Here is a 115,343-nt window from a genome sequence, read left to right as displayed (position 1 = left end):
TCGCGGTGCCGCTGGCCGAGGCGCACGGGTGGCGCATCTCGATGGGCGTGTGGGCGCTCGTCGGTTTCGCCGCGGCGGTGCCGTGGCTGGTCGTCCTGCGTGACCGCCGCGGCCGCGACAAGGCCGACACCACCGCGCTGCCGTCCGAAACACCGACGGCCACAGGCAAAGTGTGGCGTTCCCCGGTGGCCTGGGGCATGGCGGGCATGTTCGGCATGACCTCGCTCACCACCTACGCCATGTTCACCTGGCTGCCGACCATCCTGGCCGACGCGGGCGCGAGCGCCGCCTTCGGCGGCAACATGGTCGCGCTGTTCGCGCTGATCGGCCTGATCCCCGCGCTCGGTGCGCCGACCGTCGTCTCGCGCATGCGCAACCCGTTCCCTGTCGTCGTCGCGTGCATGGTGCTGTTCGTCATCGCTTTCGCGGGTCTGCTGATCGCGCCGATGAGCGCGCCGCTGCTGTGGGTGGTGCTGCTCGGCCTCGGCCCGAGCACCTTCCCGATGGCGCTGACTTTGATCAACCTGCGTACCCGCACACCGCAGGGTTCGGCGGCGCTGTCCGGATTCACCCAGGGTGTCGGTTACGTCGTCGCCTGTGTGGGTCCGCTGCTGTTCGGCATCCTGCACACCGCCACCGGTGGCTGGCTCGCCCCGTTCGGTCTGCTGCTCGTCGCGCTCGGTGTGTTGCTCACCGGCGCCTGGCAGGCCTGCAAACCGCGCATGCTCGAAGACACCTGGAATTGAGCGGAAGAAAACTCACCGTTCGAGTTGCGTAATGGTGCGTTCGGGTCGATGCTACCTACATCACACCCTCACGGGCGTTTCGAATGATTTCCGGCCGCCTTCTTACGTGCGGAAACCGTTGTGTCACATGCCCGAAACAAAAGGGCTGATCTCACCCCTGTGACCGGGGCGGCGTGAGAAACCGTTGATTCAAGCGCAATTTCCCGCAGCATTTCGGCAATACCCATTTCCTACCGTTGGGCCATCGCACTTTTGGGAGGCCCAACTTGAGCACGCTGAAGCGTAACCACGACATCGAGCACTGGGATGCCGAAGATGTCGCGGCCTGGGAGGCCGGCGGCAAGGACGTTGCCAAGCGCAACCTGATCTGGTCGGTCATCGCCGAGCACGTCGGGTTCTCGGTGTGGTCGATCTGGTCGGTGATGGTGCTGTTCATGCCGACCGACAAGTTCGGCATCGATGCGGCGGGCAAGTTCTTCCTCGTCGCCATGCCGACGCTGGTCGGCGGATTCCTGCGGATCCCCTACACCGTGGCCACCGCCCGCTTCGGCGGCCGCAACTGGACGATCTTCAGCGCGCTGCTGCTGCTGGTGCCGCTGGTGCTGACCCTGTACTTCGTCACCCAGCCGGACACCTCGTACACGACCTTTTTGATCGTGGCCGCGTTCGCCGGTGTCGGTGGTGGCAACTTCGCCTCGTCGATGACCAATATCAACGCCTTCTACCCGCAGCGACTCAAGGGCTGGGCGCTCGGCATGAACGCCGGTGGCGGCAATATCGGCGTCCCGGTGATCCAGCTGCTCGGTCTGCTGGTGCTGGTCATCCTCGGCGGCGACTACGCCTACCTCGTCTGCGCGATCTACCTGGTCCTCGTCGGTCTGACCGCGGTCGGCGCCGCCCTGTACATGGACAACCTGCGCAACCAGAAGGCCGACCTGTCCTACATGGTCAAGGCGCTGCGGGTGCCGCAGTCCTACGCCATCGCCTTCCTCTACATCGGCACGTTCGGTTCGTTCATCGGCTACAGCTTCGCCTTCGGCCAGATCCTGCAGATCAGCTTCAAGGCAGGTGGCGACACCGCCACCCAGGCCGCGATCCACGCCGCCTCGATCGCGTTCATCGGCCCGTTGCTCGGTTCGCTGTCGCGCCCCTACGGCGGCAAGCTGGCCGACCGCATCGGCGGCAGCAGGGTTGCGCTCGGCACGTTCGGCGCCATGATGGCCGCCGCGCTGATCGTGATCGCCGCCTCGACGATGGCCGACCGCAACAACGGGGTCGCCTCCGGCGCCACCATGACCTTCCTGGTCATCGGCTTCATCGCCTTGTTCGTCCTGTCCGGTTTCGGCAACGGTGCCGTCACCAAGATCATCCCGTCGGTGTTCGAGGCCAAGTCCAAGAGCCTGCCGGGCTCGCGGGCCGAGCAGGCCGCCTGGTCGCAGAACGCCGGCGGCGCCCTGATCGGCTTCGTCGGCGCGATCGGCACCCTGGGTGGTGTCGGCATCAACATGGTGCTGCGCAGCTCCTATGCCAGCACCGCCTCGGCCACCACCGCGTTCTGGGTGTTCCTCGCCTTCTACGTGGTCTGCGCGGTCGTCACCTGGGCCGTGTTCCTGCGCCGTCCCCGCTCCACGTCCCTGGTCTCCGGCTCCGACGTCGTGGTCGAGGCCGAAAACCTGGTCCTCGAGGCCGAATCCACCGCTTCGTCGGCCAAGTCGTCGGCTCGCTGACAACCGACCACAATCCAGGAGGTCACTCTCATGAACAGCACTCGCAAGACAGTGGTCGTGGTCGGCCACGGCATGGTCGGACACCGCTTCGTCGAGGCCCTTCGCTCGCGCGACGACGCCGGACAGTGGCGCGTGGTCGTGCTCTCCGAGGAGAAGCTGCCCGCCTACGACCGCGTCGGCCTGTCCTACTACGTCGGCAACTGGAACCCCGACGACCTGGCGCTGCCGGGCAACATGTACGAGGGCGACGAGCTGGTGGAGCTGCGGCTCGGCCAGCGCGGCGAGTCCATCGACCGCGCGGCCAAAACCGTCACCACCTCCACCGGTGACGTCATCGCCTACGACGCGCTGGTGATGGCCACCGGTTCCTACGCCTTCGTGCCGCCGGTGCCCGGCCACGACCTGCCCGAGTGCTTCGTCTACCGCACCATCGAAGACCTGGACGGCATCCGCGCCGCGGCCGAGAAGGCCGGACCCGGCGCGCACGGTGTGGTGATCGGCGGTGGCCTGCTCGGCCTGGAGGCGGCCAACGCGCTGCGCCTGATGGGCATGACCCCGCACGTCATCGAGTACAACGACCGCCTGATGCCCGCCCAGGTCGACGCCGGTGGTGGCGCGATCCTGGAGAAGCTGGTCTCCGACATCGGCCTGAACGTGCACACCGGGGTCGGCACCGCCAAGATCGAGTCGATCGAGGAGGAGACCGGCGGGGTCAAGCTGCACCTGTCCGACGAGTCCGAGATCCACGCCTCGCTGGTGGTGTTCTCCGCCGGTATCCGCCCGCACGACTCCGTCGCCAAGGAGGCCGGGCTCGAAATCGGCCCGCGCGGAGGCATTCTCACCGATCTCGGCCTGCGGTCCTCGGACCCCGACATCTACGCGATCGGTGAATGCGCCGCCGTCGAGGGCGTCTGCTACGGCCTGGTCGCGCCCGGTTACACCACCGCCGAGATCGTCGCCGACCGCCTGCTGGGCGGTGCGGGCGAGTTCCCCGGTGCCGACATGTCGACCAAGCTGAAGCTGATGGGCGTGGACGTGGCCTCCTTCGGTGACGCGCACGCCACCACCGAGGGCGCGCTGTCGGTGGTGCTGCACGACGCCGCCAAGGGCACCTACGCCAAGCTCGTCGTCTCCGACAACGCCGAGATCCTGCTCGGCGGCATCCTGGTCGGCGACGCGTCGGCCTACGCCGCGCTGCGTCCGCTGGTCGGGCGTCCGCTGCCCGCCGACCCGGCCTCGCTGATCTCCCCGGCCGGCGCCGAACTGGGCGCCGACGCGCTGCCCGACGACGCGCAGATCTGCTCCTGCAACAACGTGAGCAAGGGCGCCATCTGCGGCGCCATCGCCGAGGGCGCCTGCGATATCCCGGCCGTGAAGGGCTGCACCAACGCGGGTACCTCCTGCGGTGGCTGTGTGCCGATGATCAAGAAGCTGCTGGAGCAGTCCGGTGTGGCGCTGTCCAAGGCGCTGTGTGAGCACTTCGAGCAGTCGCGTGCCGAACTGTTCGACATCGTGAATGTCACTGGCATTCGGACGTTTTCGGAGCTCATCGCCAAGCACGGCAAGGGCTCGGGCTGCGATATCTGCAAGCCGACCGTCGCCTCGATCCTCGCCTCCACCTCGAGCGACCACATCCTCGAAGGCGAGCAGGCCGCGCTGCAGGACACCAACGACCACTTCCTGGCGAACCTGCAGAAGAACGGCACCTACTCGGTGGTGCCGCGCATGCCCGGTGGTGAGGTGACCGCCGAACAGCTGATCGTGATCGGCGAGGTCGCCAAGGAATTCGACCTGTACGTGAAGGTCACCGGCGGTCAGCGCATCGACCTGTTCGGCGCCCGCGTCGAGCAGCTGCCGCTGATCTGGAAGCGCCTGGTCGACGCGGGCATGGAATCCGGGCACGCCTACGGCAAGTCGCTGCGCACCGTGAAGAGCTGCGTCGGTTCCACCTGGTGCCGCTACGGCCAGCAGGACTCGGTCGGCATGGCCGTGCTGCTCGAGAAGCGCTACCGGGGTCTGCGTTCGCCGCACAAGCTGAAGCTGGCGGTGTCGGGCTGCGCGCGTGAATGCGCCGAAGCCCGTGGCAAGGACGTCGGCGTGATCGCCACCGAGAACGGCTGGAACCTCTATGTCGGCGGCAACGGTGGTCTCACCCCCAAGCACGCCGTGCTGCTGGCAGGCGACCTCGACGACGAGACGCTGATCCGCTACATCGACCGCTACCTGATGTTCTACATCCGCACCGCCGACCGCCTGCAGCGCACCGCGCCCTGGCAGGAGGCCCTCGAAGGCGGCATGGACTACCTCAAGGCCGTCGTGTGCGACGACAGCCTCGGCATCGCCGCCGACCTCGAGGCCGCCATGGCCAAGCACGTCGACGGATACAAGGACGAGTGGGCCGCGGTGCTCGAGGACGAGAACAAGCTGTCGCGCTTCGTCTCCTTCGTCAATGCCCCTGACGAGGCCGACCCGACGATCGCCTTCGACGAGAGCGGCGAACGCAAGGTGCCAGTGCTTCTGGGCTTGCCGGGGATGCCCGCCGGTGTTGGCTCGGACACAGCAGCAGCCGGGAAATAAGCGCTTAACCCTGTGGAAACAGGGCGCCTGTACCAATAGGTAAGGCGTTCGGAGGAGGAACCGATGACCGTTATCGACACACCCACCATCACCACCGAGACCACGACCTGGACCCAGGCGTGCCGACTCGATTTCCTTATTCCGGGACGCGGCGTTGCGGTCCTGCTCGACGGCGGCAAGCAGGCCGCCCTGTTCCTGCTACCCGACGGCACGCTGACCGCCGTGGGCAATGTCGATCCGTTCGGCCGGGCCGCGGTCATGTCGCGCGGCATCGTCGGCGACCGGGGCGGGGTCCCGGTGGTGGCCTCGCCGCTGCTCAAGCAGGCTTTCTCCCTCATCGACGGCCGCTGCCTCGACGATGAGACCCAGTCGCTGCCGGTGTATGCCGTGCGACTCGACGCAGGCATCGTCTCGGTGTCGAACGAACCGGTGACTTCATGAATTCTGTGCCCGAAGCGGGACCCTGTCTCGCCGGTTTCACCATCGGTATCACCGCTGCTCGTCGCGCCGAGGAATTCGGCACCCTGCTCACCCGTCGTGGCGCCACCGTGGTGAGCGCCCCGGCCATCCGCATCATCCCGCTCGCCGACGACACCGAACTCGAGCGGGTCACCGAACAGCTCATCGCCGACCCGCCCGCCATCACGGTGGCCACCACCGGCATCGGTTTCCGCGGCTGGATGGAAGCCGCCGAGGGGTGGGGGCTGGCCGAATCGCTGCGTGACACCCTTGCCGCCACCCGCATGCTCGCCCGTGGGCCCAAGGCCAAGGGCGCCATCCGGGCCGCTGAGCTGCGCGAAGAGTGGTCGCCCGCGTCCGAGTCGTCGGCCGAGGTGCTCGACCACCTGCTCGCCGAGGGTGTCGAGGGCGTGCGCATCGCTGTGCAGTTGCACGGTGCGACCACCGAGTGGGAACCGGTGCCCGACTTCTGCGAGGTGCTGCGCTGTGCGGGCGCCGACGTGGTTCCGGTGCCCGTGTACCGGTGGGAGCCGCCGGCCGATCGTGGGCCGATGGACTCGATGATCGACGCGATCATCTCCGGCAGCCTCGACTGCGTCACCTTCACCAGTGCACCCGCCGTGGCCTCACTTCTCATGCGCGCCAAGGAAACCGGGCTGCTCGAGTCGGTGCTGCACGCCCTGCGCGGACGAGTGCTCGCCGCCTGTGTCGGTCCGATCACCGCCGCACCGCTGGAAGAACTCGGCGTGCCGACGACCATGCCCGGCCGGGCACGGCTCGGTGCGCTCGCCCGCCACGTGGCCGAGGAACTGCCGCGCCGGGCCAACCGGATCTACGCGGCCGGGCACCACATCAGCGTGCGCGGTGGCTGCGTTGTCGTCGACGGTGAGGTTCGTCAGCTCGCACCCGCGCCGATGGCGTTGATGCGGTCGCTGGCCCGTCAGCCCGGGCGAGTGGTGTCGCGCGAGGACCTGCTGTCGGCGCTGCCCGGCGGTGGCGACGACACCCATGCGGTGGAAACCGCGATCGCCCGCCTGCGCGCGGGACTCGGCACACCGAAAGCCATTCAGACCGTGGTGAAGCGCGGTTACCGCCTCGCTCTCGACGCGGCCGACTGCTCCGACGCGCCGTCGCGTCCGCCGGTGCAGCCGCCGCACGCCGCCGGCATCGGCACTCCCGCGCGGTCGGCGCGGAGCCAGACGATCGGGGTGTGGTGAGCGCGGCGCGGCCGGGTGAGCCGGCCCTCGTGCTCGTCGCGCACGGCACCCGCAGCGCGCGCGGGGTGGAGATGATCGCCGCCCTCGCCGACGCGGTCGGCGCCGAACTGGGTTGCGGCATGGACACCACCGGCCCGAACCCGTTGCTGCGCACCGCTTTCGTCGATGTGCTCGGCCCGTCGCCGTCGGAGGTGCTGCGTGACCTCGACGGCCCGGCCGTGGTGGTCCCGGCGTTCCTGGCCTCGGGTTACCACGTGTATCAGGACGTTCCGCGTGAGGTGGCCGAGAGCGGACACACCGCCGTCGCGGTGACCCCCGCCATGGGTCCTGACCCCGCACTGACCAGGATCATGGCGATGCGCCTGCGCGCCGCCGGCTGGCAGCCCGGAGACGCGGTGGTCTTCGCGGCCGCCGGTTCGTCGGATTCCCGTGCACGCCAAGATGTTCGGCGCGCGGCCGGGATGCTCGCCGAGCAGCTCGCCACCCCGGTCCGGATCGCCTACGTGGCCACCGGCGCCCCGCGCGTCCCGGAAGTTGTTGCCGCCCTGCGTGAATCGGGCTCGCAGCGGGTGTTCATCGCGTCGTACCTGCTGGCCCACGGCCTGTTCCATCAGCGCCTGCACGACGCGGGTGCCGACGGCGTCGCCGAACCGATCGGCGTCCACCCCGCGGTAGTCCGTCTCATCGCCGACCGCTACCGCACCGCCGCTCACGAACTCGCCCGCGCGAACGTCCACTAGGACTTGCGCTTTCGGGCACGCCGCGAACACGCGCGCGATTACTGTGCCGTGCCCGCCGTCGTCTGCCGGCAGTTCCGTACCCGCAGTCGTCCGCTAGGCGTGTCGCACCTGCAGTAGTCCGCTAGGCGTTCCGTACCGGCGGTCGTCCGCTTGGGGTTCCGTACCGGCGGTCGTCCGTTACCGTGCCGCTGTCCGGGCCGCAGCTGGTGGCATGGTGCGAAGCTCGGCCGCGGCTCGGGCCAGTGCGGCGAGGGCCGGTGCACGGTTGTCGGCAGGCCAGGCGAGGACGGTGGTGATCTCCGGGGCGTCGACGACGGGTACCGCGACATGGTCGGGCCACTGCCAGGCGCGGCTCGAGGCCGGGATGACGAGCAGGGTCTTGCCGAGCGCCACGAGCTGCGCGAGTTGTGACTGGGTGCGCACTTCGGGCCCGGGACCGTCGGGGTAGGAGCCGTCGAGCCGGGGCCATCGCGCGATGGGGAGGCCGGGCACGTCGGTCACGTCCGCGAGGGTGAGCTGTGGACGTGCGGCGAGTGGATGTCCCGCCGGGAGGAGGGCGACCTGGCCCTCGGTGCAGATGTCTTCGGTGTCGAACCCGGCGAGGTCATCGACCGGCCGGTGCATCAGGGCCACGTCCGCGCGCCCGTTGCGCAGGAATCGTGCCTGCTCACCGACCTCGCACAGGAGAACTTCCACCGGTGCCGTATCGGAGCGGGCTGCCGACGCGGCGAGAAGCCGTTGCAGCAGCTCGTGCGACGCACCGGCTTTCGTCACCAGCACAAGGGGTCGTTGTCGATCCGCCGCCCGCCGGGTCCGTCGAGCAGCGGATGCGACCGCGTCGAGGGCGAGGCGGGCTTCGTGCAGCAGCACATCGCCCGCGCCGGTCAACGCCACGCCCCGCCGGTCCCGGTCGAGAAGCTGAACGCCGAGCCGACGTTCCAGCTGCCGGATCGCCCGCGAGAGCGGCGGCTGCGCGATCCCGAGTCGCTGGGCAGCACGCCCGAAGTGCAGTTCCTCGGCCACCGCCACGAAGTACCGCAGCTCACGGGTCTCCAGGTCGTCCACGCGCCCACTGTATCCACCCGGTGATACCCGCCGGGTATCTCTAGGTACCCGATCAATATTGGACGCAACGGATATCGCGCGCCGAGCATGGAGTGCGTGAACAACACCAAGACAGCGCTGGTCACCGGCGCGAACAAGGGCATCGGCTTCGCCATCGCCGAAGGTCTCGGATCCCTCGGCTTCGCGGTCGCGGTGGGAGCGCGCGACGAGACCCGACGTGGGGAGGCCGTGGCGCGGTTGCGTGCGGGCGGCACAAACGCATTCGGCGTCGCCCTCGATGTCACCTCCGACGAGAGTGTCACCGCCGCGGCCGCGAGCATCGAGGAACAAGCCGGGCGACTCGACGTGCTCGTCAACAACGCCGGCATCGCAGGCCGGTTCGAGGACGGCGCGCAGGACCCCACAACCCTCGACCTCGATGTCGCGCGCACGGTCCTGGAAACGAACGTGCTCGGGGTGATCCGGGTGACGAACGCGATGCTCCCGCTGCTCCGTCGTGCCACCGCGCCCCGGATCGTCAACATGTCGAGCAATATGGGTTCGCTGACCCTGCAGACCGGGCCGGTCATGGCCGCCTACGCACCTTCCAAGTCGATGCTCAACAGCGTCACGGCCCAGTACGCTCGCCGATTCGCCGACACGAACATCATCGTGAACCTGGCCTGCCCCGGCTACGTCGCCACCGACTTCACCGGATTCGCCGGAGAACGCACGCCCCAGCAGGGCGCCGCGATCGCCCTGCGCCTGGCCACCCTCCCCGACGACGGTCCCCGAGGCGGCTTCTTCGACGACCAGGGAACCGTCGCCTGGTAGCTGTGCGCAGGTGCGACGGGGCACCGCTTCGTAGGCGGCAGTGGGGTGCCGGTCGCGATAGGGTGGTGTGATTTCCATCGAAGGGGGTACCCGTCCATGTCCGGTTCGGACGACAAGCAGTACGCGCAGGAGCCGAACGAACTGACGTCGTACCCCGCCGACGAAGTGGCCGTCCCGCAGCCGCCTGCCGCTCCCTTCGCGCCGGGCCAGCAGCCGTATGTGCCGGGTCAGCCGCCCGCTGTAGGTCAGCCTGTGCCCGGGCAGCCGATCGGCGGGCAGTTCGCGCCTGGCACTGCTCCGGGGCAGCCCTATGTACCCGGGCAGCAGCCGGGCGGCCAGACCTATCCGTCCGGGCCGGCGATCGGTGCGCAGTTCCCGCCCGGCGCTTCTCCAGGACAGCCTTATGTCGGTGGGCAGCCGGGTGGGCCGGTGTTTCCCACTGCGTCGTATCCCGCGTATGTGCCCGAGTCGGCGGAGACCGAGCCGCGGGTGGTCCCGGAGAACATCCGGATGGCGTTCATCGTGATGCTGGTCGGGGCGGCGGTGGCGTTTCTCGGCGGGGCGTATTCGCTCACCGACATCGACACCGTTCGCACCACCCTTCTCGACTCCTCCGATGGGATGTTCCGCGGCTCGAGCCTCGATGTCCTCGTGTACGCGACGGTCGGTGCGACCGTGGTCGGGGCGCTGATCACGGTGGGGCTGTGGATCTGGATGGCGTTCGCGTGCCGGGCCGGGAAGAACTGGGCGCGGATCACCTCGACCATATTCTTCGGCTTCAACGTCCTCTCGACGCTCTACGCGGTACTCGGGATGGTGGCGGACCTGGGCGTCACCCCGGGAGCGCTGGCGTTCACCCTCGCCGGTTTCGCCATCGGGCTCGGAGCCGTGGTGCTGCTCTGGAACCCGAAGTCGGCGCCCTTCTTCGCGCCCGCCCGCCCGGCCTACCCGCAGTACCCACTCGCGGGACCCCGCTGACCAGCGGCGCTGTTAGGCTCGAACAGTGGCGCGCACCAAGGAATTCGACCCCGATGTGGTACTGGGCCGCGCACTGGATCTGTTCTGGGAGCGCGGGTACGAGGCGACCTCGATGGCCGATCTCACCGAGCATCTCGGCATCGCCAGGGGTTCCATCTACGCCACCTTCGGCAACAAGCACGACCTGTTCATGCGGGCACTGCAGCGGCACCTGGAGGTCGTCGACGAACGGGTCACCACGCAGCTGTCCGTGCCCGGCCCGGCGCTGCCCGCCGTGCGCGCGCTGATCGACCAGTTCGTGCGCGAGTCGTGCAGTGAGGACCGCTTCCTCGGCTGTCTGGTCACCACGTCGGCGGTGGAATTGGCCGCCCGCGACCAGGAGGTCGCCCGGGCGGTCGAATCCAGTTGGGCCCGTACCGAAACCGCGCTGACCGGCGCCCTCACCCGAGCCCGCGCCCAGGCCGAACTCGCTCCTGGCAGCGACCCGCGCGCCTTGGCCCGCTTCCTGCTCGTCTTCCTCCAGGGCGTCTGGGTCCTCGAACGCACCCCGAACGCCGCTTCCCGCCTGCGCGACGCGAACCGGATCGTCACCGCGCTCCTCAGCTGACGCACCGCTTCGACCCGGCGCATCGGTTCGCGGTCGGCCTCGCCGGGAGTCCGGATGCCTTCAGCGAGCCGTGGCGAAATTGGCGCGGTAGGTGCTCGGCGGCACACCGAGCTGGCGAATCATGTGCTGGCGCAACGACTCCGCCGTCCCCATTCCGCTGTGCCGGGCGACCGACTCGACCGACAGCGTCGTCGATTCGAGCAGTTCGCGCGCACGATGAATGCGCTGATGCAGCAACCACTTCTGTGGGCTGAGTCCGGTTTCCTCGTGGAACCGCCTGGTCAGCGTGCGCACACTGGTCCGCGCGTGGGCGGCGAGATCGCGCAGCGACAGGGGAGTGTCGAGCCGTTGCATGGCCCAGGCACGAGTAGCCGACAGGGAGAGGTCCTCGTCGGGAGGCAGTGCGGTGTCGACGAATTGGGCTTGACCGCCGGGGCGCACCGGCGTCACCACGGCGGCGCGCGCGGCCGCGTTGGCGACGGTGGCGCCGTAGTCGGTGCGGATCAGGTGCAGGCACAGGTCGATTCCGGCCGCCGCTCCCGCCGCCGTGGTGACCGGCCCGTCCTCGATGAACAGCGCGTCCGCCCGCACCGTCACCAGTGGATGAGCCGTGGCCAGTTCGTCGGCCAGCCCCCAGTGCGTCGTCGCGGTGCGCCCGTCGAGCAACCCCGCCTGTGCGAGAACGAAAGCGCCACTGCAGATCGAGGTGACGTGCACACCCCGCGCGACGGCCGCTCGCAGCGCGGCGAGGGTGACCGGATCGGCGCCGGTGCGACTGCCGGTGCTCGGCACGATCACGGTGTCGGCCTCGTCGAGCACCTCGAGCCCGTGCCGGACGACCACATCGAAACCGCCCGGCGTGGAAGGCAGGACACCCGGCTCGGCCGTACACACCACCACCCGGTACCCCGGTTCGCCGTCGACGAGGACCGAACCCATCAGGGTCTCCGGCATGGACAGGTCGAATGCCTTCACCGGCGCGACGGCGACCACCGCGATTGTCTTCATGGCCCGATCCTTGGGATAGCTGGCATTCCGGCCACTAGTGTAGCCCGGCCCCGCACGGCATCGTTGGGCGAAACATCCTGCTGGGAAAGGAAGTACCGTGTCCATGAATGTGATCGTCGGTCGTGGCGGCGTCGCGACAGCCACCGCACTGCTGCTCGCCGGAGCAGGGGAGCGGGTGCGCATGGTGAGCCGGGGCGGGCTCGGTCCCACCCACCCGAACGTGGAGCTGATCGCGCTCGACGTCAACGACACCGCCGCCCTGACCGAACTCGCCCGTGGTGCCCGGACCGTCTTCAACTGCGCCATGCCCGCCTATCACACCTGGCCGGAAACCCTTCCGCCCCTGTTCGATTCGATCAGGGCGGCGGCCGAAGCCGTCGGGGCCGACCTGGTGCTGCTCGGCAACCACTACGGCTACGGCCCCATCGACGGCGTAGTGGACGAAACCACACCGCTCGCCGCCACCGGTGCCAAGGGTCGGGTCCGTGCCAAGGTGTGGATCGACGCGCTCGACGCCCACCGGGCGGGCCGGGTCCGCGTCACCGAGGTGCGCGCGGGCCAGTTCGTCGGAGTCGGCGCCGTTTCCCTGTTCTCCCTGCTCGTGCAGCCCGCGGTTCTGGCGGGTGAACCCGCGAGCGTGCCGCAGGGTCTCGATCTCGCGCACGCGTTCACCATGATCGGTGACGCCGCACGGGCGCTGGTCGCCGTGGCGCGTGACGACCGTGCCTGGGGTCGCGCCTGGCACGCGCCGGTGATCACGACGAGCATCCGCGCACTCGCGACCCGGCTCGCGGAACTCGCGGACGCACCGGCTCCCGTGCTCACCGAGATGACCGACGACGAGATCCTCGAACTCGGCCGCGACGACCCGTTCTGGCCGGAACTGCTCGAGACCGCGCACATGTCGCGCCACGAATTCCTGGTCGACGACACGGCCCTGCGCACAACCTTCAGCGTCACCGCGTCGGATGTCGACGATGTCCTCGCCGACATCGTCCGGGCCGCTCGGGTACCGGCCGAAACGCCCTAGCCCACCCATACGGGACGACACGGACACATTCGCCGTCAATGCGCGGTATCTATTGATCGATGCGGCACACTCGTGCGCATGCGTCGGCTGTTGTGCTGTCTGCTCGTCCTGCTCGGCTGCGGTGTGGTGGTCTCACCTGCGGCATCGGCGAATTCATCGATCCTCGAGGTCCGGCCGCTCGGCGGCAGGCAGTTCGAGGTCGTCGTCCATTCGGCGGCGATGAACCGGCCGATCACCCTGTGGATGTCGCATCCCGGTCCGGGGGCGCCCGCGCTGTATCTGCTCAACGCCGTCGACGGCGGGGAGAGCGGCGGGCCGTGGATGCGGCGCACCGATGTGGTCGACTTCTTCGCCGACAAGCCGGTGAATGTGATCGTCCCGATCGGCGGCCGGGCCAGCATGTACACCGACTGGCAACGTGACGATCCGGTTCTCGGCCGCAACAAGTGGACCACCTTCCTCACCAGCGAGTTGCCCCCGCTGCTCGACGACCGCTTCGGCATGACCGGCGCCAACGGCATCGCGGGGCTGTCGATGTCGGCCACCTCGGCGCTGAACCTGGCCATCGCGGCCCCGAGCCGCTACCGCGCGGTCGGCGCCTTCAGCGGGTGCACGCAGACCGCGAATCCGCTGGCCCAGACCCTCGTCCGTTCCCAGCTCGCCACCTTCGGCGCCAATGCCGACAACATGTGGGGCGGACCCGGCGACCCGGCGTGGGTGGCCAACGACCCGGTGCTGCACGCGGACCGGTTGCGTGGCACCTCGGTGTACCTGTCTTCGGGCAACGGTGCCCCCGGCCCGCACGAGGCGCTCAACGATCCGAGCATCGCGGGCAATGTCGGTGTGCTGCTCGACCGGGTCCTGGTCGGCGGCACCATGGAAGCCGTCGTCGGCAGCTGCTCGGGACCGCTCGCCGGACGCCTCGGTCAGCTCGGCATCCCCGCCGATGTCCGCTTCCGGGCCGCGGGTACGCACGCCTGGCCGTACTGGCAGGACGACGTGCACGACTCCTGGCCGATGTTCGCCGCCGCCCTCGGTGTCTGAACCACACGACGACGGCCGCCACGCAGCACGTGGCGGCCGTCGTCATGTGCGCGGCTAGCTCGCCGAACCGGTGAGCAGTCCGCCCAGATCGGCGGAGCCGGTGCTGCCACCGTCGGGCGGGGTGGTCGGCTTCTCGGAGACCTGCACGGTGACGGTCTTGGAGCTGATGAGTTCCTGCACCGCCTTGATCTCGTGGGCACCGGGCGTGGTCGGTGTCCAGCTGATGGTCGCCTTGCCGTCCCGGACCGCGACCGGCTCGCCGATCTGCGTGCCGTTGTCGGTGAAGGTCACCTTGAACAGGAACGACGTGGCGGTGACGTCGGCCGTCACGGTGTAGGGGGTGCCCACGTAGTGGGTGGTGCCGCTCACCGCGATGCTCTGGACGAGCGCCGAGGCCTGCGGTGCCGTCAGCACGGCCGCCGCCGCGATCGCGGTGAACGCGGTGAGGCCGAAGCCGGTGCGCCGTGCCTGGTGGATCTGCATGGTGTTCTCCTGTGTCGAGCTGTGGTGAGCGCGAGATTAGCCAGTCGGTTCCGCCGAGGCCCTGAAAACAGAAAAAGAGATGTTTAAAATTTTGGCGGCCGGGAAAGCAGAGTGAATCTGTCGGTGCCCCGGCGCATACTCGGCCCATGGCATACGACGAGGAACTCGCCGAGCGGATCCGGGAGATCGTCTACCCTCGGGCCGATCTCGCCGAGAAGAAGATGTTCGGTGGGCTCGCGTTCCTGATCGGCGGCAACATGGCCGTCGCCGCCAGCGGACAGGGCGGATTGCTGGTGCGCGTCGATCCGGCCGAAGGCGACACGCTGCTCGACGGGTCGGCGGTGTCGCCGATGGTGATGGGTGGCCGCGAGCTCAGCGGCTGGTTACGCGTCGCCCCCGAGGCGGTCGATGACGATGCGTCGCTGCGTGACTGGGTGACCCGCGGCGTCGCCTTCGCGGCGGCCTTGCCCAGCAAATAATCGGCCACCGCCTATTTCACCCGCCTCGGGTGAGGTGTGACCCGGGCGCGAACTGCAAGACTGACACCATGTCCGGGCCGCTGCGCTATCAATTCGTCCTCGAGGGCGAACTGTCCGATCGTGTACTCGCGGCGTTTCCGGAGCTCATTCCCAGCGATCATGCCGCGGCCGGGACAACGACGCTGTTCGGCACCGTCGCCGACAGCACCGCTGTGCGGGGGATTCTCGCGCGCATCGACACCCTCGGCCTCACGCTGCTCGAGATGTCACGCCTGCCCGACTGAGGTGACGGGGCGGGCCACGCAAAGAGCCTGCGTCGATCTGGTAACGAGCACGTCGAGATGTCGTCACCAGCAAACTCGTGGCGCCCGCGTGGCCTACCGTCGAACTCGCACACGATGTCGGGGGCAGGTGAGAACTCGAGTTCAGGAGGCTCGTGATGGCACGCTCCGCGATAGCTGTGGCCGGCCGTGGGACCGAGGACCGCGTTCCCGAACTGTCCTTCGCCCCCGTCCGCTGTGACGCGGCGACCGCGGCTTTCGACAGTGCACGCACCGCGCCGGGGCACGTCGTGCTGGTGTGCGGACCGGCAGGCAGCGGCAAGACCGTGGCCATGGTCGACTGGGTGAACACCGCCCGGCCCGCGCCACGGCTGGCCTGGCTGACGGTGTGCACCAGCCCCGGCGCCGACCTGCTCGCCGCCGTGGCCCGGGCGCTCGACCCGACGGCCGCGGCCGTTCCCGACGGTGTCCTGCGCACGCCCGCCGACCGCGCCGCCGACCTCGTCGCCGCGCTCGCCGACACCGAGGAGACCGTCCTCGTCATCGACGATGTCCACCTGCTCACCGACCCACTGCAACTCGCGGGTCTGGAGTACCTGCTCACCCGGCTGCCGCCGAAGATCACCGCGCTGCTCGGCGGCCGTTTCGAACCGCCGCTGCGCTGGCACGTGCTCGAGCTGGCGGGCAGACTCACCCGCCTCGGCGCGACCGAACTGGCCATGCCACCGGATCGCGTCGCCGAGCTGCTCGCCCAGCACGACTGCCACCTCGACGACACCGACCTCGCCGCCCTGCACGAACTCACCCGCGGCTGGGCCGCCCTGGTCCGGATCGCCGCCATCTCGCTCGGCACCGACGACCGGAGCACCGCCCTCACCGCGCTGGCCGCACCGACCCACGCGGTCGCCGACTTCCTCGTCGCCGAACTCATCGAGACGCTGCCCCCACGCACCGTCGAATTCCTGCTCACCACGGCCGTTCCCACCCGGTTCTGCCTGCCGATGGCCGAGGAACTGCTCGGCCCGGCCGCGTCGCGCATTCTCGACGAACTACTGCGTGCCAGCTTCCCGCTGCACACGGTCGCCACCGACGGACAGCTCTGGTACACCTATCACCCGCTGCTGCGGGCCTACCTGCTGGCCGAGGCCGCGCATACCAGGGCCGAACGCCTGCCCGGGTTGCACCGGCACCTCGCCGAGTGGTTCACCGGCGCCGCCCTGCCCGGCTGCGCTCTGGACCATGTGCTCGCCGAACCGGGTGCGCCGGGCCTGGCGTCGTTCCTGTGGGAGTGGGGCGTACGGATGGTGCTCGACGGCAAGGGTCACCTGCTGTTGCACGCCCTCGATCAGGTACCCGGCCTGTCGGACGACACGTTCGTCGGGTTGTTGCGCGCCGCCGTCGCGGTGGAAGACGGTGAGATCGCCCCGGCGGAAGTGTATTTGGAGGCGGCCCATGTGGGTTCGTGGCCGGGATCGGCACTGGTTCCGGCCGAGTGGATCGCCGCGCTCGATCACGCGGTGAGCGCGGGGGTGGCCGTGCTGGCCGGTGATTCGGCCTCCATGCGGTGGCAGTTGCCGCCCGTCACCGGTCACACTGATCTCGACTGCTATGTGGCACTGCACTGCGGTGCGGCCGAAGTGTTCGGCGGCCGGATCGTCAGCGGCACAGCGGCTTTGCGGCATGCGGTGGTCTACGCCGAGGAGGCGGGACTCGGTCGCGTCGCGGTACGGGCCCGCACGGCGGTCGCGGCGGCATCGGGCATCACGGGTCGGGTCGGTGAGCTGCGGGTGCTGGCCGCCCAGGCCCTCGAGTGCGCTGATCGCTACGGGCTCACCGGATCGTCGGAGGCCGCGATGGCCCGCGTGACCGCCGCCTACGGCGCGCACCGGCAGGGTTGCGCTTACGGCAAGCCGCTGCCCGACCTGTCGGCCGACGACACGACCACCCCCGCCCTGCTGCGCCAGGCCCGCATCGTCATCGGCGTCCTCACCTTCGACGACACCATCGACCGCGCCGCCGCGGCCACCACACTGAGCAGACGCCTGCACCACCTACTCGACGACGCCCCGGCGCTGCTCGGTGCCGGAAACCTGGTCACCGAGGTGCTGTGGCTCCTGCTGCGGGTGCATGCCAAGGTCGAGGCGCGCGCTCTGGTCGACCACGCGACCCGGGTACTCGGCAAGACCGTCGACACCCAGCTGGCCGAAGCCGCCCTTGCCCTGCACACCCAGCGCCCGGCCGCCGTCCTGCCGCTGCTGACACCGCTGGTCGGCGAGGTCACCGACGGTCAGGCCGTGGCCGCGTGGCTGCTCATCGCGGTCGCCGCCGACCAGCTCGATCGTCCGCGCAAGGTCGAGGATGCCTTCGAGCAGGCCCTTGCCCACGCCAGTGGGGAACACCTGATCCGTCCGTTCCTTGACGTGCCGGGTGCCGCCGAACTGCTCGACCGGCTGGGTTCGCACTTCGGTCGCTACGACGCCTTCGTCGACCACGTGCGCGCCCACCGTGGCGCCATGGCCGACGCACCTCGGCTCACCGACACCGAACTCGTTGTGCTGCGCCGTCTTCCGTCGGGGCTGACCGCCACCAGCATCGCCGCCGACCTGGGGGTCTCGGTGAACACGGTGAAGACGCACCTGCGCGGCATCTATCAGAAGCTCGGTGTGAACGCGCGCGGTGCGGCCATCGCGCAGGCGCGGTGCGTCGGCCTGCTCTGAGTTCACGGGGCGCGCAGCGCGGGGAACCAGACGTCGGTGAGGACTTCGGCGGCCTGTTCGGCGGTCACGTCGATGGTGCCCTGCATGGCCCAGCGGGTGAAGAACCGCTCGAGCTGGGCGACGAGCAGTTCGATCCGTAACCGGGCTTCCTCGCGCCGGTCCTCGGGCCAGCGGGCGAGATAGTCCGGCATGCTGTCGGCCAGCGTCATGATGCCCTCGCGGGCCAGCCTGCGGAATTCCGGTTCCACCGCGGTGGCTTCGTCCCAGGCGGGCAGCATGTCCTTGTTCACGAAGAACCAGTCGATGGCGCGGGCCATCCAGTCCGCGAACGCCGCGCGTGATCCGGTGGTGAGCACGCGGTCGAGGTCGGCGTAGACCATCCGGACGCTGGTGAGCGTGCCCTGGTTGGCGATCGCGCGCAGCACCTCGGGTTTACCGGCGAAGTGCAGGTAGAAGGTGGCCCGGCTGCAGCCCGCGGCGGCGGCGATGTCGTCGACCCGGACCGAGGAGTAGCCGCGGGTCTCGAACAGTGTGCGCGCGGTGTCGACGATGCGTGCCGTGGTCAGGCGCTTGTGTTCCTCGCGCAGCGAGCCTCGCTGGGCGGTGGGTTCCGGCGACATGAGGACCATCGTAGACGGCATGCTCATTCACTGGACGCTGTGTCCAGCGAACCGCTATCGTGTGGTGCGGGTCACGTCGGTGAGCGTGAGTCGATGAGGAGTCGTGCATGAATACACCGGAGCTGCCGAGGGTTTGCGTCATCGGCGCGGGCCCGTCGGGTATCACGGCGGCCAAACGCCTTGCCGAGTACGGCATTCCGTTCGTCTGTTACGAGGCGTCCGACGAGGTCGGCGGCAATTGGTATTACCGCAATCCCAACGGCATGTCGGCCTGCTATCAGAGCCTGCACATCGATACGTCCAAGTACCGCCTGCAGTTCGAGGACTTTCCCGCGCCCGCGGATTGGCCGGACTTCCCGCACCATTCGCAACTGCACCAGTACTTCAAGGACTACGTCGACCATTTCGGCCTGCGCGACCGGATCAGGTTCGACGCGCTGGTCACGGCGGCCGAGCGGACCGACGACGGCCGCTGGCTGGTGACGGCGGCCGGTGACACCGAGGTCTTCGACGCGCTGATCGTCTGCAACGGCCACCACTGGGACCCCCGAATGCCGGATTACCCCGGTGATTTCGACGGTGTGCTCATGCACAGCCACGCCTACAACGACCCCTTCGATCCCATCGACATGCGTGGCAAGCGCATCGTGGTGGTCGGCATGGGCAATTCAGGGCTCGATATCGCCTCCGAACTGTCCCAGCGTTTCCTGGCCGAACGGCTGTTCGTGTCGGCTCGGCGCGGGGTGTGGGTGCTGCCGAAATACGTGCGCGGTCAGGTGGGTGACCGGCGGTCGATGCCCAAGTGGATGCCGCCGAAGGTCGCGCTGAAACTCAAGCAGCGCTTCGTGCGCAAGAATCGCGGTCTGATGCAGAACTACGGTCTGCCCGCACCGGATCACGAACCGTTCGAGGCGCACCCGTCGGCGAGTGAGGAATTCCTGCACCGCGCCGGCTGCGGGGATGTGGAATGCAAGCCCCCCATCACCCGGCTCGACGGTGACACCGTCCATTTCGCCGACGGCTCGCGCGAACAGGTCGACGTGGTGCTGTGCGCCACCGGCTATCACATCAGCTTCCCGTTCTTCACCGATCCGTCTCTGGTGCCGGACAGCGACAACCGGCTCCCGCTGTTCCAGATGATGATGAAGCCATCGGTGGACAATCTGTTCTATCTCGGTCTGGCACAACCGACTCCTACGCTGGTCAACTTCGCCGAACAGCAGACCAAGCTGGTCGCCGCCTACCTCACCGGCCGCTATCACCTGCCCTCGCGGGCCGAGATGGACGCCGAGGTCGACGAGCGGCTCGATGCCCGCGCCGGGCGGTACTACGATTCGCCGCGCCACACCATCCAGGTCGAATTCGAGCCGTACGTCCGCGGGCTGGCCAAGGAGCTCGAGCGCGGGGCCAAACGTGCCGCGGCCGCGGGCAATACGTTGCCGGTACCCGCCCGCGCCCAGGCCGAGGCCAGCCGATGACGCGCGCAGCGGGCTTCTGCCGGGACGACTTCGCACAGGTGCGAGAGGTATTCGACGAGCAGCTCGCCACGGGCGCCGAGCTCGGCGCGTCGCTGTGTGTGACGGTCGACGGCGATCCGGTCCTCGACCTGTGGGGTGGTCACGCCGACCCCGATCGCACCGTGGCCTGGCAGGCCGACACCCTGGTGAACGTCTTCTCGGTGACCAAGACGATGACCGCCCTGTGCGCCCTGCTGCTCGTGGATCGCGGCGACCTCGACCTCGACGCACCCGTGGCCAGGTACTGGCCCGAGTTCGCCGCCGAGGGCAAGGACCGCGTCGAGGTGCGGCACGTGCTGTCGCACACCTCGGGCGTCTCGGGCTGGGAACGGCCCATCGCGCTCGCCGACATCTACGACACCGAAGCCGCCGCCGCCCGGCTCGCCGCTCAGCCACCGTGGTGGGAACCCGGCACGGCCTCGGGTTATCACGCCCTCGACTACGGGCATCTGGTCGGGGAATTGGTGCGGCGCATCACCGGGCGCACCCTCGGCGAATTCTTCGCCGCCGAGCTGGCGGGACCACTCGGCGCGGATTTCCACATCGGCACCGGACCCGAGCACGCCGACCGGATCGCCACGCTCGTCGCACCGCCGCAACGCGAATTCGACATGTCCGCGCTCGACCCCGACAGCATTCTCGTCAAAACGCTGACAAGCCCGCTGCTCGACATCGCCGAAACAGCGACTCCCGCTTGGCGTTCCGCCGAGCTGGGGGCGGTGAACGGGCACGGCAACGCGCGTTCGGTCGCTCGCGTGCAGTCCCTGGTTTCGTGCGGTGGTGAGCTCGGTGGCAGGCGGTTCCTCTCGCCCGCCACGATCGAGTCGATCTTCCGCGAGCAGGCCGACGGCCTCGACCTGGCGCTGCTCACCCCGCTGCGGTTCGGCATCGGCTACGGCCTGCCGCGCCCCGAGACCTACCCACACATTCCCGACGGCCGGGTGTGCTGGTGGGCGGGCTACGGCGGCGCCATGGTGGTCAACGACCTGGATCGCCGAACCACCTTCGCCTACACCATGAATCGGATGGCGCCGGGCGTGATCGGATCGGATCGCTGCGACAACTATCTGAAGGCGGTCTTCGACGCGGTCGCCGGAACCGACCGTTCTCGAGGGAGGACCTCATGACCGAAGCCGTTGACCCCCAGGTGTTCGTCGCGCAGGTGGCGGCCGGACTCACCGCGCCCGGCGCGCCCTTCGAGATGACGGTCGAGGAGGTGCTCGGTGCGCCGATGCCGGTGTTCGCGCGTCGGCGGCGCAGCCTGCGTGAGCTGCTCGAGCACTCGCTGACCTGGGGTGATCGCGACTATCTCGTCACCGAGGACCGCCGGGTCGGCTTCACCGAGCACGCGGCGGCGGTCGGTGCGCTGGCGACCGCGCTGGCCGAACGCCACGGCGTCGGCAAGGGCGACCGGGTCGCGATCCTGGCCGCCAACGGTCCCGACTGGGTGGTCACCTTCTGGGCGGCACAATGTCTGGGCGCCATCCCGGTGGGCTACAACGCCTGGTGGGCGCCGCCGGAAATCGCCTACGCACTCGGCCACACCACCCCGAAGGTGGTGGTCGCCGACGCGAAAAGGTCTGCGCGGCTGACCGAAACGGGCAGTGACGTGCCGGTGTTGACCTTCGAGGAGGACCTGCCCGCCCTCGTCGCGGAGTACCGGGGTGCCGCGATGCCGGAAACCCCGGTGGCAGAAGATGACCCGGCCGTCATCCTGTACACCAGCGGGACGAGCGGGCGCGCCAAAGGCGTGGTGCATACCCAGCGAAACCTGTTGGCGATCACCGAGTATCACCGTTTCACCGATGCCATGCAGGCGGCGTTCACCGGTCAGCCGGTCGGAGACGGGCCGAGCGAGCGTCGGTACCTGGTCACCGCGCCGCTGTTCCACATCGCCAGCCTGCACAATCTGGTGATCCCGCGCCTGGCGACCGGTGCGGCGGCGGTGTTCCCGCACGGCGCCTTCGACGTGGGCCGGGTGCTGACCCTGGTCCAGCGGGAACGGGTCACCAACTGGGCGGCGGTGCCGACCATGGCGACCCGCCTGCTCGACCACGACGTGTCGGGCTACGACCTGTCGACGCTGGCGGCACTGTCGCTGAACTCCGCGCCCTCGGCGCCCGCCCTGCTCGAGCGGCTGCGCGAACACCTCGCCGGAGTCCCGCTGTCGCTGACCACCAGTTACGGGCTCACCGAGAGCGGCACCGCCGCCACCGTGGCGACACCGCTGGATCTGCTGGCCGACGCGGGGTCGGTCGGCAGGCCGATCATCGGGGTGTCGGTGGAGATCCGTGACCCTGACGGCGCGGTGCTGCCCGACGGGACCGAAGGCGAGATCTTCATCCGCAGCCAGTACGTGATGCTCGGCTACTGGAACAACGAGTCCGCGACGGCAGAGGTCATCGACGACGGAAGGTGGTTGCGCTCAGGCGATTTCGGGACGATGACCGACGGCAGGCTCACCGTGTCGGGCAGGCGCACCGACCTGATCCTGCGCGGCGGGGAGAACGTGTACCCCACCGAGATCGAGAACGTCCTCGTCGAACACCCCTCGGTCACCGACTGCGCGGTCTTCGGCGTGCCGCACCCCGACCTGGGCCAAGAGGTGGCGGCCGTGGTCGTCGCCGAACCGGGCACGGTCGAGGAGGACGAACTGCGCGAGTACCTCGCCGCTCGGCTCGCCTACTTCAAGGTGCCCGCACGCTGGCGGATCACCGCCGACGCGTTGCCGCGCAACGCGACCGGCAAGGTCACCCGGCGCGACCTCGCGGTGTAGAAGGATGTCGGAGTCGGTGCGCCACGGCGTCACCACCGTGCTGCTCGGATCGTGTTCGCTCTCGACCGTCCACGTCGACGGCGAGACGGCCGGTGATTTGTTCGGGCGGGTGGAGGCCATTCCCCGCGACTACGTCGTCAGTGCGCTGGACGAGCATCGAACCTGGGTCACCGCAACAGAATTCATCGAGGCGCTCGAGCAGCTGCCGCTCGGTCCGAACCTGGCCTGCTTCATCGGCCACTCCGATATGCGGGCCGCGGTCATGGGCTTGGACCGGGCCACCCGCAAGGAGGTGAAGCCGAGCGCCGAAGAACTCGCCGAGATGGAACGCATGGGCTGTGGCGCGATCGACGGCGACTTTCGCTGGCAACATCCTGTGCGACGAGGGCTACCGTCACACCTTCCGCAAGGACTACGAGAAGAAGTACGGTCCGCGCGTCTGGCACCGCGACTTCTTCGACGCCGATATCGTCGCCTGCCCCGACGACACCGTGCTCGGCAAGACCTTCGGTCAGGTCGGTGTCGACCGGGGTGGGCTGCACCCTGTCGACGCCTTCCTCGACCTGGTGGTGGAGCACGGCGACAAACTTCGTTGGCGCACAACTATTTCCAACTACCGCCCCGAGGTCGCCGATGTACTCGCCGCCGATCCGTCGGTGCAGCTCGGCTTCTCCGATGCGGGCGCCCACCTGCGCAATATGGCCTTCTACAACTTCGGCCTTCGCCTGCTGCGCCGAGTCGCCGCCGCGGGGCAGCGGCCGTTCATGTCCGTCGAGCGCGCCGTGCACCGGCTCACCGGCGAGCTGGCCGACTGGTACGGCCTCGACGCGGGCCATCTGCGACTCGGCGATCGTGCCGACGCGGTCGTCATCGACCCCGCCCACCTCGACGACACCCTCGACGCCTACGCCGAGAGTCCCGTGGCGGTGTACGGCGGCCTCTCACGCATGGTCAACCGCAACGACGAGACGGTGCGCGCGGTGTTCGTGAACGGGCGCTATGTGTTCGGCCGAGGTGCGGCCGATCCGGTCCTCGGAACCGAGCGCGTCGGGGAGTTCCCCCGGGCCGCCGATCAGCCGCACCGCCCGGCCGCCGCCAAGGCGTGACGCTGATTTGAAAGAGTGATATGCAAATTCTCTCAGGCTGTCTACAGTGAGGTGGAGTCCTATTCGGCCAGCCGGGAGAACAAGTGTCTGATTCCGCCACGCCCATCGTCGACGCCGAGCTCATCGTGCGTAACCCGGCATCCGGGGAGACGGTCGGCACCGTCGCCGTCGCCACCCCGGCGGAGGTCGCCGCGGCAGCCGTCGCGCTGCGCAAGGCGCAGCCGAGATGGCAGTCGATCACCCCGGCCGGCCGCAAGCAGTGGCTGCTGAAGCTGCAGGACTGGGTGCTCGACCATGCGGCCGAACTGGCGGACTCGATTCAGGACGAATCCGGAAAGCCCCGGGTCGAGGCCGAGGTGGAAGTCGCCTTCACCGTCGATATCCTCGGCTACTACGCGCGCAACGCGGCCGAGTTCCTCGCCGATACCGACGTGCGCCCGCACACCCCGTTGATGCGGGTCAAGAAGTTGACCACCGCATACGTGCCGTACCCCGTGGTCGGCATCATCACGCCGTGGAACTTCCCGCTCGCCATGGTGACCGCCGATGTCGTTCCGGCGCTCGCCGCGGGCGCCGCGGTGCTGCTCAAGCCGTCGGAGGTGACCCCGCTGACGCCACTGCTCCTGGCTCGCGGCTGGGCCGAGATCGGCGCGCCGCCCGTGTTCACGATCGTCTCCGGGGCGGGTGACACCGGCGCCGCGGTGGTCGACAACTCGGACTTCGTCCAGTTCACCGGCTCCGGCGGCACCGGGCGCCGGATCGCCGTCGCGTGCGCGGAACGCACGCGCCCCTACAGCCTCGAGATGGGCGGCAAGGACCCGGCGATCGTGCTGGCCGACGCCGACCTCGAGCGCGCGGTCAACGGCATCACCTTCGGTGCCCTGACCAATGCCGGGCAGCTGTGCGTGTCGGTGGAGCGGGTGTACGTCGAAGCCCCGGTGTACGACGAGTTCGTGAACAAGCTTGTCGCCCACGTCGAGTCGCTGCGGCTCGGTCGTGACGACCGAGCGGGCACCATCGATGTCGGCCCGCTCGCCAACGATGCACAGGTCGCGATCGTCACCCGCCACGTGGAAGAGGCGATCGCCAAGGGTGCGCGGGTACTCACCGGCGGAAAGGCGACGGGGGAGGGCAACTTCTTCGAACCGACCGTGCTGGTCGACGTCGATCATTCGATGTCGTGCATCACCGAGGAAACCTTCGGCCCAACCATCCCGGTGATCAAGGTCGCCGACGAGAACGAGGCCGTCCGCCTCGCCAACGACTCCGAGTACGGTCTGTCGGCCTCGGTGTGGACCGGCGACAAGTCCCGCGGCCAGGCCATTGCCCGGCGGCTGGCGGTCGGCGCGGTGAACATCAACGACGCCACCATCAACCTGTTCAATTTCGCGCTCCCGCACGGTGGTTGGGGCCAGTCCGGCACCGGTTACCGATTCGGCGGAGCGGACGGTGTGCGCAAGTACTGCCGCAAGCAGGCGATCACCGCGCCCGCCTTGCCGACGCAGAAGAAGGAACTGGTCTGGTACCCGTACAGCCTGAAGAGCTTCGGGTTCATGCGCAACGCGATGCGTGCCACCGGTGCGCGCGGACGGCGTCGCTTCGGCAAGTAGTCGTCGACGGGTTCCGTCGGCTGGGTGCGCTATGGTGCGCGCGGCGGGCGGAACCCCGGTGCGATGTGATCGCGGGCGAACCGGCGCGCCGCCGCCTCGTCGTCGAGGGGTATGACAGTGGGCCTGGTCAGCACCAACGACAACGCCGTGCGCGCCACCATCTCGGCGACGGGCAGCGGATCGTAGGCGGGCAGTTTGCCCTGCAGCTGCAAGCGGGTGATGAACTCGGCGAGGAAGTCACGGCCGAGTTCGATCACCGGCGACCCGCCGGTCGTGAGATAAGGGAGTACGGCGGCGGCGTCGGTGGCGAGCAGACGATCCAGCAGCGGGTTCTGGCGCAGACCGAGGGCGAAGACGACGAACAGCTCGACGATCTGGTCCTCGGCGCTCGCGCCGTCCTCGGCTTGCCTGCGCATCGATTGGTCGGCCTCGTTCAGCAGGCAGCGCACCTGCCAGAGCCCGACAGCCTGGACGACGTCGTCCTTCCCGCCGAACCGGCGGTACAGCGTGGCCAAGGACAGCCCGCCGCGGCGGGCCACCTCGGCCATGCTTGTGCGTTTGATGCCGAAGTCGAGGAACGCGGCCAGGGCGCCGTTCAGGACATCGGCGTTGTCCCGTTCCACGCCGCCGTGGCTGCGGATCCGGGCCAGCAATCTGCTCACTGCCTCACCGTACTCAGACGAGCGGGCGCCCGAGCCGGTGGCGTCGCCGCATGTCCCAGAGCACCGTCGAGTACGGGAACAGCCGCGCGCGCACGGGCAGCCGCCCGTAGACGGCGCCGATGGCGCGGAACAGGATCCGGTGCCGTCGTTCCTGTGCGTCGGTCCACGGCAGGTAGAGCTGGGCGCGCATGGGTTCGGGCAGCAGACCGATCACGACGAAGCGGTGGAAGTCCGCGAGGCGGCGTGGCCGCGGAACGTTGCGCAATCCGATCAGCTTGCGCAGGTATTCGGCGACTACGTCATCGATCTGCATGGTCGCCAGCCCGGCTTCGAAGTAGCGTTCGAACTCGTCCAGGTCGGCGGGCCACATACCGGGTCGCATCTGCAGGCCGGTGCCGAATTTGGCGCCGTACTGGACGAAGACCTCCTTGGTGTCGCGGTCCAGCGGGCCGTACAGGCGTTCGTGGAGATCGAGGACACCCCAGCACAGGCAGACCGCCACCCACTTCTGCAGCTCGGGATCGAAGGCGTTGTACCCGACCGCGGCGCCCGGAGCCGAGCGGACATGGCGATGAACGCTGCCGACCGCCTGGCGATAGACGGTGCGGTCGTCCTCGGTGCCGAGCATCGCCACCGCGATGTAGGTCAGCGTGGTGCGCAGGCGTTTCCACGGGTGCACATCGGCGCGGCCCGACTCGACCGTGCTTTCGACGACGCCGTAGCCGACGGGCCGGTTCGCGAGCTGCACGATGACGTTCGCGCCCGCTCCCGCGAAGGCGCCGATGCCGTCGAGGAACTGCTCGATCCGAAAATCGTCGACCGTGCCATATCGGCACCGCAGAACGCCGCCGTGGTCGCCCGCGGTGGTCGGTACGGGCCCAGTTGAAGCTTCGCGCATGGTCCTGCGTCTCCTTGTCCAGACAGCTACTGAGTCGATGATACGTTGAGAAGATCTTCATCAAATCAACTCACGCGGTCGCCGTGCAAGACTCGGTCCATGAGTCGTGTGTACAGGCGAGAGGACTCGACATGTCGGATGTGAAACGGATCAGCTGGGGCAAACCCCGTAAGCCGACCGACGCCGACCGCGATGCTCTACGCGCGGAGCTGCTCGCAAGAGCCCGCGCGGTCCGCGCCGACGGCTGGGCCACCCACCGCGACGAGTGGCCGGACGGTCAGATCGCCACTGTTGCCTACCTCCTCGGCGACACCGACGTCCTCGCCGAACTCGAGGAGTCCGAGGGGACGGTCCTCAGCCGCTACGCCGCCGAACTCTTCGGCTTCCACGGCGGCCGCAAGGACATCGAAGCGGGCCTGGTCGGCACCCAGGCCTGGTTCGACACCGTTCGCAAAGCTCTGGGCGCCGGAGCCTGACATCCTGCCCGGGGACGAAAGCGCGAACGTAGCTTTGCCGGCCAGTGTCGGGAGACGGGTCGATCGTCTCCGCCTGGACGTGCGTGGATTCAGTTCTCGTTGCCGGTGATGCGGTCGCGCAGCGTGGGGAGGCCGGGGCCGGTGAGGTCGTCGCAGTAGGTCACTCGGCTCGCCATCGCCATGGTCAATGCGATCGTTGTTCCACGGACCAGTGGTCCGGTGCCGTGGGTGAAGGAACCATCGGTCGCCTCCAGGCGAAGGCCTTCGACGAGCGTGCGACTGGGGACGGTGAAGTTGCGCCCGACGAAGAATTCGGCGACGGCGGTGGTCGCCTCGATCGACGGTGTGGTGGTGAGTCCGAGGGGGCGGCGGATGTCCTGGGCATGGACCACGATTTCCCCGAGCCATGCGGCTATATCACCCGACGGTGCGGTGGTGCTGTGGACGATCGCCCGGAACCGGTCGAGGGTTTCGGCCGGTGTCGTCCCGAGGTGTTCGGCCTTGCGCCGCTCGTTGTGCTTGTCGAAGTCGAAGCGCGCCCCGAGAACGCTCACCAGCCAGCGCATCCGGCCGGTACCCGCACCGGCCGTGAGGTGCGCGACCACGTCTTCGACGGTCCACGCACCGCACAGCGACGGCGAACTCCACTGATCGTCGTCGAGGCGGGCGAGGTCGTCCGCGAGAGCGGCGCGTTCGGCGTGCGTCAGCGCCCACAGCGCGGCACGGGAATCGGGCACGTGAACCTCCGTGGCACCCTCGATCACCGGGCGCCGTGGTGCCGAGCCGACGTCCCCTGATGCAGACGACGTGACCCCCGCGAATTGATCGGTCAGGGGGTTCGCAGCACGCAGCGGGTCGTCGAGTAGATGGTCGGTACGCACTCGTTGCAATGCGTGCACAGCGACGGAGTCGCCCGGTCGGACTGCCAGCGGCGGACGAGATCGGGTTCGCGGAGCAGGGCCCGCCCCATCGCGACGAAATCGAAGCCCTCGGTGCGGGCCTGTTCGGCACCCGCCAGGTCGGTGATGCCGCCGAGCAGGATCAGCGGCATCGTCAGCTCCGCCCGGAAGCGTCGCGCCTTGTCGAGCAGATAGCCTGGGCGATAAGGGTATTCGCGCAAGAACTTGCCGCCGACGAGCTGGAAACCCCAGCGCACCGGAATCGGCAAGGCGCGGGCGAAGTTCCGGCGCGGTGCGTCGCCACGGAAGATGGCCATCGGGTTGAGCAGGGAGCTACCCGCGGTGAGTTCGATGGCATCGACGGCGCCGTCGTCCTGCAGCCAGCGCGCCACCCGCAGCGACTCCTCGATCGAGAAACCGCCGCGCACACCGTCTTCCATGGTGAGTTTGGCGGTGACCGCCACGTCGTCGCCCGCCGCCTCGCGCACGGCGCGCACCAGTTCCCGCGCCACCCGTGCCCGGTTCGCCAGCGAACCGCCGTATTCGTCGCGGCGCCGGTTCAGCAGCGGACTCAGGAAGGCGCTGGCCAGGTAGTTGTGGCCCAGGTGTACCTCGACGGCGTCGAACCCGGACTCCCGTGCCAACCGGGCCGCCCGCGCGTGCGCTTCGACCACCTCGGCGATGGCGAGTGCGTCGGGCACCTTGGTGAACCGCATCCCCAGCGGATTGAACATCCGGCTCGGTGCCAGCGCGGGCGCCCGGTTCGACCGTGCGTTCGCCACCGGTCCCGCGTGCCCGAGCTGCGCGCTCACCGCCGCGCCCTCGGCGTGTACGGCATCGGTGAGCCGCCGCAGCCCCGGCACGGCCTCCGGCCGCATCCAGATCTGATGCCGATCCGTCCGCCCACCCGGCGCGACCGCGCAGTAGGCGACCGTCGTCATCCCGACCCCGCCGGCCGCGACCTCCCGATGGAACTCCACCAACTCGTCGGTGACCAGCGCGTCGGGGGTGCGCCCCTCGAAGGTGGCCGCCTTGAGCACGCGGTTGCGCAGGGTGAGGGGACCGAGGCGGGCGGGCGCGAGGACATCGCTCATCCCCGAAGTGAAACACGTTTCAATTACGGACCGCAACGGTATCGCCCGCTCACCGGGCGAAAAGCTGACTTACCAGCGATCGGGAGTCACCGGGGCGTCCCAGGCCTTGGCGAAACGGGTCTTGTCCTTGGTGTCCACTTCCTTGCGCCGGTACACGATGTACGGGCGGGTGAGGTAACCGATGGGCGCGCTGAACATGTGTACCAAACGGGTGTACGGCCAGGCCGCGACCAGGGCGAGCACCACCAGTCCGTGCAGCTGGAAGGTCCACGGCACGCCGACCATCAGCCCCGGCTCCGGGTCGATGGTGAACAGACTGCGGAACCACGGCGACACGGTGTCGCGGTAGTTGTAGGTGCCCCACAGCAGGTTCGAGCCCCAGGTGTTCAGCAGCCCGGTGACCAGTGCCAACGTGAGCAGCGTGTACATCATGATGTCGTTGCGGCTGGTCGCCTTGCGCACGGCGGGCACGACGATGCGGCGGTAACACAGGATGGCGACTCCGGCCACCACCATCAGGCCCGCGACGGAACCCGCGCCGACCGCCACCAGGTGATAGGTGTGCTCGGAGATCCCGAGCGCCGCCGTCCACGACTGCGGAATCAGCAGACCCATCACATGCCCGCCGAACACCCCGAGCATGCCGAAGTGGAACAGCGGACTGCCCAGCTGCAGCAGCTTGGACTCGTAGATCTGCGACGACCGCGTGGTCCACCCGAACTGGTCGAACCGGTAGCGCCAGACATGGCCCAGCACAAAGGAAGTCGCGGCGATATAGGGCAGGATCAGCCACAAGCCTTCGGGGAGCGGAATGGTGGCGTTCATCGGCGTCCTTCTGTGGCGTCGAAGAGGGCGGGGTCCATGGCGAAGGGTTCCAGGCCGACCTCTTCCTCGGGCGGGCCCTGGGCGGCGAGTTCGGCGATGCGGCGGCGGTCGGCGGTGGTCACCGGTGGCAGGGTCGCCAGGACGGCCGCGAGGACACCCGAGTACGGGGAATTGTTGTCTCCCAGTGACAACCGGAGCAGCTCCAGGACCGGCACGTGCTCGCCGAGCAGGCGTTCACCACCGATCGGGTCGACGGTGGCGGCGAACTCGAGCAGCACCGGCAGGTGGTCGGGCAGTTCCTCGTCGCCGAGTTCGGCACCGGCCTGGCGGTAGGCGTGCTTGAAACGCAGCAGTGCCATGCCGCGTTTGCGGGTGTCGCCGTAGGCGTAGAACGTCAGGTGCAGGCTGGCGCGGCGGCGCATGTCGAAGGTCTCGACATAGCTCTGGGCGACCTCGATGTCCGGGGTGTCGCGCAGGTAGGCGAGGACCGGCTCGAAATGCCCGCGCACTTCGTCGGGCAATTGTGCCGCGGCGGAGGACAGTCGGTCGAGCAGGGCGAGGGTGTGTTCGCCGGGATAGTCCAGCAGCAGCGCGGCCAGGCGCCAGACCATGCGACGCTCGTGCTCGGCCAAAGCGAGGACGGGCTCGGGTCGCCGCCGGATGGAGAGCAGACTCATCGCGGCACCCCGCTGACGGCCGGGTCGGTGGTGGTGGCGCCGTTGCCTCCACCACCGGATCCGGCGCCGTTGCCGGGGTGGCCGTTGCCGTTGCCGTCGCCGCTGTGGCTGCCGGGCAGCAGGCCCGCGGTGGAGCGACCGTCCCAGTTGAGCAGGTTGATCCGCCCCGACTTCTCCTCCGGTGCCGCCTGATTCGTGTCGGCGAGGGAGAACTTCTCCACCACCTGGTCGAACGCCGTCATGCCCGGCCCGCCGTCGGTGTCGAGACTGCACCCGGTGGCCAGCGAATCCAGTTCGTGCGCACGGGAAGTCGCGCCGCTGGGAATCACGTAGCGGTGCTCGTACTTGGCGATCGCGAGCAACCGGTACATCGCCTCGATCTCCTCGGGCTCGAGCCCGATCGAGGGCGCGATACCCGAATCGGGTTCCTCACCGAGGTTCACCGACCGCATGAAAGCCCGCATCCCGGCCAGCCTTTGCAGCGACGCGCGCACCGGACCGATCTCACCGGCGGTGAACAGCTCCGCCAGGTAGCCGATCGGAATGCGCAGGGCATCGATGGCGCCGAACAGGTTGCGCGCGTCCTCGCCGTCGTGTCCGGTCTCGGTGAGCACGTCCACCACCGGCGAGAGCGGCGGCACGTACCAGACCATCGGCATGGTGCGGTATTCCGGGTGCAGCGGCAGCGCGAGCTGGTAGTCGACGATCAGCTTGTACACCGGCGAATCCTGCGCGGCGGCAATCCATTCCGGCGAGATACCGGCCTTCTCCGCCTCGGCGATCACGCGCGGGTCGTGCGGGTTGAGGAACACACCGAGCTGAGAGGTGTACAGATCCTGCGGGTCGGTGACCTGCGCCGCCTCGAGCACAGCGTCGGCGTCGTAGAGCATCACGCCGATGTAGCGAAGCCGGCCCACACAGGTTTCCGAGCACACGGTCGGGATGCCGACCTCCACGCGCGGGTAGCAGAAGGTGCACTTCTCCGCCTTGCCCGTCTTGTGGTTGAAGTAGATCTTCTTGTACGGGCAGCCGGTGATGCACTGGCGCCAGCCACGGCACTTGTCCTGGTCGACGAGCACGATGCCGTCTTCCTCGCGCTTGTAGATCGCGCCCGACGGGCACGACGCGGCACACGAGGGATTGAGGCAGTGCTCGCAGATGCGCGGCAGGTAGAACATGAAGGTCTCTTCGAACTCCAGTTTCACCTTGTCCTCGAGCTTGCCGAGCAAGGGGTCCTTGCCGACCTGCTCGGGGCCCGAACCCAGGTCGTCGTCCCAGTTGGCGCCCCAGGTGACCTTGGTGTCCTCGCCGGTGATCAGCGACTTCGGCCGGGCGACCGGGGTGGTGTCGGTGGGCGGCGACGACAGCAGGTTGTCGTAGTCGTAGCTCCACGGCTCGTAGTAGTCGTCGACCGTCGGCAGATCGGGGTTGGCGAAGATGTTCATCAACCGCTTGAACCGCGACCCCGACTTCAGGGTGAGCTTGCCGCGCTTGTTGAGCGTCCAGCCACCCTTCCACTTCTCCTGGTCCTCGTACTGGCGCGGATATCCCTGTCCCGGACGGGTTTCCACATTGTTGAACCAGACGTACTCGGTGCCACCGCGATTGGTCCACGCCTGCTTGCAGGTGACCGAGCAGGTGTGGCAGCCGATGCACTTGTCCAGGTTCATGACCATGGCGAGCTGAGCCATAACGCGCATGTCAGTACTCCACGTTCTGGTTGCGGCGACGAATGGTGGTGACCTCGTCGCGCTGGTTTCCGGTGGGGCCGTGGTAGTTCAGCGCGAACGACTGCTGGGCGTAGCCGCCGATCAGGTGTGAGGGCTTGATGAGCACCCGGGTGAGTGCGTTGTGGATACCGCCGCGCTTGCCCTTGGCTTCCTTGGTGGTGTCCTCGGTGCCCTCGATGCGCGGCACATCGACCGCGCGGTCCTGGGCGTGGTACATGAACACCGTGCCCTCGGGCATGCGGTGCGAGACGATCGCGCGGGCCACGACGACACCGTTGCGGTTGATCGCCTCGATCCAGTCGTTGTCGGCGACACCGATCTTCTTGGCATCCACATCCGACATCCAGATCGTCTGACCGCCCCGCGAGAGCGTGAGCATGTGCAGGTTGTCCTGGTAGGCCGAGTGGATGGACCACTTCGAGTGCGGGGTCAGGTAGCGCACGGTGAGCCCGTTGCCGCTCACATTGCCGATGCTCGGCTCCGCGAACAGCGCCGACATGTCCAACGGTGGACGGAAGATCGGCAGTTGCTCACCGAGTTCGATCATCCAGTCGTGGTCGAGGTAGAAGTGCTGACGCCCGGTGAGGGTGTGCCACGGCTTGAGCCGCTCCACATTGATGGTGAACGGCGAGTATCGGCGCCCGCCGCTCTCGCTGCCCGACCACTCCGGCGAAGTGATCACCGGAACGGGCCGGGCCTGGGTGTCGGCGAAGGTGATCTGCTTGCCCTCGGCCTCGGCGGCGAGGTCGGCCAGTTTCGTACCGGTGCGGCGTTCGAGCTGGTGGAAACCCTCGACGGCGAGACGGCCGTTGGTGGTGCCCGACAGCGCGAGAATGGTCTCGGCGGCGAAGGTGTCCTTGGCCAGCGACGGCCGCCCGGCCGCGATCCCCGACACCACGGTGCCGTTCTTGCCCGCGAGGTATTCCACCTCTTTGTCCGGGTAGGTCGTGATGCCCTTGGTGGTCACCCCGAGCGTGTCGACCAGCGGGCCGAGCGCCGCGAGCTTCTCGGCGATCTTGGTGTAGTCGCGTTCGATCTCGACGATCTTGGGCATGGTCTTGCCCGGAATCGGTTCGCACTCACCGGCTTTCCAGTCCAGCACCTTGCCGCCCGCCTGCGCCAGCGCATCCGGTGAGTCGTGCTGCAACGGCACCGCGACGATGTCTTTCCTTGTGCCCAGGTGCTTTTCGGCCAGCCAGGAGAACCCGCGCGCGATGCGGTGGAACGCCTCGAAGTCGGTCTTGGCCTCCCACGGCGGGGAGATGGCGGGGGAGAAGGCGTGCACGAAGGGGTGCATGTCGGTGGAGGACAGGTCGTGCTTCTCGTACCAGGTGGCGGCGGGCAGCACGATGTCGGCGAACAAGGTGGTGCTGGTCATACGGAAGTCCAGGGCCAGCAGCAGGTCCAGCTTGCCCTCGGCGCCTTCCTCACGCCATTCCAGTTCCTGGGGGCGCACGCCGGTGGCGTCGGTGGTCTGCAGGTTGGAGCCGCAGCCGAGCAGGTGCTTCTGGAAGTACTCGTTGCCCTTGCCCGAGGAGCCGAGCAGGTTGGCCCGCCACACGGTGAGCACGCGCGGGAAGTTCTCGGGAGCGTCGGGGTCTTCGCAGGCGAAACGCAGGTCACCGGACTTGAGTCCGTCGACCACGTGCTCACCGGGGGTCTTACCCGCGGCGGCTGCTTCGTCGGCCATGTCCAGTGGGTTGCGGTTGAACGTCGGGTAGCTAGGCATCCAGCCGAGACGACTCGCCAGCGCGATGTTGTCGGCGGCGGTACGACCGGCGAACTTGCCCTTACCCAGCGGGGATGCGAACGAGTCCGAGGTGAACGGGTCGTAGCGCCACTGGTCGTTGGTCAGGTACCAGAACACGGTGCCCTGCATCTGACGCGGCGGGCGCTGCCAGTCGCTCGCCGAAGCCAATGTGGCCCAACCGGTTACAGGTCGGCACTTCTCCTGGCCGACGTAGTGGGCCCAGCCGCCGCCGTTCTTGCCCTGACAACCGGTGAGCAGCGTGAGGGTGAAGAACGCGCGGTAGATCTGATCGGAGTGGAACCAGTGGTTGGTGCCCGCGCCCATCAGGATCATCGAGCGGCCACCGGAACGTTCGGCGTTGTCGGCGAATTCGCGGCCGATGCGCGCGGCCTGCACGGCGGGCACGCCGGTGATGGTTTCCTGCCAGGCCGGGGTGTAGGGCGACTCGGCGTCGTCGTAACCCTTGGCCCACTCGCCGGGCAGGCCGTCACGACCGAGGCCGTACTGGGCCAGCAGCAGGTCGAAGACGGTGGTGACCCGTTTACCCGCAACGGTTTTCGTCGGCACGCCGCGGATGATGGGTGCGGCGGTGTCGGTGTCGAAGCGTGGCAGCGCGATGGTGGTCGGCGCCTCGTCGGAATGGCCGAGCAGGGTGAGCAGCGGGTCGACCCCTTCGAGGTCGAGATTCCACTTGCCCGCGTCGGCCTCGTTGAAGCGGTGGCCCAGGGATCCGTTGGGCACCACCGGGTTGCCGTCCTGATCGAGCAGGACCGGCTTGTGTTCGGCGTTCTCGTCGGTGTGGCCCAGATCAGCCGCCGTCAGGAACTTGCCGGGTAGAGCGCCGCCCTGATCCGCCGCCTCGTCGAGACAGATCAGGTACGGCAGATCGGTGTAGGACTTGATGTAGTCCAGGAACATCGGAGTCTGCTTCTCCAGGAAGAACTCCTTGAGCACCACGTGCCCCATCGCCATCGCCAGCGCCGCGTCGGTACCGGGGCGTGCGGCCACCCACTCGTCGGCGAACTTGGTGTTGTCGGCGTAGTCGGGGGAGACCACCACGACCTTCTGGCCGCGATACCGCGCCTCGGTCATGTAGTGCGCGTCGGGCGTGCGGGTCACCGGGACGTTGGAACCCCACATGATGAGGTAGCCCGCGTCGAACCAGTCGGCCGACTCCGGCACGTCGGTCTGGTCACCGAACACCTGCGGTGAGGCCACCGGCAGGTCGGCGTACCAGTCGTAGAACGAGAGCATGTAGCCGCCGAGCAGCGACACGAACCGCGCGCCCGTCGCGTGGCTGACCATCGACATCGCCGGAATAGGCGAGAAACCGGCGACGCGGTCGGGACCGTACTGCTTGATCGTGTAAACATGTGCGGCAGCGGCGATTTCTGCCGCCTCCCACCACTCGGCACGCACGAACCCGCCCTTGCCTCGGGCGTTCTTGTACGCCTTGGCCTTGACCGGATCCTCGACGATCGACTCCCAGGCCAGCACCGGGTCCTTCAGCTCGGCCTTGGCCTTGCGGTACAGGTCGAGCAGGGTGCCGCGCACATACGGGTAGCGCACGCGGGCGGGGGAGTAGGTGTACCAGGAGAACGAGGCGCCACGTGGGCAGCCGCGCGGTTCGTACTCGGGCTTGTCCGAGCCCACCGAGGGGTAGTCGGTCTGCTGGGACTCCCAGGTGATCACGCCGTCCTTGACGTAGATCTTCCACGAGCACGAACCGGTGCAGTTCACGCCGTGGGTGGAGCGCACCACCTTGTCGTGCGACCACCGGTCGCGGTAGAACGCGTCGGCATCGCGCCCACCGACCTTGAACACCGACCGCTGATCCGCGGAAACCTCACCGCGCTGAAAGTATTTTCCGAGCGTCAGCAGACTGTCACCGAAATCGGTGGGCGACGGACCATGAGTGCGCGAATTAACCACGACGCCCCCTTCGAGCTTGTGAAATCGGGCTGTTGAGGCCAACTGTAAGGAGGCGATCCCGCCGGTCAAAACGAACTTCTCACACCCCGGATCGGGCCTTTGTGCGTTGTGAGGTGGGCGAAATGTGCTGGTCACCCCCGTAACCCGACGCTCACCCACCACACCCGCCACGACCAGGGGAAACCCCCATCCGACCGGCCTTTCCCGATGCTCGCGAGGCGGTTCGGCGCCGACGCGGTGATGCTTCGGAAACGACGGGTTCTCGGACGGTTTACATTTGTTTACACACCCACAGTGACCTGCGTCGCTTCGATCCACGCCCGGGAGCGGGGCGGGCGGACGAACAATATGTACTCAGCTAACCAGCGGTTACCGGACATGCGATCATGTCTGACGTCCATCGATGGCTATCAGGGAGTACGAGCGAGTGGCTGAGTTCTTGACCACGATCAACGGTTATATCTGGAGCAACTCGTTGATCTATCTGTGCTTGGCCGCGGGGGTGTACTTCTCGATCCGTTCGAGGTTCGTCCAGGTCCGCCAGATCCCGGAGATGGTGCGGCTGCTGTTGCGCGGCGAGAAGTCCGCCTCCGGAGTGTCGTCGTTCCAGGCGTTGGCGATGTCGCTGTCGGGGCGGATCGGCACCGGCAATATCGCGGGCGTCGCCACCGCCATCGCCTTCGGCGGCCCGGGTGCGCTGTTCTGGATGTGGGCAGTGGCCTTCCTCGGCGCCTCCACGTCCTTCGTCGAGTGCACCCTCGGCCAGATCTACAAGACCCGCGACCCGCTCACCGGTGAGTACCGTGGCGGGCCCGCCTACTACTTCCACCGGGCGATGTCGCACACCAAGGCCGCCCCACTGTTCAAGGTCTACGCGGTGATCTTCGCCGCCGTGACGGTGCTGGCCTGCGGTCTGCTCATGCCGAGCGTGCAGTCCAACTCCATGGCGGCCGCGATGAACCAGGCCTGGGGCGTGTCGGAATGGGTGGTCGCCCTCGGCACCGTGATCGTGCTCGCGTTCGTCATCATCGGTGGCGTCAAGCGCATCGCCGCCTTCGCGGCGGTCGTCGTGCCGTTCATGGCGGTGGGCTACATCCTGATCTCCATGGTCATCGTGTTCGCCAACGCCGGCCAGATCCCGGAGATCCTGTCCCTGGTCGTTCGCAGCGCCCTCGGCGCCGACGCGGCGTTCGGCGCGATCATCGGCGCGGCCGTGATGTGGGGCGTCAAGCGCGGTGTGTACTCCAACGAGGCTGGTCAGGGCACCGGCCCGCACTCGGCGGCCGCCGCAGAGGTGTCCCACCCCGCCAAGCAGGGCCTGGTGCAGGCGTTCGCCGTGTACATCGACACCCTGTTCGTGTGCACCGCCACCGGTCTGCTGATCCTGTCGACCGGCGCCTACCGGGTCTTCGAGGGTGAGTCCGCCGACGGCAAGGTCCTGGCCGACGGTGGCGTGCTGCCGTCGGACGCCGCGGTCGGCCCCGCCTACGCCCAGCACGCGGTCGACACCCTGTGGGGCGGTTTCGGCTCGACCTTCGTCGCGATCTCGCTGGCGTTCTTCTGCCTGACCACGATCATCGCCTACTACTACATGGCCGACACCAACCTGCGCTTCCTGGTCGGCAAGGCCGCGGCCAAGCCGGTCCCCGTCATCCGTGGCACCGTCGGCGCCAACACCACACTGGTCCTGCAGGCCCTCATCCTGGTGTCGGTCGCCGTCGGCGCGCTGTCGACGGCCACCGACGCCTGGACCCTCGGCGACATCGGCGTCGGCCTGATGGCCTGGCTCAACATCATCGGCATCATCATCATCCAGCAGCCCGCCTACAAGGCCCTGCGCGATTTCGAGAAGCAGAAGAAGGAAGGCAAGGACCCCGTCTTCGATCCGAAGGCACTCGGTATCCGCAACGCCACCTTCTGGGAGACCTACGAACCGGAAGGCGAACGCGAAAAGGTCACTGTCACCAAGTGATTCGGCGCGCCGAGGTCCACACCAGGACCTCGGCGCGTTCTCTTTTCACCGATGGTCGACTCGGATGCCGTGCTCGGCGAGGCCGTTGGCGATGTGCGGCGGGAAGAGCGCGGTCGGCAGCATGATCGGGACGCGGCCGAAGACGACGGCGGTGACCTCGGGGCGGATGGTGATCTTGCCGATGACGGTGTACGGGATCCGCATGATCCAGGCGGGCGTGGCGAAAATTGCTGCGTCGGAACCGAACACGGCCGACATGGTGGCGTTCGGGAATGCTGCTCGCGCGGCGTGGTCGACCAGCGCGGCCGAGGGGGTGTGCGCGCGTCGCCAAAACAACATCTCGACGATCGTGCCGATGACCAGCGGGAGGACCACGCCCGGCGCGCCGTAGCGCCCGCCGCAGATCACCGCGAATTCGATGGCGATCACGGCGAAGGCGACCACCGCGATTTTGGCCCCCGGCCGCCGCCACGGCTCGAGCTGGGCGGCCGCGGCGAGGAGTCGGGCTGTGTCGGAGCCTGCCACCGTCGAGGTGTGTGGTTCGGCCGGGACAGGTAGCGGGGGCAGCGGCGCGAGCTCAGGGCCGCCGCGCTTGCCGACGAGGTCGCGTAGCGCGGCGATCGACTCGTCCGGCCACAGTTGCCGTGGCATCGACAGCGTGACCATCTCGAGGCGCAGGGTCACGGCCGCCCGGGACACGGTGATCGACCTGATGCGGTCGTAGGCGATGCGGGTGTGCGCCGTGCGGTCGGCGACGTCGAGCGCGTCGGCGCCCAGTCGCAGCGTCTGGGTCGGCGGCGGCTCCGTGTGGTCCCGCAGGCTCCGCAACCGCTTGCGCAGGGTGTAGGAGATGCTGGCGTACAGGTACAGCGCCAGCACCACGGTGACCAGCGGAAAGGTGATCGCAGGCAGGTCCAGCCAGAACGCGAGGAGCAAGTACACCGGCAGTATCAGCACGAGAGCGGCCAGGGCCGGTCGGACGCTCATGCGGCGGGCCATGTGGCCGGCCATGCGGTCGCTGCTGCCCGGCGTCTCGACGAATGTGCTGTCCGGGTCCGTGATGCCGACCAGATCGGGGGCCGGTGTGGCGAATGGAGCGGAACTCGGTGGGGAGGTGGGGGCGGTGTCGAGGCTGTGCCCCTGGTCGGTCATGTGAGCAGACTAATCAGCCGTCGGCGACTCCGCGGATCGAGCCGCCGACGTGCTCGGACTACTGTTCGGGTGGCTCCGCGGGGTCGATCTCCGCGAACGAGCCGACCCACTTGTGCGGTGGGCGTGGGGGATTCGGCTCGCCGGGGCGGTGGACGCCGACCACGTGCCAGCCTGCGGTGACCGCAGCGTCGAGTTCGTCCGGGTGATCGGAGAGGAACAGGGTTTCACGCGGGGCGACGCCGATGCGGGTGGTGATGGTGTCGTAGGAGGACGGTTCGCGTTTGGGGCCGGCGTTCACCAGGTCGAAGTGATCGGTGATGAGGGGTGAGAGGTCGCCGGGGTCGGCGTAGGTGAACCAATCTCGTTGGTTGCGTTCGGAACCCGAGGAATAGATGTAGAGGGTGTGGCCCGCGGCGTGCCAGGCGCGCAGGGCGGGGGCGACGTCGTCGAAGAAGCGGCCGTGTAAGTCGCCTGCGCGGAAGCCCTCCGCGCAGATGGCGCCCTGGGCGGCTTTCAGCGGCTCGGCCTTCACGTCCGAATGTAGCCAGCCGGTGAGGATTTCCGCGACCCGTGCGGTATCGGCGGTCTCCTCGCCGGACAGTTCTCGGGTGGCGGCGATCACGGATTCGGCTGCACCAGTGGCATTCTCGGCCAGCCAGGCGGGCAGATGCTTCTCGGTGTAGCCGTACAGGTCGGTGCGCACCGAATCGGTGGGGCTGGTGGTGCCCTCGATATCGAGGACGATCGCGCGGATCACGCGAGCAGCTCGTCCAGGGTGGGGAAACCGGCGCTGATCTTGTCGCCGGTGAAGTCGCCGATCCAGCCGTCGGCCTCCTCGAAGAAGCGGATGGCGACGAAATCGGGGCGGGGGCCCATGTCGAACCAGTGCAGGGTGCCCGCGGGCACCGAAAGCAGGTCGCCCGCCTCGCACACCGTGGCCAGCACCGCGTCGTCGATGTGCAGGTAGAAGCAGCCGCGACCGGCGGCGAAGAAACGCACCTCGTCCTCGGCGTGCCGGTGCTCGTCGAGGAACTTGGTGCGCGCACCCGCCGCCGTGGCGGGCCAGTCGGGGTTGTCGTCGTCGGGGTGGATGCGGGCGATATCGATGTGCTCGTAGCGACCCGACGCGTTCAGTTCGGCGATCCGCGGCGCGTAATGGGCGAGCAGGGTGTCGGAGTCGGTGGTCGCGGCGTCGGGGAGCACCTCCCAGCGGGAGAAAGCGATGCCGTGCTTCGACAGCTCGGCACCGATCTCGGCGGTATCGGTGGTCCGCACCCGGACATCGGCGGCATTGTCGGCCGCCATCACTTGCAGCAGGGTCATCTCGGTCCGATCTCGAAAGGAGTGGCGTCGGTACGTCCGGTGCGGGCGATCAACTCGCACAGTGCTTCCAGACATTCGGCGCGATCACGCGCCTGGGCAAGAGTGTCACCCCAGGCGGTGATGCCGTGCCCGGTGATGAACAGAATCGGTGCGGCACCGGGATTCTCGCGCAGGTAGTACTCGATGTCGGCACCGATGCGCGCGACGTCGGGCCAGTTCGCGAACACCGGAACATCCACGGTCGACGGATCGTCGAGCCCGAAACCCTTGATGAGTTCGTACCCGCTGACCCGCACGGTGTCACCCGGCCGGGCGGTGGTCGCCAGGGCGGTGGCGAACGGTGAGTGCACGTGCACGACGGCACCGGCATCGCGCGTGCGGTACACGGCGGTGTGAATGCTGGTCTCGGCGGAGGGTTTTCGGTCCTGACCCGGGTAGGCGGTGGTGTCGGCCACGCGGACGCGCACCGCATCGCGCTCGGTCAGTTCGCCTTTCGACAATCCGCTGGCGGTGATCAGCGCATCGTCGCTCCCGGATCGCACCGAGATGTTGCCTGCCGTACCGGGCATCCAGCCGCGTTCGTAGAGCTGACGAGCGACGGCGGCGAGCGCGCGTCCGGCCATGTCGCTCGCCGAGCTCGCGGCGCGGCCGTTCCCGGCGAAGGTGTCCGCGTTGCGGTAGACCACACCGTTCTCCGTGACCACCGCGGTGACCAGGTCGGCCGGTGTCACATCGAAGGCCGGGTTGAACACGGCGGTGCCCGCCGGTGCGGCCTCGACCCCACCGAACCCTGTGACCTCCGCGGCGGCCCGCTGTTCGACGACGATCTGCGCGCCGGTCGCCATCGCGGTATCGCGGGTGGACTCCGGGGCGACGACGATGAACGGGAGGCCGTGATGACGCGCGGCCAGCGCAAGACCGAAGGTGCCGATCTTGTTGGCGACATCGCCGTTGGCGGTGATCCGGTCGGCACCCACGAGCACCGCGTCCACCTGGCCCGTCGCCATCGCCCACGCGGCGGCCGAGTCGATGGTGAGCCGGTGCGGGATGCCCGCCTCGGCCAGCTCCCACGCGGTGAGCCGCGCACCCTGCAGCAGCGGCCGGGTCTCGTCCACGATCACGTCGGTGACCGCGCCGCGCTCGTGCAGCACCCGCAGCGCGCCGATGGCCGTACCTACCGCGCTGGTGGCCAGGCGTCCGGTGTTGCAGTGCGTGAGCAGGCGAAGCGGCCGGTCACCGCAGAGCTGTTGCACCAGGTCGGCGGCGTGGGTCGCGGCGGCCAGGTTGACCCGGCCGTCCTCAGCGAGCATGCCGAGGGTTTCGGCCAGTACGGCGTCGGCACCTTCGGGAATCCGTGCCCGCACCCGCTCGACCGCCCATGCCAGGTTGACGGCGGTGGGTCGCGCCGCCGCGATTCGATCCGCCTCGGCTTCCACCGCCGCCACGTCGACCACGCCGCCGCCCGAAAGGCCGGCCCGCACCGATTCGCGCGAGACGGCCGCGCTGCGCTGTCCTACCTGCTCAGCGGCCCCGCAGCCATGTTCGTCGTCCGCCTGGGTGGCGGCGTCGACGACCGTCGTGTGAGCGCGGGTCGCGATGACCACGCCGAACGCCCCCGCGATCCCGATGGCGGGCGCACCACGGATGGCGAGCGTGGTGATGGCGTCGATCACCTGATCGACGGTCGTCAACCGCAGCTCACGCACCTCGTGCGGCAGCCCGCGCTGGTCGATGGTGACGAGCGCACCGTCGTCCCAGGTCAGGGAACTGTCGTCCATCGGGGTGTCCTCACTGCGAGACTGTCTTTCCGCCGGTAGACGATATCCGACCAGGTCGACCCGCCGGGACCCGATCCCGACCTGGACAGACGCGTGACCAGCTCGGCGGAGTGCATGCCCGGGGCGCTACTCGGCAACGAACTCGGCCTCGCGTTCGACCGCATCGATGGTGGCCTGCGGAACCTGGATCGGACCTGGTGTGTAGGTGATCGCGCGGAGGGCGCCGGTGTAGCGGAAGGGGCCGCGGCGTTCGCGTAGGTCCCAGGACACCGGGCCGCGGGCGTCGACGCCGACGGAGATGCCGGTCCACGGCGCCATGCCGACGAGCTGGACCTGGTCGGTGAGTTCGGCCAGGGGTGTGCCGTCGGCTTCGACGACGAAGTCCCAGCGCAGGTGGGGACGCACGGTGGCGCGGACGGTGACCGAGCGGGTGCCGACCGGCAGCGGTGTGCCCACCGACGCGTAGCGGCCGTAACTGTTCACGCCGAGCACCACCTCGCCGTGCTCGATGTAGAGCAGGTAACCACCGAGCGGGTCACCGTGGGCGACGAGTACGCCTTCGTCGCCGTCCCGGTAACCGGTGGGCACGGATCGGTCACCGGTTCGGGAGGGGGAAGTGGCCGCTCCGAGTTCGGCGGTGATGGTGAAGTCGCGGTAGGCGATCAGCCGTTGCGAACGGTAGCGCTCGAGGGTCGGGGTGCCGGGGAGCAGGCGCACCGGGTCGGCCAGCCGCGTCTCCTCCGGGCGCCTGCGGAACAAGTCGGCACGGGTGAGGAGCGGGAAAACCGTATTGGCCCAGGCCGATTCGTCCCAGGCAGCCGCGAGTTCGGCGGCCTTGTCCGGATACTGTGCGGAAAGGTCGTGCAGCTCGGTCGGGTCGGCGCGCACGTCGAAGAGCTGCCAGTCGGGTGCGTCCAGGTCGGAGCCGGCTTCGTGGAGCGAGAGCAGTTTCCACCCGTCGCGGTAGAAGCCGCGATGACCGGTCATCTCCGAATACTGCTCGGTGTGCAGGGTCGGTTCGGAGGCGTCGCGGAGCAGGGCGGCGGCGGAAACGCCGTCGAAGTCCTTGGCCGGTAGACCGTTGCGGACCGAAGGCCGGTCGAGCCCGGCGAATTCCAGCAGGGTCGGCGCCAAATCGGTGACATAGGCGTACTCGTGCCGGATGCCGGTGTCGTCGTCCTTGCGCGGCAAGCCTTTCGGCCACGACACGATCAGCGGCACCCGCACCCCACCGGCGAAGGTCTGCCCCTTGTAGAAGCGGAACGGCGTGTTGGATGCCTGCCCCCAGCCACGCGGATAGTGCACCCCGAGCTTCGCGGTGCCGATCAGTTCCTCGTCGTGGGGCACGTCGCCCACCCAGTCGGGGTCGTCGATGTGGGCGAATTCGGCGAAATAGGAGCGGGTGCCCTCCGGCCCGCCCTCGGCGGTGCCGCCGTTGTCGGAGGTGAACACGATGACCGTGTTGTCGAGCTCGCCCAGTTCCTCGAGCAGATCGACGATGCGGCCCAGACTCTGGTCGATGCTGTCGACCATGCCCGCGTACACCTCCATGTACCGGGCGTACCGCCGCTGCTCGGCCGCGGACAGCGAATCCCATTCCGCCGCCTCGTAACCCGGCTCGGTATTGCGCGGCTTCTGCTGGGTGCCCGGCGGGAACAAGCCCTGTGCCACCTGCTCGGCGAAGCGCTTCCGGCGCAATTCGTCCCAGCCCTCGTCGTACCGTCCACGGTACTTGGCCTGGTCCTGCGCCTTCGCCTGCAACGGTCCGTGCATGGCGACGTGCGCGAAGTACAGGAAGAACGGTTTCGTCGCGTCGTGCGCGCGCAGGTCCTTGATGTAGGAGAGTGCCTTGTCGGTGAGGTCGTCGGTGAGGTAGTAGCCCGGCGGATACTCCTCGACATCCACCACCGAACTGTCGGAAACCAGCTGATTCGGGTAGTAGAAGGAATTGAGGCCTTCCAGCGATCCGTAGTACCGGTCGAATCCGCGCTGCGTCGGCCACGAATTCCGGTGCGCCGCCGGATTCATCGTGGCATCACGCACCAGATGCCATTTGCCCACCGCGTAGGTGGCATATCCGTTGTCCCGCAGAATCTCCGGCAGGGTGAGCACATCGTCGGCCACTTCCAGGCGCAGCCCGGGATAGCCGGGATCGGCATTGGCGACGAAACCGAATCCCGCGCGGTGCGGATTGATACCGGTGAGCAACGCGGCGCGCGACGGTGAGCACAGGGGAGTGGTGTGGTAATTCGACAAGCGCACACCCGTCGCGGCGAGCCGATCCAGTGTGGGCGTGGCGATCTCGGAACCGTACGGACCGATATCGCTGTAACCCATATCGTCCACGAGGACGACGACGATATTCGGCGCACCGGCGGGCGCCGTGGCCGGCGAGGTCCAATTCGGCGTGGAATCGGCGGAGGTGCGTCCGATCGAGCCTGCGAAGGATTCGTAACCGCGTGCGTGGGGTGGAACTGGCATTCCCGCAGTGAACTGGACAAAATGGCTGGTCACCAGGGTTAGATGCAGCCTGCGCGGAATCGGTGACCGGTGTCGCGCACATTGTTAGCGTCGCTGTCGTGTCAACGAACAATGCATCGCGTGGCGGTATCCATCGCCGAAATTTCCTGCGCACCAGCGGTATCGCTGCCGCGGCCATCTTCGGTGGGGCGGCCCTCGCGGCGTGCACCTCCGCGGTCTCGGAGCAGAAGGCAGGCGGCGACGACGCGACGCCGGTGCGCGGTGGCACCTTGAAGGTCGGCATCCGTGAGGACCTGGTGCCCGCCAACCTGCTCACCAATACCGCCGCCACCCCGGTGCTCGTCGGCCTGGTCTACGAATCGCTGATCCGCTACCCGAACGATTCACTCGAACCACAGCCGCTGCTGGCCAAGGCCTGGCAGCTCGCCGCCGACGGCCGCTCGGTGAGTCTGGACCTGCGCGACGACGTGAAGTTCCACAGCGGGCGGGTGTTCACGGCCAAGGATGTGGAGTTCTCGATCCGCACCTACGCCGACCCGAAATGGTCGGCGCAATTGCGGTCGACCGCGGCCGCGGTGACCGAATTCGATATCGTCTCGCCCACCCGGATCGTTTTGCGTTTCGCCCATCCGGTGAGCAACATCTTCGATCTGCTCGATACGGTGCCCATTCTCGACAGCGAAACCGCCGACAAACTCGGCACCGGCGAAACCTATATCGGCACCGGGCCGTTCACCTTCGTACAGCGAATTCCGAATTCACAGCTGATCTTCGCCAAGAACAGCGGGTACTGGATCCCGGATCGTCCCTACCTCGACCGGGTGGACGTCTCGATCGTCCCCGATCCGCAGGCCTTGCTGAACGCGCTGAAGACCGGTCAGATCGCCGCTGCGCGCGAACTGACCTTCCGCGACGCCGAAAACCTGTCCAACAGCGGCGGTTTCACGGTGCACAATCTCGAGGGCGCCGAACTGCAGACCTATGTGGGGGTCAATGTCTCCGAGCCGTCGCTGGCGGATGTGCGGGTGCGGCAAGCCATCGCCTACGCGCTGGACCGCGAACGGATCGTCACCGAGGTCTTTCGCGGCGCGGGCTATCCACTGAATGTGCCGTGGCCGAAGAATTCTCCGGCGTTCGACGAGTCGCTCAACACCAGGTTCAGCCGGGACGTCGGCAAGGCCAAGCAGTTGCTCGCGGAGGTGAACAAGCCGCCGCGCCTGCCGCTGACCTTCCACCCGGGGCACGAGGCGACCGCCCAGATCGTGCAGGCGAACCTGGCCGAGGTGGGCATCGAGGTCGACCTCGATCCGATCGACAATGCCGCCTTCGTGAAACAGCTGACCGGCCAGCAATTCCGCGGCCTGTGGGTGACCGACCACTCGTGGGCGCAGTTCGTGCCGTCGACCCTCACCGTGAGCGCCTACCCCTTCAATGCCCGCCGTAATGCCTCCCGCTACGAGTCGCCCGCCTACACCGCCGCAGCCGACACTGCCTGGAAACTGCCGCAGGGCACCGGACCCGACGCGGTGCGCGCCTTCCGTGCCGTGACGGATCAGCTGCTCGAAGGACTGTTCCTGATCGAAATCGGTGTGCGTTTCCAGCAGTACTCCACCAGCAACACCGTGCACGGATTCGGCTGGACCAAACGTCGTGAACCCCTGCTCACCGACACGTTCCTGTCATGACGCGCTATCTGCTGCACCGCCTGCCCTCGGCGCTGCTCGTCCTGTTCGGCGCCTCGGTGCTGATCTTCCTGCTGCTGCGCCTGGTACCGGGCGACCCGGCCACCATCCTGGCGGGCAACGACGCGACACCCGAGTCCGTCGCGGCCATCCGGCAGCAGCTCGGCCTCGACCAGTCGATTCCGGCGCAATACCTGAGCTGGCTGGGCGATCTGGTCACCTTCGACCTCGGCCGGTCCTACCTGATCGGGGGGCAGATCAGCGACCTGGTCGGTCGTGGGCTCACCAACACCCTGGTGCTCACGGTGACCGCGCTGGTGCTCGCCGTGGTGGTGAGCCTTGCGGTGTCGCTGGCCTCGGTGCTGTGGCCGAGTCGCTGGCTGAATACCGTGGTCGCGGCGGCGAATACGATCGCCGTCGCGTTGCCGACCTTCGTGGTGGGACCACTGCTGGTGCTGGTGTTCGCCGTCGCGATCCCCATCCTGCCCTCGGGTGGGGTGCCGCCGGACGGATTCATCGCCCGGCCGGATATCGCGATGCAGTATCTGCTGCTGCCCACGATCTGCCTCGCACTGCCGGTGGCGGCCGCGCTGACCCGGTTCCTCACCGAGTCGTTGCGGACCGAACTCACCAAACCGTATGTCCTCACGGCCCGTTCGCTCGGTGTCGACCACCGCGAGATCGTCACGCGCGGGGCGCTGCGCAACGCACTGCCGACCTCGCTCACCGTGCTCGGCCTGCAGACCGGTCAGCTACTCGGCGGGGCGGTGCTGGTGGAGGCGGCGTTCGTGTGGCCGGGGATCGGTCAGCTCATCGAGCAGGGCATCAGCCGCCGCGACTACCCGGTGGTGCAGGTGCTGTTGCTGCTCGCCGTCGCGGTGTTCGTGGTGATCCAGTTGCTCACCGATCTCGCCCACGCGTGGCTGGACCCGCGAGTCCGGATCGGGGGACGATCGTGACCGTCGCAATCGCGGAAACACGCGCGCGGCGAGCGGCCGCGTTACGCAGTGGACAGGGACTGGCCGGTGTCGTCCTGGTCGGCGTGATCGCGCTCGCCGGTGTGTTCGCCGGAGTACTGAGCCCCTTCGACCCGCTCGCGCAGATACCGTCCGCCAACCTCCTCGGCCCGAGCGCACAGCACTGGCTCGGCACCGACCACCTCAACCGCGACGTCGCCGCGCGCGTGCTGGCCGGAATCCGCGTCGACCTGCTCATCGTGGCACTCGCGGTGCCGCTCGCTGCGGTGCTCGGTTCGCTGATCGGGCTCGCCGCCACCGTGCACCCCTTCGCCGATGTCACCGTGCAGCGCCTGTTCGACCTGGTGCTGGCCTTCCCGTCGCTGATCTTCGCGATCGCCCTCGCCGCGATCACCGGGCCGGGCTGGCACGCGGTGGTGATCGTCATCGTGGCCGCCGAGATCCCGATCTTCGGTCGTCAGATCCGCACCGCCGTGCTCGCGGTGCGCGAGCAACCCTTCGTCGAGGCATCCGAGGTGATCGGCGCGGGCACCTGGTGGACGCTGCGCAAACACGTGCTGCCCAACGCGGTCGAACCGCTCGTCGTGCAGTTCGCGCTGTCGCTGTCGGTCGCGGTGTTCCTCGAGGGCGCGATGAGCTTCATCGGAATCGGGGTCCAGCCCCCGAATCCCTCGCTCGGCTCGCTGATCGGCGAATCCATCGGCAACCTCGACGCCAATCCGTGGATGGCGGTCGGGCCGCTGGTCGTCGTCGCCGGGCTGACGCTGGGGTTTCTGTTGATCGCCCAAGCACTGGGCAACGCGAGGAGATCGGGATGAGTACGCAAGAGCGCGAGCCCGATGATGTCGTGCTCGACATCACCGATCTGGTCGTCGCCTTCGGGGACAAGACGGTGGTGCACGGGCTGAGCTTGCAGGTGCGGCGCGGGGAGGTCGTCGCACTGGTCGGCGAATCCGGGTCGGGGAAGTCGCTCACCGCGCGGGCCGCGCTCGGACTGCTGCCGGAGACAGCGCGGGCGCGCGGGTCGGTCACCCTCGCCTCGACCGAGATCGTCGGCGCCGACGAAGCGACCTTGCGCGGCCTGCGCGGTACGCGGGCCGCCATGGTGTTCCAGGAGCCCCAGACCGCGCTCAATCCGGTGCAGAAGATCGGCACGCAGCTCGTGCGGGCCCTGCGCGCGCACGGCGTCACCGACAAGGCCGCGGCCCGTGCCCGCGCGATCGAACTGCTCACCGCCGTCGACATCCCCGAACCCGCCGAACGCCTCGACTGGTACCCGCATCAACTCTCGGGCGGGCAGAAGCAGCGCGTGGTGATCGCGCTCGCGCTGTCGGGCGAACCCGAGCTGCTCATCGCCGACGAGCCGACGACCGCGCTCGACGTCACCGTGCAGGCCGAAATCCTCGACCTGCTGCACACGCTGCGACGCGATCGGGGCACCTCGGTGCTGTTCATCACCCACAACCTCGGCGTGGTCGCCGAGATCACCGACCGCGTGGTGGTGCTGCGCGCGGGCCAGGTGGTCGAACAGCAACCGGTCTTCGACCTGTTCGCCGCACCGCAGGCCGAGTACACCCGCACGCTGCTCGCGTCGGTTCCGCGCTTGCCTGCACGTTCGGCGCGCGGTGGGGCAGCGGTGGCGCCCGAGGTCGGCGACCCCGACGGCGTGCCCGAGGTCCAGCCGGTCGAGACGGTGATCCCGACTCGCGATGCGAACGAGGCCGACGTCGTCCCGAACGCTTCGGGCCTCGAAGGGCCCGACCCGGTGCGGTTCGATGCCGGTGCCGAGGCGACCGACCCAGTGGGCACTGGGGACGGTACCGCTCCAGCCCGTCCTGCGGAGTCCGATGGTGCGGCGGGTCGCGCGACTCGGGGTCTCGAGCGGGCGCTGCGGAGGGTGGTGGCACCGAAACCGGCGGTCGTCGCCGAGAAGGGCGGGGGCGTACCGGGACCGGAGTACCGCGAGGTGTTGCGGATCGACGAGTTGTCCGTGGTCTATCCCGGTCGGCACGGTGGTGCCGCATTCCCCGCGCTGCACGACATCTCGTTGACGCTGAGTCCGCGCGAGGTACTCGGCATCGTCGGGGAGTCCGGTTCGGGCAAGAGCACACTCGGGCGGACCGCGCTCGGGCTGGTGCCCGCGACCTCAGGGACCGTGCAGTTACAGGGTGTGTCGCTGACCGGGTTGCCCCGGCGGGAGCTGCGCGGGTTGCGCAGGCACGTGGCGCTGGTGCATCAGGATGTGAGCGCCTCGCTCGACCCGCGACGCAGCATCGCCGACGCGATCGGCGAACCACTCCAGGTGCATCGAGTCGCTTCGGGGGCGCTGCTGTACTCGAAAGTGGGCGATCTGCTCGAGTCGGTCCGGTTGCCGAGGGACTACGCCGAGCGCAGGCCTGCGGAGTTGTCCGGTGGGCAGCGTCAGCGGGTGGCGTTGGCGCGGGCGCTGGCACTGGCCCCACGGCTGCTGGTGGCCGACGAACCGACCAGTGCGCTCGATGTCTCGGTGCAGGCACAGGTGCTCGACCTGTTCGCCGATCTGCGCGCCGAATACGGGTTCGCGAGCCTGTTCATCAGTCACGACCTGGCCGTGGTGCATCAGGTCGCCGACCGCGTCCTGGTGCTGCGACAGGGCCGGCTCGTGGAAACCGGTGCGGCACGCGCGGTGTTCGCGGCACCAGCGCAGGAATACACCCGTCGCCTGCTCGACGCGGTCCCCGCGCCCGATCCGTCGACGGCTCGCAGGGGACGTGACGCGGCCCTGCCGATCGGGGCCTGACGTAGACGAGCCGCCGGTACTGGTACCGGCGGCTCGTCGACACGCGTGGATCAGTGGCTGCCTGGGCGGCGCGGCTCGCGCCGATCATCCTGGCCTGCTCGCGTCATCCGCTGCGAGTCCTGCTCCTGCCGCTGCTCCTGCTGCTGGCGGGGCATCTGCTTGGGCATCTTTTTCGGCGTTTTCTTCGACTTCTCAGCCATCTCCACACGGTCCTTTCCGAGGGATGAATACTTCGCCTAATTCGGATGTCCGGCGTAATTCCGCCTTTTTCGAGGCGGGGTACGCCTGACTTGCTCAACGATAGGCATCGAGTCGTCGCGGCGGTAGAGTTGAATGATAAATAGCATTCCTACCAGCGGATATTCGGCGTGTCCCGGCATTTTCGGCAGTCACCGACGGTAATTCGGGCGACATTGTTTCAACTCGGGAGCGGGAGGAATTCCACGAGGTCGCCGTCTTCGGCCGATGGTGCGACCACGACCAATCCGTCGCGGTCGACGAGACCGCCCAGGTGGGCGGTGCGGATATTCGGGTCACCGATCCAGCCGCCGCCGGGGGCGTAGCGCGCGGGCGTGATGCGGGTGACGGGGGCGGCGATTTCGGCGGCATTGTGCAGCGGGCCGACAACGGTGCGCGGCGGCGCCGAGGCGGTGCGGGCCGCGACGATCGCCGGGGTGAGGGCGAGTAGTACGGCGATGGCGGCGAAGGGATTACCGGGCAGTCCGAGAACCGTTGGTCCGTCGGGTAATTCGGCTACGACGGTCGAACCACCCGGGCGCAGTGCGAGTCTCGGGACGACGATGCGGGCACCGGTGCGCGCCAGCGCGGTACGCAACTGGTCGGCGGCGCCGCCGCCGGTGGCACCGACCACTACCAGCAGATCGAGACCGGTTGTGGCGGTGAGCATGTCGTCGAAGCTGTGCGCCGTGTCGCGCAGGTGCACCCGGTCGACCACGCGTACACCGCAGCCGGTGAGCAGGTCCGGCAGGACGGGGCCGATCGAGTCGCGAGTCTGGCCGGTCTGCAGCGGGCCGGTGCTGCGGATCTCGTCACCGGTCATCACTATTCGAGCGCGGACGGGCCCACGGACCGAGCCCGTTGTCACCTCCACCGAGGCGGCGGCCGAGCGCAGCGCCGCCGTCACCCGGGTGCCCGCCGGTGCGACCCGATCACCGACCCGCAGGTCCTCGCCGCTGCGCCGCACATCGCTCCGGATCGGGGTGCCGGGCCGCCGTGCCAGATCGTCGCCGGTGACGACGGCGAATTCGTCACGCAGCACGGAGGTGGTTCCGTCGGGCACGTGCGCTCCGGTCGCGATCCGCACCGCCTCGCCGGGCAACAGTCCGAGCGGCCTTGCGCCACCGGCGAATCCGACATCGCGGCGCAGTCGCCACGGGCCGTCACCGCACACCGCGTAGCCGTCCATGGCGGAGACGTCGAAGCGCGGCAGCGCGCCCGCCGCGACCACCGGTTCGGCCAGGGCGGCGCCGGGTACGTCGGCGAAAGCGGCGTCGTAGGCGATCAACGGGGTCAGTGCGCCGGCGATGCGATTCCTGGCTTCGATGAGGTCGAGGCGGGCGTCGTTGTCGACGGACTCGCGGGCCCGGCGCACCTCCTCCTCGGTATCGCAGTCGGTGGTGCCCGGCAGTTCGACCAGTGCCGTCTCGGTGGGGATGATCGCCTTCATCGGCTGGTTCACCAGGGCGTCCAGGCCTGCCAGCGCCGCCGTGAGCGCGGTGCGCCGCCACACGCCGACCAGATACTGCGGGCGCCCCGACGCATCGATGGCGAACACCGCTTCGGCGGTGGATTCGGCTGCGCGGAGCAATAATTCGCGCACGGTGTCGCGCGTGAGGAACGGCATGTCGGCCGCGAGCACAACGATCCACGGTGCCGACTCGGGCCCGAGCGCGGCCAGCCCGGTGCCGATGGCGGACACCGGCCCCGACCCCGGCGGCACCTCACGCACCTGCTTGATCCGCGCGTCGAGTTCGGGTCGCGGCGGGCCGACGACAACCACCTCACCGCAGTCGCTCACCGCCCCGAGCGCCGCCTCGAGCATCGACCGCCCACCGATCACGATCCCGGGCTTGTCGACCCCACCCATCCGGCTGGCCCGGCCTCCCGCCAGCACGATCGCATCGGCATCGGTCATGAGACCAGCGAAGTAGTCGACATGTCGGCCATGCTATCCGCGCCCGCCCCGACCCGATCGTCAGAGGCGGGCGGTGCGCAGGTCGATGCGGCCGTCGGTGATGGGGACTCCTTCCTCGGCGAGGAGGCGGAGCTGGCGGCCGGCGAGGTGGGGGGAGGGGCGGCCGGAGGCGGGGACGACGCGGTGCCAGGGGAGGTCGGAGGAGTCGGTGCGCATGATCCAGCCGACCGTGCGCGGCGAGGACAGGCCGACCGCGGCGGCGAGGTCGCCGTAGGTGGCGACGCGACCGGGTGGGATGGCGGCGACGAGGGCGCGCACCCGCTCCACCTGGTCGTCGGTCGTCGCGGGCACGGGCTACAGCACCGACGCGATGAGCGCGGCCGTCTCGGCAGGACGGGCCTGCGGGACCATGTGGTCGCAATCCCAGTCGTGAGCGGTGAAATCGGCGAGCTCGGCGGCCAGCGCACCACGGAATTCGGCGGTGACGTACGGCGGCTGCACCTTGGCCGCCTGGACCAGCACCGTCGGCACATCGGCGGGCGGCAGCACGAACGGGCGGGCCAGCTGTCCCCAGTACGAGGTGATCGCCGGCTGGAAGGTGCGCCACCGCACCCGGCCGCCCGCGGCGGGCACCAGGTGCTCGGCGAGCTCACGCTCGAGTTCGGCCGGGTCGACCTCGTCGGGGCCCCACGCGCTCACCTGTTTGTCCGAGCGCGCCTCGTCGACATCGGTGTAATCCGGTGAGGCCAGATCGGCGGCGGCCACCTGTTCCATCAACTTCGGGTCGATCCCGATGGCCGGATCAAGCAGCACCAGCGAGCGCACGAGTTCGCGATGGGCGCGCGCCAGATAGATGCCGACCGCGCCACCGAACGAATGCCCGACCACGACGACCGGACCGTCGGTCTCCGCCCGCACGAGTGCGGCCACATCGGCGGCGAGGGTATCGATGTCCCACGGCGGCAGCGAGGTGGAACGACCGTGTCCGCGCAGGTCGGGCGCGATCACCCGGGCCTGCGGCAGATGCCGGGTGGCGAGGGTTTCCCACCGGTTGCCGTGGCCGGTGAGGCCGTGCAGGGCGAGGACGACGGGACCGTCGGCGGGGCCGAAACGTTGTACATGAAGCGACGACACGACAGCCATTGTGGCCGGTCGCGCACTATCGCGCAGCGTGTCCCCCGATGGGGGTGGGCGGGCGTGTCGGTGGGGTCTGTTGCAATAGCCGATGTGGTGCGATCGGATAGCTCGGTGCGACTCGTGCGCCGGACGACGCGAGCGCCCCGGCCGCGGGCCTGGGGCGCGCCTGTGCGCGCGCTGTTCGCCGAGCAAGCCCAACCCGCCCCGCCCCGGCCCGGCTGGCTGCCCTGGCAGGTGCTCGGTGGCCCCGGCACGGGCAAGACCTCGCTGCTGGTCGACCTGGTCGCGGCCCGCATCACCGACGGGGCAGACCCGTCCTCGGTCCTCGTCCTCACCCACACCAAACATGCCGCCGCGGCCCTGCGCGACGCCATCACCCACCGGCTCGGCCCGCACACCGGCATCCCCGGTGCCAGCCGCGAACCCATGGTGCGCACCCTGCACTCCTACGCCTTCTCGGTGCTGCGCCGCCACGCCGAACGGCACGGCAACCCGCCGCCACGTCTGCTCACCGGTGCCGAACAGGACGCGGTCCTGCGCGAGATGCTGCGCGGCGACCTCGAGGACATCGAGCAGGGTGCGGGCGAACTGTGGCCGCCGCGCCTGCAACCAGCGCTCACCCTCGGCGGGTTCGCCGAACAACTGCGCGACCTGATGTTGCGTGCCACCGAACGCGGGATCGGCCCCGAGGACCTGATGAAGCTGGGCCGTGAACACGACAACGACGCGTGGGAGGCGGCGGGCCGTTTCCTGCAACGCTACGAAGAGGCATCGATGCTGCGCTGGTCGGTCGGCGTGGCCGCGCCGGAAGCCACCGCGCCCGCCCTCGACGCCGCCGAACTGGTCGGTGCCGCCCTCGACGCGCTCGCGGGCGATCGCAATCTGCTTGCCGCCGAACGTGATCGGATCCGGTACCTGCTCGTCGACGACGCCCAGCACCTGGATCCGCAAGCCGCGACCCTGGTGCGCGCGATCGGCAGCGGTAGCGCGAGCACTGTTGTCACCGGCGACCCCGACCAGGCCGTCTTCACCTTCCGTGGCGCCGACTCGCGGTTCCTCGTCGACCTCGACACGGTCCCCCAACGCCGGATCATCCTGCGCCACAATCACCGCAGCGGTGCGCCGATCCGCCTGGCCACCGCCCGCATCGCCGCCCGGCTGCCGGGCAGTGCGCGTCATCGAGTGCTGCCGGGGCAGGAGTCGCGCGCTGACCTGAACGAGCCAGAAGCCGAGGTGGAATCGCGCGGTGGCGAGCCCGATGGCCCCGGGCCCGATCCGGCTGCCGAGCGGCGGGGCCAGGGCAGATCCGATGAGCCGACAGCCGGGCCGCCGCCGGACGACGAGACCAGCGTGCGGGTTCGGGTGTTGTCGACGCCCGCCAAGGAAGCCGCGCTGATCGCGGACCATCTGCGGCGCGCGCATCTCACCGACGGCGTGCCGTGGTCGGACATGGCGGTGATCGTGCGATCGGTGCCGTTGTCGCTTGCCCCGTTGCGGCGGGCGCTGCTGGCCGCCGGGGTGCCGGTGCGCAGGCCCGCCGTGGCCGAACCACTGGCGCGTAGGCGGGGCGCGGCGTGGATGGTGCTCGCGCTGCGGGTGCTGCTGGCCGGTGATCGATCGCGGCCGGGTTCGCGACGGGCCGTCGACTCGGTGTTCTCGCCCGAAGACGCCATGGATCTGCTGTCGGGACCGCTCGGTGGGGCCGATCAGATCGCGCTGCGCAGGTTGCGCCGCGGCATCCGCCGCACCGTGCTCGACCTCGAACGCACCGGCGCCTTGGCGGGCACGCCGCCCGAAGCGGCAGACCAGTTCCTGCTGTGGGACGAACCGCCGCCACCACCGGAATGGCCGGAGCCCGAACCGGATCCGGTCGACGACGAGTGGCTGCCCCCGCCGCCGGACCCCGACGACCCGTTGCGCCCGGAGCCGGAACCGGACTGGGATGTCGCCGAACGGCTTCCGGACGACATCGACGTCCTCGATGCCGAAACCATGCCGCCCACATTGGACGTCGTCGCCACGCCGACGCGCCCGGAACCGGCCGAGGTACCGCTGATCGACCAGTCCTCGGCCGAGGTGCTGCGCGACCTCATCGTCGGTATCGGCGAGCCCCGCCTGCTCGACGGTCTCACCGAGGTGGAGGCGGCCCCGCTGCACCGGGTACTGCGCGCCGTCGACAAGGCCAGGCAGGCCCAAGCGCACGACAAGGGCCTCGAGGACGTGCTGTGGACCCTGTGGACCAGTTCGCGACTGGAACGCCGCTGGTTCCGGCAGTCCCGGCGCGGCGGCGCGGCCGGTATGCAGGCCGACCGCGACCTCGACGCCGCCGTCGAATTGTTCGACGCCGCAGCGGCCTACGTGGACCGGCTGCCCAAGGCGGGTATCGAGGGTTTCGTGGAATATCTGCTGCACCAGCAGATTCCGCAGCAGGGCAGGCCGTTGACCGCCGAAACAGAGGCCGTCACGCTGCTCAGCGCGCACGCGGCGGCGGGCCGGGAGTGGGACGTGGTCGCGGTCGCCGCCGTGCAGGAGGGCATCTGGCCCAACCCGCGTGCGCGCGGCACGCTGTTGCACACCGAGGATCTGGTCGACCTGGTGGCCGGTGTCGATCCGGCGGCGAAGACGAACCGGGCGGCCCCGATCCTCGCCGAAGAACGCCGACTGCTGCTCGTCGCGTGCAGCCGGGCTCGGCGCTCGCTGCTGGTGACCGCCGTCGAATCCGTTGCGGGAGACCAGGATCTGGTGCCGTCGCGGTTCCTCACCGAACTGCTCGGCGACGACGACACCGGCGAGCCGGGCGCCCTGCCCGTCGCCGATCCCGGCCGCGCGCTGGTGATGCACGCGCTGGTCGCCGAATTGCGCGGTGTGGTCTGCGATCCCGGCGCCGACCCGCGGCGCCGCGACCGTGCGGCCCGGCAGCTGGCGCGCCTCGCCGATGCGGGTGTGCCGGGTACCGACCCCGACGACTGGTACGGCACCGCGGCCCTGAGCAGCGAGCGCGAACTGTGGGACGACGACGATTCACCCATCGGCCTGTCCCCGTCGACGGTCGAACTGCTGCGCACCTGCCCGCTGCGCTGGGCGCTGGAACGCCACGGCGGCACCGACGGCGACAACCCGCACGCCGTGAAGGGCAACCTCGTGCACACCCTGGTGCAGGCACTGGCGGGCAACGTGCCAGAACACCAGGTGCGCGCCGCCCTCGACCAGGCGTGGAAGGCGATCGACCCGGCCACCGGCTGGCACTCCCGCCAGGAACTGCGCCGCACCGAGGCCATGCTCGAGACCTTCCTCGCCTGGGTGCGCACCACCCGTGGCGAACTCACGCAGGCCGGGGTCGAGGTGCCGGTGGACTGCGTGTTGCCGCCGCGCGCGGAAGGGGAACGGCCCGTGCGTATCCGGGGCCGGGTCGACCGGCTCGAACGCGACGCGCAGGGCCGGTTCGTGATCGTCGACGTGAAGACGGGCAAGACACCGATCAGCGCGAAGACCGTCGCCGACCACGCCCAGCTGGCCACCTACCAGGTCGCCGCCGCCCACGGCGCGCTCGACGAGGAGGACGCCGAACCGGGGGAGCCGGGCGGTGCGCGCCTGGTCTACGTCGCCAAACCCCACAACAAGACCGGGGCGACCGAACGCGCCCAGGACCCCCTCGACGCCGAGGGACTCGAGCAGTGGCGAACCACCATTCACGACGCCGCCGCGGCCACCCGCGGTCCCGGCTACCTCGCGGTGCGCAACGACGGGTGCAGGCACTGCCCGGTCGGCGGCAGCTGTCCCGTGCGTGACACCGGACGGCAGGTGACCGACGAGTGAGCGGCGTGCGCGTCACCCCGCAGCGGCTGGCCGACGCGCTCGGCCTGCCGCCACCGACCGACGAACAGGCGGCCGTCATCGCGGCGCCGCCCGGTCCCACGCTGGTGGTCGCGGGCGCGGGCGCGGGCAAGACCGAGACGATGGCCGCGCGCGTGGTGTGGATGGTCGCCAATCAGCTCGTCGCACCCGACGAGGTACTCGGCCTCACGTTCACCCGAAAAGCGGCACAGCAGTTGACCTCTCGCATCCGCACCCGCCTGGCCCGGCTGGCCGGTGCGCCGCTGGTCCGCGAGATCGATCCCAGCGGCGCGCTGCGCACCGTCATCGCGGGCGCCGAACCGGAGATCAGCACCTACCACTCCTACGCGGGCAGGCTGCTCACCGCACACGGTCTGCTGCTGCCGGTGGAACCCTCGGCCGCGCTGCTCACCCAGACGCAGCTGTGGCAGCTCGCCCACGAGGTGGTCCGCTCCTGGGACGGCGACCTCGACACCGACCGCACCCCCGTCTCGGTCACCGAGGCGGTGCTCGCGCTGTCCGGGCAGCTCGCCGAACACCTGGTGGAGCCGGAGGAACTCGCCGAAGCGCACGCCGAACTGGAAAAACTCGTCTACACCCTGCCCGCCGGACCACGTCAGCGCGGTGGCCCGAGCCAGAAACTCCAGGACGTGGTCAACGCCCAGCGCGAACGCGTCGCCCTGCTTCCGCTGGTCAATCAGCTCGCCGAGGCACTCGAACGCCGCGGCGCCCTCGACTTCGGCTCGCAGATGTCCCTGGCTGCCCGCCTGGCCGTCGACCACCCCGAGGTCGCCGCCGCTGAACGCGCCCGTTTCAAACTGGTGCTGCTCGACGAGTACCAGGACACCGGCCATGCCCAGCGAGTCCTGCTGTCGGCCTTGTTCGGCAATGCCAGGGCGGTACAACAGAATCGGCGTAGCGAGCCGGTGCGGGTGCGCGCGTCGGCCACGTCTGACCACGCCACGCTGTGGTCCGACGACCCGGCCCCCGGTGAAATCGCGCCCGATGTGCGTCGGTCCGGCAGCCCCGGCCTCCACGGTGGTGCGCGCGATGGCGTCGGTGATGGTCGGCGTGGTGATTCGCCGAGCTCCGGCTTGCCCGGTGGGGGCGGCACTGGTGCGTCCGGGGATGGAAGTAGAGCCGGGGAAGCAGGTTCCGGTGCGCTCGCCGTGACGGCGGTGGGTGATCCGATGCAGTCGATCTACGGGTGGCGTGGTGCCTCGGCGGCGAACCTGCCCCGGTTCGCGACGGATTTCCCTGTCGGCGACGGGCTTCCGGCGCCGATTCTGCCGTTGCTCACCAGTTGGCGGAATCCGCCCGAAGCGCTGGCGTTGGCCAACCTCGTGGCCGACCCGTTGCGGTCGCGAGCGCGCGCGGCCGGGGGTGCGACCGTGGACGCCCTGCGTGCCAAGCCCGACGCACATGCGGGCACTGTCGAACTCGCGCTCACGGAAACTGTTGCCCAGGAACGGGATTGGATCGCCGAGCGGATCGCCCGCGAGTGGATCCAGGCGCGGGAAGAGGACAGGCCGCCGCCTACCTCGGCGGTACTCATCCGGCGCAACGCGGACGCCGCGCCGCTGGCCGAAGCTCTGCGCGAACAGGGCCTTCCTGTCGAAATCGTCGGACTCGGTGGTCTTTTGGCGACCCCCGAGGTGGCCGACATCGTCGCCACCCTGCGGCTGATCGCCGAACCGGGCACCGGGAGCGCGGCGGTGCGCATCCTCACCGGCGCGCGCTGGCGCATCGGTGTCGCCGACCTGGCCGCCCTGGCCAAGCGGGCTCGGATGCTGTCGATCGGGAGCCTGTCCGGCGATGCCTCCACCGCGATCACCGACGCGACCGGCCTGGCGTCCGCCCTGCGTGAGGTGGCCCCGGAACCCACCGAACGCGCGGGCCTGGCCGACGCCATCGCCGACCCCGGTCCGGCGGAGAACTATTCGGAGGCGGGTTACGCGCGCATCCTCGCCCTCGGCGAGGAACTGGCGGCCCTGCGCGAACGCAGCGGGCAGCCACTGGTCGAACTGGTCGCCGACGTAGAGCGGACGATCGGCGTCGGTGTGGAGACCCAGACCCGCCGCGCCATCGCGGGCGGCGGCGCGGGCCGCGAACACCTGGATGCCTTCGCCGAGGTGGTCGCGGGTTATGCCGCCGACTCGCGCGCCTCGCTCAGCGGGCTGCTCGCCTTCTTCACGGCCGCCGAATCCGTCGAGAACGGTTTGGAGCCGGGCGAAGTGGAGGTCGCCCGCGATCGGGTTCAGGTGCTCACGGTGCACGCCGCCAAGGGGCTCGAATGGGAAGTCGTCGCGGTGCCGCACGTGAGCGCCTCGGTGTTCCCCTCCACCACCGCACTGAGCACCTGGCTCGGCGCCCTCACCGAACTCCCCACCACCCTGCGCGGCGACCGCGCCCAGCCCGACGCCGCCGAAGGCGTCCCGGTGCTCGACCTGAGCGGCGTCGGTGACCGCGCCGAACTCGAACAGGCCATCACCGAACACCGCGACGCGCTCAAGAGCCGCCGCCTCGACGAAGAGCGCCGCCTGTTCTACGTCGCCCTCACCAGAACGGAACGGGTACTGCTGGTTTCGGCCTACTACTGGCCCGAAACCGGCACCTCGCAGAAGGGACCGTCGGAGTTCCTGCTCGAACTCAAAGAGGCCAACGAAGACCCCGACAGCCCCGCCTACGGCGTCGCGGCCATCGCCCGCTGGGACGACAAACCACCGGCCGACGCCGTCAACCCCTTCGCCGACAACCCGCCGACCGCCCACTGGCCACGCGACCCCCTCGGCGACCGCCGCGACCCCATCGAACAGGGCGCCACTCTCGTCCGCGCAGCCCTCGACCAGTTACGCGGCACGCCAACCGAGTCCGAGACCGAGGACGACGATCCCGAAGGCTGGGCCAACGACGTCGACGCCCTGCTCGCCGAGTTCACCGCCGCCGAACTCGCCGAACAGCAGGTGGAGCTGCCCGGCCAGCTCCCCGCCACCGCCCTGGTCGAATTGCGCGCCGACCCCACCCGCCTGGCCGCCCGCCTACGTCGCCCCCTGCCCTACCCGCCGAACCCGATGGCCCGGCGCGGCACCGCCTTCCACGCCTGGGTGCAGTCCTGGTACAGCACCGACCAGCTGCTCGGCCTCGACGAACTACCCGGCGCCGCCGACACGGCAGGCCGCGCCGATCAGGAACTCGCGACCATGCAGGCCGCCTTCCGTCGCTCACCCTGGGCGCACCGCAACCCCATCGACGTGGAGGTGCCGTTCGAAACCAGCATCGCGGGCACCGTCATCCGCGGCCGGATGGACGCCGTCTTCGCCGAACCCGGCGACCGCTGGATCGTCGTCGACTGGAAGACCGGCGCCGAACCCGGCCCCGCCGACGAACCCGCCGTCGCCATGCAGCTCGCCGTCTACCGCCTGGCCTGGGCCCGCCTGATGGCTGCCCGCACCGGCGAATCCGAGGACGCGATCCTCCAACGAGTCGGCGCCGCTTTCCATTACGTACGCTCCGGCCGCACCATCGCCCCCACCGACCTGGCAGGCCCGGACGAACTGGCCCGCCTCATCCACGACGCCGCCCCGGAAAACAAGGACACCGAACAGCAAGACCCCCACTGAGCCGATACTCTTCCCGCGAAGAGGAAACACAAGACCGGTCTCGGCGTTGCGTACCGAGACTCGCGGCGCCAGCTAGTCTTCCTCGCGAAGCGAATACGACGGCCGGTGTCGGCGCGTCGCCGCCTCTGGACTGACCGAAGGGTGCGACGAAGGAGTGCCCGTAGGGAGGGAAGAGGCGGCGTTTAGCGCCGACACCCGCGGCGCCAGCCGCCAAAATCACAGGAGCGCGACGATGTTCGACAAGCGCCGCCCGCTCGGGCTGAGTAGCAGTCCCGACTACGCGCTGGTCGGTTTGTTGCGCATCCCGGTCGAGCAGATCAGTCCCTGGACCTCGCTCACCCGCCGCGTCCTTTTCGCGATCCTGCTGCTGTTCACCGCCGCGGGCGTGGTGTATCTGGGCCGCCACGGCTACCGCGACAACTCCGGTGACGAGTTGTCGTTCCTCGATGCGATGTATTACGCCACGGTGTCGCTGTCGACCACCGGGTACGGCGATATCGCCCCGATCACCCCGTCGGCGCGGCTGGTGAACATCATCGTCATCACACCCCTGCGTGTCCTGTTCCTGATCGTGCTGGTCGGCACCACTCTCAGCGTGCTCACCGAGCGGTCCCGGCAGGCGTTCAAGATTCAGCGATGGAGGCACACCGTGCGCAATCACACCGTTGTCGTCGGTTACGGCACCAAGGGACGCACCGCGATCGATGCCATGCTCGGCGACGGTGTGCAGGCGTCCGACATCGTCGTCGTCGATACCGATCCGATCGCGCTGGAGGCGGCGGCGGGTGCGGGTCTGGTCACCGTGCACGGTTCGGCGACCAAGTCCGATGTGTTGCGCCTGACGGGCGTGCAGCGGGCGTCGTCGGTGATCGTGGCGACCAACCGCGACGACACCGCGGTGCTGGTCACCCTCACCGCCCGCGAACTGAACAAGACCGCCAAGATCTGTGTCGCCATCCGCGAGGCCGAGAACACCCACCTCGTGCGCCAGTCCGGCGCCGACTCGGTGGTGGTGTCGTCGGAGACGGCGGGCCGGTTGCTGGGGATCGCCACCACCACCCCGACGGTCGTGGAGATGATGGAGGACCTGCTCACCCCCGAAGAGGGTTTCGCGGTGGCCGAGCGTGAGGTGGAGCCGAGCGAGGTCGGTGGGTCGCCGCGTCATCTATCCGACATCGTGCTCGGCGTGGTGCGCGACGGTCAGCTGATCCGCGTCGGCGAGCCCGAGGTCGACGCGCTCGACGCGGGCGACAAGCTGCTCTACATCCGCAACGGCGGCAAATAGCGGCAGCGGCTAGGCTCGGCGATGTGTCGTTCCGGCTGAAAAACGTTCCGCTGCTGTCGCGTTCCACCATCGATCGGGCCGAGCACGTGCGGGTCGATCCCGCCGCGCTGCGCGAGGGGTGGGGGAAGGCCCGGGTGCTGCGGGTGGATCCGCGCGGGCGGGTGCGGGTGGACGGCGGCACCATCGTTCTCGACGCGGCCACCGCGTTCGGTGATTTTCCCGAGGACCGGGCGGTGTTCCTGGGGGTCGCCGAGGGTGCGCACCTGTGGGCGGTGCGTGAGCCGGAACTCGAGGGCACGCTCAAAGATCTGCGCACACTCGGCGCGGTCGACGACTTCACCGCCGAACTGCTCTCCACGGCCTACGCCCTGCTCAACTGGCACGACCACGCCGGTTTCCACGGCGGTGACGGGACCTCGACCACCCTCGCGCGCGGCGGCTGGTCCCGGCTGACCGGCACCGGCGTCGAGGAATTTCCCCGCATCGACCCCGCCGTGATCGTCCTGGTCCACGACGGCGCCGACCGCGTACTGCTCGCCCGCCAGCACAGCTGGCCGCCCGCGATGTTCTCGCTGCTCGCCGGCTTCGTCGAAGCGGGTGAATCGCTGGAACGGTGCGTGGAACGCGAGGTCCGCGAGGAGGTCGGTGTCGACCTGCGCGAGATCCACTACCTGGGCAGCCAGCCGTGGCCGTTCCCGCGATCGCTGATGGTCGGTTTCGCCGCCGTCGGCGATCCCGCACAGGAACTGGCCTTCTCCGACGGTGAGATCGAAGAAGCCCACTGGTTCACCCGCGACGAGGTCCGTGCCGCGCTGAATCTCGGCGACTGGTCGACCCGCGACACGAACGCCCGTCTCTTGGTCCCCGGCTCCATCTCGATAGCCCGAACCATCATCGAATCCTGGGCTGAGTTGTAGGAAGCGTCAGGACTGCGCGGCTAGGGCCTGTTTCACCTGGGCGAGCGTCGGGTTTGTCGCCGTGGAACCGTCGCGGTACTTCACTGTCGGGACGACGTGGTTGCCGTTGTTGACGCTGCCGACGAAATCGGCCGAGGCGGGGTCCTCTTCGATGTCGATCACCGTGTAGGTGATGCCCGCCTCGTCGAGCTGGGTCTTGAGGCGGCGGCAGTAGCCGCACCAGGTGGTGGAGTACATCGTCAGGTCAGGGGTTGTTTCGCTCACGCGATGTGCAACGTCTCGACCGGCCCTGGTGTTCCGGCCGGGTTCTTGTCGGCGGGCGCTGTCATGATGGTGGCCGTGTCAGCACTCGATCTCGCCGCCCTCGACCCGGAACAGGCCGCCGCGGTGCGGGCACCGAGGGGACCGGTGTGTGTGCTCGCGGGGGCGGGTACCGGCAAGACCAGGACCATCACCCACCGCATCGCACACCTGATCGCGGGCGGTCACGTGAAGGCCGACCAGGTCCTGGCGGTGACGTTCACCGCGCGCGCCGCGGGCGAGATGCGCGGCAGGCTGCGGGCGATGGGCCTCGGCGGTGACGCCGGGCAGGTGCAGGCACGCACCTTCCACGCGGCGGCGCTGCGGCAGCTGCGGTACTTCTGGCCGCAGGTCGTGGGCGATGTGCCGTGGCGGTTGCTCGACAGCAAGTTCCCCGTGGTCGCGCAGGCGGCCAACCGGGCGGGACTGGGCAGCTCGACCGAACTGATCCGCGACCTGCTCAGCGAGATCGAGTGGGCCAAGGCCTCGCTGATCGCCCCGGAGGACTATCCGGCGGCCGCCGCGAAATACCACCGCGACGCCCCCGTCGAGGTCACCCGGGTGGCCCAGGTCTACGCCGGGTACGAGTCGGCGAAGACCTCGGCCGACGGCCTGCTGCTCGACTTCGACGACCTGCTGCTGCACACCGCCGCCGCGCTGGAGGACTACCCGGCCGTCGCCGACGAATTCCGCGGCCGGTACCGCAGTTTCGTCGTCGACGAGTACCAGGACGTCACGCCGCTGCAGCAGCGGGTGCTCGACGCCTGGCTCGGCGAGCGCGACGACCTCACCGTCGTCGGTGACGCCAACCAGACCATCTACTCCTTCACCGGCGCCACCCCCAACTACCTGCTCGACTTCTCCCGCCGCTTCCCCGACGCGACCGTCATCCGGCTCGAACGCGACTATCGCTCCACCCCGCAGGTGGTGTCGCTGGCCAACCGCGTGATCGGGGCCGCGCGCGGCCGCATCGCGGGCACGCGGCTGGCGCTAGTCGGGCAGCGACCCGACGGCCCGGAACCCGAATTCGCCGAGTACCCCGACGTGCCCGCCGAGGCCGCGGCCGTCGCGGGCAAGATCAAGAAGCTGATCGCCGCGGGCACACCGGCAGCCGAGATCGCGGTGCTCTACCGGATCAACGCCCAGTCCGAACCGTTCGAACAGGCGCTCAACGAGCGCGGTATCCCCTTCCAGGTGCGCGGCGGCGAAGGGTTCTTCCAGCGCCAAGAGGTGCGCCAGGCCGTACAGAAGCTGCGCCAGGCCGATACCCGCGACGACCTGCCCGACGAGGCGCGCAGCGGCGGCGGACTCATCACGCTTGTTCGCGCCGAGCTGGCCTCGGTCGGGCTCACCGCGGAGGAACCCGCCGGCGCCCAGGCCAAGGAACGCTGGTCGGCGCTGCTCGCGCTGGTGCAGCTCACCGAGGAACTCGTGGGCCACGACCCGGAGATCGACCTCACCGGTCTGCTTCGCGAGCTCGCCACCCGCGCCGAGGCCAAACACCCGCCGACCGTCGAAGGCGTCACGCTGGCGTCGCTGCATGCCGCCAAGGGCCTGGAATGGGACGCGGTGTTCCTCGTCGGCGTCAGCGACGGCACGCTCCCGATCCAGCACGTGCTCGGCGACGACGGCAGCCCGGCCGACCAGGCGGGCCTGGAAGAGGAACGCCGGCTGCTCTACGTGGGCGTCACTCGCGCGCGCGAGCACCTCACCGTCTCGTGGTCGTTGGCCCGCGCCGAGGGCGGCCGACGGGTGCGCAGGCGTTCCCGGTTCCTCAACGGTCTCGTCCCCGACGACTCGCCCGCCTCGCGCATCGCCGCGACGGCGACGGGCCCCAAGGACGCCGACGGCAAACGCCCACTGTGCCGGGTCTGCGCGAAACCGCTGATCGGCACCTACGCCTCGATGCTCGGCCGCTGCAGGCGCTGCCCGGCCGAACTCGACGCCGAATTGCTCGCGGCCCTGCAGGAGTGGCGCGCGGAGAAGGCGGAGGTCCTGCGCGTGCGCGACTTCGTGGTGTTCACCGACACCACCCTCACCGCCATCGCCGAACAGCTCCCCGCCGACGACAAGGGGCTGGCGGCGATCGCGGGCATCGGCCCGAAGAAGATCGAGCAGTACGGCGCCGACGTACTCGCGATCGTCGCGTCGCGGATGCGGGCAAAGACACAAAACCCCAGGTAGAAAATAGGTTGTCCGCTTATCGATCTTTGCCTATGGTGGACAGCACGCACCGAGAGCGATCTCGGCGCGTGGAAACTATCAGCACACGAGTTCAGGAGGGAGGCAGTCAGATGAACAGCAACACCGCATTCGTCGCGATGGGCAATCGCGACCTGGTGAACGAATTCATGGTGTCCGCCTCCCGGGGGGTCCTCGCTCTGCAGGGGACCGGTCTGTCCGGCGTCGATACCAAAGCTGTCCCGATGACTGTCATGCATCAGCACAGCCCTGTTCGTCTCCAGGACAAGCCCATTGTGGGTTGGCAGCCGACCGCCGTTCCGGCATCGGCAGACACGTTCGCCGATGAGGCCGGATACGCACCGGCGATCTTCGGCGGCGCAACCCGCCTCCGCGTCCACCCAGCGACCGTGCTCAGGTCTCGACACAGATGTCGAACTAGGTAGGAATTCCTCCCTAGACCTCCTGGCCACGGATCGCGAGAAGCGAAATCCGTGGCCATTGTTTTCGGCTCCTCAGCCGCAGGCTCCGGGTTCGCACACCGAACACCACGACCGCTGCAACGAGCTGAAGGAGAACGACGTGTTCACCGCCCAGGACTGGCCGACGGCCACTACTGACGTGACATGCCGAACCGTGGCGCAGACCCCTCGCGTCCGTGAGGTCACCACCAAGACCCTGCCCTGCCGGGCCGGAAACCCCGATCTGTGGTTCGCCGAGAGCCCCACCGATCTCGAGCAGGCCAAGCAGCTGTGCGCCTCCTGCCCGATCCGTAAGGGCTGCCTGACGGCGGCCATCGACCGCGGCGAGCCGTGGGGTGTCTGGGGCGGTGAGATCTTCGACCAGGGTGTCGTGATCGCCCGCAAGCGCCCGCGCGGTCGCCCGCGCAAGGTCGCGATCTCGGCATGAACCCCGGAAAAGGGTTGTACCGCAAGCGAACCGCTCACCGTGCGTCGGTGGGCGGTTCGTTTGTTCTGTGCGGCTAAGAGGCTTGCTCGGCGGGGAAGCCGGGCACCCAGGTGCGGACCAGCCGCATGAAACCCAGTTCCGCGTCGAGCTGGGCGAGGATGCCGACGGAGCCGCCGAGCACCCGGAAGACCATCACATATTCCGCCGGAAGTTGCAGCGCCCGAGCGGTTTTCATCTCCGGACTGGAGAATTCCGACGCCTTGCCCGCGACCCGCTGCATCCAGGCCCTGGTGAAATGGAAGGTGTCGGTGCGGATGGGGTCGCTGAACGGGCGCAGGTAGGCCTCGATCTCCTCGTGCGTCACCTTGCGACCCGGAATCACCCAACCGTGCTCGTAGAGCAGCCGGGTGAGGGCCTCGTGGTCCTCGGCGACCGCAAGCGCCAGCATCTCGCCGAGAATGCGGGGGAAGCCGTCGGGCATCGGCGCGCAGGCACCGAAGTCGAGGACCGCCAGCTTGCCGTCGGGCCGCACGAGGAAGTTACCCGGATGGGGGTCGCCGTGCAGCAGGCCGGCCAGCTCGGGGGAGGAGAAGTGGAAGGTGCCCATCAGCTCGGCGATCCGATTGCGTTGCGCGCGGGTGCCTTCCGGGTCCTCGGCGCCCGCCTTGATCAGGGCCGAGACCGGTGTGCCGTCCAGCCATTCGGTGACGATCACCTTCGGCGCACCCGCCACGACCTTGGGGACAACGATGTGCGGGTGCCCGTCGAAGGCGGCGGCGAAGCGGCGCTGGTTGGCCGCCTCGATGCGATAGTCGAGCTCTTCCTCGGTGCGCTCGGTGATCTCGGCGAGCAGCGGCTTCACGTCCGCGCCGGGGATCACCGACGCCAGTAGACCCGACATCCGCGACAGTGTCTTCAGGTCGGCGCGCAGCGCCTCGTCGGCACCGGGGTACTGCACCTTCACCGCCACCGCGCGCCCGTCCGACCACACCGCCCGGTGCACCTGACCGATGCTGGCCGACGCGGCGGGGGTGTCGTCGAAGGACTGGAAACGATCACGCCACTTGGTGCCGAGCTGCTGGTCCAGGACCCGGTGCACCGTTTCGATCGGCATCGGCGGTGCGGCGGCCTGCAACTTGGTGAGGGCCTCGCGATAGTGCTCGCCGAATTCCTCCGGCACGGCGGCTTCCATCACACTCAGGGCCTGGCCGAACTTCATCGCGCCGCCCTTGAGTTCACCGAGCACGGCGAACAACTGCTCGGCGGCCTTCTGGTTCAATCCGGCGTTGATCTGCTGCTTGTCACCCCCGACGAGCTTCTTGCCGAACCCGACGGCGGCTCGCCCCGCGATGCCGAGCGGAATTTTGGCCAACTTGGCATTGCGGCTGGAGCTGCGGCGCACGATCTCGGACACGCTACCCATCATGGCCGAACCTGCGGCCGCTGTGCCATGGGAATGCTCACACCGGCGATCATCGGGCCACCTCCGCACGATGACCGGCCAGTGTCCGGCAGCCGCATTCCGGGTGCGGTGGCCACGGTCTGCGGTGCAGTTCGTGCGAATCGAGGTCGAGTTCCATGGTGGCGTCCAGGGTCGCGGGTCGTCGTCGCGGTGAGCATTCGACGATGGCTTCCAGCTCGCCGAGCGCCAGTGCGGTGGTCGCCGCCACCCCGGCGGGGGAGGCGTGGCCGGTGCGGCCGAGCAGTTGCGCCGCCAGGTGCGGCCAGTCGTGGTCGAGGCCCGCACGGGTGAGGTCGGCACACCGCAGGCAGCTGGTCTGACCGGGTAGGACGAGGGGACCGACGACGCCGATACCGTCGCGCACCCGCACCTGCAGGTGCGGCACCCGGCGCAACACCAAGTCGACCGACAGGCGCGGGTCGATCATCAGCGCGTCGGTGAGTACCACCAGATCGCAACCGGGGACACCGACCACCACCTCGGGGCGGAACGTGCGCGATCGCGAGGGCCGGAAACCCATGCGGCGCAACCCGATCGTCACCGCGTCGGACAGCGGGCCGAGCCCGTGCACGGTGATCGACCGGATCTTGGCCTGTTTGCGCTCGGGTTGCAGCAGCAGCCCCGCTCGGTCGATCGCGGTGAGCAACGCGACGGTGCGCTCGGGGGAGATACCGAATTCTCCGGCGCGCCAGATGATCTGCGGCCGCGACTGCAGACCGTCGAGCAGCCGGAGGAAGGCGAGCACCGTGCCGGTGTCGAGCTCGGTGGTCTCGAGGACGAGCGCGCGTTCGGGGTCCCAGCCCAGTTGCACCGTGCCCGAGGGCCGGACCAGGGTGGTCACCCTCGGGTGCAGCATCGGGCCGCGCAGTGGTGTTGTGGTCGTCATGCCAGAAGTATCGGCGTCGCCTCACCTGCGACCAGGGCCCGAAAGCCCAGTTATCCACAGGTTTTGGGCGTGTCGTCTCGACGATCTCACCTTGTGAACAGCCGATGTTCCGCCCGTCGTCACGGCGATTCGAGACGGCGCCACGCCGAAAAGCCGTGTCGCGCAACCGCCGACGGAAAGTTGTTCACCGCCGGTGGTCGCGCACCGTCACGAGTGGTCGGAGTCCGGGTCGTCGCCGGTGTCGTCGGACTTCTTCTCGTTCTGCTGCGCCTGGTCGCGCTCGCGGGCCTCGGTCTCGGCGAGCTGAGCCAGCGGATCGTCGAAAGCGCCTGTGCCGCCGCCGATCACGGAGTCGATGAACCCGGCGGGGGAGTCGAGATCGGTGGAATCGGGCAGCAGGTCGGGGTGTGCCCACACGCCGTCGCGACGCTCCATGCCCGCGTCGTCGGTGAGCCTGCGCCACAGCGCCGAGGCCTCACGCACCTTGCGCGGGCGCAGCTCGAGACCGACCAGCGTCGCGAAGGTCTGCTCGGCGGGCCCACCGGTCGCCCGGCGGCGACGCAGCGTCTCCGACAGCGCCGTCGCACCGGGCAACCGCTCGCCGACCGCGTCGGCGACCACTACGTCGACCCAGCCCTCGATCAGCGCCAGCAGCGTCTCAAGCCGTTCCAGCGCGGCCTTCTGCTCGGGCGTGGTCTGCGGTTCGAAGGTGCCCTGCGAGAGCAGTTCCTCCAGCTTGGACGGGTCGCTGAGCATCATCGGATCGATGTTCTGGGCGGCGTCCTCCAGCGCGGAGAAGTCCATCTTGATGCCGCGCGCGTACGCCTCGACCGCCCCGAGCACCTGCTGACGCAGCCACGGCACATGCGCGAACAGCCGCTGGTGCGCGGCCTCACGCGCGGCGAGGAACACCATGATCTCGCTCTCGGGCTGCTCGAGTCCCTCGCTGAACGAGGCGATCGCGCTCGGCAGCAGCGCGGCGGTTCCGGCCGGTCCGAGGGGCAGACCGATATCGGTGGAGGTAAGCACCTCCTTGGCCAGCTGACCGAGCGCCTGGCCCAGCTGCGAGCCGAACGCGAGCCCGCCCATCTGACCGAGCATGCCGACCATCGGACCGGCGAACTGCTTGGCCTCCTCGGGCAACTGCGCGGTCCACATGCCCGAGATCTGCTCGGCCACCGGGTCGCACAGGCGCTTCCAGGTGGGCAGCGTCTCCTCGATCCAGTCGTTGGCCGTCCACGCCACGGTCTTGCTCGCACCCGCCGGAAGGACGGTCGAACCGTCGAGCCACAGCTCGGCCAGGTGCGCCGCGTCGGCGACGGCGGAGGAGGTCTTCGCGGCGATCGGTGCGACGGTGGCACCGAGCTGCTGACGCGCCAGCCGCTTGGCCACGTCGTAGTTCACCGGGCCGGACTGGGCGCCACCCGGGCCGCCACCCTGGCTCATGCCGCTGATCATCTGGCCGAGCTGGGTCAGCATCTGACCAAGCTGCGACGGGTCGAAGCCGCCCGTGCCGCCCGCCCCGAAACCGAACGGATCCGATCCGCCGGGTCCGTTCGCCTCGTCGCGACGCTTACCGGACTCGTCGTCGTCGCGGTTCGAGAAGCCGAAGGGGTGATCGCTCATGCCTCTTACGTTACGCGGGACCTGCCGGTCCACGGTGTTCGCGCATCGCGAAATCCTCGGCAGGGCCGACGGCGCAAAAGCGTGGCACTGCCGTCACCCGGCGAAGGTGATCACTACTGTGGTCGGAGTGAATCGTCGGATCCTCACCCTGATCGTGGCCCTGGTACCCGTCCTCGTGCTCGGCGTGGTCGGCAGTGTGGTCACCGTCCCGTTCGTCGCACTCGGCCCCGGCCCGACCTTCGACACCCTCGGCCAGGTCGACGGTAAGCAGGTGGTCGACGTCACGGGCGCACCCCTCGATCCGACCACCGGTCAGCTCAATATGACGACCGTTTCGGTGCGCGACGAACTGAACCTGTTCGAAGCGTTCGGCTTCTGGGTGAGCGGTGAACACGGCCTCGTCCCGCGCGCCGAGGTGTACCCGCCCGGCGTGTCGCGCGAAGAGGTGGACAAGTCCAATCAGCAGGACTTCAAGGACTCCGAGAGCAATGCCGAGGTCGCCGCGCTGCACCACCTGAAGCTGCCGACGGTGGTCCTGGTGCGCGGTGTCGTCGAGGACGGCCCGGCCAAGGACATCCTCGCCGCCGACGATCAGATCATCAGCATCGACGGCAAGCCGATCACCGCGCCCCAGGAAGTGATCGACCTGGTCGGCACCAAGGGACCCGGCGACGTCATCACCGTCGTCTACCGGCGCGGCGACGTCGAGCAGACCACCCCGATCACCCTCGCCGCCCGCCCCGACGACAGCAACAAGGGCTACCTGGGCATCGGCCTCGGCGAGGGCGGGCGCCCGCCGCTGAAGGTGGAATTCAACCTCGCCGATATCGGCGGTCCTTCGGCCGGGCTCATGTTCAGCCTGGCCCTGATCGACAAGCTCTCACCCGGCGAACTCAACGGCGGCAAGTTCGTCGCGGGCACCGGAACCATCGATCAGGACGGCAAGGTCGGCCCGATCGGCGGCATCCAGTACAAGATGATCGCCGCGCGTGAGGCGGGCGCCGAAACCTTCCTCGTGCCCGCCGCCAACTGCAACGAGGCAGCTCAGCGCATCCCGGAGGGGCTGCGACTGGTGAAGGTCGACACCCTCGACACCGCGATCACCGCCCTGTCCGACATCGAAGCGGGCCGCGAACCGATCAGCTGCAGTTGACATAGCGGCTGGCGCCGCAGTTGATCACTCGAGAGTGTGGTGCAGGGCCTCGACGAGGCCCGGGGCCAGGTTCGGGTAGGTGCGCAGGTCGAGGTCGCCGAAGCCGTCGTCGTCCTCGGGGCGGATCTGCAGCAGGCACAGCGACGCGCCCTGGCGCAACACGCCCGCGATGAGGCGGGCATCGCGGCGGCCCGGGTGGGCGTGGGCGGCGGCGCGCCCGGCCGCGTCGGCGGCTTCGTCGTCGGCGAGCAGCGGAACGAGCGCCTCGTCCAGATCGCTCTCCGCGTCCGGCGGCAGCACCACGATCTCCTGGACGAGCACGCAACCCTCGACCGCGGGCGGCCAGGTGGTGGTGGCCAGGAATTCGTCGAGCGCCATCGAACCGCCGGTGATGTCGTCGGGGAAGGCTTCCTGGGCCACGGGTGTCAGTTCGCTGCCGTCGTCGAGCTGATCCTGCAGGTCCGGTTCGGCCGCGGCCAGGTCGGCGGTCGGCACCAACGCGAACATCTGCGGCGGATTGCCCCAGCCCTCGGCGTCGGCGAACTCGACGACCTCGCGCACACAGCGGGCGAGGAGAACTTCGGCGTGCTCGTCATCGGTCACCCGACCATCCAATCATTTTCGGCCCTGCCGCTTGCACGGTGTCCGATTTCCGTAGAGTGGGCGCCAACGATCCCGAACAGGATCACCCGCAACATCGGACTGCGGTGTCCGCGCCCGGAATCGGTCGCGGAACCGCCGGAGCATGGAGAGTGGCACCGTGGGCATGCGGCCCCCCACCGGCTTACCTTCGTTGTCCCGACGCAGCCGTGTGCTGCTGGTGACGGCTGTCGTCCTCGCGGCGCTGCTGCTGCTCGGGCCCCGCCTCACCGACGCCTATACCAACTGGTTGTGGTTCGGCGAGGTCGGCTATCGCAGTGTGTATCTGGGCGTGTTGCGCACCAGATTCATCTTGTTCGTCGTGATCGGCCTGTTCGTCGGGCTCGTGGTGTGGGCGGCGCTGCTGCTCGCCTACCGTTCGCGTCCGGTGTTCGTGCCGGTCGCCGGGCCCAACGATCCGATCGCGCGCTACCGCACCACCGTGATGGCGCGGCTGCGCTGGTTCGGCATCGGCATCCCGGTGCTGCTCGGCCTGCTGTCGGGCCTGGTGGCGCAGTCGAATTGGGCAACGGTGCAGCTGTTCCTGCACGGGGGCGACTTCGGTCAGCAGGACCCGCAGTTCCATCTCGACATCGGGTTCTACACCTTCGACCTGCCGTTCTACCGGATGGTGCTGAACTGGCTGTTCGTCGCGGTTGTCATCGCGTTCTTCGCGAACCTGGTGACCCACTACGTGTTCGGCGGGCTGCGCCTGGCCGGACGCGAGGGCGCGCTCACCCGTGCCGCACGGGTGCAGCTGGCCGTGATCGCCGGCATCTTCGTGCTGCTCAAGGCCGTGGCGTACTGGTTCGACCGGTACGACCTGCTGTCGAGCACACGCAAGGAACCCACCTTCAGCGGTCCGTCGTTCACCGACATCAACGCGGTGCTGCCTGCCAAGCTGATCCTGCTGTCCATCGCGGTGATCTGCGCGATCGCGTTCTTCGCGGGCATCGTGCTGCGCGATCTGCGGGTGCCCGCGATGGCGGCGGCGCTGCTGGTGCTCTCCTCGATCCTCGTCGGGGCGGTGTGGCCGATGGTCGTTGAGCAGTTCTCGGTGCGACCCAATGCCGCCGAGAAGGAAAGCCAGTACATCGAGCGCAATATCCAGGCCACGCGCGAGGCGTACGGCATCACCGACGACAAGGTAGAGTACCGCGACTACCAGGGTGTGAGCACCAAGAGCCCGCTCGAAGTCCCCGCCGACGCGGCGACCATCGGCAATGCCAGGCTGCTCGACCCGAACATCCTCTCGCCCACGTTCACCCAGCTGCAGCAGCGCAAGAACTTCTACGGCTTCCCGGAGTCGCTCGACATCGACCGCTACAACGTCAACGGCGAGCTGCAGGACTACATCGTCGCCGCGCGCGAGCTGCACCCGGCGGCACTGTCGGGTAACCAGAAGGACTGGATCAACCAGCACACCGTCTACACCCACGGCAACGGTTTCGTCGCCGCGCCCGCCAACCGGGTGAACAAGCCGCAGTCCGACGCGCAGAGCGCATCGGGTGGCAGTGATTCGGGGTACCCGCTGTTCACGGTGAGCGACCTGTTCACCGAGAAGGACAAGCAGGTGATCAAGGTCGACCAGCCGCGCATCTACTTCGGCGAGCTGATCTCCCAGACCGACCCCGACTACGCCATCGTCGGTAGCGCCGAGGGCGAGGCGCCGCGCGAATACGATTCCGACACCGCGCAATTCACCTACGACGGCAGCGGCGGCGTGCCGGTGGGCAACTGGTTCAACCGGTTGGCCTTCGCCGCCAAGTACGCCGAGCGCAACATCCTGTTCTCCTCGGCGATCAGCGACGACTCCAAGATCCTGTTCAACCGGTCGCCGCGCGACCGGGTGCAGAAGGTGGCGCCGTGGTTGACCACCGACGGCAACGCCTACCCGGCGGTCGTCGGCGAGCGCATCGTGTGGATCGTCGATGCCTACACCACCCTCGACAAGTACCCCTACGCGCAGTCGACCTCGCTCGACGGCGCCGTCGAGGACAGCATCGACAAGAAGACCGGCCGGGCCATCCCGCGCAAGGAGGTCAGCTACATCCGCAACTCGGTGAAGGCGACCGTCGACGCCTACGACGGCACCGTCACCCTGTACGAGACCGACACCAACGACCCGGTGCTCAACGCCTGGCAGGGTGTCTTCCCGGATGCGGTGAAGCCCGAGAGCGAGATCTCGGCGGAACTGCGCGCCCACTTCCGCTACCCGGAAGACCTGTTCAAGGTGCAGCGCGAGATGCTCACCAAGTACCACGTGGACAACCCGCGCGAGTTCTTCACCAACAACGCCTTCTGGTCGGTGCCCAGCGATCCGACGATCGAGGGCGGCACCTTCAACCAGCCGCCGTACTACGTGCTGCTCGGTGACCCGAAGACCAACAAGCCGGTGTTCAACCTGACGTCCTCGATGGTCGGCTACAACCGCGAGTACCTGTCGGCCTACATCTCGGTGCGCTCGGACCCGGAGGGCTACGGCAAGTTCACGGTGCTGCAGCTGCCCGGCGAGACGCAGACGCAGGGTCCGCAGCAGACGCAGAACTCGATGACCACCGCCGACGCGGTGTCGCGGGAGAAGACGCTGCTGTCGAACTCGAACAAGATCCGCTACGGCAATCTGCTCACCCTGCCGGTGGCCGACGGCGGCATCCTGTACGTGGAACCGTTCTACAACGAACGCAACACGGGTTCGTCGACGTTCCCGCAGCTGTTGCGCGTGCTGGTGAGCTACCGCGACTCCGGTGGCGGCGTGAAGGTGGGTTACGCGGCCACCCTGGCCGACGCGCTCAATCAGGTGATCCCGGGCGCCGGTTCGCTGGCGACACCGTTCGGCGGCGACCCGTCGGTGAAGCCGAAACCGGGGGCGACCCCGCCGGTCGACCAGGGCTCGACTCCGCCCGCCGGTGGCGTCGTTCCGCCGCCGCCCGCGACGGGCACCCCGTCGACGCCGACTCAGGAAGCCGCCGCGGCCGAGCTGAGCCGCAAGATCGAGGCGGTGCGCACCGCGATGCGCACGGGCAACTTCGCCGATTTCGGTAAGGCGCTCGAGGAACTGGACAAGGCCGTGCAGGCCTACCAGGACGCGGGCGGCCGGTAACGGTCCGCGACACAAGAAGGCCCCGCCGGAATCGGCGGGGCCTTCTTGCTGCAGGGGGAAACGAGTGGATCAGCCGGCGATCTGTGCGATCAGCGGGGCGTTGGCGTTGAGCAGGTCCTGGTACTGACCGGCGACACCGTACTGCTCGGCAAGGGCGCGGCCCGCGGCGGTCGCCTGGTCGACGGCGGCGCGCACCTCGCTGGGGGCCTCGGCGGGCAGCTCGACCGGCAGCTCGACGGCAGGCTCTTCGATCGGGGCCGGGATGGGCTCGGGCTCGGCGGCCTGGAGGTACTTGCCGCAGTGCGGCCACGCGCCGACACCCTGGGTGGCGAGCACGTTCTCCGCGACGCGGATCTGCTCTTCCTTGCTCGCGGTGTGGGCCGAGCCCTGTCCGCCGTTGGCAGCCCAGGTGCTCTGCGAGAACTGCAGGCCACCGTAGTAACCGTTGCCGGTGTTGATGCCCCAGTTGCCGCCGCTCTCGCACTGGGCGACGCCGTCCCAGTTGTGGGCGGCGGCGGAGGCGGTGCCGGTGGCGAGGCTGAACGGAACGGCAACCAGGGCGCCGGTGACGGCGGCGACGCCGAGGGCACGGGTGCGGAATTTCCGGGTTTCAGTCATGGGGGAGACGCTAACCAAGAATTGCGCGCCGATCACATCTTGATAACGGACCCATTGTGTGATTGGAACAGTTGTCTTTTCGAGGTTTATGCGGTGTATCCGGCGGGAATGCATAAGTGCCGAGCGGTTTGTAATCGCATCGTTATGTGCCCGAGATCACGGCGAAATAGTGATCCCGGTCACCGATTCGGATGTGCGGTACCGATTCGGTCCGATTCTGGTGACGGTCATCACAATTGAAGGCTCTGTCGACGATCCCATGTCCGTGAAGATCCCTGCGCAACCGCGAAAAACCCTGCCTGACCTCACGATTTGGCATCTGCGCTAACCCGTGTGTAATGTTGTATTCACCGACGCGGGGTGGAGCAGCTCGGTAGCTCGCTGGGCTCATAACCCAGAGGTCGCAGGTTCAAATCCTGTCCCCGCTACAAACGAAGACGGTCCTGACCACAAGGTCAGGACCGTCTTCTTTTTTTGCCCAGGCGCTGTACGGCTGAATCTCGCGACCCTGTTGACCGTCACCGTTCCCGCAGTTCACCCACGGTGACATGTACAAGGACGCAGCCGACACCGTGTTCCCCAGGGATTCCCCGGCATAGGTTCGAGACGGCCTCGATGGCCGCGTGGGGTCGACCGCCCCACGCTCCGGCTGATGCTCCTGGGGAGGGACCACATGTCGCGGCCCGGTAGTTTGCGAACCTGCGCGATCACCGCGCTCGCCGTCGCGGCGGCGCTCACGGCAGCCCCGGCCTGGGCAGGGCCGTCGCTGGTCGACGACGTCCTGCCCGCCCCCGCGCTGCCCGCGGCATCCACACAACTGGTCAAGGACCTGCCCGCCGACGTCGCCGCCCTGTGGCAAGCCACCCGCGCCACCCCGACCGGCGACCCCCTGTTCGACGCCTGGCCCGCCGACCTCGCGGACCGGCGCCCGGGGGAGATCATCGAACAGCGCGATGTGACGGCCACGGCGGCGCCGTTCGCGGTCGTGCCGATCCAGCAGGCCGTGCTGCTGAAGTTCCGCACGACCGACTCGCGCGGCGCACCGTCCTTCGCGACCGCGACCCTGCTCATTCCCACAGCCGCGCCCCCGTCCGGGAGGACCAGACAGGTGGTGGTCAACGCACTGCCGATCAACTCGCTCGGCGCGTCCTGCACGCCGGGATACGGGCTCGCCCACGGTGCCCACCCGAAATTCAACATGGGCGACCTCTTCCCACCGACGATGGCCTGGGCGCTGAACCGGGGCCATGCGGTGCTCGTGCCCGATCACGAGGGACCGTTGATGGCATATGCGGAGCCGACGGTCGCCGGGCACGCGGTGCTCGACGCGATCCGCGCGGTGCGTGCGGTGCGCCCCGAGGTATTCGGCGACAGCCGGTTCGCCGTCGGCGGATACTCCGGCGGCGCGATCGCCGCCTACGGCGCCGCCGTGCTGCAACCCGAATACGCACCCGAACTCGGCGACGCGCTCGCCGGCGTCGCCATGGGCGGGCTGATCAGCGACTATCCCGCCATCGCCGCCCGCTTCAACGGCAGCTTCGCCTCCGGAATCCTGATGGCCGCGGGCTTCGCCGTCGCCCGCGAACACCCCGCCCTGCTCGCCCAGCTGAACCATCTCGGTCAGTGGGTGGCGACCTCGCCGATCCGCGACCTCTGCGGCGACAGCAACGGCCCGCTCGGTCTGCTCGGCCTGCCGGTTGACGTCGGGATGTCGCCACCGAACCCGCTCGCCTCCGACGCGATCCGGGAGATCTTCACACGCACCGACCTGAGCGGCCGCACCGCCGACGCGCCGCTGTACATCTATCACGGCCAATTCGATTTCGGCGTACCACCGGAACAGGGCCTCGCCGTCGCCAGGCGGCACTGCGCCGGCGATACGCAAGTGGTCTTCCGGTCGTTGCCCACCGAACACAGCCTCGGGATGATGGCGGGCTGGCCCGGTGCGATGGAGTGGATGGATGCCCGTCTGACCGGGACACCGGCGCCGCGGGAGTGCCCCTGACCGTGGCCATGCGGCAAAAGCCGACGGCGCCGCCCCTGGTGGGAGTCGGCGCCGTCGGCGGTAGGGCGGGTGGTCAGGCGTCGAGGTCGCTGGCCACCAGTTCCGCGATCTTGTCGAGCGTCGGCTGATCGTCGGAGCTGATGACGACCTCCGCGCCCTGACCCGCGCCGAGGGTCATGATCATCAGCGCCGACCCGGCATCGACCGGATCACCGCCCGTGAGCGCGATGGTGACGGGCACACCCGCCGCGCCCACCGCCTCCGCGATCAGGGCGGCGGGGCGCGCGTGCAGGCCGACCGAGGAGCCGACGGTGACGGTGGTGCTTGGCATGGGTTTCTCCTTGTTGTGCGAGGTGACGTTGTACGAGGGCTTACGCGGTGGCCAGAGCGGGTGACTTCTTGCCGGTGAACTCCTTGGCGAGGGTGACGCAGGCGGCGCCGACGACCGTGCCCGCCAGCACCGACACGATGAACCACAGCACGTGACCGATGGCGAAGAACACGAAGATCCCGCCGTGTGGTGCGCTCAAGGTGACCTCGGTGGCCATGACCATGCCGCCGGTCACCGCGCCGCCGACCATCATCGACGGCAGCACCCGCAGCGGGTCGGCCGCGGCGAACGGGATAGCGCCCTCGGAGATGAACGAGGCGCCGAGCAGCCAGGCCGCCTTGCCGTTCTCCCGCTCGGCCTCGGTGTAGAGCCGGGGCCGCAGCGTGGTCGACAGCGCCATCGCGAGCGGCGGAACCATGCCCGCCGCCATCACCGCGGCCATGATCCGCAAGGTGGTGTTGTCGGTGACCGACAGGCCCGCGGCGGCGAACGAGTAGGCCGCCTTGTTCACCGGCCCGCCGAGGTCGAAGCACATCATCACGCCGAGGATCACCCCGAGCGCGATCGCCGAACTACCCGAAAGACCGCCGAGCCAGTCGGTGAGCGCGTCGGTGACCGCCGCCAACGGCTTGCCGAGCAGCACGAACATCAGCACACCGACGATCAGCGACGCCAGCAGCGGAATCACCACCACGGGCATCAGTCCGCGCGCCCACGTCGGGACGGGCAGTTTGCTCACCCACAGCGCCGCGAAACCACCGATCAGCCCGCCGACGAGGCCGCCGAGGAAGCCCGCGCCGACGACGAGGGCGATCGCACCCGCCGTGAAACCCGGCGCCAGACCCGGCCGGTCGGCGATGGCGAAGGCGATGTACCCGGCCAGCGCCGGAACGAGGAAGCCGAACGCGAGCACACCGATCTGGTTGAGCACGGCCGCGAAATAGGTGGCCAGACCGCCGTCGGGCAGGTCGGTGAGCGAATTGTTCAGCACGATGTCTTTGGCGCTGTCGGAGATCTCGTAACCGCCGAGCAGGAAACTCAACGCGATCAGCAGACCGCCCGCCGCGACGAACGGGATCATGTAGCTCACGCCGGTCAGCAGGATCTGCCGCAGCCGCGTACCCCACCCGATGCCCTTGGCCGCCGGCTCACCCGTCGTGGGTGCTGCCCCGCCGACCGTGGCGGCGCCAGGGGTTCGTGCGGCCGCGACCGCCTCGGCGATCATGGTGTCCGGTTCGTTGATGGCTCGCTTCACGCCGGATTCGACGACCGGTTTCCCCGCGAACCGGCTCCGATCCTTCACTCCCACATCGGTGGCGAAGATGACCGCGTCGGCGCCGGTGATGGTTCCCGGATCGAGTTTGTCCCCACCGCTGGATCCCTGCGTCTCCACCGCGAGGTCGACGCCTGCCCGCTCTGCGGCGGCGGCGAGGGAATCGGCGGCCATATAGGTGTGGGCGATGCCGGTCGGGCAGGCCGTGACCGCCACGATCTTCGTCGGTGTTCCTGCGTCGACAGTCTCACTCGCGTCGCCTCGACTAGTCGTGCCGTCGGCACCCGCCGCAGCAGCGGCTGCCGCCGCTCCACCGGTCGCCGCTGCTCCACCGGTCGCCGCCTTGTTCAGGTCAGTCGCGTCAGCAGGGGTACCCGCGTCACCGCTCGATTCCGCATGACCGGCGGCATCGGTTGAGTCAGCAGCATCTTCACCGGATGCGGAAGTCCCTCCCGTATCGGTCGCGCCCGCGCCGAACGTTGAGGCAGTGGCCACACCCGCACCGACAGCATCGGTCGTGTCGGCTGCCGTTGATGCCGCACCAGTGGCACTGGTCGCGCCCGCTGCCGAAACGCCCACACCCGTGGCCGCGGGAGCGCCGGACGTGGGCGGGGGATTGATCACCCCGTCGACCAACGCGACAACCTCGGCGGGCGTGGCGGCCGAGCGAAGGTCGTTGACGAAGGCAGGGCGGACCAGCGCCCGGGCCAGGGACGACAGCAGCTTCATGTGGTCCGCACCCGCGCCTTCGGGGGCGGCGATGAGGAACACCAGGTCGGCCGGTCCGTCGGGTGCGCCGAAGTCGACGCCGGGCGAGAGACGGGCGAAGGCGAGCGAGGGGGCGGTGACGGCAGCGGCCCGGCAGTGCGGGATGGCGATGCCGCCGGGTAATCCGGTCGCCGATTGGGCCTCCCGGTTCAGCGCGGCCTCGCTGACGGCGCCGGCGTCGGTGGCACGGCCATGCGCGGCCAGCGTGCCTGCCAGTGCGGTGATGACCGATTGCTTGTCGGCGCCGAAGTCGGCGTCGAGCGTGACCAGGTCTTGGGTGATGATCGAATCGGCCATCGTCGTGTCTTTCCGGTGTCGGGTGGAGCGGGATCGAACGGGAGGTCAGCTGGTCGCGGTGTCGCCCAGTGCCTTCGGCAGCGCGTCCGGGAGCGGGTGGGCCATGACGGCTTCGAGCAGGATGTCGGCGGGGCCCGGCAGTTCCGTACCGGGCAGCGCCGTGGCGGCGCTGCCGTAGGCGACGGCGGCGCGCAGCCGATCGGCCGGGTCGAGGCCCGCCAGATCGGCGAGCAGGTACCCGGCCAGTGCGGAATCGCCCGCACCGACCGTGCTGCGCGCGACGATCGGCGGCGCACCGGCGAACCAGGCGCCCTCGGCGGTGACCAGCACCGCTCCCGCCGCACCGAGGGTGGCGAGCACGGCACCGACGCCGTGCTCGATCAGTGACGTGGCGGCCTGCGCGGCGGCCGTGGGATTCTCGAGATCGACAGCGTCGAGCCCCGTGAGCTGGGCCAGTTCCTCGCTGTTCGGTTTGATGAGATCCGGTGCGGCAGAGCCTGGTTCGTCGAACAGGGCGAGCAAGGGTGCCTCGGAGGTGTCGACCGCGATCCTGGCCGAGCCGGTGGCCGACAGCTCACCCACGAGCCGCGCGTACCAATCCACGGGCACACCGGGCGGCAACGAACCGGAAAGCACGACCCACGAAGCGCCCGCGGCAGCTTCTGCCAGTGCGCCGGCGAGTGCGTCGAGTTCCGGTGCTCGCAGCGGATGCCCTGGTTCGTTGATTTTCGTTGTGGTGCCGTCGATTTCGGCGATCGTGAGATTGGTCCGTGGGGCGCCACCGGTCGGCACGGCACGGAACGCCATGCCCGCGCCGCGCAATCCGCTCACCACCGGGTCGTCCTCGGTGCCCGGCAGTACGGCGAGCGCGGAAACCCCGCCCGAGGTGAGCACGCGTGCCACATTGACGCCCTTGCCGCCGGGCTGGGAGGTGACGTTCGCCGCGCGGTGCACCTGCCCTCGGCGCAGCGGTTCGGTGAGTGTCACCGTCCGGTCGACACTCGGGTTCGCGGTCAGTGTGACGATCATGCGAGCACCACTTCGATTCCCTCGGCGATCAGTTTGTCGTGTGCGGCGGACGGAATGTCGGTGTCGGTGACCAGCACGTCGATATCGGCGGTGGTACCGAAGCTCACGAAGTCCTCGCGCCCGATCTTGGAGGCGTCGGCGACGACGACCACGCGGTCGGCGGCCGCGATCATGGCCCGTTTCACGGCGGCCTCCTCCGGGTCGGGGGTGGACAGCCCGTGCCGAACGGTGAGCGCGTTGGTGCCGACGAACGCGACGTCGACGCGCAATTCGCCGAGTACACGCAGGGTTTCGGCCCCGACGGCGGCCTGGGTGACACCACGCACGCGCCCACCGAGCAGATGCGTCCGCACCCCGGCGTACCCGGTGAGGCGCGTGGCGACGGGCAGCGAGTTGGTGACGGCGACCAGATCCAGATCGACCGGAAGGGCGGCCGCCACCCGCGAGGTCGTCGTGCCCGCGTCGAACAGCACGCTGCCACCGGACGCGGGCAGGTAGCGCTGGGCGAGTTCGGCGATGCGGTCCTTCTCGGCGGCGCGGGTGCTGTCGCGTTCGACGGTGCCCAGCTCGATGGTGGTGAGCGCGCCCGCCCCAACCGCTCCGCCGTGCACTCGCCGGATCAGCCCGAGCCGGTCGAGTACGGCCAGGTCGCGGCGGACGGTTTCGGTGGTCACCCCGTATTTGTCGGCGAGTTCGGCGACGGAGACGCGACCGTGCTGCCCGACGAGGGTCGCGATGGCCTGCTGCCGTTCCTCGGCGTACATGGTTCCTCCGGTTCGTGAATGTGTACTCATGTTGTTTTATGCCCGCTTGTGTGGCTTTGTCAACGACTTTTGGTGAGCCGAGTCACAATCGTTGCCGACGGGCATGACGAGGCCGCGGCAGCCGGGGCGAGAGAGACATCCGCATAACGCGGGCAGAACAGGAGGCGGCCGCACAGTCGGGGCCGGGATGGGGCCGCGCGATGGGGCCTGCGCACGGCTGTGCGCTCTAGCGGCGCGTGAGCCGGAAGGACCGAGCGTCGAACGCTCGGATCAAAAGGGGAGGGTCAGTCGAAGCCGAGGTCGCTGGTGAGCGGATCGCGTAACGCGCCTTCGGCGGCGCGTAGTCGATCGGTGACGGAGGTGAGCAGATCCATCGAATCCTGGGACAGGCCGAGGGCGAGCCGGGTCAGGTGGCGCACGCGGTCGCAGTTGATGCGTTCGGCCAGTGCTACATCCGGATCGGCGGGAGCGGCCGAGTGTTCGACGACGGTCACGACAGGGGCACTCACAATCTCGGAACGCGCTGCTGGGGGTAGGTGCTGCCTACGTTGGAGTATGACGCACCTTACATGGCCCCGGCGGCGCGCGAGGGCGGGTCGCGTGCGAAAGTTCAGCGATGAGTCAGTTCGCCGACTATCAGAACGAGATCTATCTCACCGCGCTCGGGGGCGTTCTGCCCGAATTCCCCATGGACTACGCCACTCTCGAGCGTAAAGCCACCGCCGCTCTGCCCGATACGCTGCTGCATTACATCGCCGGGGGTGCCGGTGACGAGCTCACCCAGCGCCGCAATGCCGAAGCCTTCGCCGACTGGGGGCTGCTGCCGCGCATGCTGGTCGGCGCGACCGAACGCGACCTCACCGTCAGCGCGTTCGGGCACAACTTCGCCAGTCCGCTGTTCCTGGCGCCGGTCGGCGTGATCGGTCTGGTCGGTGAACAGGGGCACGGTGACATCGCGATCGCCAAGGCTTCGGCGGAAACCGGTGTGCCCGCGATGTATTCGACGCTGATGGAAGACCCCCTGGAAGAGGTGCGCCCGCACGCGGGTGACACCCCGTCGTTCTTTCAGCTCTACACCCCCAAGAACCGTGAACTCGCGGAAAGCCTCGTGCACCGCGCCGAAGCCGCGGGTTACGCGGGCATCACCGTCACCCTCGACACCTGGGTGCCCGGCTGGCGCCCCCGCGACCTGTCGAGCGGCAACTTCCCGCAGCTGCGTGGCCATGTGCTGAAGAACTACACCAGCGACCCGGTGTTCCAGGCGATGGTCGGTTCCGACGACCCGAAGATGATTGTGCTGCACTGGGTTTCGACCTTCGGTCACTCGCTGACCTGGGACGACCTGACCTGGCTGCGCTCGCTCACCGACCTGCCGCTGATCCTCAAGGGCATCTCGCATCCCGACGACGCGCGCCGGGCCATCGACCTCGGCGCCGACGGCATCTACTGCTCCAATCACGGTGGGCGCCAGGCCAACGGCGGGCTGAGCGCGCTGGAAACCCTGCCCGAGGTCGCCGCCGCGTGTGACGGCCGGGTGCCGGTGCTGTTCGACTCCGGCGTGCGTTCGGGAGCCGACGTGGTGAAGGCGCTCGGACTCGGTGCGACGATGGTCGGTATCGGCAGGCCCTACGTCTACGCGCTGGCCTTGGGCGGGGTACGCGGTCTGGTGCATCTGCTGCGGGCCTACGCCGCCGAGGCCGACCTGCTGCTGGCAGTCAACGGCTACCCCGATGTGGCCGCCGTGCGCGCCAACATCCGCCCGAGCATCCACGGCAACGCCACCCGCGGCTGAGGTCCTCGGCCCCCAGAATCCGCTCCCGGGGCGGGTTTTGGGGGCCGGTCCACGGCCTCGGCCGGAACTTGTCGGTGGGGTGCGGCATCATCAGGGGCACACCACGCTCTAGCACGCACCAACCTCCCGGAGTCCACGATGTCCTCGCCGAGCACCAAGTCCGCATCCCGTCGATCAGCTCCTCCGGTCCTGTCCGAGGCCGAGCTCGCGCGCATCGCAGGCGAGCTGGCCGAGGGCAAACCTCCGATGGTGTGGTTCACCTCTGCGGCCGTCGGCATCGAGGAGGGCAAGTCCGGCAAGATCGTCGCGCTCGGTGACCCGGCCGACGGCGACTTCCTGCAGGTGCGCCCGACCGGTTCCAAAGACGTGCTCTCGTTCGGCCCGAGCGAGGTGACGCTGACCAAGCCGGCCCGCGGGACTACCGTTGCGCCCGGCGGCGCCAAGCCCGCCACGCACCACGTTCCCGAGCCGAGCAACCGAAAGGACACCCCCGTGACCCAGCCCTCGTCTCCGCCGAGTGCCGCGCCGAAGCCCGCCGCGCCGCGTTCGCTCGCGCCCGTGCCCGACGAGGCCGCCGCCGCCGCGAAACCGGCGGCGCCGCGTCCGGCCAAGGCCACGGCGGCGCGCAAGCCCAAGGCGCCCGAGGTCACCGTCACGCTCACCGGCACCGCCGACGGCGAATGGACCGTCGACGTCGTGAACGGCAAGAAGCGCAGCGTCAAGGGGCTCGCGGTGAACAGCGGCGCGGTCGCCCAGGCGGCCAAGATCCTGCACCCGGAGGTCGAGGAAGTGGTCGCCGGAATCCTGGAAGCCGCGCGGGAGGTGCAGCAGGCCAAGGTGGCTCAGCTGCAGGCCGAACTGGAGGCGGCCAAAAGGCTGCTCGCCGAACTAGGGGACTGACACCTCACACCGCCGTACTCGTCGGGTCGGCGGCGCGGCGCAGCGCCCGCCGGAAGCCCGGCCGGTGCATGTCGTCGTGAAAAGTCAGGCCGAGGCGGTGTTCCTTGGCGTGATACATGGCCGCGTCGGCCTCGCGGATCAGGTCGTAGACGGTGGTGTCGCTGGGCCGGGTGCGCACGCACGCCACCCCGATACTGGCGGTGATGGGGATTTCCCCGCAGCTCAGCTCGAAGGGCCGCACGAACGCGCCGAGCAGATGTTCGGCGAGAACTGCCGCCTCGGCGCGGGTGCGTGGAGACAGGACGACGAATTCGTCGCCTCCGTAGCGTGCCGTCACATCGGTGCGCCGCGCCGTGCGACGGATGCGGGACGCGGCCCGCGCGATCAGCTCGTCGCCGATCGCGTGGCCGTAACTGTCGTTGACCATCTTGAAGCCGTCGAGGTCGATGAACAACAGGCACAACGGCTTTCCCGCCCACTGCGTGCGCAGCCGCTGCGGTGCGCGCAGCAGTGCGGCCCGGTTGAGCAGTCCGGTGAGCACATCGTGGTCGGCCCGGTACTGGGCGCGGCGCTCGCTGAACTGACTGCGGGCGATGGCGCGTTCGCTGCGCACGAGCACCCCGACCAGCAGCGAGGTGAGCAGCAGGCAGATCACCATCCGGTCGCCCATGCCGAGGTCGGTGCCGACCACGCTCATCAGCGAGGCGCCGACCAGCGCCACCGCGATCACGCCCGCCCGCCTGCGCGACCGGTGCGGATGGGCTTCGGCGCCGTCGCGGCTCACGTCCATCGTCGGGTGCAGCGCGGCCAGCCCCGCCAGCAGATAGGCCAGCTGGTGCGGCACCAGACCGAATGGATTCTGAGTCGCGAGAAAGCCTGCCGCCGAAAGGCTTTCGACCACTCCGGAGACCAGCACCGCGAGCAGTGCCACATGCAGCAGCCGCAAGGCGATATCCGACCGGGCGACGGTGACGAGCGAATGCGCCAGCGCCGTGAGCAGCAGCGCGTCGATCACCGGGTAGCTCACGGCGATCACCGCGTCGAGACCGGTGTTGTGGCGCAGAATCGGCGAGATCAGGAACGTCCACGACGTCAGGAGCGCGCTGATCCCGATGAGGGTCGAGTCGAGCCAGGAGTCGCACGCACCGGCGAGCCTGCGCGGCTGCAACCAGCCGACAGCCGCCAGCGCGAGGCACACGTAGGCGGCCAGGGTGCTCAGATCGTCGGCCGGGTGCCAGGTGGTGTGCGTGTCCAGTTCACGGATCGTGGTGCCCGCGGCGAAAAGGGGGATGGACGTGGCGAGCAGACACCACGGCAACCGGTTGGCGGGCCGGAACCGGCGCAGGCCGACGCCGATCATCGTCAGACTGCCCGCGGCCACGATCAGGAGCAGCAGGAACGACAGGGGCCGCCCGCCGAGCAGTGGTGCGATCGCGATGACACCCACCGCGCCGAGCGAAGGCGTCCACCAGCGCGTACTACCCCGATGTGCTGTGCCGACCTTCATCAGATCCCCCTCGATCCGCCGCGGCGCGCCGATGAAACGTGGAGCCGGGAATTCGGTTCGGGGTGTCGGCCGAGGAGCACCGAGTGTCGTTGTCCGAGTGGAATTCCCGGCCGGCGGGCGCGCCGACGCTGAAAAACCTTTACAACTGAGTCGATCATGACACGTCCCGCGCCGTCGCGATGGGGATTCGGCTGCCGCATGGGTAGACGGTGTTTGATGGTCTGCAGGGGTGGTGATCGGGGGGCGGTGAGAAGGGAGTGTGGGTGGACAGGTGGATCGCGCCGGGCCGGGTCAACATCATCGGCGAGCACACCGACTACAACGACGGTTTCGTGCTGCCGATCGCGTTGTCGCTCGGGGTGGTGTGTGCGGCCGGGGCCCGTACGGACGGCCGGGTGCGGGTGGGGTCGGCGCAGCGGCCGGGTGAGGACGTCGAACTGGCCCTCGACGATCTTGCCGGGCAACGGGATCAGCTGCCCGGCTGGGCGCGTTATCCGCTCGGTGTGGTGGGCGAGTTCGTCGCGGGTGGGCGCCCGATCACCGGGGTCGATCTCCAACTCGACGGCACGGTGCCGATCGGTGCGGGCCTGTCGAGTTCGGCGGCGTTGTGTTGCGCGGTGACCATAGCCCTGCGTGACCTGTTCGCGCCCGGCCTCGACGACCGGGCGATGGTGCGGATCGCGCGGGCGGCCGAGAACGGTTTCGCCGGTGTGCCGACCGGCATCCTCGACCAGTCCGCCGCCATCCTGTGTACCGAGGGCCACGCCCTGTTCCTCGATGTGCGTGCCTACCTGAACGGCGAAGCCGGTGCGGTGGAACAGATCCCGTTCGACCTGCGGGCCGCGGGGCTGGCGCTCATCGTCGCCGACACCGGTCACCCACACGACCTGGCCGACGGCGGCTACGCCGAGCGCCGCAACGAATGCGCGGCCGCCGCCGCCGTCCTCGGCGTCCACGCGCTGCGTGACGCCACCGAGCTGAACATGGCCCGGCTGCACGATCCGGTGCTGCGCCGCAGGGCGACCCACGTCGTCACCGAGAACGATCGCGTCCTCGACGTGGTCTCGCGGTTGCGTTCCGGCGCCGACCCGCGTGCCATCGGTCCGCTGCTCACCGCCTCCCACCGGTCACTGCGCGACGACTTCGAGGTCTCGACACCGGCGCTCGACCTCGCCGTCGACGCGGCGCTCGACGCGGGCGCCTACGGTGCGCGGATGGTCGGCGGCGGTTTCGGCGGCAGCGTGCTCGCCCTGGTCGAACGCGCCGATGCCGACCGGATCGGTGCCGCGATCGGTCGGCGCTTCGCGGCGGCGGGCCTGGCCGCGCCACGGGTGATCACGGCCGAACCGGGGGCGGGCGCCCGCAAACTGGATTGAACGGTTGCCCAATTGTTCACCCGTTTCGGGTGTGACGCGGGGCACAATCACGCACAGTGGTACCAACCGAAAACAGTTCGGCGGGCGTCGCAGCCCGCGCCGTGTGAACGACGCTCTACGCCGCCCGGTTCCCACTCCAGGAGGGATCCACTGTGCCGCTTGCTCATTCGCCCTCGGTCGTGCTCGATGCCTCGTCGTCGCTGCGGTTGGACGCGGCTCCGGTCGATTACGCGCTTGTCGCCCTGTATTTCGTCTTCGTCCTCGGTATCGGCCTGATCGCGCGCAGCCGGGTGTCCTCCAGCGTCGACTTCTTCCTGTCCGGCCGGTCGCTACCCGCCTGGGTGACAGGCCTCGCCTTCATCTCCGCCAACCTGGGCGCCGTGGAGATCATGGGCATGTCGGCCAACGGTGCCCAGTACGGCTTCCCCACGTTCAACTACTTCTGGATCGGCGCCGTGCCCGCCATGCTGTTCCTCGGCGTGGTGATGATGCCGTTCTACTACGGCTCGAAGGTGCGCTCGGTACCGGAGTTCATGCGCAGGCGCTTCGGCACCGGCGCGCACCTGGTGAACGCGCTGAGTTTCGCCGTGGCGCAGGTGCTGATCGCCGGGGTGAACCTCTACCTGCTCGGCACCATCCTGAACGTGCTGCTCGGCTGGCCGCTGTGGATCTCGGTGGCGGTCGCCGCGGTGATCGTGCTGTCGTATGTCACCCTCGGTGGGCTGTCGGCCGCGATCTACAACGAGGTGCTGCAGTTCTTCGTCATCGTCGCCGCGCTGCTGCCGCTCACCCTCGTCGGGCTGCATCGGGTCGGTGGTTGGGACGGGTTGCAGGACAAGGTGAGTGCGTCACCGGGCGGCGCCGACCAGCTGCACACCTGGCCGGGCAACGCGATGAGCGGCTTCACCGACAATTTCGCCTCGATCATGGGCATCGTGTTCGGTCTCGGCTTCGTGCTGTCGTTCGGCTACTGGACAACCAATTTCGTGGAGGTCCAGCGGGCCCTCGCCACACATTCGATCGCGGCCGCACAGCGCACGCCGATCATCGGCGCCTACCCGAAGATGTTCATCCCGCTGATCGTGGTGATCCCCGGCATGATCAGCGCGGTCCTCGTCCCGCAGATGATCGAGTACAAGCAGCAGGTCGCCGCGAACCCGGACTTCGAGGGCGATGTCACCTACAACCAGGCGCTGCTGTTCCTGATGAAAGAGGTACTGCCCAACGGGTTGCTCGGGGTGGGGCTGGCCGGTCTGCTCGCGGCGTTCATGGCGGGCATGGCGGCCAATATCTCCGCGTTCAACACCGTGTTCAGCTTCGACCTGTGGCAGCAGTACGTGTGCAAGGACCGGTCCGACGGCTACTACCTGCGGGTCGGCAGGCTGGCCACGGTCGGTGCGACGGTGGCGGCGATCTTCACCGCGTTCATCGCGGGCGGGTTCAGCAACATGATGGACTACCTGCAGACGCTGTTCAGTTTCTTCAACGCGCCGCTGTTCGCCACCTTCATCCTCGGCATGCTGTGGAAGCGGATGACGGCGGCAGCGGGCTGGATCGGCCTGGTTAGTGGCACGCTGGCCGCCATCGTGGTGTTCGTGCTCAACGAGACGGGGGTGACTTCGCTGTCGGGGCAGGGCGCCAGTTTCGTCGCCGCGGGTGTGGCCTTCGTCGTCGATATCGTCGTCAGCGTGGCGGTGACGATGGTGACCCGGCCGAAGCCGGCCGCCGAGCTGGTGGGCCTGGTGTATTCGGAGACCCCCAAGGCGCTGCGCACCGACGCCGACGCCGACTCGCTGCCCTGGTATCAGCGCCCGGTCCTGCTCGCCGGGATCGCGCTCGTGCTGGTGGTCGCGCTCAATATCGTCATCGGATAAGGAGTCGTCGCAATGCTTTTCGATATCCGCACCATCATCGGTGCCCTGCTCGGCCTCTACGGTGTGGTGCTCGTGGCCACCTCACTGCTGCAGGACTCCGCCGCCCAGGAGGTGAAAACCGGTGGGGTCGACGTAAATCTGTGGGCCGGGCTCGGAATGGCGGGAGTGGCAGTGATATTCGTCGGCTGGGCGCTGCTGCGTCCCGTGCAGGTGCCCGAAGTGCCCGAACAGACACTGGAGGACTTCACTCACTAGGCCTCGATCGTGCCGGGAATGCCGTCCTGCACGACGAAACTGGCACGGGTGCTGATGGGCGCGCCCGGCGAACGCACGTACGGCACCACCCGGAAGTCGTTGCGCCACAGCTCATGGTCGAGCTCGACCCGCACATAGCCGCGTTGCTTGTTGTAGAACCGCATGTGCGGATTGGCGGCCAGCAGGGCACGGCCGGTGTCGGGGAAGTCCTCGCCGTCGCCGCCCGTGCTGATCGAGGTTCCCGTGAATTCGGTGGCAACCACCGGTGATTCGGGATCGGTGTAGTCGCGGTGCAGGTCGGCGACGTAGTTCTCGTGCCGGTCACCGGTGATCACCACCAGGTTGGCCACGTCGTGGTCGACCGCGGCGCCGAGCACGGCATTGCGGTCGGCGATGTAGCCGTCCCAGGCGTCGGTGCCCAGCAACAGATCCGGGCCGGGATCGTAGTCGGATTCGGCCATGGCGACCTGGTTGCCGAGGATCTGCCAGCGCGCGGTGGACGCGGCGAAACCGTCGACGAGCCAGTCACGCTGGGCCGCACCGAGAATCGAGCGGCCGGTGGAGTACCGGTCGGTGCAGTCGAGCACCGCTTTGCCGTCGCCGCAGGCCTGTTCGTCGCGGTACTGCCTGGTGTCGATCATGGTGAATTCGGCCAGGTCACCGAAGCGGTAGCGGCGATGCAGGCGGATCGAGGAACCCGACGGGAGCTGTGCCAGGCGCATCGGCTGATGCTCGTACATCGCCTGGAACGCGGCGGCTTTGCGGCGCCGGAACAGGAACGGCAGGCGGTGCACGTCGTTGCCGAGGCCGGGGTGCTCACCGGCCCAGTTGTTGTCGAGTTCGTGGTCGTCGAAGGTGACCAGCCAGGGGAACGCGGCGTGGGCGGCTCGCAGTGGCGCTTCGGCCTTGGCCTGGGCGTAGCGCAGCCGGTATCCGGCGAGGTCGACCGCCTCGCCCTCGAGCTGCGGCGGCAGCTTCACGCCTCGCCGGGCGACCACCCACGAGGACTCGTAGATGTAGTCGCCCAGGTGGACGACGAGGTCGAGGTCCTCGGCGGCCATGTGCTCATAGGCGGTGTAGTAGCCCGAGCTCCACGACTGGCAGGAGGCGAACGCGAATCGCATCCGCTGCGTCGGCCGGTCCGGCGGCGGCGCGGTGCGGGTGCGCCCGACCGGCGAGATGGCCGAGCCCGCGCGGAAGCGGAAGTAGTACCAGCGATCCGGTGCCAGGCCGGTCACCTCGGGATGCACGCTGTGGCCGAGCGCGCGGGTGGCCACCGCCGAACCCCGGACGACGACCTTGGTGAATCGTTCGTCCTCGGCGACCTCGTAGTCGACCGTCACCGGGTCGACCGGCATGCCGCCGTACCCGTCGGGGGCCAGCGGGTCGGGGGCGAGCCGGGTCCACAGCACCACACCGTCGGGTGTCGGTTCGCCCGAGGCCACGCCGAGGGAGAACGGTTCGCCCAGGAAACGGGGTGCGGGAAACGGTGCGCTGCTCGCCGCCGACACCCCGACCGCCGCCACGATCGACCCGGCCGCGCCGTATCGGAGGAACTGCCGCCGGTCGATCGCCATGACCCGATCCTAAGCATCCCGCGCCGGGCGGACCGGGCACGCGGGGAAAGCACTGGTTGCCCGGCCGAAAGCGGCTGTCGGCGAGGCGGTTTCACCTCGCCGACAGCGCACTCAGCTGTTCGGGTAGGCGCGGGCGGCCAGGCCGAGCGCCACGTCGATCAGGAAGAACCCGAGCAGACTGAGCCCGAGCAGGGGTACGAACCACCCGATCACCACGGCCGCCGCGACGAGCGGAATCGTGATCCACAGCGACGTCTTGCGCAGTACTCCGCGCCGTGGTGGCAGCGGCAACGAGCCCGCGTGGGTGGGTCGCCGCTGCCACCACATCCGGTAGCCGAGGACGATCATGACCACGAGACCGAGCATGATCGCCAGCAGCAACAGCTGGTTGACCAGGCCGAACAGCAGCCCCATGTGGAAGGCGATACCCCAGTTGGTGAGCTTGGCCATCAGCGGCCAGTCGGCGTAGGCGAGTCGATCGGTGACTGTGCCGTTGCCGTCGACCGCGACCGAGTCGATCGTGTAGGTGCCCGGCTTGCGTAGCTCCTTGACACCGAAAGCGGCGTCCGGTTCCGCCGGAACACTGATCTCGGCGGCCTGGGTGATGCCGTTGGCCCGCGCGACCTCGTATACCCGGTCGAGTTGTGCGATCCGGAGGTGCTGATCGGCCGGTGCCGGTGTGGTGCCGCCGCCGCTGTGGTGGTCGCCGCCGGTCGTCGCCGGTGCGGCCGCGCCGGGGAGTGCCACGCTCACCGCCGGGGTGGTCCAGCTCATTTCCTCGCGCAACTTCGTCACGTTCTCACCGGCATAGACCGACCAGGTCAGACCCGTCGCCGACAGCAACAGGATCACCGGAAGCGTCCACACACCGATCGCGCCGTGCCAGTTCATCTTCCGGCGTTTCGCTTGCGAGAGATCCGGTGCCACCAGCCACCGCGCACCGTTGCGTGCACGACGCTTGCGCACCCGGTTCACCCACAGCACCAGCCCGAACAGGGCGATCACCCACAGCCACGAGGCCGCGAGTTCGCTGTAGAGCCGACCGGGTTCGCCCAGGTGCAGGCTCCGGTGGAACTCGCTGAGCCAGGCCCGCAACGGCAGCGCGCCACCACTGCCGTAGACGACGGCCTCGCCCACCGGTTGGGCAGTGTGCGGGTCGACGAACACCGAGAGGCGTTCGGAATCGCCCAGCGCGGGATCGTTGAACAGCACCCGCGTGGTTTCCCCGTCGGCCGCGGCCGGGGCGACGGCCACCAACGCGAGGTCGGGCTTGCCGGCGACCGCCGCGCCCACCTGCGCCGACAATGCTCGATCCGGCCCGGAGGTCTGCACCTGGAGCAGATCCCGCGACACGAACCCTTCGATCGTCGGCGCGATCGCGTACAGCGCGCCGGTGAGTGCCGCGATCAGGATGAACGGGGCGACGAAGAACCCCGCGTAGAAATGCAGCCGCATGGCCAAGGGAGCGACCCGCATCCCGCGCCGTGCGCGAGGTGTCCGCTCACCGTCCCCGACCGAACTCTCGGCCGGACGAATATCGGTAATACTCATCATCATTCGTTTCTGAAGTAGTGAAACCCGGTGCTCACTATCGCGAGCAGCAGCCACCGCACGAGCGTTCGCCGAAGCAGACATCGGCAGTCGCACAGAATCAGCCACGACATCCGCGCCGGAAGACACGAGCTACCGTGGCTTTCGTCGGCGTGCTCCGCGAACACGAGGTCTGTCGGGCACGAGCCCACCGAACCGCTTCGAGCGGCATGCCTCGGCCGCCGCTGCGTGAGCCACAGTGGTCGACGTCGCGAGGCGAGCTGCCAGCCGCCGGCCACGATGAACCGCCAGACCAGAGCCGCGCGAGCGCACCGACCACCGCGATCACGGCGAGCGGGCGCGCACGAAGCCGGTCGGCGGGCGAGACTCATAGCCGCCGAGCACGGGTGCATGCATTGGTGACCAGTGCACGAGATCGCGCGCACCGGGGAAAAGGTCAGAAGGCGAAGGCGAGAGGCGGGGCTCGGGTGCGCAGTGATCGCGCGGTGAGGACGCGCAGGATGACGCGGTCGCGGTGGGTCAGGCGCAGCGGCGCGCGACCGGGAATGCGCGGGGCGCGGTAGCGCTGGGGTAGGGCGCGGGCCAGCAGGGCGCCCGCGGCGCGGTAAGCGGCTTCGGCGCCGATGACGACCACCGCGGCGAGGACGGCCGCGACGGTGTGGGCCGTGAGCATGCCGAGGCCGAGCGAATCCTCCACGTGGTGTCCGTGACCGGACCAGCTCATCGTGGTGTGACCCACGAGCTGACCACCCAGCAGCACCACCGCGAGCCCGAGCGCACCGTGACGCACCGGCCCGGCCACCAGCGCGCCGACCACCGCCGACACGGCCGCCAGCAGCACGACCGTTGTGCTGCCGGGCATCGCGCTCCCGGCGGCCAGCCCGTGGGCGGCCAGCGACAACGCACCCGACATCGAGCCCGCACAGGCACCGCGCACGCGCGCGCCGAGGGCACGCGACGGCGCGGACGCCTGCCGGAACTCGATGATCACCGGCCGATGATAAAGCACCGCCGAGACAGGTCCCGACGGTGCGACGGGATCACTGCCCGTCGATGTCCATCTCGATCAGCGGCTTGCGCAGCAGTTTGCCGGTCGCGTTGCGGGGGAGTTCGTCGAGGAAGATCACTTCGCGCGGCACCTTGTAGCGGGCCAGGTTCTGGCGCACGAAGTCCTTGATCTCGTCGGCATCCCGGGCGGAGTCGGGCCCGGGCACGACGAAGGCGCGCAGACGCTTCCCGTAGTCGCGGTCGTCGACACCGACCACGGCCGCTTCGAACACATCGGGCCGGCCCGCGATGAGGTTCTCCACTTCGAGTGGGAAAACGTTCTCACCGCCGGACACGATCATGTCGTCGTCGCGGCCGTCGATGTAGAGCAGGCCGTCTTCGTCGAAATGGCCCACGTCGCCGCTGGACATCATGCCGTCGACCATTTCCTTGGTCCGGCCGTCGGTGTAGCCGGTGAAGGCGAAACCGTTGTCCACGAAGATGGTCCCGGTGACGTTCGGCTCGGTGATCGGCTTGCGGTTCTCGTCGAGCAGCACGATGCGGATACCGACCGGCGGCTTGCCCGCGGTGGTCGGCGACTTGCGCAGATCCTCGGGAGTTGCCACGGTCATCACCGCGCATTCGGTGGAACCGTAGAGGTTGTAGAGGCTGTCGCCGAAGTAGTCCAGGCAGCGGGTCACCACATCGGGTGCGATGGCCGAGCCCGCCGCGAAGATCACCTTGATCGTGGACGGGTCGTACTTCGCCAGGATCTTCTCGTCCAGGTCGAGGATGCGCTGCAGCATCGTCGGGACGACGACCAGCGAATCCGCCCGGTACTTCACGATATTGGCCAGGGTCTGTTCCGGGTCGAACTTGCGCTGCTGGAAGATCACCCGGTTGCCCAAGGCCAGCCCGAGGGTGAACTGCGACAGACCGGTGCCGTGGAAGATCGGCGCCGCCATGATCATCGTGCCGTTGTAGGGCAGCGGCACCCGGTCGACGAACTGGGCCGACGCGAACGGGCTCACCTTGTCGCGCGGCGCGCCCTTGGGAGTGCCGGTGGTGCCGCTGGTCAGGATCACCATGCCGCCCGGCTTGCTCGGCGGCGTCAGCGGTTCCACCGAGCGCCCCGAGATCAGCGATTCGACCGTCGGGATCGACGGATCCACACCGTGCGCCTCGTCGACCCAGGTCAGGATGCGCGGGATCTCGGCGGGAATGGCGCTCATGAGATCCATGAACTCGCTGTCGTGCAGCACCGCCTTGACCTTCTCGCGGGTGGCCACATCGGCGAACTGCGGTTTGGCGAAACCGGTGTTCATCAGGACCGCGCGCACGCCGAGCTTGCCCGCCGCGAGCAGGCTCAGCACCATGCCACGGTGGTCGCGCGCCAGCACCGCGATGACATCGCCCTCGCTGATGCCGCTTGCGCGCAGCCCGCGGGCCAACGCGCTCGACTGCTCGTCGAGCAGCCCGAAGGTGAGCTCACCGCGTTCGTCGACGATCGCGCCCGCACCGGGTCGCGTCTGGGCGGCGTGCATGACCACACCGGCGAACGGGCCGAATTTCGACACATTGCGGAACGAGCGCGCGGCATGGTCGAGGCGCAGGGGGTTGAACAGCTTGCGGTCGACCATGACCTTGACGCCGAGGGCGAAATCGCCCGCACGCCGAGCCGTGCCGCCTAGCGCGGGCAGAGACAGAGACATCGAACAGCCTTTCGGCAGACCGAGCCCGCGTCACCGCGGGGCCGGACCGCGTCTTCGAGATCCAGTGCTGGTGCTAACAATAGCAAGCACGGGGCTCTTACTGTGTCGCCCGTCTCAGCCCTGAGACATCACTGTGACACCTCATAGTCGATGAGCACCCGGCGCAGGATCTTGCCGGTGGCATTACGGGGCAGTTCCTCGACGAACACCACCTCGCGCGGCACCTTGAAGCGGGCCAGGTTCTCCTTCACGTGCGCCTGCAGCGCGCCGGCGTCGGGCGTCTGGCCCGGCTCGGGGACGACGAAGGCGCGCAGGCGCTTTCCGAACTCGGGGTCGTCGACGCCGACCACCGCCACATCGAACACCTGCGGGTGCTCGATCAGCAGGTTCTCCACCTCCTGCGGGTAGACGTTCTCGCCGCCGGAGACGATCATGTCGTCGTCGCGGCCGTCGACCATGAGCAGGCCGGACTCGGTGAAATGGCCCATGTCGCCACTGGACATGAAGCCGTCGATGATCTGCTTGTGCCTGCCGTCGGTGTAGCCCTCGAACGGGGCACCGCTGCGCACGAAGATCCGGCCCTTGGCGCCGGGTTCGCGGACCGGCTGGTCGTTCTCGTCGTAGAGGCGGACCTCGCAGGTGATGGGGGAGCGGCCGACCGTGCCCGGCGCCTCCGCCAGCTCGGCGGGGTTGGCGATGGAGGCGATGGCGACCTCGGTGGAGCCGTAGAGGTTGTAGAGCACCGGCCCGAACACCTCGGTGGCCCGGATGCACAGCTCCGGGGTGAGCGCCGACCCGGCGAACAGGATGACCTTCAGCGACGACAGGTCGTACTTCGCCCGGACCTCGGCGGGCAGCTCGGTCATCCGGTGCAGCATCGTCGGCACGCAGACCAGCATCTCCACCTTGTGCTCGGCGATCGAGGCCAGCGTGGCCTCGGCGTCGAAGCGGCGCCGCATCACGATCTTGTTCGACAGGATGGTGCCGACCAGCCAGGTACCGAGACCCGTGCTGTGGAAGATCGGCGAGACGATCATCATCACGCCGCGCTTGGGGAAGGGCACCCGGTCGACGAACTGCGCGGTGGCCATCGGCGTCACCTTGGTGCGCGGCGCGCCCTTGGGCAGGCCGGTGGTGCCGCTGGTGAGGATGATGAAACCGCCCGGCTTGCTCGGCGCGGGCAGCGGCTCGGCGGAGTTGGCGGCGATCAGGTCGTCGAAAGTTGTTGCACCGGCGGGGATCTCGGTGCCCTCGTCGACCCAGGTGAGGTAGCGCGGCAGGTCGGCGGGCAGGGCGTCGAGCAGGCCGAGGAACTCGCTGTCGTGCAGGACCGCGCGCACCTTCTCGCGCTCGCACACCTCGGCGAACTGCGGTTTGGCGAACCCGGTGTTCATCAGCGCGATGCGCGCCCCGAGCTTGCCCGCCGCGATCATCGACATGATGAGACCGCGATGGTCGCGAGCCAGGACCGCGATCACCATGCCCTCGCTGATCCCGGCCGCCTGCAGACCACGGGCCACCGCCGTGGACTGGTCGTCGAGTTCGCGGTAGGTGAGTTCCCCGCGTTCGTCGGCCAGGGCGACTTGTTCGGGGGCGACGCGGGCGGAGTGCCGGACCAGGGTGGCCTGCGGGCCGTAGATCTTGGACTCTTTCATCGTCCGCAGGGTCTCGAGCGGTTTCGTGGGATCGGAGACGCCACGCGAACGCAGAACACCGAGGGCTTTCACCGTTTCGAGAAGATGGGCCACGCTCACTCGTCTACCTCCACACATTGTTGGTCTTCGCTGCTCACGGTAGCAGTGTGGTGGCCTGCGTCACAGTGGTAAATCAGGACAATTGGGACAATTCCCAATCATCGCTGCGCGCTCGCCAACGCGGCGAGCAGCGGAACAAGCCTGCCCTCGGGCACCTCGAAGCGGCCGAGACCCGCGGTCTGCAACCAGCCGACCGCCGCCAGTTGGCGCAGATGCTGATAGATCTCGGCCGAGGTGCCCAGTTCGGCGATGGCCGCCAGGTCCGCGGCGGTGCGGCGACCGTACACGATCTCGCGCAGCAGCCGCAGGCGAACCGGATCGGCAAGGGCGGCAAGGCAATTGGCTGCTTCGATGGTCCAGATGTCGCCGACGATGGCATCGGTGGCGTACTGCGCCTGCCAGTCCACCCGCTCACCCGTCGGCAGCTTCAGCGCGCCTGCCAGCAGGACGCCGCCGTTGCGGTCGCCCGCGTCGTCGAATTCCGCGCGCAACCGCGCCACCGCCCACGGCAGCCGCTCGTCGGTGTGCGGGGTGCCTTCGAGGGCGGCGACCCGCCGCTCCAATGCCTCGAGTCGCTCGTCCAGATCCACGCGGTCAACCTACGCCACCGCCGGATCCGCTGTTGCCCCGACGCGAACACCCCGGGACCATGCGGACCCGGGGTGTCGTTGTCGGTGCGAATCAGCGCGTGACGGCGCCGAACGACGGCTGCTGGATGTGGCCGAGCCGGTAGGCGTAACCGTCGGGCTGGCCGGCGTCGGGCCAGCGGTGCCACAGGCTGCCGTACACCGCGGCGACGATCAGGCCGCCGCCGGTGTTCAGCGGCGCGGTGCGGATGGTGGTGTCGACGGGGACGTCCATGTGCTCGGTGAGCACGGCGGTCCCGCTCTGCCCGTTCGACAGGTTCAGCCACATCACCTCGAGCTTGGCGCCGTTCTGATTCGGCGAGATGGTGCCCGGTCCGCCGAAGAAGCCGAAGCGGAAACCGTCGACATCGAGCGCGATACCCGAGCCGTACACGCCGGGACCGCCACCGTTCTGGCCGATATCGGAGGTGGCGGGGATCTGGAACGGCTGGGCCGGCAGGGCGACATCGACCGTGCCGTCGGCGACGAGCTGGTCGAGGGCGGCGAGCGCGCCGGGGTTGCCAGCGACGGAGGTACGCAGCTGGGACACGGCGGCAGCCACGTCGACGGTCTGGGTCTCGGTGGGTTCGGCGACGGCGGGGCCGGCGAAAACAATGGCGGCGGCGACCGAGGTCGCGGCTACCGCGGTGGTGAAACGACGCATGAAACTCTGCATAACCAGCTCTCCTAGAGTGTTCCTGGTACAGCTTTTCCTGTCGCTGGCACCGTAACGGAGACCTGGATCACGTTTATCGGCCGCCCCCGCGAAAATACAGTTCAGGGCATCGGGGCGACGTGCACCTTGTATCCGCGATACAACTCGGGTTTCGCGGTGAGCACCGGCATGTCGAGATTCTGCGCGGTGAAGACGACCGGGGCGATGAGCGGCCAATCGGTGTGATTGTCGGCGATGGGAACGGTGGTTCCCGTGCGAATGGCGCCGGCCGCGTCGAGATCGGCCCAGCGCACCGCGACGCGGTTGTCGAGCAGGCGGCCGAGTTCGTCGACATTGTCGACCGCGCGCATGGCGGCCATCAAGCTCACCGTCGGCACCACCATGATGCGGCGCTGCTGGGTGAACTGGCGCATGATGACCTGCCCGAACAGCGGGGACAGGGCAAGCGAGGTGAGGGCGGTGTGGTCGGCGACGCTCACCGGCGGCTCGCGCTCGTGCCGTCGAGCGCGCCCATCACCTTGCTCAGTTTCGCCTCCGCCTCGGCGATGTCTTCGGCGGAATGCTGTTTGATCCGGTCATCGAGCCTGCCGAGGATCTGTTCGCGCAGGTCGTCGTTGAAATAGGCGGGCGGCAATGCCGCGTGCCGCAACACTTCCGCCGGTACCACTGCGACCAATTCTTTCCCCTCCCTGGTGACGATCACCGGTCGTCCGCTCGCGGACACCCCGTCGAAAACACTACCGAGCTGACCTCGTAATTCGGTCAGCGGAACACTCTCGTAATCGGCCATATCCCACTGTACATCGCTGTGTACAGTGGGATACGGCGAATTCGACTCAGGCGGCCTTGCGGGCCGGTTCGCTGCGGTACCGGGTGACGGGACCGTCGATACCGAGCAGCCGCCACGCCAGGCGCGAAACCGGGTTCATCAGGCCGCTGTTGGTGGCCAGCGCACGCACATCGCCGAAGATATTGCGCATCATGGTCTGCGATTCCGGGTTCGACCAGTAGGCGTCGCGCATCACTTCGGCGGGGATGTCGAACTTCTCGACGAACTCCTTGGGCGGGGTCATGATCATGTCGAGCATGATCCGCATCGCGAGCGGGAACAGCACCGACAGCAGGGATTTGGTGACCACGTTCATGCCCGGCACGTTGCGGCGCAGGTACTCGTGCGCGAAGGAGATGTGGCGGGCTTCCTCGGCCACGTGGATCTGCATCACCCGGTGCACCATCGGATGCAGGTCCACACCGCCGCGCAGCAACGACTTCTGCAGGTGATCGATCGGTTCCTCGCCGCCGAGGATCATCGTGAAGAACAGCTCGGGGAAGTACTTGACCGCGGGCCAGATGATCATCGTGAGCTTGCGGTCGATCGTGCCCATGCCGATCACATCGCGGTAGCCGATGCGGTTGATCATCTCCTGGAACATCATCGTGTGGTTGCACTCTTCGGCAGCCTCGTGCGTGACGTACCGGAATTCCGGATCACCGTTGGGTACCGAGATCAGGTACTGCATCAGACCGCGGATGAGCAGCTGCTCGAAATCCAGGCCGACCTTGGCGATACCGGCCTGGCGCCACATCCCGATGGCGATCTGCTTCTCGAGCGGTTGCGCCCTGTACCAGGGGTGACGGCCGAGCGGGTCCTCGTCGGGCATGACCCAGCGCGGGTCGTCGCTGTGCACGGCGAACTCGGGCGAATCCCAATCGATGTCGACATAGGGATCGAAGTGCCGGTTCACCGAGCCTTCGGACAGGTTGCGCAGGATCTCGTGGTACTCGGGATCGGTCGCGGTGTTCTTGGCTGTCGACAGCATCAGCGGTGTCTCCTTCGTGTGGCGCAGCTCGCACGTTATATGAGACCCAGGGTCTCAGACAAGTGTCGACTCGCCGTAGGATGAGGCTGCTCCACGGAATCCGACCGCTCGCCGCGTACCGAAGGAGTGAGAACCCGATGGCTCGACTGACACCGGAGAAGGCCCGCTGGCCCGCACTGAAGGTCGACACCTGGTCCGATACCCGCGACACCCTGCACATGTGGTCGCAGATCGTCGGCAAGCTGAAGATGGCGGGCACGCCGCTGATCAACCATTGGTGGAACGTCACGTTCACGGTGAGCGCGCGGGGGTTGGCCACCGGCGCCATCCCGGTCGACGGCCGCATTCTCGACATCGAATTCGATTTCGCCGCACACGAACTCGTGCTGCGCACCAGCGACGGACGCCGGGCCACGCTCGCGCTGCGACCACGCACGGTCGCCGATTTCTACGCCGAGCTCGTCGAGGTGCTCGGACGCTTGGACATCACGGTCGATATCGAGGCCTCGCCGAACGAGGTCGACCCCGCGATCCCGTTCGCCGAGGACACCGTTCATCAGTCCTACGACGCCGATGCGGTCGGCGTCTACTGGCAGCAACTCGTGCAGGCGAATCGGGTGTTCCAGCTGTGGCGAGCAGGCTTCGCCGGAAAGTCCAGCCCGGTGCATCTGTTCTGGGGTTCGCTCGACCTGGCGTGTACCCGCTTCTCCGGGCGTAGCGCGCCGACGCATCCCGGCGGGGCGCCCAACTGCGCGAACTGGGTGATGGAGGAGGCGTATTCGCGTGAATGCGCCAGCGCGGGTTTCTGGCCCGGCGGCACCGAAGGCATGTTCTACGCCTACAGCTATCCGGCCCCCGACGGATATTCGTCGCGGCCCGCGGGGCCCGACGGCGCGCACTGGGACACGGCACTCGGCGAGTTCGTCCTGCCGTACGAGGTGGTACGTGAGTCGGACGACCCCGACGCCACCCTCCTGCACTTCCTCGATACGACCTACGCCGCCGCTGCCGATCTGGCCGACTGGGATCGGGCGCTGCTCGATGTGAACCCGTACCGCCTGGACCGCCGCCTCCACGCCGACGACGCGGCAACCATCTGAGGTCACTCCCGTTCGGCGGTCTTCTCCGCTGTTTCCCGGCGGTGCCGATAGAGCAGAATCCCCGCGGCGACCAGCCAGATCACCGCGTAGACGACCGCCCGCATCGCACTCCAGTTCGCGACGAGCAAACCGATCGCCGCGCCACCGGCTGCGCCGAGGATGATGACGGCATTCGGCTTCGAGTTCTTCCCCACGGTGGGAATCATCGCACGTCGATGAGTTTCGTGCGTTCGTGTCGTCGGTACCGGTAGCGAACGACGAATGGGAGACATGGTCATGGACGACGCGCAGGTGCAGAACTGGGTGCGAGCCGAACGGCTCGCCCTCGCCGACTTTCTCGAAGACCTCACCCCCGGCGAATGGGCCACCCCGTCACTGTGCCCGGGCTGGACGATCCACGACGTCCTCGCCCACGTCAGCACCACCGACACCCTGCGCGAGACCCTCGTTGCCGTCCTGCGCGCCAAGGGCAACTGGAACCGGATGAACGCCGAGCTGGCCACCACCCGCGCCGCCCGCCACACCCCGGCCGAACTGCTCACCGAACTCCGCGCCTTCGCCGACTCGACCCGCCGCGCACCCGGCGCGGGCGTCCTCGACCCCTTGGTCGACATCATCGTCCACGGCCAAGACGTGGCCCGCCCCCTCGCGCGCCCCTACGACACCCCCGTCGACCGCGTCGTCCCCGCCCTCGACTACGCCATCGCCAGCCGCTTCTACGGCGCCAAGAAACGTTTCCGCGCAACCCGATTGACCGCCACCGACACCGACTGGACCTACGGCGAAGGCCCCGAAGACATCAAAGCCCCTGCCATCGACCTCCTACTTCTCGCCACCGGTCGGCCGGCTTAGCCGACCGACCGCTTCATGCATGTTTTACAAAAAAGTGTCACACTTAAAGCTATGGCTACTGTTCCAGTTCGTGAACTCTCGCACCACACGGCTCGGTGTCTCGCGCTGGTGAAATCGGGGGAATCGGTGGACATCACCGAGCGTGGACGTGTTATCGGGCGCATCGTTCCGGTCGACCCGGATGGCGATGTGCGCTCCAGACTCATTGCGCAGCGCCGGGCACGTCCGGCTACACAAGGACGTGCTGAGTTGCTGGCGCAGCTGCGCCGTGGCTCGACCGACACCGATAGCGACAACGCTGTCAGCGCCGCCTTGCAGGATCTCAGGGACGGCGAACGCTACTGATGCTGTACTTCGACACGAGCGCGTTGGTGAAGCTGGTCCACCGGGAGGCAGAGACCGATGCGCTGCTCGATTGGCTCGGCGAGCGAACCGAGATGGCGTGGCTGACTTCAGCGCTGGCCGAGGTGGAACTCGTCCGGGCGGTCCGGGTGGCCGCGCCCGCGGATTTGATCAATGTGCCCGCCGTGCTGGCACGGGTGGACCGCGTGGAGATCGATCCGATTGTGCGGGCGGATGCCGCTGCGGTGTCACCGCCGTCGATCCGCTGCCTCGATGCGATCCATCTCGCGACCGCGCTGGAGCTCGCCGCCGATCTGACGGCATTGGTGACCTTCGACAAGCGCCTGGGCGAAGCGGCCGAAGCTGCCGGCTTGAACTGGGAGTCTCCGGGTTCGTCGAGGTGAGCTACGAATACGAAACCGGTGCGGATCTGCATGATCCGCACCGGTTTCGCTAACCGATCACTTCAGTTCGGCGCTGGTCTTGCCGAGGATGCGCCGGGCGACGATCAGCTGCTGGATCTGCTGGGTGCCCTCGAAGATGTCGAGGATCTTCGAGTCGCGGCCCCACTTCTCCAGGAGCAGGCGCTGCGAGTAGCCGAGCGCGCCTGCGAGTTCCACGGCCTTGAGGGTGACGTCGGTGCCGGTGCGGCCCGCTTTGGCCTTCGACATCGAGGCCTCGAGCGAGTTCGGCTTCTTGTTGTCGGCCATCCACGCCGCGCGCAGGGCGAGCAGGTAGGCCGCCTCGTAATCGGCTTCCATCCGCAGGAATTCGGCCGCCGCGGCGTGCTGGTTCATCGCGGGGGTGTCGTAGGAGATGTCGACACCTGCCTCGGTGAGGATGGTGCGCAGCTCCTCGAGCGCGGCGCGGGCGACACCGATGGCCATCGCGGCCACCAGCGGACGGGTGTTGTCGAAGGTCTGCATGACCCCGGCAAAACCCTTCTCCACGTTCACTTCCGGCGAACCGAGGATGTTGTCCTTCGGAATGCGGCAGTCCTGCAGCAGCAGCACCGCGGTGTCGGAGGCCTTGATGCCGAGCTTGTGCTCGAGCCGCGCCACCGAAAGACCCGGAGCGTCACGAGGGACGACGAACGACTTGATCGCCGCCCGGCCGAGGCTCTTGTCCACCGTCGCCCACACCACGATGTGGGTGGACCGCTCACCGGCGGTGACGAAGATCTTCTCGCCGTTGAGCACCCACTCGTCGCCGTCGAGCACGGCGGTCGTCGACACGGCCGCGGAGTCGGAACCGAAGGCGGGCTCGGTGATGGCCATCGAGGCCCACACCTTGCCGAACCGCTCCAGCTGCTCGTCGGTGGCCACCGCGGCGATCGCGGCATTGCCGAGGCCCTGGTAGGGGATGGTCAGCAGCAGGCCGACATCACCCCACGCGGTTTCGAGGGTGTTCATCAGCGACGACATGTTGCCGCCGTTGGCGTTGGCTGTCAGCAGGTCGGTGGCGGTGTCGCCACGGCCGCCGGAGGCGCCGCCGATCTGCTGGGTGCCCGAGTCGGCGAGGCCCTCGACCATGGCCGACATGGTGTCGAGTTCGACCGGGTACGCGTGCTCGGCGAGGTCGTACTTGCGCGAGATCGGGCGGAAGATCTGGGCGGCGACCTGGTGGGCCTGGTTGGCGCTCGCCTTCAGCTTCTTGGGGAGTTCGAGATTGATCATGGGAAGTCTCCTGGAAGGTAAGAAAAGCGGCCGCTACACCAGCACGATGCCCTCGGCGACGCCGATGGCACGAAGATCGCGATACCAGCGCTCGACCGGGTGCTCCTTGGTGAAGCCGTGGCCGCCGAGCAACTGCACACCGTCGAGGCCGATCTGCATGCCCTTGTCGGTGGCGAGCTTGCGCGCCAGCGCCGCCTCACGGGCGAACGACAGGCCCTGCTCCGCGCGCGAGGCGCCGCGCAGGGTGACCAGGCGCAGACCGTCGAGCTCGATCGCGATATTGGCGACCATGAACGCCACCGCCTGGCGGTGCGAGATCGGCTCGCCGAACGCCTCACGCTCGTTGACGTAGGGGATCACGTAGTCGAGCACGGCCTGACCGGTGCCGACCGCGAGCGAGGCCCAGCCGAGGCGGGCCAGCTGCACGGCGTCGGCGTACTCGGCCGCGCGGGCGGCGGCGTCACCGTCGCCGAGGATCGCGTCGGTGCCGACCGCGACGTTGTCCAGGATCAGCCGACCCAGACCGGCGGCGCGCAGACCCATGCTCGGGTCGGCCTCCACCACCAGGCCCGCCGCGTCGGACTCGACGATGAACAGCGCCGGGCGTCCGTCGAGCTCGGCCGCCACCAGGAACAGTTCGGCGTCGGCGGCCGCCGGGACCAGGCTCTTCACGCCGTTGAGGCGGTAGCCGCTGGGGGAGCGGGTGGCCTTGGTCTGCAGGGCGAACGGGTCGAACAGGGCGCGCGGCTCGCTGATGACCACCGAGGCCTGCGGCACGTTCTCGCCGGTGAAGGCGGGCAGGTAGGTGCGCTGCTGGGCGTCGGTGCCCCACTGCGACAGCGCGACCGCCACACCGCTCGGCGCGAGAATCGGCAGCGCGAGACCCATGTCGCCGTAGGCGAGGGCCTCGGCCACCAGCGAATTGGTGACCGCGCCGCGCTCGGCGGCCGCGCCCTCGAGCTCCTCGGGAACGTTGATCAGGGTGATGCCGAGTTCGGCGGCGCGATCGAGCAGATCGCGCGGGGCCTTGGCGGCCGCGTCGGCTTCGTAGGCGGCCGGGCGCAGAATTTCCCCGGCGAAATCCTTCACCGTCTCGACGATCATCTTCTGATCGTCGGTGGGGGTGAGGTCGAAGTAGTCCTTGGTCTTGGCCTCGTTGTCGGGTAGCCGCTTGGGCTCGCCGCCGCCGGTGACCTTGCCGAAGGTGCGGGTCGCCGCGCCGAGAGTCCGGAACCCGGTCTTGGTGCCCTCGTAGGTGATGCGTTCGATGGGTTTGCGCAGCTTGTACTTGCCGGCGAACTCCGACCCGGTCACGGTCGTCAAAGCGCGCATCGCAGCGCCCATCCAGTCCCGTTTGGGCTGGTTGAGGCCGACCGCGGACGTGTCGTTCGGACGTCGCTTCGTCGCGCTGTCTCGAGTGCTCATCATCACCTGATTTCCTCGGCTGTCGGGACGCTCCGTGGCCCCACTATCTTACTCTCCGGTAAGACTATCTTACTCCGGAGTAAGAAGTGCAAGGACGAACCGGGAAATCGCCGGATTCTGTCACGCTGCACAGGTGCGCGTCCTGGTATCGGTGTTCGCCCTCGTCCTGCTGGTGACCTCTGGCCGCTACGGCTATCACCGCGACGAGCTGTACTTCCTCGCGGCGGGTAGGCGGTTGGCCTGGGGCTATCCGGATCAACCACCGTTCGTGCCGCTTCTCGCGCGGGTGATGTCGGCGATCGACCCCGACGCGCTCTGGGTGCTCCGGCTGCCCTCGGTCGTCGCGGCGGCGGTGGTTGTCGTCTGCGCGGGCTGGATGGCGGGGGAGTTGGGTGGTGGGCGTGGTGCGCGGGCGCTGGCGGCCGCGGCGGTCGCGAGTGCGGCGCTGGTGCAGGGCGTCGGGCACTTGCTCACCACGACCGTGTTCGACCTCGCAGTGTGGTCGGTGGTGTGCCTGCTCGTGCTGAAACTGATTCACGCGCATGGGGACTCGTCGTCCTCGTCGGTAGTGGTCGACGGCGACACGACCGGTGATCCCCGCTGGTGGCTGCTGATCGGCGTGCTCGTCGGTGTCGGATTGCTGAACAAGGTGCTGTTGATCGTGCCGGTCGTGGCGCTCGTGGTGGCCCTACTGCTCACCGGGCAGCGAAAGGTGTTCGTCACCAGGCTCTTTCCGTGTGCCGTCGGCGTCGGCGCGCTGCTGACCCTGCCCTATCTGTGGTGGCAGGCGCGCAACGGCTGGCCGCAGTGGGAGCTGAGCCGGGCCATCGCGGGCGGATCGTCGGGGACCTCGGATTCCCCGATCATGTTCGTGCTCTTGCAGTTCGGTTTGTTCGGGCCGCTGCTGGTACCGCTGTGGGTCTACGGGCTGTGGCGGCTGTGGCATTCGCGGTACCGCGCCTTCGCGGTGGCCTACGTCCTGCTGTTCGTGCTGTTCCTCGTGACCGGCGGCAAGGCCTACTACCTCGGCGGGATGTATCCCGTGCTGCTCGCGGCCGGATCGGTCGGCCTGGCCGGTTGGCTCGGACATGCCGGAAAACGCTGGTTCGCAGCGACTTCCGTGATCGCGCTCAACGCGGTCATGTCCGCCTCACTGTTCCTTCCGGTGCTACCCATCGAGGCGATCCCACACTCGCCGACGCTGGCGATCAACTACGACGCGGGGGAAACCATCGGCTGGCCACGCTATGTCGAACAGATCGCCGCCGCCCATCCGCCCGGCGCTTCGATCCTCACCGCCAACTACGGCGAAGCGGGCGCCGTCGAACACTTCGGCACCGAATACGACCTGCCGACACCGCATTCCGGCCACAACGCCTACTGGTGGTGGGGTCCGCCGCCCGATACGGCGACGGAAGTCCTCACCGTCGGCATCGATCGCGAGCGGCTCACCGGGCTCTGTGCGAGCGTCGAACCCCGGGGCGTTCTCGACAACGGCCTGGGGATCGACAACGACGAACAGGGCGAACCGATGTTCCTCTGCGGCAATCCACTTCGTCCCTGGTCACAGGTGTGGCCGGAGCTGCGGAATCTCGGCTGACTCGCTCAGGTCGTGGGATTCAGAGCCCGTGCCGGTCCAGGAAGTCGGTCAGCAGCTTCTGCCACTCGTCGGGCCGCTCGACCATGACCACATGCCCGGCCGCGATCTCCGCGTATTCCGCGCCCGGGATCGCGGCGGCGAGGGTTCGTGAGTTCGCCGGGTCGACGAGCAGGTCGGCGGTGGTCGCCACGACGAGCGTCGGCACCGCGATCGCGGCGAGATCGGCGGTGGTGTCGACGGTTTCGACCAGCGCGGCCTGCGCGCGGGTCCCGCCGGGGATCGCGGCGGCGGTGTGGCGGACGACATCATCGACGACGGCGGCGGGCAGACCGTTCACGAAGTCGGTGGAAAAGCCGGTGAGCAGGACCAGGCGGGCGAACGCGTCGTGGGCGCCCCGGTCGAGGAGGTCCTGCCAGGCCTGCACGGCGAGGCGGGCGCGATGGTCGGGTGTGGCCAGGCCCGCGGTGAGCAGCAGCCCGGTGACTCGCTCGGGATGGCGGGCGGCGGCACGCACGGCCACCGCGGTGCCGAGGGAGAAACCGACGAGGGTGAAGGTCTCGACGCCCGCGTCGACAGCGGCCGCGACGAGCGCGTCGGCGAGGGCGTCGAGGGTCAACGGGGTGTCGTCGCCGGGGTAGTCCGAGGCGACCACGGTGTGACCGGCGGCGAGCGCGGGGATCACGGGGCCGAAATTGCTCTCGATGCCACCGCCCGCCCCGTGGGCGAGCACGATGCCGGGGCCGGAGCCGTGAACGGTGGTGTGCAGCGGAATTGTCGTCATGACGGCGACGTTAGGGATTGACATGGGTGTGAAGGTCAAGCCGAACGTGCCGATGATCACATGCTGATCGGCGAACTCGCGCACCGCACCGGGGTCGCCACCCGGCTGCTGCGCTACTACGAGGAACAGGGGCTGCTGCAACCGCGCCGCGACACCAACGGCTATCGCAGCTATCCCGAGGCAGCGGTGGCCCGAGTCGCCCGTATCCGCGACCTGCTGGCGGCGGGCCTGAACACCGAGGAGATCGCCGACCTGCTCCCGTGCGCCGAGCACGACGGACCGGTCCAGGCCTGCGAGAAATCGGTGCGCATCATGGCCGACCGGACCGCTGAGCTGGACCGCCGCATCGCCGACCTCGACCGTCAGCGTTCGCGCCTCGCCGCCCAGCTCGACGCCAGCCTCGCGAACAGCGGCGCACCGATCCCGAGTGCGAGCCGTTAGGCCGACACGTCTCGGGCGGCGCCACCGACCGTGGTCGGCCGACCCGTTCTCGCGCCGCCCCGGACGTCCAGGGCGGCGCCGAACTCATTCGCGTACGTAGAACCGCAGTGTGAGATAGGCGGTGACGGCCGCGAAGACGATGCCGACCGGTGCGATCGTGAGGGCGACCACCGCGATGTCGTCACCGGTGATGCGCGGGAAGACGTTGCTGTCGAAGAGCGGGCCGAGCGCCCGGTCGATCACCAGCGGACGCGCGATCACCAGGCCGAGGACCGCCAGCACCGAACCGACGAAGGCGGCCGCGACCGCCTCGAGCAGGAACGGTAGCTGCGTATACCAGCGCGTCGCACCGACCAGGCGCATGATGCCGACCTCCGTGCGCCGGGTGAACGCCGCGATCTGCACCATGTTGAGCACCAGCAGCATCGCGGCCAGCGCCATCACCAGCGCCAGACCGAACGCGGCATTGCGCAAGCCGTCGAACAGGCTCACCAGCCGGTCGACGAACTCCTTGTCGTTGGCGACGATCCGCACGCCCTCGCGGGCCGCGAACGCATCGTAGATGTGCTGGTACTGGTCCGCGTCGGTCATCTTCACCCGCAGCGAGGCGGGCAGGGGAGAGTCGGCGATGTACTGCACCATCTCCGGCTGGTCCTCGAACAGCTTCTTGGCCTCCTCGAGCGCGTCGGCGCGGTTGAGGAACTGCACGCTCTCCACCCCGGAGGTCTGTTTCATGTCGGCCAGCAGGGACTTGCACGGCTCGGCGGCGCAGTCGGGGTCGGACTCGGAGACCGAATCGTCGAGGTAGAAGCGCACCTCGAGGCGGCCGATGAAGAAGTTCTCGGTCTTGTCGGCCATCCGCACCGACAGCATGCCGCCGCCCAGCATCATCAACGACACCGCGGTGGTCAGGATCATCGCGACGGTCATCGTCAGGTTGCGGCGCAGGCCGTCGGCGACCTCGGTGAACAGGAAACTCAGTCGCATTATCGCCCCACCCCGTAGACACCGGTCGCCTCGTCGCGCACGAGTCTGCCGTGGTCGAGTTCCACCACCCGCCTGCGCATCGCGTCGACGATGTGATTGTCGTGGGTGGCCATCAGAACCGTGGTGCCCACCCGGTTGATCCGCTCCAGCAGCGCCATGATGTCGGCGCTGGTCTCGGGATCGAGGTTGCCGGTCGGCTCGTCGGCGAGCAGCACCAGCGGCCGGTTGACGAACGCGCGCGCGATTGCCACGCGCTGCTGCTCACCACCGGACAGCTCCGAGGGCAACCGGTTGCCCTTGCCGCCGAGCCCGACCATGTCGAGCACCTCCGGCACGGTCCGCTCGATGAACTGACGGCGCTTGCCGATCACCTCCAGCGCGAACGCCACGTTCTGTTCCACGGTCTTCTGCTGCAACAGCCGGAAATCCTGGAACACGCACCCGATGCGCTGGCGCAACTTCGGTACCTTGCGCCCCGGTAACCGGTCGACCCGGAAATCGGCCACCCGGATCTCCCCGGAGGTCGGCGCCTCCTCCTTGAGCAGCAGCCGCATGAACGTCGACTTGCCGGAACCGGACGGGCCGATGATGAAAACGAACTCGCCCTTGTCCACCTCGACGGAGACGTTGTCCAGCGCCGGCCGCGTCGACGTTTTGTACGACTTGGAAACGTTGCGCATGGTGATCACGAGGAGCCAGTGTAGCCAGCGGGCTGCTCGTGACGGGTGCCCCGACGACGTCGGCGGGGCGCTACTGGGTGGGATTCACCCAGGACGGGACGGAATTGATCAGGGTCACCGGCTCGGTGGTCGTGCCGTCGGCCGGCTTCACGAACAGGTAGACGACGAAGGTTGATACCCAGGTGGCGATCAAGATCGCCGTGGACTTACGCGGTTTCACTGATTCCTTCCTTACGCAGGGCGGCGGCCACACGCACGCGCAGCTCACGCCCCACCTCGAATTGTTTGCCTGGCAATGTGCGGGCAACCATCCGAATGTTCATCTCGTCGAGCGACAGATCCTCCACGCCCATCACCGAAGGCTCGTCGAGCAGCAGCGGTTTCAGGCGGGCGTCCTGGTAGGCCTTGGTGCACACCTCGTGCAGCACCTCGTTGATCTTGTTGATGTCGGCTTGGGCCGACACGGGCACATCGATCGCGGCGCGCGCCCAGTCCTTGGACAGGTTGGTCACCTTCACGATCTGGCCGTTGGGGATGGTGATCACCTCGCCGTCGGCGTTGCGCAGCGTGGTGATGCGCAGGGTCACGTCCTCGACGGTGCCCTCGGCCGGCTCGGCCGAGCCGGTGACCGCGATCTGCACCACGTCACCGAACCCGTATTGGCGTTCGGTGATGAGGAAGAACCCGGCGAGGATGTCCTGCACGATGCGCTGGGCGCCGAAACCGAGCGCCGCACCGAGCACCGCCGCGGGCGCGACGAGGCCGGTCACCGAAAAGCCGAGGCGCCGAAGAACTTCCATGCCGACCAGCACGTACACAATGGTCAGCACCACCCAGGTGATGACCTGGGCGAGCGCGTGCCGGTGCTTGGCCGCCTCGGTGCGGACCAGGGCGTCGCTCGAGTGGAACGAGGCATCGATCTTGGTGGTCACCCGGTCGCGCACGAACGCCGCGAACCGGCCGAACAGCATCGCCCCGACGACTAGTAGGACGATCTCCAGGCCGCTGGAACGCAGCCAGGCGGTGATCTCCGTACCGCCGTTCATCGCGAGCACAGCGTTCATCGCGTCGCCCCGTGGGGCGCGCGCAGGCACAGTTCCGGTCCGTTCGAACACACACCAGAAAGGTTACAGGCCGGTCACGGCGCGTCGTCAAACGTGAACAACGACACCATCGGCGAGCGAATCGCTGGCTATGCGTCGGCCTGTTCGCGCATGCGCCAACGGATTCCGGATTCGATGAATCCGTCGATGTCACCGTCGAGCACCGCCGAGGGGTTGTTGACCTCGTAGTTGGTGCGCAGATCCTTGACCATCTGGTACGGATGCAGCACGTAGGAGCGCATCTGGTTGCCCCACGAGGCGCCCTCGTTGGTCTTGAGCGCGTCCATCTGGGCCCGCTCCTCCTGGCGCTTGCGCTCGAGCAGCTTGGCCTGCAGCACGCGCATGGCCGAGATCTTGTTCTGCAGCTGCGACTTCTCGTTCTGGCAGGTCACCACGATGCCGGTGGGGATGTGGGTCAGGCGAACCGCCGAGTCGGTGGTGTTGACGCTCTGTCCACCGGGGCCCGAGGAGCGGTACACGTCCACCCGGATGTCACCGTCGGGGATCTCGATGTGGTCGGTGGTCTCCACCACGGGCAGCACCTCGACCTCGGCGAAGGAGGTCTGGCGGCGGCCCTGGTTGTCGAACGGGCTGATCCGCACCAGGCGGTGGGTGCCCATCTCGACCGACAGCGTGCCGTAGGCATAAGGCGACTTCACCGCGAACGTGGCGCTCTTGATGCCCGCTTCCTCGGCGTAGGAGGTGTCGTAGACCTCCACGCTGTACTTGTGCCGCTCCGCCCAGCGGATGTACATGCGCATCAGCATCATCGCCCAGTCGGCGGCGTCGACACCACCGGCACCGGAGCGGATGTTGACCAGCGCGTCACGCTTGTCGTACTCGCCCGAGAGCAGGGTGCGCACTTCCATCGCCTCGATGTCCTCGCGCAGCGACGCCCGTTCGGCGTCGGCGTCGGCGAGGGCCTCGGTGGCGGCCGCGCCCTCTTCGGCCTCGGCGAGCTCGTAGAGCACCGGCATGTCCTCGAGCCGCTGGCGCAGGTCTTCCACCCGGCGCAGTTCGCTCTGGGCATGCGACAGCTCGCTGGTCACCTGCTGGGCGTGCTCCTGGTTGTTCCAGAGTTCGGGATCGGCGGCCTGGTGCTCGAGTTCATCGATGCGGCGGCGCAGCTCCTCGACATCGAGGACCGACTCGACCGTCTTGAGCGTGGTGTCGAGTTCGGCGAGGTCGGCGATAACGTCAGGATGCACGATGTCCAAGGTTACCGGTCGGCACCGACACGGCGAAACACGCGTACCACCACGTCAGCCCGCGACGGCACGCAGACCACCCGGGCGGCGGCCGACGAGGTCGACCAGGGCGGCGGCGCTCGCCGCATCGGCGGGCAGCAGAACGTAGAGCTGCTGATCGTCGTCGATGGACAGATCGAGCGATTCGTAGGCCAGCCGCAGCTCACCGGTCTCGGGATGGCTGATCCGGTTGATCCCGCCCGAGGGCGGCAGGCCGGGCAGGCGCGCGAGCCGGTCGGTGAAGGCGGAGCCCGCGGTGACGGTGAGTTCGTCGACAAGCGCGGCGACCATCGGGTCGGCGCGGAACGGGCCCTGTTTGAGCGACGCGACCAGCTTGTCGGCCGCCTGATCCCAGTCCGGGTACAGCTCGCGCGCGCCGGGATGGGTGAAGACGAAACGCGCGATATTGGCGGGTTCGCCCTGGTCGAACAGGCCGCTGGGCCCCATGAGCCTGCGGTAGCCCTCCGTGCAGGCGAGCACTTCGGTGAACCGATTGGTGATCGCGGCGGGTGCGGGTTCGAGCTGGTCGAGGATCGCGCGGACAGTCGGGCGCACCGTGCGGTTGGGTCCGTTCTCGGCCGCTCCGCAGCTGAAACCGGACATGCCCTTGGTGAGCTGATGCAGATGCACCCGTTCGCGCGGGGTCAACCGCAGCGTCTCGGCCAGCGCCGACAACACCGGCGGCGAGGGATGCCGGTCGCGTCCCTGCTCGAGCCGGATCAGGTACTCCACGCTCACACCCGACAGCATCGCCACCTCTGCGCGGCGCAGACCGGGCGTCCGCCTGCGCGCGCCCGCCGGCAGACCGACCTCCGCGGGGGAGACCGACTCGCGCTTGGTGCGCAGGAACAGACCGAGTTCGTTGTCGCTCACCGCACCGACGGTACCGAGCCTCGCGCCGGTGAGAGTGGCCGTGCCACTACCACTCTCAGCGTGGTCTCCCTGCCGGGTCGCCGAGCGACGACATTGGGTTGCACCGGCCGATCGGGGCCGGCACCGAAGATTCGAGGAGCACACCGTGTCCGCATTGAAACTCGCGATCATCATCGGCAGCGTCCGCGACGGGCGGTTCGGCCCTGTGGTCGCCGAGTGGTTCGCCGCGCAGGTCGACGATCGGTTCGATGTCGATGTGATCGATCTGGCGGAGTTCGATCTTCCGGCCGAACTGCCCGCGGTTCCGCCTGCGATGGACCCTGATCCCGCGCGGCCTGCCGGGATGGTGGCGTTGTCCGATCGGCTTGCTGCTGCCGACGCTTATGTTGTTCTGACGCCCGAGTACAACCGGAGTTATCCGTCGGCTCTGAAGACGGCTATCGACTGGCACTTCACGCAGTGGGATCGCAAGACGATCGGGTTTGTCGGGTATAGCGGGGGGACCGGGGGTGTGCTTGCTATCGAACATTTGCGTCAGGTTTTCAACGAACTCAATGCACATACTGTTCGGGATTATGTGTCGTTCCCTCGTTATTACCTGTCGTTCGACGAGGATGGTCGGCTGCGGGAGCCTGAGGGGTTCGAGGCTGCGGCGAAAGCGATGCTCGATCAGCTGTTTTGGTGGGCGACGGCGTTGGCGGGTGCTCGATCCGTGGCGGTTTCTGCTTGATCTTTGGGGGTGTCGTCTGCCGGGAACTCGGCCACATGGGGCTACTCGAGTGCGTCACTCTGCCGGGCTCTCAGCCGTGCGGAACTGCCTTGGTGTTTTGTGCACCACAAAGGGATTGGG

Annotated in this window: 99 protein-coding genes, 1 tRNA gene and 1 pseudogene (1 of these 101 running past the window's edge); 48 read left to right on the top strand and 53 right to left on the bottom strand. The window is 68.6% G+C overall.

Translation table 11 applies throughout. The features are described 5' to 3' along the window. The 6 genes from NCO8_RS06850 to NCO8_RS06825 all read left to right on the top strand — a co-directional run. Nucleotides 1-746, top strand: partial view of an MFS transporter gene (locus NCO8_RS06850; protein ID WP_245655271.1) — the 3' portion only. 406 nt of this gene lie to the left of the window's left edge; 746 of the gene's 1,152 nt are visible here — the last part of the coding sequence; its start codon lies beyond the left edge, outside the window; the stop codon is at nucleotides 744-746. Between the two features lie 266 nt (nucleotides 747-1,012). Next, entirely contained in the window at nucleotides 1,013-2,473 is a 1,461-nt protein-coding gene (locus NCO8_RS06845) for a nitrate/nitrite transporter (RefSeq protein ID WP_084456682.1), read from the top strand. Between the two features lie 30 nt (nucleotides 2,474-2,503). Beyond that, nucleotides 2,504-5,050 (top strand): nitrite reductase large subunit NirB, encoded by a 2,547-nt coding sequence (gene nirB, locus NCO8_RS06840; RefSeq protein WP_067637368.1) that lies wholly within the window; start codon nucleotides 2,504-2,506, stop codon nucleotides 5,048-5,050. A 63-nt stretch (nucleotides 5,051-5,113) separates the two neighbouring features. After that, entirely contained in the window at nucleotides 5,114-5,491 is a 378-nt protein-coding gene (gene nirD, locus NCO8_RS06835) for a nitrite reductase small subunit NirD (RefSeq protein WP_067637366.1), read from the top strand. Then, complete coding sequence (locus tag NCO8_RS06830) at nucleotides 5,488-6,726, top strand: uroporphyrinogen-III synthase (RefSeq protein ID WP_067637364.1); 1,239 nt, start codon at nucleotides 5,488-5,490, stop codon at nucleotides 6,724-6,726. The genes nirD and NCO8_RS06830 overlap by 4 nt, the downstream gene beginning before the upstream one ends. Continuing rightward, nucleotides 6,720-7,466 carry a sirohydrochlorin chelatase gene (locus NCO8_RS06825; RefSeq protein ID WP_084456680.1) on the top strand — a complete coding sequence of 249 codons (747 nt, stop codon included), beginning with the start codon at nucleotides 6,720-6,722 and terminating at the stop codon, nucleotides 7,464-7,466. Before NCO8_RS06830 ends, NCO8_RS06825 begins: the two co-directional genes overlap by 7 nt. Before the next feature lie 177 nt (nucleotides 7,467-7,643). Here NCO8_RS06825 and NCO8_RS06820 read toward each other — a convergent pair whose 3' ends face one another. Further along, nucleotides 7,644-8,531 (bottom strand): LysR family transcriptional regulator, encoded by an 888-nt coding sequence (locus tag NCO8_RS06820; RefSeq protein ID WP_067637362.1) that lies wholly within the window; start codon nucleotides 8,529-8,531, stop codon nucleotides 7,644-7,646. An 87-nt stretch (nucleotides 8,532-8,618) separates the two neighbouring features. Between NCO8_RS06820 and NCO8_RS06815 the strand changes: the two genes are divergently transcribed. The 3 genes from NCO8_RS06815 to NCO8_RS06805 all read left to right on the top strand — a co-directional run bounded on the left by NCO8_RS06815 (nucleotide 8,619) and on the right by NCO8_RS06805 (nucleotide 10,929). Then, the gene (locus NCO8_RS06815; RefSeq protein WP_067637360.1) at nucleotides 8,619-9,344 is read left to right on the top strand and encodes an SDR family oxidoreductase; all 726 of its coding nucleotides are present in this window, start codon (nucleotides 8,619-8,621) and stop codon (nucleotides 9,342-9,344) included. A 96-nt stretch (nucleotides 9,345-9,440) separates the two neighbouring features. After that, entirely contained in the window at nucleotides 9,441-10,322 is an 882-nt protein-coding gene (locus tag NCO8_RS32015; RefSeq protein WP_067637358.1) for a hypothetical protein, read from the top strand. Between the two features lie 25 nt (nucleotides 10,323-10,347). Further along, nucleotides 10,348-10,929 carry a TetR/AcrR family transcriptional regulator gene (locus NCO8_RS06805; protein WP_067637357.1) on the top strand — a complete coding sequence of 194 codons (582 nt, stop codon included), beginning with the start codon at nucleotides 10,348-10,350 and terminating at the stop codon, nucleotides 10,927-10,929. A gap of 60 nt (nucleotides 10,930-10,989) precedes the next feature. Here the strand turns inward: NCO8_RS06805 and NCO8_RS06800 are convergent, their stop codons facing one another. Then, on the bottom strand, nucleotides 10,990-11,937 hold the full coding sequence (locus NCO8_RS06800; RefSeq protein ID WP_067637353.1) for a GlxA family transcriptional regulator: 948 nt from the start codon (nucleotides 11,935-11,937) through the stop codon (nucleotides 10,990-10,992). A 97-nt stretch (nucleotides 11,938-12,034) separates the two neighbouring features. Between NCO8_RS06800 and NCO8_RS06795 the strand changes: the two genes are divergently transcribed. After that, nucleotides 12,035-12,967 carry a Rossmann-fold NAD(P)-binding domain-containing protein gene (locus NCO8_RS06795; protein ID WP_067637352.1) on the top strand — a complete coding sequence of 311 codons (933 nt, stop codon included), beginning with the start codon at nucleotides 12,035-12,037 and terminating at the stop codon, nucleotides 12,965-12,967. A 78-nt stretch (nucleotides 12,968-13,045) separates the two neighbouring features. Next, nucleotides 13,046-14,011: an alpha/beta hydrolase gene (locus NCO8_RS06790; protein ID WP_067637350.1), complete on the top strand. Its 966-nt coding sequence runs from the start codon at nucleotides 13,046-13,048 to the stop codon at nucleotides 14,009-14,011. A 54-nt stretch (nucleotides 14,012-14,065) separates the two neighbouring features. Here NCO8_RS06790 and NCO8_RS06785 read toward each other — a convergent pair whose 3' ends face one another. Then, nucleotides 14,066-14,494: an Ig-like domain-containing protein gene (locus NCO8_RS06785; protein WP_067637349.1), complete on the bottom strand. Its 429-nt coding sequence runs from the start codon at nucleotides 14,492-14,494 to the stop codon at nucleotides 14,066-14,068. Nucleotides 14,495-14,640: 146 nt separating this feature from the next. On the opposite strand from NCO8_RS06785, the gene NCO8_RS06780 reads away from it, so the two are divergent. The 3 genes from NCO8_RS06780 (at nucleotide 14,641) to NCO8_RS06770 (ending at nucleotide 17,971) form a co-directional block, all read left to right on the top strand. Beyond that, nucleotides 14,641-14,973 (top strand): TfoX/Sxy family protein, encoded by a 333-nt coding sequence (locus NCO8_RS06780; protein WP_067637347.1) that lies wholly within the window; start codon nucleotides 14,641-14,643, stop codon nucleotides 14,971-14,973. Between the two features lie 68 nt (nucleotides 14,974-15,041). Beyond that, entirely contained in the window at nucleotides 15,042-15,257 is a 216-nt protein-coding gene (locus NCO8_RS06775) for a DUF8691 family protein (protein ID WP_067491732.1), read from the top strand. A gap of 155 nt (nucleotides 15,258-15,412) precedes the next feature. Next, entirely contained in the window at nucleotides 15,413-17,971 is a 2,559-nt protein-coding gene (locus NCO8_RS06770; RefSeq protein ID WP_067637345.1) for a winged helix-turn-helix domain-containing protein, read from the top strand. A gap of 2 nt (nucleotides 17,972-17,973) precedes the next feature. Here NCO8_RS06770 and NCO8_RS06765 read toward each other — a convergent pair whose 3' ends face one another. Continuing rightward, complete coding sequence (locus NCO8_RS06765; protein ID WP_067637343.1) at nucleotides 17,974-18,618, bottom strand: TetR/AcrR family transcriptional regulator; 645 nt, start codon at nucleotides 18,616-18,618, stop codon at nucleotides 17,974-17,976. An 80-nt stretch (nucleotides 18,619-18,698) separates the two neighbouring features. On the opposite strand from NCO8_RS06765, the gene NCO8_RS06760 reads away from it, so the two are divergent. The 5 genes and pseudogenes from NCO8_RS06760 to NCO8_RS06735 all read left to right on the top strand — a co-directional run bounded on the left by NCO8_RS06760 (nucleotide 18,699) and on the right by NCO8_RS06735 (nucleotide 25,600). Next, nucleotides 18,699-20,069, top strand: a complete 1,371-nt coding sequence (locus NCO8_RS06760; RefSeq protein ID WP_067637339.1) for a flavin-containing monooxygenase — start codon at nucleotides 18,699-18,701, stop codon at nucleotides 20,067-20,069. Continuing rightward, nucleotides 20,066-21,235 (top strand): serine hydrolase domain-containing protein, encoded by a 1,170-nt coding sequence (locus tag NCO8_RS06755; protein ID WP_067637337.1) that lies wholly within the window; start codon nucleotides 20,066-20,068, stop codon nucleotides 21,233-21,235. Before NCO8_RS06760 ends, NCO8_RS06755 begins: the two co-directional genes overlap by 4 nt. Then, nucleotides 21,232-22,884 (top strand): steroid-24-oyl-CoA synthetase, encoded by a 1,653-nt coding sequence (casG, locus tag NCO8_RS06750; RefSeq protein ID WP_067637335.1) that lies wholly within the window; start codon nucleotides 21,232-21,234, stop codon nucleotides 22,882-22,884. Before NCO8_RS06755 ends, casG begins: the two co-directional genes overlap by 4 nt. Nucleotides 22,885-22,888: 4 nt before the next feature. After that, a pseudogene (locus NCO8_RS06740) lies at nucleotides 22,889-23,990 on the top strand (hypothetical protein); the annotation flags it as partial. Nucleotides 23,991-24,073: 83 nt separating this feature from the next. After that, entirely contained in the window at nucleotides 24,074-25,600 is a 1,527-nt protein-coding gene (locus tag NCO8_RS06735; protein WP_067637330.1) for an aldehyde dehydrogenase family protein, read from the top strand. Nucleotides 25,601-25,629: 29 nt separating this feature from the next. Here NCO8_RS06735 and NCO8_RS06730 read toward each other — a convergent pair whose 3' ends face one another. Continuing rightward, nucleotides 25,630-26,262 carry a TetR/AcrR family transcriptional regulator gene (locus tag NCO8_RS06730; RefSeq protein WP_067637328.1) on the bottom strand — a complete coding sequence of 211 codons (633 nt, stop codon included), beginning with the start codon at nucleotides 26,260-26,262 and terminating at the stop codon, nucleotides 25,630-25,632. A 13-nt stretch (nucleotides 26,263-26,275) separates the two neighbouring features. Then, entirely contained in the window at nucleotides 26,276-27,160 is an 885-nt protein-coding gene (locus tag NCO8_RS06725; RefSeq protein WP_084456677.1) for an oxygenase MpaB family protein, read from the bottom strand. 131 nt (nucleotides 27,161-27,291) lie between these two features. On the opposite strand from NCO8_RS06725, the gene NCO8_RS06720 reads away from it, so the two are divergent. Continuing rightward, nucleotides 27,292-27,636, top strand: coding sequence for a hypothetical protein (locus tag NCO8_RS06720; RefSeq protein ID WP_067637326.1), 345 nt, complete (start codon nucleotides 27,292-27,294; stop codon nucleotides 27,634-27,636). 89 nt (nucleotides 27,637-27,725) lie between these two features. Here the strand turns inward: NCO8_RS06720 and NCO8_RS06715 are convergent, their stop codons facing one another. The 6 genes from NCO8_RS06715 to NCO8_RS06690 all read right to left on the bottom strand — a co-directional run bounded on the left by NCO8_RS06715 (nucleotide 27,726) and on the right by NCO8_RS06690 (nucleotide 36,543). Next, nucleotides 27,726-28,373 carry a maleylpyruvate isomerase family mycothiol-dependent enzyme gene (locus NCO8_RS06715; protein WP_067637534.1) on the bottom strand — a complete coding sequence of 216 codons (648 nt, stop codon included), beginning with the start codon at nucleotides 28,371-28,373 and terminating at the stop codon, nucleotides 27,726-27,728. 92 nt (nucleotides 28,374-28,465) lie between these two features. Beyond that, nucleotides 28,466-29,629 (bottom strand): NADH:flavin oxidoreductase, encoded by a 1,164-nt coding sequence (locus NCO8_RS06710; RefSeq protein WP_067637324.1) that lies wholly within the window; start codon nucleotides 29,627-29,629, stop codon nucleotides 28,466-28,468. A 69-nt stretch (nucleotides 29,630-29,698) separates the two neighbouring features. Further along, nucleotides 29,699-30,454 carry a respiratory nitrate reductase subunit gamma gene (gene narI, locus NCO8_RS06705; RefSeq protein ID WP_067491549.1) on the bottom strand — a complete coding sequence of 252 codons (756 nt, stop codon included), beginning with the start codon at nucleotides 30,452-30,454 and terminating at the stop codon, nucleotides 29,699-29,701. Beyond that, complete coding sequence (gene narJ, locus NCO8_RS06700; RefSeq protein ID WP_067637322.1) at nucleotides 30,451-31,131, bottom strand: nitrate reductase molybdenum cofactor assembly chaperone; 681 nt, start codon at nucleotides 31,129-31,131, stop codon at nucleotides 30,451-30,453. Before narJ ends, narI begins: the two co-directional genes overlap by 4 nt. After that, nucleotides 31,128-32,822 (bottom strand): nitrate reductase subunit beta, encoded by a 1,695-nt coding sequence (narH, locus tag NCO8_RS06695; protein WP_067637320.1) that lies wholly within the window; start codon nucleotides 32,820-32,822, stop codon nucleotides 31,128-31,130. The genes narJ and narH overlap by 4 nt, the downstream gene beginning before the upstream one ends. 10 nt (nucleotides 32,823-32,832) lie before the next feature. Beyond that, nucleotides 32,833-36,543 (bottom strand): nitrate reductase subunit alpha, encoded by a 3,711-nt coding sequence (locus NCO8_RS06690; protein ID WP_067637317.1) that lies wholly within the window; start codon nucleotides 36,541-36,543, stop codon nucleotides 32,833-32,835. A 427-nt stretch (nucleotides 36,544-36,970) separates the two neighbouring features. Here NCO8_RS06690 and NCO8_RS06685 point away from each other — a divergent pair, with 427 nt between their 5' ends. After that, a complete protein-coding gene (locus NCO8_RS06685; RefSeq protein WP_067637315.1) occupies nucleotides 36,971-38,515 on the top strand; it encodes an alanine/glycine:cation symporter family protein in 1,545 nt (514 codons plus the stop codon). Between the two features lie 45 nt (nucleotides 38,516-38,560). Here NCO8_RS06685 and NCO8_RS06680 read toward each other — a convergent pair whose 3' ends face one another. From NCO8_RS06680 to NCO8_RS06660, 5 genes are all read right to left on the bottom strand, one after another. Further along, on the bottom strand, nucleotides 38,561-39,667 hold the full coding sequence (locus NCO8_RS06680) for a hypothetical protein (RefSeq protein WP_067637313.1): 1,107 nt from the start codon (nucleotides 39,665-39,667) through the stop codon (nucleotides 38,561-38,563). 58 nt (nucleotides 39,668-39,725) lie between these two features. Further along, on the bottom strand, nucleotides 39,726-40,424 hold the full coding sequence (gene mtnC, locus NCO8_RS06675; protein ID WP_067637311.1) for an acireductone synthase: 699 nt from the start codon (nucleotides 40,422-40,424) through the stop codon (nucleotides 39,726-39,728). Next, on the bottom strand, nucleotides 40,421-40,990 hold the full coding sequence (locus NCO8_RS06670) for a 1,2-dihydroxy-3-keto-5-methylthiopentene dioxygenase (RefSeq protein WP_067491561.1): 570 nt from the start codon (nucleotides 40,988-40,990) through the stop codon (nucleotides 40,421-40,423). The genes mtnC and NCO8_RS06670 overlap by 4 nt, the downstream gene beginning before the upstream one ends. Next, on the bottom strand, nucleotides 40,987-42,768 hold the full coding sequence (locus NCO8_RS06665; RefSeq protein WP_067637310.1) for a bifunctional S-methyl-5-thioribose-1-phosphate isomerase/methylthioribulose 1-phosphate dehydratase: 1,782 nt from the start codon (nucleotides 42,766-42,768) through the stop codon (nucleotides 40,987-40,989). Before NCO8_RS06665 ends, NCO8_RS06670 begins: the two co-directional genes overlap by 4 nt. A 126-nt stretch (nucleotides 42,769-42,894) precedes the next feature. Continuing rightward, on the bottom strand, nucleotides 42,895-45,249 hold the full coding sequence (locus NCO8_RS06660; protein WP_067637532.1) for an arylsulfatase: 2,355 nt from the start codon (nucleotides 45,247-45,249) through the stop codon (nucleotides 42,895-42,897). Nucleotides 45,250-45,347: 98 nt separating this feature from the next. Between NCO8_RS06660 and NCO8_RS06655 the strand changes: the two genes are divergently transcribed. Genes NCO8_RS06655 through NCO8_RS32350 form a run of 4 tightly spaced genes read left to right on the top strand, consistent with a single transcriptional unit; the run spans nucleotide 45,348 to nucleotide 50,687 of the window. Further along, nucleotides 45,348-46,934 carry an ABC transporter substrate-binding protein gene (locus tag NCO8_RS06655; RefSeq protein ID WP_174550299.1) on the top strand — a complete coding sequence of 529 codons (1,587 nt, stop codon included), beginning with the start codon at nucleotides 45,348-45,350 and terminating at the stop codon, nucleotides 46,932-46,934. Next, nucleotides 46,931-47,890, top strand: coding sequence for an ABC transporter permease (locus NCO8_RS06650; protein WP_067637309.1), 960 nt, complete (start codon nucleotides 46,931-46,933; stop codon nucleotides 47,888-47,890). Before NCO8_RS06655 ends, NCO8_RS06650 begins: the two co-directional genes overlap by 4 nt. Beyond that, nucleotides 47,887-48,726 (top strand): ABC transporter permease, encoded by an 840-nt coding sequence (locus NCO8_RS06645; RefSeq protein WP_218022653.1) that lies wholly within the window; start codon nucleotides 47,887-47,889, stop codon nucleotides 48,724-48,726. The genes NCO8_RS06650 and NCO8_RS06645 overlap by 4 nt, the downstream gene beginning before the upstream one ends. Beyond that, entirely contained in the window at nucleotides 48,723-50,687 is a 1,965-nt protein-coding gene (locus NCO8_RS32350) for a dipeptide ABC transporter ATP-binding protein (protein ID WP_067637307.1), read from the top strand. The genes NCO8_RS06645 and NCO8_RS32350 overlap by 4 nt, the downstream gene beginning before the upstream one ends. A 50-nt stretch (nucleotides 50,688-50,737) precedes the next feature. On the opposite strand, the gene NCO8_RS31135 is transcribed toward NCO8_RS32350, so the two are convergent. From NCO8_RS31135 to NCO8_RS06625, 4 genes are all read right to left on the bottom strand, one after another. Next, a complete protein-coding gene (locus NCO8_RS31135; RefSeq protein WP_157104805.1) occupies nucleotides 50,738-50,887 on the bottom strand; it encodes a hypothetical protein in 150 nt (49 codons plus the stop codon). Between the two features lie 218 nt (nucleotides 50,888-51,105). Then, a complete protein-coding gene (locus tag NCO8_RS06635; RefSeq protein ID WP_067637305.1) occupies nucleotides 51,106-52,842 on the bottom strand; it encodes an NTP transferase domain-containing protein in 1,737 nt (578 codons plus the stop codon). A 60-nt stretch (nucleotides 52,843-52,902) separates the two neighbouring features. After that, the gene (locus NCO8_RS06630; RefSeq protein WP_067637304.1) at nucleotides 52,903-53,193 is read right to left on the bottom strand and encodes an MGMT family protein; all 291 of its coding nucleotides are present in this window, start codon (nucleotides 53,191-53,193) and stop codon (nucleotides 52,903-52,905) included. Nucleotides 53,194-53,196: 3 nt separating this feature from the next. Continuing rightward, nucleotides 53,197-53,985 (bottom strand): alpha/beta fold hydrolase, encoded by a 789-nt coding sequence (locus NCO8_RS06625; protein WP_067637302.1) that lies wholly within the window; start codon nucleotides 53,983-53,985, stop codon nucleotides 53,197-53,199. Between the two features lie 114 nt (nucleotides 53,986-54,099). On the opposite strand from NCO8_RS06625, the gene NCO8_RS06620 reads away from it, so the two are divergent. The 4 genes from NCO8_RS06620 to nudC all read left to right on the top strand — a co-directional run bounded on the left by NCO8_RS06620 (nucleotide 54,100) and on the right by nudC (nucleotide 63,635). Then, on the top strand, nucleotides 54,100-57,795 hold the full coding sequence (locus NCO8_RS06620; protein WP_084456715.1) for an ATP-dependent helicase: 3,696 nt from the start codon (nucleotides 54,100-54,102) through the stop codon (nucleotides 57,793-57,795). Beyond that, a complete protein-coding gene (locus NCO8_RS06615; RefSeq protein ID WP_067637300.1) occupies nucleotides 57,792-61,433 on the top strand; it encodes an ATP-dependent helicase in 3,642 nt (1,213 codons plus the stop codon). The genes NCO8_RS06620 and NCO8_RS06615 overlap by 4 nt, the downstream gene beginning before the upstream one ends. A 232-nt stretch (nucleotides 61,434-61,665) precedes the next feature. Continuing rightward, the gene (locus NCO8_RS06610) at nucleotides 61,666-62,718 is read left to right on the top strand and encodes a potassium channel family protein (protein WP_067491584.1); all 1,053 of its coding nucleotides are present in this window, start codon (nucleotides 61,666-61,668) and stop codon (nucleotides 62,716-62,718) included. Nucleotides 62,719-62,741: 23 nt separating this feature from the next. Continuing rightward, the gene (gene nudC, locus NCO8_RS06605; RefSeq protein ID WP_067637298.1) at nucleotides 62,742-63,635 is read left to right on the top strand and encodes an NAD(+) diphosphatase; all 894 of its coding nucleotides are present in this window, start codon (nucleotides 62,742-62,744) and stop codon (nucleotides 63,633-63,635) included. 6 nt (nucleotides 63,636-63,641) lie between these two features. Here the strand turns inward: nudC and NCO8_RS06600 are convergent, their stop codons facing one another. Then, nucleotides 63,642-63,872 carry a mycoredoxin gene (locus NCO8_RS06600; RefSeq protein WP_067637296.1) on the bottom strand — a complete coding sequence of 77 codons (231 nt, stop codon included), beginning with the start codon at nucleotides 63,870-63,872 and terminating at the stop codon, nucleotides 63,642-63,644. A gap of 90 nt (nucleotides 63,873-63,962) precedes the next feature. Between NCO8_RS06600 and NCO8_RS06595 the strand changes: the two genes are divergently transcribed. The 3 genes from NCO8_RS06595 (at nucleotide 63,963) to NCO8_RS06585 (ending at nucleotide 67,025) form a co-directional block, all read left to right on the top strand. Beyond that, nucleotides 63,963-66,119 (top strand): ATP-dependent DNA helicase UvrD2, encoded by a 2,157-nt coding sequence (locus tag NCO8_RS06595; RefSeq protein ID WP_067637525.1) that lies wholly within the window; start codon nucleotides 63,963-63,965, stop codon nucleotides 66,117-66,119. Between the two features lie 110 nt (nucleotides 66,120-66,229). Then, nucleotides 66,230-66,562 carry a hypothetical protein gene (locus NCO8_RS06590; RefSeq protein ID WP_133733820.1) on the top strand — a complete coding sequence of 111 codons (333 nt, stop codon included), beginning with the start codon at nucleotides 66,230-66,232 and terminating at the stop codon, nucleotides 66,560-66,562. Between the two features lie 136 nt (nucleotides 66,563-66,698). Next, nucleotides 66,699-67,025, top strand: coding sequence for a WhiB family transcriptional regulator (locus tag NCO8_RS06585; RefSeq protein WP_281201970.1), 327 nt, complete (start codon nucleotides 66,699-66,701; stop codon nucleotides 67,023-67,025). Nucleotides 67,026-67,098: 73 nt separating this feature from the next. Here NCO8_RS06585 and NCO8_RS06580 read toward each other — a convergent pair whose 3' ends face one another. The 3 genes from NCO8_RS06580 to NCO8_RS06570 all read right to left on the bottom strand — a co-directional run bounded on the left by NCO8_RS06580 (nucleotide 67,099) and on the right by NCO8_RS06570 (nucleotide 70,999). Next, nucleotides 67,099-68,448 (bottom strand): ABC1 kinase family protein, encoded by a 1,350-nt coding sequence (locus NCO8_RS06580; protein WP_376739939.1) that lies wholly within the window; start codon nucleotides 68,446-68,448, stop codon nucleotides 67,099-67,101. 49 nt (nucleotides 68,449-68,497) lie between these two features. After that, complete coding sequence (locus NCO8_RS06575) at nucleotides 68,498-69,373, bottom strand: TOMM precursor leader peptide-binding protein (RefSeq protein ID WP_067637290.1); 876 nt, start codon at nucleotides 69,371-69,373, stop codon at nucleotides 68,498-68,500. Nucleotides 69,374-69,580: 207 nt separating this feature from the next. Then, nucleotides 69,581-70,999, bottom strand: a complete 1,419-nt coding sequence (locus tag NCO8_RS06570; protein WP_067637288.1) for a zinc-dependent metalloprotease — start codon at nucleotides 70,997-70,999, stop codon at nucleotides 69,581-69,583. Nucleotides 71,000-71,126: 127 nt separating this feature from the next. Here NCO8_RS06570 and NCO8_RS06565 point away from each other — a divergent pair, with 127 nt between their 5' ends. Further along, nucleotides 71,127-72,152, top strand: a complete 1,026-nt coding sequence (locus NCO8_RS06565; RefSeq protein WP_067637521.1) for a YlbL family protein — start codon at nucleotides 71,127-71,129, stop codon at nucleotides 72,150-72,152. A gap of 24 nt (nucleotides 72,153-72,176) precedes the next feature. On the opposite strand, the gene NCO8_RS06560 is transcribed toward NCO8_RS06565, so the two are convergent. Then, nucleotides 72,177-72,755, bottom strand: coding sequence for a PPA1309 family protein (locus NCO8_RS06560; protein ID WP_067491592.1), 579 nt, complete (start codon nucleotides 72,753-72,755; stop codon nucleotides 72,177-72,179). A 157-nt stretch (nucleotides 72,756-72,912) separates the two neighbouring features. Here NCO8_RS06560 and NCO8_RS06555 point away from each other — a divergent pair, with 157 nt between their 5' ends. Further along, entirely contained in the window at nucleotides 72,913-75,894 is a 2,982-nt protein-coding gene (locus tag NCO8_RS06555; protein WP_067637519.1) for a UPF0182 family protein, read from the top strand. A 69-nt stretch (nucleotides 75,895-75,963) separates the two neighbouring features. Here the strand turns inward: NCO8_RS06555 and NCO8_RS06550 are convergent, their stop codons facing one another. Further along, the gene (locus NCO8_RS06550; protein ID WP_067491595.1) at nucleotides 75,964-76,512 is read right to left on the bottom strand and encodes a transglycosylase family protein; all 549 of its coding nucleotides are present in this window, start codon (nucleotides 76,510-76,512) and stop codon (nucleotides 75,964-75,966) included. A 354-nt stretch (nucleotides 76,513-76,866) separates the two neighbouring features. Between NCO8_RS06550 and NCO8_RS06545 the strand changes: the two genes are divergently transcribed. Next, nucleotides 76,867-76,940 (top strand) — tRNA-Met (locus NCO8_RS06545). 245 nt (nucleotides 76,941-77,185) lie between these two features. Next, nucleotides 77,186-78,517 carry a lipase family protein gene (locus tag NCO8_RS06540; protein WP_067637286.1) on the top strand — a complete coding sequence of 444 codons (1,332 nt, stop codon included), beginning with the start codon at nucleotides 77,186-77,188 and terminating at the stop codon, nucleotides 78,515-78,517. A gap of 73 nt (nucleotides 78,518-78,590) precedes the next feature. On the opposite strand, the gene NCO8_RS06535 is transcribed toward NCO8_RS06540, so the two are convergent. The 5 genes from NCO8_RS06535 to NCO8_RS06515 form a co-directional block, all read right to left on the bottom strand. Continuing rightward, nucleotides 78,591-78,848, bottom strand: a complete 258-nt coding sequence (locus NCO8_RS06535; protein WP_067491599.1) for an HPr family phosphocarrier protein — start codon at nucleotides 78,846-78,848, stop codon at nucleotides 78,591-78,593. Nucleotides 78,849-78,888: 40 nt separating this feature from the next. Next, nucleotides 78,889-81,186 (bottom strand): PTS fructose transporter subunit IIABC, encoded by a 2,298-nt coding sequence (locus tag NCO8_RS06530; RefSeq protein WP_067637284.1) that lies wholly within the window; start codon nucleotides 81,184-81,186, stop codon nucleotides 78,889-78,891. A gap of 45 nt (nucleotides 81,187-81,231) precedes the next feature. Continuing rightward, complete coding sequence (locus tag NCO8_RS06525) at nucleotides 81,232-82,215, bottom strand: 1-phosphofructokinase family hexose kinase (RefSeq protein ID WP_067637282.1); 984 nt, start codon at nucleotides 82,213-82,215, stop codon at nucleotides 81,232-81,234. Then, a complete protein-coding gene (locus tag NCO8_RS06520) occupies nucleotides 82,212-82,979 on the bottom strand; it encodes a DeoR/GlpR family DNA-binding transcription regulator (protein WP_067491605.1) in 768 nt (255 codons plus the stop codon). The genes NCO8_RS06525 and NCO8_RS06520 overlap by 4 nt, the downstream gene beginning before the upstream one ends. Nucleotides 82,980-83,263: 284 nt before the next feature. Continuing rightward, nucleotides 83,264-83,473 (bottom strand): hypothetical protein, encoded by a 210-nt coding sequence (locus NCO8_RS06515; protein ID WP_067637281.1) that lies wholly within the window; start codon nucleotides 83,471-83,473, stop codon nucleotides 83,264-83,266. A gap of 122 nt (nucleotides 83,474-83,595) precedes the next feature. On the opposite strand from NCO8_RS06515, the gene NCO8_RS06510 reads away from it, so the two are divergent. Together NCO8_RS06510 and NCO8_RS06505 are read left to right on the top strand one after the other, a co-directional pair. Continuing rightward, entirely contained in the window at nucleotides 83,596-84,771 is a 1,176-nt protein-coding gene (locus NCO8_RS06510) for an alpha-hydroxy-acid oxidizing protein (RefSeq protein ID WP_067637279.1), read from the top strand. Nucleotides 84,772-84,909: 138 nt separating this feature from the next. Then, complete coding sequence (locus NCO8_RS06505) at nucleotides 84,910-85,671, top strand: DUF6319 family protein (protein ID WP_067637277.1); 762 nt, start codon at nucleotides 84,910-84,912, stop codon at nucleotides 85,669-85,671. 4 nt (nucleotides 85,672-85,675) lie between these two features. Here the strand turns inward: NCO8_RS06505 and NCO8_RS06500 are convergent, their stop codons facing one another. Beyond that, nucleotides 85,676-87,178, bottom strand: a complete 1,503-nt coding sequence (locus tag NCO8_RS06500; RefSeq protein WP_067637275.1) for a GGDEF domain-containing protein — start codon at nucleotides 87,176-87,178, stop codon at nucleotides 85,676-85,678. A 263-nt stretch (nucleotides 87,179-87,441) separates the two neighbouring features. Between NCO8_RS06500 and galK the strand changes: the two genes are divergently transcribed. From galK to NCO8_RS06485, 3 genes are all read left to right on the top strand, one after another. Then, a complete protein-coding gene (gene galK, locus NCO8_RS06495; protein WP_084456713.1) occupies nucleotides 87,442-88,554 on the top strand; it encodes a galactokinase in 1,113 nt (370 codons plus the stop codon). 152 nt (nucleotides 88,555-88,706) lie between these two features. Beyond that, a complete protein-coding gene (locus tag NCO8_RS06490; protein WP_084456673.1) occupies nucleotides 88,707-90,428 on the top strand; it encodes a sodium:solute symporter family protein in 1,722 nt (573 codons plus the stop codon). A gap of 12 nt (nucleotides 90,429-90,440) precedes the next feature. Then, entirely contained in the window at nucleotides 90,441-90,683 is a 243-nt protein-coding gene (locus tag NCO8_RS06485) for a hypothetical protein (protein ID WP_067637271.1), read from the top strand. On the opposite strand, the gene NCO8_RS06480 is transcribed toward NCO8_RS06485, so the two are convergent. The 10 genes from NCO8_RS06480 to NCO8_RS06435 form a co-directional block, all read right to left on the bottom strand. Beyond that, nucleotides 90,680-92,260: an alkaline phosphatase D family protein gene (locus NCO8_RS06480; RefSeq protein WP_067637270.1), complete on the bottom strand. Its 1,581-nt coding sequence runs from the start codon at nucleotides 92,258-92,260 to the stop codon at nucleotides 90,680-90,682. The genes NCO8_RS06485 and NCO8_RS06480 overlap by 4 nt on opposite strands. A gap of 111 nt (nucleotides 92,261-92,371) precedes the next feature. Beyond that, entirely contained in the window at nucleotides 92,372-93,811 is a 1,440-nt protein-coding gene (locus tag NCO8_RS06475; RefSeq protein ID WP_084456711.1) for a PepSY-associated TM helix domain-containing protein, read from the bottom strand. 436 nt (nucleotides 93,812-94,247) lie between these two features. Then, nucleotides 94,248-94,802 carry a hypothetical protein gene (locus NCO8_RS06470; RefSeq protein ID WP_067637266.1) on the bottom strand — a complete coding sequence of 185 codons (555 nt, stop codon included), beginning with the start codon at nucleotides 94,800-94,802 and terminating at the stop codon, nucleotides 94,248-94,250. Nucleotides 94,803-94,851: 49 nt separating this feature from the next. Further along, nucleotides 94,852-96,510, bottom strand: a complete 1,659-nt coding sequence (locus tag NCO8_RS06465) for an acyl-CoA synthetase (RefSeq protein ID WP_067637265.1) — start codon at nucleotides 96,508-96,510, stop codon at nucleotides 94,852-94,854. Between the two features lie 128 nt (nucleotides 96,511-96,638). After that, the gene (locus NCO8_RS06460) at nucleotides 96,639-98,282 is read right to left on the bottom strand and encodes an acyl-CoA synthetase (RefSeq protein ID WP_067637262.1); all 1,644 of its coding nucleotides are present in this window, start codon (nucleotides 98,280-98,282) and stop codon (nucleotides 96,639-96,641) included. An 80-nt stretch (nucleotides 98,283-98,362) separates the two neighbouring features. Next, on the bottom strand, nucleotides 98,363-98,854 hold the full coding sequence (locus tag NCO8_RS06455; protein ID WP_067491622.1) for an ArsR/SmtB family transcription factor: 492 nt from the start codon (nucleotides 98,852-98,854) through the stop codon (nucleotides 98,363-98,365). Between the two features lie 91 nt (nucleotides 98,855-98,945). After that, nucleotides 98,946-99,566, bottom strand: coding sequence for a hypothetical protein (locus NCO8_RS06450; protein WP_067637260.1), 621 nt, complete (start codon nucleotides 99,564-99,566; stop codon nucleotides 98,946-98,948). A 101-nt stretch (nucleotides 99,567-99,667) separates the two neighbouring features. Continuing rightward, entirely contained in the window at nucleotides 99,668-100,045 is a 378-nt protein-coding gene (locus NCO8_RS06445) for a PIN domain-containing protein (RefSeq protein ID WP_067491626.1), read from the bottom strand. Then, entirely contained in the window at nucleotides 100,042-100,356 is a 315-nt protein-coding gene (locus tag NCO8_RS06440) for a type II toxin-antitoxin system Phd/YefM family antitoxin (RefSeq protein WP_067491628.1), read from the bottom strand. Before NCO8_RS06440 ends, NCO8_RS06445 begins: the two co-directional genes overlap by 4 nt. A gap of 46 nt (nucleotides 100,357-100,402) precedes the next feature. Then, nucleotides 100,403-101,386, bottom strand: a complete 984-nt coding sequence (locus NCO8_RS06435) for an AurF N-oxygenase family protein (protein ID WP_067637258.1) — start codon at nucleotides 101,384-101,386, stop codon at nucleotides 100,403-100,405. Between the two features lie 137 nt (nucleotides 101,387-101,523). Here NCO8_RS06435 and NCO8_RS06430 point away from each other — a divergent pair, with 137 nt between their 5' ends. Further along, nucleotides 101,524-102,486, top strand: a complete 963-nt coding sequence (locus NCO8_RS06430; protein WP_067637256.1) for a DUF5996 family protein — start codon at nucleotides 101,524-101,526, stop codon at nucleotides 102,484-102,486. A gap of 2 nt (nucleotides 102,487-102,488) precedes the next feature. Here NCO8_RS06430 and NCO8_RS06425 read toward each other — a convergent pair whose 3' ends face one another. After that, nucleotides 102,489-102,680, bottom strand: coding sequence for a hypothetical protein (locus tag NCO8_RS06425; RefSeq protein WP_157104802.1), 192 nt, complete (start codon nucleotides 102,678-102,680; stop codon nucleotides 102,489-102,491). 67 nt (nucleotides 102,681-102,747) lie between these two features. On the opposite strand from NCO8_RS06425, the gene NCO8_RS06420 reads away from it, so the two are divergent. The 3 genes from NCO8_RS06420 to NCO8_RS06410 are packed head-to-tail and all read left to right on the top strand — an operon-like array spanning nucleotide 102,748 to nucleotide 104,084. Next, nucleotides 102,748-103,338, top strand: a complete 591-nt coding sequence (locus tag NCO8_RS06420; RefSeq protein ID WP_245655264.1) for a maleylpyruvate isomerase family mycothiol-dependent enzyme — start codon at nucleotides 102,748-102,750, stop codon at nucleotides 103,336-103,338. Between the two features lie 51 nt (nucleotides 103,339-103,389). Further along, nucleotides 103,390-103,683 carry a type II toxin-antitoxin system Phd/YefM family antitoxin gene (locus NCO8_RS06415; protein ID WP_157104801.1) on the top strand — a complete coding sequence of 98 codons (294 nt, stop codon included), beginning with the start codon at nucleotides 103,390-103,392 and terminating at the stop codon, nucleotides 103,681-103,683. Next, nucleotides 103,683-104,084 (top strand): type II toxin-antitoxin system VapC family toxin, encoded by a 402-nt coding sequence (locus NCO8_RS06410; protein ID WP_067637249.1) that lies wholly within the window; start codon nucleotides 103,683-103,685, stop codon nucleotides 104,082-104,084. Before NCO8_RS06415 ends, NCO8_RS06410 begins: the two co-directional genes overlap by 1 nt. Before the next feature lie 57 nt (nucleotides 104,085-104,141). Here the strand turns inward: NCO8_RS06410 and NCO8_RS06405 are convergent, their stop codons facing one another. Further along, nucleotides 104,142-105,356 (bottom strand): acyl-CoA dehydrogenase family protein, encoded by a 1,215-nt coding sequence (locus NCO8_RS06405; protein ID WP_067637248.1) that lies wholly within the window; start codon nucleotides 105,354-105,356, stop codon nucleotides 104,142-104,144. A 33-nt stretch (nucleotides 105,357-105,389) separates the two neighbouring features. Continuing rightward, nucleotides 105,390-106,787: an acyl-CoA dehydrogenase family protein gene (locus NCO8_RS06400; protein WP_372462137.1), complete on the bottom strand. Its 1,398-nt coding sequence runs from the start codon at nucleotides 106,785-106,787 to the stop codon at nucleotides 105,390-105,392. Nucleotides 106,788-106,914: 127 nt separating this feature from the next. Here NCO8_RS06400 and NCO8_RS06395 point away from each other — a divergent pair, with 127 nt between their 5' ends. Next, complete coding sequence (locus tag NCO8_RS06395) at nucleotides 106,915-108,381, top strand: glycosyltransferase family 39 protein (protein WP_067637244.1); 1,467 nt, start codon at nucleotides 106,915-106,917, stop codon at nucleotides 108,379-108,381. 19 nt (nucleotides 108,382-108,400) lie between these two features. Here the strand turns inward: NCO8_RS06395 and NCO8_RS06390 are convergent, their stop codons facing one another. Beyond that, nucleotides 108,401-109,162: an alpha/beta fold hydrolase gene (locus NCO8_RS06390; protein ID WP_067637513.1), complete on the bottom strand. Its 762-nt coding sequence runs from the start codon at nucleotides 109,160-109,162 to the stop codon at nucleotides 108,401-108,403. Nucleotides 109,163-109,222: 60 nt separating this feature from the next. On the opposite strand from NCO8_RS06390, the gene NCO8_RS06385 reads away from it, so the two are divergent. Continuing rightward, nucleotides 109,223-109,603 (top strand): MerR family transcriptional regulator, encoded by a 381-nt coding sequence (locus NCO8_RS06385; RefSeq protein WP_067637242.1) that lies wholly within the window; start codon nucleotides 109,223-109,225, stop codon nucleotides 109,601-109,603. Nucleotides 109,604-109,687: 84 nt separating this feature from the next. Here the strand turns inward: NCO8_RS06385 and ftsX are convergent, their stop codons facing one another. The 6 genes from ftsX to NCO8_RS06360 all read right to left on the bottom strand — a co-directional run bounded on the left by ftsX (nucleotide 109,688) and on the right by NCO8_RS06360 (nucleotide 114,493). Continuing rightward, entirely contained in the window at nucleotides 109,688-110,590 is a 903-nt protein-coding gene (gene ftsX / locus NCO8_RS06380) for a permease-like cell division protein FtsX (protein ID WP_067637240.1), read from the bottom strand. Beyond that, nucleotides 110,590-111,270 carry a cell division ATP-binding protein FtsE gene (gene ftsE / locus NCO8_RS06375; RefSeq protein ID WP_210740346.1) on the bottom strand — a complete coding sequence of 227 codons (681 nt, stop codon included), beginning with the start codon at nucleotides 111,268-111,270 and terminating at the stop codon, nucleotides 110,590-110,592. The genes ftsX and ftsE overlap by 1 nt, the downstream gene beginning before the upstream one ends. Before the next feature lie 70 nt (nucleotides 111,271-111,340). Beyond that, complete coding sequence (locus NCO8_RS31130; protein WP_157102088.1) at nucleotides 111,341-111,490, bottom strand: Rv3103c transmembrane domain-containing protein; 150 nt, start codon at nucleotides 111,488-111,490, stop codon at nucleotides 111,341-111,343. Continuing rightward, entirely contained in the window at nucleotides 111,477-112,334 is an 858-nt protein-coding gene (locus tag NCO8_RS06370; protein WP_067491648.1) for a mechanosensitive ion channel family protein, read from the bottom strand. Before NCO8_RS06370 ends, NCO8_RS31130 begins: the two co-directional genes overlap by 14 nt. A 128-nt stretch (nucleotides 112,335-112,462) precedes the next feature. Next, complete coding sequence (gene prfB, locus NCO8_RS06365) at nucleotides 112,463-113,581, bottom strand: peptide chain release factor 2 (RefSeq protein ID WP_067491755.1); 1,119 nt, start codon at nucleotides 113,579-113,581, stop codon at nucleotides 112,463-112,465. A 54-nt stretch (nucleotides 113,582-113,635) separates the two neighbouring features. Beyond that, entirely contained in the window at nucleotides 113,636-114,493 is an 858-nt protein-coding gene (locus NCO8_RS06360) for a helix-turn-helix transcriptional regulator (RefSeq protein WP_067637238.1), read from the bottom strand. A gap of 145 nt (nucleotides 114,494-114,638) precedes the next feature. Between NCO8_RS06360 and NCO8_RS06355 the strand changes: the two genes are divergently transcribed. After that, entirely contained in the window at nucleotides 114,639-115,223 is a 585-nt protein-coding gene (locus NCO8_RS06355; RefSeq protein WP_067637236.1) for an NADPH-dependent FMN reductase, read from the top strand. Nucleotides 115,224-115,343: the final 120 nt, after the last annotated feature.

It is taken from the genome of Nocardia coubleae NBRC 108252 (genome assembly GCF_001612805.1).
Lineage (GTDB): Bacteria > Actinomycetota > Actinomycetes > Mycobacteriales > Mycobacteriaceae > Nocardia > Nocardia coubleae.
This window is presented reverse-complemented; position numbering and strand designations above follow the sequence as displayed.

Bases quoted from the DNA above. Each gene is read 5' to 3' on its own strand.
- NCO8_RS06405 (WP_067637248.1), bottom strand. From the start codon at position 105,356: ATGATCAATCTCGAACTCCCCAAGAAGCTGAAGGCGAGCGCCAACCAG.
- NCO8_RS06550 (WP_067491595.1), bottom strand. From the start codon at position 76,512: ATGACTGAAACCCGGAAATTCCGCACCCGTGCCCTCGGCGTCGCCGCC.
- NCO8_RS06765 (WP_067637343.1), bottom strand. From the start codon at position 18,618: ATGAGCATGCCGTCTACGATGGTCCTCATGTCGCCGGAACCCACCGCC.
- casG (WP_067637335.1), top strand. From the start codon at position 21,232: ATGACCGAAGCCGTTGACCCCCAGGTGTTCGTCGCGCAGGTGGCGGCC.
- NCO8_RS06385 (WP_067637242.1), top strand. From the start codon at position 109,223: ATGCTGATCGGCGAACTCGCGCACCGCACCGGGGTCGCCACCCGGCTG.
- NCO8_RS06525 (WP_067637282.1), bottom strand. From the start codon at position 82,215: ATGATCGTCACACTGACCGCGAACCCGAGTGTCGACCGGACGGTGACA.
- NCO8_RS06665 (WP_067637310.1), bottom strand. From the start codon at position 42,768: ATGGACGACAGTTCCCTGACCTGGGACGACGGTGCGCTCGTCACCATC.
- NCO8_RS06600 (WP_067637296.1), bottom strand. From the start codon at position 63,872: ATGTACTCCACCACCTGGTGCGGCTACTGCCGCCGCCTCAAGACCCAG.
- NCO8_RS06460 (WP_067637262.1), bottom strand. From the start codon at position 98,282: ATGTGTGGAGGTAGACGAGTGAGCGTGGCCCATCTTCTCGAAACGGTG.
- NCO8_RS32350 (WP_067637307.1), top strand. From the start codon at position 48,723: ATGAGTACGCAAGAGCGCGAGCCCGATGATGTCGTGCTCGACATCACC.
- NCO8_RS06770 (WP_067637345.1), top strand. From the start codon at position 15,413: ATGGCACGCTCCGCGATAGCTGTGGCCGGCCGTGGGACCGAGGACCGC.
- NCO8_RS06535 (WP_067491599.1), bottom strand. From the start codon at position 78,848: ATGCCAAGCACCACCGTCACCGTCGGCTCCTCGGTCGGCCTGCACGCG.
- NCO8_RS06785 (WP_067637349.1), bottom strand. From the start codon at position 14,494: ATGCAGATCCACCAGGCACGGCGCACCGGCTTCGGCCTCACCGCGTTC.
- NCO8_RS06570 (WP_067637288.1), bottom strand. From the start codon at position 70,999: ATGAGCGATCACCCCTTCGGCTTCTCGAACCGCGACGACGACGAGTCC.
- NCO8_RS06540 (WP_067637286.1), top strand. From the start codon at position 77,186: ATGTCGCGGCCCGGTAGTTTGCGAACCTGCGCGATCACCGCGCTCGCC.
- NCO8_RS06450 (WP_067637260.1), bottom strand. From the start codon at position 99,566: ATGCAGAGTTTCATGCGTCGTTTCACCACCGCGGTAGCCGCGACCTCG.
- narJ (WP_067637322.1), bottom strand. From the start codon at position 31,131: ATGAGTCTGCTCTCCATCCGGCGGCGACCCGAGCCCGTCCTCGCTTTG.
- NCO8_RS06575 (WP_067637290.1), bottom strand. From the start codon at position 69,373: ATGACGACCACAACACCACTGCGCGGCCCGATGCTGCACCCGAGGGTG.
- NCO8_RS06635 (WP_067637305.1), bottom strand. From the start codon at position 52,842: ATGACCGATGCCGATGCGATCGTGCTGGCGGGAGGCCGGGCCAGCCGG.
- NCO8_RS06410 (WP_067637249.1), top strand. From the start codon at position 103,683: ATGCTGTACTTCGACACGAGCGCGTTGGTGAAGCTGGTCCACCGGGAG.
- NCO8_RS06480 (WP_067637270.1), bottom strand. From the start codon at position 92,260: ATGGCGATCGACCGGCGGCAGTTCCTCCGATACGGCGCGGCCGGGTCG.
- NCO8_RS06755 (WP_067637337.1), top strand. From the start codon at position 20,066: ATGACGCGCGCAGCGGGCTTCTGCCGGGACGACTTCGCACAGGTGCGA.
- nirB (WP_067637368.1), top strand. From the start codon at position 2,504: ATGAACAGCACTCGCAAGACAGTGGTCGTGGTCGGCCACGGCATGGTC.
- NCO8_RS06720 (WP_067637326.1), top strand. From the start codon at position 27,292: ATGTCGGATGTGAAACGGATCAGCTGGGGCAAACCCCGTAAGCCGACC.
- NCO8_RS06790 (WP_067637350.1), top strand. From the start codon at position 13,046: ATGCGTCGGCTGTTGTGCTGTCTGCTCGTCCTGCTCGGCTGCGGTGTG.
- NCO8_RS06465 (WP_067637265.1), bottom strand. From the start codon at position 96,510: ATGTCTCTGTCTCTGCCCGCGCTAGGCGGCACGGCTCGGCGTGCGGGC.
- NCO8_RS32015 (WP_067637358.1), top strand. From the start codon at position 9,441: ATGTCCGGTTCGGACGACAAGCAGTACGCGCAGGAGCCGAACGAACTG.
- NCO8_RS06590 (WP_133733820.1), top strand. From the start codon at position 66,230: ATGAACAGCAACACCGCATTCGTCGCGATGGGCAATCGCGACCTGGTG.
- NCO8_RS06435 (WP_067637258.1), bottom strand. From the start codon at position 101,386: ATGCTGTCGACAGCCAAGAACACCGCGACCGATCCCGAGTACCACGAG.
- NCO8_RS06725 (WP_084456677.1), bottom strand. From the start codon at position 27,160: ATGCGCGAAGCTTCAACTGGGCCCGTACCGACCACCGCGGGCGACCAC.
- NCO8_RS31135 (WP_157104805.1), bottom strand. From the start codon at position 50,887: ATGGCTGAGAAGTCGAAGAAAACGCCGAAAAAGATGCCCAAGCAGATG.
- NCO8_RS06485 (WP_067637271.1), top strand. From the start codon at position 90,441: ATGCTTTTCGATATCCGCACCATCATCGGTGCCCTGCTCGGCCTCTAC.
- NCO8_RS06510 (WP_067637279.1), top strand. From the start codon at position 83,596: ATGAGTCAGTTCGCCGACTATCAGAACGAGATCTATCTCACCGCGCTC.
- NCO8_RS06500 (WP_067637275.1), bottom strand. From the start codon at position 87,178: ATGAAGGTCGGCACAGCACATCGGGGTAGTACGCGCTGGTGGACGCCT.
- NCO8_RS06830 (WP_067637364.1), top strand. From the start codon at position 5,488: ATGAATTCTGTGCCCGAAGCGGGACCCTGTCTCGCCGGTTTCACCATC.
- narI (WP_067491549.1), bottom strand. From the start codon at position 30,454: ATGAACGCCACCATTCCGCTCCCCGAAGGCTTGTGGCTGATCCTGCCC.
- NCO8_RS06440 (WP_067491628.1), bottom strand. From the start codon at position 100,356: ATGGCCGATTACGAGAGTGTTCCGCTGACCGAATTACGAGGTCAGCTC.
- NCO8_RS06370 (WP_067491648.1), bottom strand. From the start codon at position 112,334: ATGAACGCTGTGCTCGCGATGAACGGCGGTACGGAGATCACCGCCTGG.
- NCO8_RS06475 (WP_084456711.1), bottom strand. From the start codon at position 93,811: ATGAGTATTACCGATATTCGTCCGGCCGAGAGTTCGGTCGGGGACGGT.
- NCO8_RS06430 (WP_067637256.1), top strand. From the start codon at position 101,524: ATGGCTCGACTGACACCGGAGAAGGCCCGCTGGCCCGCACTGAAGGTC.
- NCO8_RS06760 (WP_067637339.1), top strand. From the start codon at position 18,699: ATGAATACACCGGAGCTGCCGAGGGTTTGCGTCATCGGCGCGGGCCCG.
- NCO8_RS06420 (WP_245655264.1), top strand. From the start codon at position 102,748: ATGGGAGACATGGTCATGGACGACGCGCAGGTGCAGAACTGGGTGCGA.
- ftsX (WP_067637240.1), bottom strand. From the start codon at position 110,590: ATGCGACTGAGTTTCCTGTTCACCGAGGTCGCCGACGGCCTGCGCCGC.
- NCO8_RS06415 (WP_157104801.1), top strand. From the start codon at position 103,390: ATGGCTACTGTTCCAGTTCGTGAACTCTCGCACCACACGGCTCGGTGT.
- nirD (WP_067637366.1), top strand. From the start codon at position 5,114: ATGACCGTTATCGACACACCCACCATCACCACCGAGACCACGACCTGG.
- NCO8_RS06775 (WP_067491732.1), top strand. From the start codon at position 15,042: ATGTCCGGGCCGCTGCGCTATCAATTCGTCCTCGAGGGCGAACTGTCC.
- NCO8_RS06800 (WP_067637353.1), bottom strand. From the start codon at position 11,937: ATGAAGACAATCGCGGTGGTCGCCGTCGCGCCGGTGAAGGCATTCGAC.
- narH (WP_067637320.1), bottom strand. From the start codon at position 32,822: ATGGCTCAGCTCGCCATGGTCATGAACCTGGACAAGTGCATCGGCTGC.
- NCO8_RS06680 (WP_067637313.1), bottom strand. From the start codon at position 39,667: ATGACCGACCAGGGGCACAGCCTCGACACCGCCCCCACCTCCCCACCG.
- NCO8_RS06595 (WP_067637525.1), top strand. From the start codon at position 63,963: ATGATGGTGGCCGTGTCAGCACTCGATCTCGCCGCCCTCGACCCGGAA.
- NCO8_RS06780 (WP_067637347.1), top strand. From the start codon at position 14,641: ATGGCATACGACGAGGAACTCGCCGAGCGGATCCGGGAGATCGTCTAC.
- NCO8_RS06580 (WP_376739939.1), bottom strand. From the start codon at position 68,448: ATGGGTAGCGTGTCCGAGATCGTGCGCCGCAGCTCCAGCCGCAATGCC.
- NCO8_RS06520 (WP_067491605.1), bottom strand. From the start codon at position 82,979: ATGTACGCCGAGGAACGGCAGCAGGCCATCGCGACCCTCGTCGGGCAG.
- NCO8_RS06390 (WP_067637513.1), bottom strand. From the start codon at position 109,162: ATGACGACAATTCCGCTGCACACCACCGTTCACGGCTCCGGCCCCGGC.
- ftsE (WP_210740346.1), bottom strand. From the start codon at position 111,270: ATGCGCAACGTTTCCAAGTCGTACAAAACGTCGACGCGGCCGGCGCTG.
- NCO8_RS06610 (WP_067491584.1), top strand. From the start codon at position 61,666: ATGTTCGACAAGCGCCGCCCGCTCGGGCTGAGTAGCAGTCCCGACTAC.
- NCO8_RS06505 (WP_067637277.1), top strand. From the start codon at position 84,910: ATGTCCTCGCCGAGCACCAAGTCCGCATCCCGTCGATCAGCTCCTCCG.
- NCO8_RS06710 (WP_067637324.1), bottom strand. From the start codon at position 29,629: ATGAGCGATGTCCTCGCGCCCGCCCGCCTCGGTCCCCTCACCCTGCGC.
- NCO8_RS06670 (WP_067491561.1), bottom strand. From the start codon at position 40,990: ATGACCCTGCTGCAAGTGATGGCGGCCGACAATGCCGCCGATGTCCGG.
- NCO8_RS06660 (WP_067637532.1), bottom strand. From the start codon at position 45,249: ATGCCAGTTCCACCCCACGCACGCGGTTACGAATCCTTCGCAGGCTCG.
- NCO8_RS06625 (WP_067637302.1), bottom strand. From the start codon at position 53,985: ATGGCTGTCGTGTCGTCGCTTCATGTACAACGTTTCGGCCCCGCCGAC.
- NCO8_RS06650 (WP_067637309.1), top strand. From the start codon at position 46,931: ATGACGCGCTATCTGCTGCACCGCCTGCCCTCGGCGCTGCTCGTCCTG.
- NCO8_RS06530 (WP_067637284.1), bottom strand. From the start codon at position 81,186: ATGGCCGATTCGATCATCACCCAAGACCTGGTCACGCTCGACGCCGAC.
- NCO8_RS06815 (WP_067637360.1), top strand. From the start codon at position 8,619: ATGGAGTGCGTGAACAACACCAAGACAGCGCTGGTCACCGGCGCGAAC.